Here is a 115,343-nt window from a genome sequence, read left to right as displayed (position 1 = left end):
CATCATTCGCGCAAGTTGACCTGCACCTAAAACCAGAACCTGCATTATTTATTCCTCAGCTGGATTAGGGTTTGCTAGTACGGTATCGGTTTGATTTTGGCGGAAAGCTTCGATTTTTTCCATAACCTCAGGTACATGAGTACCGATAATTTGTGCAGCAAGAATACCAGCATTTGCCGCACCAGCTTCACCGATAGCAAGGGTGCCAACTGCAATACCTTTTGGCATTTGTACTATTGATAATAGAGAGTCCATGCCTTTTAGTGCTCTAGACTGAACTGGAACACCTAGTACTGGTAGGCTAGTAAAAGCAGCACACATACCTGGTAGATGCGCAGCACCACCCGCACCAGCAATAATTACTTTAATACCGCGATCTTTGGCACTGTTTGCGTAATCTGCGAGCAGTTGAGGTGTACGGTGAGCCGAAACTACTTTGGTTTCATAGCTAATACCAAATGTATCAAGCATTTCAGCTGCGAGTTTCATCGTTGGCCAATCTGATTTAGAACCCATGATAATACCGACTTGCATGGTAAGACTCCTGATTTAACTGTTTGAGCATGGAATATCAATTTTGCGCGCATTATACGGCTATTTTTTGTATAGGAAAACGTTTGCGTCAGCTATTTAATCGAAATTAAAGGAAATACTTATCAGTAATGAATAGAATTTGTAAACTAAATGCAACAGATGCCGAATTAGGGATTCAGTAAACGATGATTGTTATGGATGGTGCAATAGAGGCTCTACAGCAAGGGCGAGTTATAGCTTACCCAACAGAGGCTGTCTTCGGTGTGGGGTGTGACCCTGATAATGAAAAAGCATTAATGGAGCTGTTGGAGATTAAGCAAAGACAAGCAGATAAAGGTTTGATTTTGATTGCTGCGAGCTTTGAACAGTTGCTGCCGTATATTGATGTCTCTAAGCTTACCCAACAACAGCTAGATACCGTATTTCACAGTTGGCCTGGGCCTGTAACTTGGGTAATGCCGGTTAGCCATAAAACCCATAAATTAGTACACGGGCAATTTGATACAGTTGCGGTTCGCGTTACAGACCATCCACTGGTTCAGAGCCTATGTTTGAAGTTTGGTAAACCGCTTACTTCAACCAGCGCTAACTTATCTGGGTTACCACCTTGTGTAACAACAGAGCAGGTTACTGAACAGCTAGGTTCTAAATCGGTTTTTGTTGTGCATGGTGTGGTTGGGGATAGACAAAACCCATCAGAGATTCGTGATGTGCGAACACTGCAAGTATTAAGGCAGGGATAGAATGCAAAATGTTAATAAGCAGGCTGTAAGGGAGTACTTACTTAGTCTGCAGGAGCACATTTGTAGCCAGTTAGAGTTAGTCGATGGTCAAGGGCAGTTTATTGAAGATGCATGGCAACGAAAACAAGGTGGTGGCGGTCGAACGCGTGTCATGAAGGGGGGGCTGTTGTTTGAGCAGGGAGGAGTTAACTTTTCCCATGTGTATGGGGATAAGATGCCCGCTTCTGCTACTGCTCATCGCCCTGAGCTTGCTGGTCGAAAGTTTGAGGCGATGGGAGTGTCACTCGTTATCCATCCACGTAACCCTTTTATTCCAACCTCACACGCCAATGTACGCTTCTTTATTGCAGAAAAAGAGGGCTGTGACCCGATATGGTGGTTTGGTGGAGGGTTTGATTTAACCCCTTGCTATCCATATGAAGAAGACTGTTTGCACTGGCATCAAACTGCAAAAGCAATATGTGCGCCTTTTGGTGACAATGTATATGCAGAGCATAAAGCGTGGTGTGACGAATATTTTTACTTACCGCATCGTCAAGAGACACGAGGAGTAGGGGGATTGTTCTTTGATGATCTCAATCAATGGGGGTTTGAAAAGAGCTTCGCATACATAAAAGCGGTTGGTGAGGGGTTTACTAAGGCATATCTACCAATCGTAGAAAAGCGTAAGCAAACCACGTACAGCGAACAGCAAAGACAGTTCCAACTATACCGTCGTGGGCGTTATGTAGAATTCAACCTAGTATATGATCGCGGTACGTTGTTTGGTTTACAAAGTGGGGGGCGTACAGAATCGATCCTTATGTCTATGCCTCCGCTGGCTCGCTGGGAATACAACTATCAAGTAGAGCCTGACTCTCATGAAGATAAACTCTATCAAGAATTTTTACATCCACGAGATTGGTAGTACTTTGCGAACGCTGTAACAGGTGTTAGGTTGTGAAGAGCAATAAATAAGTAGTAGGACGTTTAATGAATACGTTAATTGACCAATATGCAGTGTTTGGTAATCCAATTCAGCAGAGCAAATCTCCCTTTATCCACACCTTGTTTGCGAGACAAACGAATCAAAGCTTGAGATATACAGCAAAGCAACCCCTACCCGGTGAATTTCAGCAAGCAGTGGTACAGTTTTTCAATGAACAAGGTGGCAAGGGTTGTAATGTCACCGCTCCATTTAAACACGACGCTTATACTTTTGCGGACCGCTTAACTGAGCGAGCTAAGCTCGCAGGGGCCGTGAATACCCTTAAAAAGTTAGATGATGGCGAAATTATTGGTGACAACACCGATGGTGAGGGGCTGGTTCAGGACTTATTGCAGTATCAAGTGAGCCTTGAGGGAGCGCGCATCCTTATCATTGGTGCTGGTGGCGCGGTTCGTGGTGTACTAAAGCCGCTATTGGACAACAATCCTGCATCAATCATTATTGCTAATCGTACCTTTGCTAAAGCTGAGGTACTCGCAGGAGAGTTCAAGGAATACGGTAATATCAGTGCGCAGTCCCTAGATAACGTCGATCAAGCGTTTGACGTGGTAATTAATTCTACATCTGCGGGGCTGTCTGGGGAATTACCACAAATATCCCCTGCTATATTCAGTGCAACCACTGTTAGTTACGATATGATTTATGGGTCAGGTAATACACACTTTAATGAGTGGGCTTTAGCTAATGGCGCAGCCAAAGCCTATGATGGGCTAGGAATGCTTGTTGGTCAGGCAGCAGAAAGTTTCATGCTATGGCGCGGAATTCGACCGGGAGCAAGGCAAGTACTGCGAGAGCTGCGTAAAAACCTGGAGGGGGTGTCATGAATCAATCCATCATCTTTACGGATCAAGTCGAGTGGTTAGAAGCCGATAAGGTAGTCAGTTTTTCCGCACAGCAAAATGGTCAGCTTATAGAGTGCCGTGTTGCCATCAATTATTTAGAGCAACTATCACAACTAAAGGTAGAGCAAAAAGATGCGGTACTTAAGGTATTTGCAGAGTACCGCTTTGACTTGGAAGACCTTGCAGAAGAGTTAATTGAAGCTGAGGAGTTTAACTCTGTAGGCCAGATTGTTATTAGTTAATGCTTTTCACGTGATTAATATAATCATTTTTGTTGTTAACGTAATTGTCAGCTGAAGTCTTTAAAAAGGCGTGTTCTTTATCAGTTAAAGGGCGCGCCTTCTTAACCGGACTGCCAAGATAAAGGAATCCACTTTCTAGGACTTTACCAGGAGGAACTAAGCTTCCTGCTCCGATGTAAACATCACTCTCAATAATAGCGCCATCTAAAATGGTAGAGCTCATACCTACTAGAACCCTATCTTTAATAGTACAACCGTGCAGCATGACTAAATGCCCGATAGTAACCTCATTACCAATAACTAGTGGAAAGCCATTTGGGTTTATCACATTCTTATGAGTTACATGCAGTACTGAACCGTCTTGAATATTTGTACGCTCACCAATGCTGATATGGTTCACATCACCTCGAGCGGCAACCTGTGGCCATACGCTCGAATCCTTACCTATAGAGACATCGCCAACTATCACCGCAGAATCATCTATATAGACATCGCTACCTAGCGATGGGGCTATTTCTTTATAACTACGCAAAGAACTCATTTTTTCACCTATTTGTGGGGGTAAAATACTCACCTTTTGTCTGTAAATGGCGGTTTAGCACAAAAAACAGGCATGTGAGTAAAAAGTTTTAAAATACTACCAAAAAGCACTTGCCAGTGTGATGAAAGTCTCTATAATGCCGCCTCACTGACACGGTAGAGCGCACAACGCTTCAACGTGATTCAGTAGGCTAACTGGCCGAGTCATTTGAGTTTAGGTTCTCTTCGAAATTAAATTCAAAAAGTGTTTGACACTGAGGCTCAAATCGCTAGAATGGCCGTCCACTTGAGAGGTAAGCCTCGAAAGTAACGCTCTTTAACAATTTAAACCAATCAATCTGTGTGGGCACTCGTTGATGATAATCGAAAAGATTTATCAATGAACTGAGTGACCAAAACGATGACTTTTAGTCATTGGCACAGTCAATTCATTATCGTTCTGTTGGAACGATAATAGCTTTAAAATTACTTCTTACTTTCGAGTAAGGACAGTTTTGAAGTCAGTATTCATTGAGCCGCATCTTAGATGCACAAAACTTTAATTGAAGAGTTTGATCATGGCTCAGATTGAACGCTGGCGGCAGGCCTAACACATGCAAGTCGAGCGGAAACGACAACATTGACCCTTCGGGTGATTTGTTGGGCGTCGAGCGGCGGACGGGTGAGTAATGCCTGGGTATATGCCTTGATGTGGGGGATAACTATTGGAAACGATAGCTAATACCGCATAATGCCTACGGGCCAAAGAGGGGGATCTTCGGACCTCTCGCGTCAAGATTAGCCCAGGTGGGATTAGCTAGTTGGTGAGGTAATGGCTCACCAAGGCGACGATCCCTAGCTGGTCTGAGAGGATGATCAGCCACACTGGAACTGAGACACGGTCCAGACTCCTACGGGAGGCAGCAGTGGGGAATATTGCACAATGGGCGCAAGCCTGATGCAGCCATGCCGCGTGTATGAAGAAGGCCTTCGGGTTGTAAAGTACTTTCAGTCGTGAGGAAGGCGTTGTAGTTAATAGCTGCATCGTTTGACGTTAGCGACAGAAGAAGCACCGGCTAACTCCGTGCCAGCAGCCGCGGTAATACGGAGGGTGCGAGCGTTAATCGGAATTACTGGGCGTAAAGCGCATGCAGGTGGTTTGTTAAGTCAGATGTGAAAGCCCGGGGCTCAACCTCGGAACCGCATTTGAAACTGGCAGGCTAGAGTACTGTAGAGGGGGGTAGAATTTCAGGTGTAGCGGTGAAATGCGTAGAGATCTGAAGGAATACCAGTGGCGAAGGCGGCCCCCTGGACAGATACTGACACTCAGATGCGAAAGCGTGGGGAGCAAACAGGATTAGATACCCTGGTAGTCCACGCCGTAAACGATGTCTACTTGGAGGTTGTGGCCTTGAGCCGTGGCTTTCGGAGCTAACGCGTTAAGTAGACCGCCTGGGGAGTACGGTCGCAAGATTAAAACTCAAATGAATTGACGGGGGCCCGCACAAGCGGTGGAGCATGTGGTTTAATTCGATGCAACGCGAAGAACCTTACCTACTCTTGACATCCAGAGAATTCGCTAGAGATAGCTTAGTGCCTTCGGGAACTCTGAGACAGGTGCTGCATGGCTGTCGTCAGCTCGTGTTGTGAAATGTTGGGTTAAGTCCCGCAACGAGCGCAACCCCTATCCTTGTTTGCCAGCACGTAATGGTGGGAACTCCAGGGAGACTGCCGGTGATAAACCGGAGGAAGGTGGGGACGACGTCAAGTCATCATGGCCCTTACGAGTAGGGCTACACACGTGCTACAATGGCGCATACAGAGGGCGGCGAGCCAGCGATGGTGAGCGAATCCCAAAAAGTGCGTCGTAGTCCGGATTGGAGTCTGCAACTCGACTCCATGAAGTCGGAATCGCTAGTAATCGTAGATCAGAATGCTACGGTGAATACGTTCCCGGGCCTTGTACACACCGCCCGTCACACCATGGGAGTGGGCTGCAAAAGAAGTAGGTAGTTTAACCTTCGGGAGAACGCTTACCACTTTGTGGTTCATGACTGGGGTGAAGTCGTAACAAGGTAGCCCTAGGGGAACCTGGGGCTGGATCACCTCCTTATACGATGATTATTCACGATGAGTGTCCACACAGATTGATATGGTTTAGAAAGTTAAGAGGTAAGAAGTACACCCTGTACTTCAACTAGTGTCCCGTTCGTCTAGAGGCCTAGGACACCGCCCTTTCACGGCGGTAACAGGGGTTCGACTCCCCTACGGGATACCATCTTTAAGTACACTTCTTCTTAAATGAAGACTTAAGTGTCTTTAAAAATGGTTTCGAAAGCTTTAATGCTTAGAAATACATGCTCTTTAACAATTTGGAAAGCTGACGATAAATAATGTCCAGTTTTATACTGAGAAAGCATTATTTATCAAATTTAAAAGTTCTCAAATCCTATATCTTTATTGATTTAGGTACCAACACACATTCAAGTGTTCTTGGGAATGCATTCTTGCCAGAGTGCATTCAAATTTGAGTCCGGCAAAATCGAATGTTATCTCGCTCATAATAAAGAGATAACGCACCTTGGAAACGTCATACTGCGTTGTAGCAAACGCATTGCGTTAAGCAAGACCCTTTGGGGTTGTATGGTTAAGTGACTAAGCGTACACGGTGGATGCCTTGGCAGTCAGAGGCGATGAAAGACGTAATAACTTGCGATAAGCCCAGATTAGGTAGTAATAACCATTTGAGTCTGGGATTTCTGAATGGGGAAACCCACGTGCATAAGCACGTATCATTAACTGAATACATAGGTTAATGAGGCAAACTCGGGGAACTGAAACATCTAAGTACCCGAAGGAAGAGAAATCAACCGAGATTCCGAAAGTAGCGGCGAGCGAAATTGGATTAGCCCTTAAGCTTTTAATGCGTCAGGTGAAGAGTCTGGAAAGTCTCGCAATATAGGGTGATAGCCCCGTAACCGACAACGCATTTTAAGTGAAAACGAGTAAGGCGGGACACGTGATATCCTGTTTGAACATGGGGGGACCATCCTCCAAGGCTAAATACTACTGACTGACCGATAGTGAACCAGTACCGTGAGGGAAAGGCGAAAAGAACCCCTGTGAGGGGAGTGAAATAGAACCTGAAACCGTGTACGTACAAGCAGTAGGAGCGCCTCGAAGCGTGACTGCGTACCTTTTGTATAATGGGTCAGCGACTTAATTTTAGTAGCAAGGTTAACCGTATAGGGGAGCCGTAGGGAAACCGAGTCTTAACTGGGCGTCGAGTTGCTAGAATTAGACCCGAAACCAGGTGATCTAGCCATGGGCAGGTTGAAGGTTGAGTAACATCAACTGGAGGACCGAACCGACTAATGTTGAAAAATTAGCGGATGACTTGTGGCTAGGGGTGAAAGGCCAATCAAACCTGGAGATAGCTGGTTCTCCCCGAAAGCTATTTAGGTAGCGCCTCGGACGAATACCAATGGGGGTAGAGCACTGTTAAGGCTAGGGGGTCATCCCGACTTACCAACCCTTTGCAAACTCCGAATACCATTGAGTACTATCCGGGAGACACACGGCGGGTGCTAACGTCCGTCGTGGAGAGGGAAACAACCCAGACCGCCAGCTAAGGTCCCAAAGTATAGCTAAGTGGGAAACGATGTGGGAAGGCTCAGACAGCCAGGATGTTGGCTTAGAAGCAGCCATCATTTAAAGAAAGCGTAATAGCTCACTGGTCGAGTCGGCCTGCGCGGAAGATGTAACGGGGCTAAGCTATACACCGAAGCTGCGGCTGCATACTTTTGTATGCGGGGTAGGGGAGCGTTCTGTAAGCGGTTGAAGGTGGTCTGTAAGGGCTGCTGGACGTATCAGAAGTGCGAATGCTGACATGAGTAACGATAAAGGGGGTGAAAAACCCCCTCGCCGGAAGACCAAGGGTTCCTGTCCAACGTTAATCGGGGCAGGGTAAGTCGACCCCTAAGGCGAGGCCGAAAGGCGTAGTCGATGGGAAACGGGTTAATATTCCCGTACTTCTTATAATTGCGATGGGGGGACGGAGAAGGCTAGGTGGGCCTGGCGATGGTTGTCCAGGTTCAAGTATGTAGGCGGAAGGTTTAGGTAAATCCGGACTTTCTTAACGCTGAGATACGATGTCGAGCTGCTACGTGCAGTGAAGTCATTGATGCCATGCTTCCAGGAAAAGCCTCTAAGCTTCAGATTATAAGAAATCGTACCCCAAACCGACACAGGTGGTCGGGTAGAGAATACCAAGGCGCTTGAGAGAACTCGGGTGAAGGAACTAGGCAAAATGGTACCGTAACTTCGGGAGAAGGTACGCTCTTGGCGGTGAAGTCCCTTGCGGATGGAGCTACTAGGAGTCGCAGATACCAGGTGGCTGCAACTGTTTATTAAAAACACAGCACTGTGCAAAATCGTAAGATGACGTATACGGTGTGACGCCTGCCCGGTGCCGGAAGGTTAATTGATGGGGTTAGACTTCGGTCGAAGCTCTTGATCGAAGCCCCGGTAAACGGCGGCCGTAACTATAACGGTCCTAAGGTAGCGAAATTCCTTGTCGGGTAAGTTCCGACCTGCACGAATGGCGTAATGATGGCCACGCTGTCTCCACCCGAGACTCAGTGAAATTGAAATCGCTGTGAAGATGCAGTGTACCCGCGGCTAGACGGAAAGACCCCGTGAACCTTTACTACAGCTTGGCACTGAACATTGACCCTACATGTGTAGGATAGGTGGGAGGCTTTGAAGACGGTACGCTAGTATCGTTGGAGCCGTCCTTGAAATACCACCCTTGTAGTGTTGATGTTCTAACTTAGTCCCCTTATCGGGGATGAGGACAGTGCCTGGTGGGTAGTTTGACTGGGGCGGTCTCCTCCCAAAGAGTAACGGAGGAGCACGAAGGTGGGCTAAACACGGTTGGACATCGTGTGGTTAGTGCAATGGCATAAGCCCGCTTGACTGCGAGAATGACAATTCGAGCAGGTGCGAAAGCAGGTCATAGTGATCCGGTGGTTCTGAATGGAAGGGCCATCGCTCAACGGATAAAAGGTACTCCGGGGATAACAGGCTGATACCGCCCAAGAGTTCATATCGACGGCGGTGTTTGGCACCTCGATGTCGGCTCATCACATCCTGGGGCTGAAGTCGGTCCCAAGGGTATGGCTGTTCGCCATTTAAAGTGGTACGCGAGCTGGGTTTAGAACGTCGTGAGACAGTTCGGTCCCTATCTGCCGTGGGCGTTGGAAGATTGAAGGGGGCTGCTCCTAGTACGAGAGGACCGGAGTGGACGAACCTCTGGTGTTCGGGTTGTCATGCCAATGGCATTGCCCGGTAGCTAAGTTCGGAATCGATAACCGCTGAAAGCATCTAAGCGGGAAGCGAGCCCTGAGATGAGTCTTCCCTGGCACTTTAAGTGTCCTGAAGGGTTGTTCGAGACTAGAACGTTGATAGGCAGGGTGTGTAAGTGCTGCGAGGCATTGAGCTAACCTGTACTAATTGCCCGTGAGGCTTAACCATACAACACCCAAGGGGTTTTGTGGACTCGAAGTAAGAACTTTGAATGTGTGACAATAACTTTTAAATATAGCTTTCCGAATTATTAATTTTTGCTTTTAGCTTTTTTTGAAAAAGCTGAAGACAAATAAGAAATTTGCTTGGCGACCATAGCGTTGTGGACCCACCTGATTCCATGCCGAACTCAGAAGTGAAACACAGTAGCGCCGATGGTAGTGTGGGGTTTCCCCATGTGAGAGTAGGACATCGCCAGGCTTTAATTACGTTTTTAGATTGAATAATCTAGAAACAAAACTGGATAAGGCATTTATAAGACCTTAGCTAGTAACAATTTGTGGAGAGATGGCTGAGTGGTCGAAAGCACCGGTCTTGAAAACCGGCAACCGTTAATAGCGGTTCTAGGGTTCAAATCCCTATCTCTCCGCCACTATTAAAAAAGCCCAACCGAAAGGTTGGGCTTTTTGCATTTCCTGTATCCTAACTTCCCTTAAGTTATTTAACGCATTCTACTTCATTTTCTGGAATCTAAACTTTTACCCGAAGTCAGATGCATATGTTTGCTATGCTATTGATCAATGTCACAAAATTAATTAACACGTGACTCCTGTAACTTTTTTAATGTATAGATGTGGAGTGGTCAATGGGACAGTTTGCAACACTTGGTTTTATCGCAATTGGCGGAGCATTTGGTGCTTGTTCTCGCTATTTAATCTCTGAATTTTGTGTCTTTGTTCTTGGCCGTGGGTTCCCTTATGGAACTCTTGCAGTGAATATCATTGGCTCATTTATTATGGGTATGTTGGTTGCCTTGTTTGAGAATGATGTGATTGTGACAGACCCATGGCGTCAGATCATTGGACTCGGCTTCCTCGGTGCCTTGACCACGTTTTCGACATTCTCTATGGATAATGTATTGATGTTCCAGCAGGGAGCATACTGGAAGGCTGGTCTCAATGTATTGCTAAATGTTGCATTTAGTTTGTCTGCTTGTCTGGTTGCGTTTCAAATGTTTATCAAAAACTAAATAAACTCGTTCAGACATTACTTTAAATCTTGTATAATTTCACAACTTGTCGGAGTGCTGATACACCTATAGTGTTGAAGCTGAGACCGCTTAGCGGAATTCGTGAACCTGCTCCAGGATAATACCTGCGAAGGAAACAAGTTGATGATCACTTCTGAAACTACCCTAGAATAACTCTAGGATCATCAATCTATCCGACAAGCCAAATTGTGTTTATAGGATAGAACGATGGAACCACTCTTCATATCAATACCGAAAACCTTTACAGATTTTGAGCCAGAGCTTTCAACATTAACCTCTAAAGCTCACAAAGCTGGCTTTAGCCCTTGCGACATTTCTATTGTTCGACACGAAGAGGATAGTGTGCTCTTTGCTAAGGGGATTCTACGCTACTCAATATCGATCTTGTCACCAACAGAAATTATCATAACCGGACTAGAATGTACTTCATCTTGGAAGGTAATCTTTGGTGAAGGTAAGGATGTAGTAGTCCTTCCTAATGGTGTTGAACTTAGTTGGACGCATTCTGACTCGGGCTTTATTGTTAGTAGCTTAGAGGCGCTTATAGCTCGAACCGTATTTGCGTTAGCACTTGAATATCTAATAGAAGATGCCTTGCTTATTGCGCGCGCGCTCGCTCATGTTTCATGTGAAACATGGCCAAATCACTTGGATCACTTTCCTAAACTAAACCCAACCATTCCTGTAGTTAACACCCAAAGAAGAGCGACTGCTTGTTTAGGCTTATATCCGGTAGTGGATTCTCTAGCGTTGATTGAAGAGCTAGCTCCGTTAGGCTTGAAAATAATGCAGCTTAGAATTAAAGATAAACTGCCATCTGAGGTAGAGTCAGACATCAATCAAGCGATCCAAATTGGTAAGCGCAATAATGTTGATGTAGTAATAAATGATTACTGGAAAACTGCCCTAGATGGTGGTGCTGACTGTATTCATTTAGGGCAAGAAGACCTCAGCAGCCTCTCCAGTTCAGAATTAATGCATAGTAATATCGGATTAGGAATATCTACCCATGGCTACTACGAAATACTAAATGCACTACAATATAGTCCTTCTTATCTCGCATTAGGGCATATATTTCCTACTCCAACTAAAGATATGCCCTCAGCGCCACAGGGATTGATAAAGCTTGGGTACTACCAGCAGCTGATAGATTCTATTGAATCGTTACTTGATATTAGTTTACCAACGGTTGCGATTGGTGGTATCGACAAACAGCGTGCACCAGCTGTGATAGATACGGGCGTCGATAGCGTGGCAGTTGTTCGAGCTGTAACCCAAGCAAGCAATAAAATGCACGCAGTCGATGGCTTCCAGAGCTTATTTGGTAGCAGGGAATTGGAATGTTAACCGATAGCCAGTTTTCTCGTTACCAGCGACAGGTAATGCTTCCTGAGGTTGGAGATATGGGGCAAAGCAAATTGCTGGCCTCTAAGGTGTTAGTGATTGGTTGTGGAGGCTTGGGTCATTCCGTAGCGACCCAGTTAGCAGCAAGTGGTGTAGGGCATTTAGTTATTTGTGACTATGACCAAATAGAGCTAAGTAACTTACATAGACAGATCACCTACACCGAGCAAGATATCGGTGAGTATAAATCTGTAGCACTGAAGAAGGCTATCCATAGTCTTAACAGCGATGTCCGGGTTCGTAGTGTGAACCGCAAAGTCGATACTCTATTACTGGGTTTAGAGATAGCACAAGCTGACCTTGTTGTAGACTGCACGGATAATTTTCAGATACGCCACAAAATAAATGCAGTCTGTGTTGAGACTAATACTCCCTTAGTAAGCGGAGCTGCAATTGGTTGGGATGGACAGATTGTCTACTTTGCTAACGATGCTCATAGCAGTTGCTATTCATGTTTGTATCCTGACTCTAAGGATGCTGAAGCAAAGAATTGTTCTGAATCAGGGGTACTTGGACCAAACGTAAATGCGATTGCCCATCTGCAAGCTCTAATGTCTATTCGAGTGCTGATTGAACCCCAAACATTGAATAGTGGAGTGCTAACATTATTTGATGGACGAGCATTTAAGTTCACTAACTTTCAAATAGACAAAGATAATCACTGCGCTATTTGCTCAACAAAGGAGAGCACATATGTCTGAAATAAGTATCAAATTCAATGACAAATCATTGGCACTGGCGACGGTCACCACCGTTAAGCAGTTTATACAACAACAAGAGCTTCCCGAGTCTGGTTTTGCTATCGCACTGAATAATAAAGTAGTACCGAAAGCAGAGTGGGGAAATGTGCAGATTGAGCACGGTGACTCAGTAAACCTATTTAGAGCTATAGCTGGAGGCTAATCAAGATGTTGAAAATTGCAGACAAAACCTTTTCGTCACGACTGTTTACGGGAACTGGAAAATACGCCAATAGCCAAGTTATGGCAAAATCAATTGAGGCATCGAATTCTGAATTGGTAACTATGGCTCTTAAACGAGTTGATGTGTACGACCATCAAGATGATATCTTACATCCGTTACTAGAGATGGGGGCAAATTTGCTTCCGAATACATCTGGAGCAAAAACCGCTGCAGACGCAGTATTTGCCGCTCATCTAGCCAGAGAAGCACTACAAACAAATTGGGTAAAACTAGAGATTCATCCTGACCCTAAATACTTAATGCCTGATCCAATTGAAACCCTAAAAGCTGCAGAGCAACTGGTGAAGGATGGATTTGTTGTATTGCCTTATTGCCATGCAGACCCTGTATTATGTAAGCACCTTGAAGAGGTTGGCTGTGCCGCTGTGATGCCATTAGGAGCACCAATCGGTACTAACAAAGGCTTAGTATCTGAAGAGTTCTTGCGTATCATCATTGAACAGGCGCGAGTGCCAGTTGTTATTGATGCGGGGATAGGTGCACCATCTCATGCAGCTAAAGCTATGGAACTGGGAGCAGACGCAGTTCTTGTTAATACTGCCATGGCGACATCAGCCGATCCTATAGCGATTAGTCGCGCATTTAAGTTAGCGGTTGAAGCGGGGCGTATGGCTTATGAGGCCGGTCTGGCAGTGCAGCAGTTTAGTGCATCGGCCTCAAGCCCAATGACTGCATTCTTAGACACCAACTACGAGTCTAAGTTATGAGTTTTAGGGATGTATTTCAGCAGCTAGATTGGAGTTCAATATCCTTAGACATTATGTCTAAAACCAATATTGACGTACAACGAGCTTTAACGAGTCAGAACCCAGATCTCGAAGACTTCAAGGCATTGATTTCACCAGCAGCTGAGCCGTTTTTAGAGCAGATGGCACAACAGTCCCATCATAGAACGAGGCAACGATTTGGTTCCAATATCGGTATGTATGTCCCCTTGTACCTATCTAATTTGTGTTCCAATGAGTGTACTTACTGCGGGTTCTCAATGCAGAACCGGATTAAGCGTAAGATTTTAAACAGTGATGAAATAGACCTGGAAATCGATGCACTCAAGAAAATGGAATTTGATAGTGTTCTCCTGGTAACTGGTGAACATCAGAATAAAGTAGGAATGGATTACTTCCGCAATGTCATCCCTCAGATAAAGAGTCACTTCAACTATCTAGCATTGGAGGTTCAGCCACTTGAGCAGCAAGAGTATGCAGAACTCAAGACACTAGGTATGGATGCGGTGATGGTGTATCAAGAAACTTACAATCCATCTACTTATGCAGAGCATCACCTTAGAGGCTCTAAGCAAGACTTCTATTATCGATTAGATACGCCTGATCGCTTGGCCAGAGCTGGAGTAGACAAGATAGGAATTGGTGCTCTTATAGGATTGGATAATTGGCGAGTAGATAGCTTTTTTGTAGCCGCGCATTTAGATTATCTAGAAAAAAACTATTGGCGTACGCGATATAGCATATCTCTACCTAGGCTTCGTCCTTGCGAGGGTGGTGTACAACCTAAGTCGGTATTGAATGATAAACAGATGGTACAACTCATTTGTGCTTATAGAATATTCAGTCAACATGTTGACCTATCTCTCTCTACTCGCGAATCTGAAAGCTTTAGAGATAACATTATGTCGTTAGGGATAACCACCGTATCGGCAGCGTCGAAGACTCAGCCCGGTGGTTATGCAGTTGATCAACAACAACTAGAGCAGTTTGAGATATCAGATGAGCGTAGTGCTTCTGATGTAGCGAACGCGATCAGGAGTAAAGGTTTAGAGCCAGTCTGGCGCGACTGGAGTGCTATATACTCAGGGTAAGTTTCACGTGAAACATAAAGAAAGCCTCCACAATGGAGGCTTTAGTTTTTGGATGCTGAACAAATTAAGCTAGTTCAATAGGGGCGGTAGCATTGATTAACCATGCTTGCTCTTTTTCATCGAGCAGGTTATCAAGAGTGGTACGCACTTTACTATGGTATTGGTTTAGCCATTCAACTTCGGTTGAGTTGAGTAGCGTAAGGTCAATATTGCGCACATCGATAGGACAGCGAGTTAGAGACTCGAAGCCAAGTATTTGAATATCACCCTGGGTTTCCACTTCAACCACGATCTCTAGGTTTTCAATACGAATCCCAAATTGGTTTTCGCGATAGTAGCCAGGCTCATTGGAAACAACCATGCCTTTTTGAAGAGCAACTTTATTAGGATTTTTTGATATCCCTTGTGGTCCTTCGTGAACACTTAGGAAGTGACCCACACCATGACCTGTGCCGTGATCAAAATCAAAGCCGTGTTGCCATAAATGTTGACGTGCCAGAGCATCTAGTTGATAACCACAAGTGCCTAACGGAAAGCGGGCCGTAGCTAGAGAAATGTGTCCTTTTAATACCAAGGTAAATAGACGTTTCATTTCAGTAGTGGGCGTACCAACAGCAATTGTACGAGTGATATCGGTAGTGCCATCTGGATACTGACCACCTGAATCGACTAAGTACATACTGTTGTCGCTAAGTGTTGCCGGTTTTGGTTCATTAATGTGATTGTAATGACACATGGCTGCGTTTTGTGCTGCGGCAGAGATGGTGTCAAAACTCAAATCAACTAAGCTGTCATCAAGACGACGGAAGGATTCCAATTTATCAGATACCATACCTTCATCGAGTAAATTGCCTTGTGCATTTTGCTCATCGAACCAAGTAAGAAACCGAACCATCGCTACACCATCTCGAATATGGCTTTGACGCATACCGGCGGCTTCAGTTGAGTTTTTCAACGCCTTTGGTAGTAGGCAAGGGTCAGCACTATCGATAACTTCAGCACCGGCTTGCTCTAGAGTGAGACCAAACCAAGCATTGCTATTGTTGGCATCTAGAATTACTTTTTTGTTTTGTAATTTATTTAAGCCAACATTAAGCTCATCAGTAGGCAGTACATTTACACCACTTCCTACATGCTCTGCAAAGTTATCGGATAAACGGGTACTATCTAGGAATAGGTCAACGTTACCACTATTGTCAATAATCACGTGACTGAGCACTACAGGAAGTCGAGACACGTCAGTTCCGCGAATATTCAATAACCAAGCAATTGAATCTAGAGCAGTAATAACGGCAAAGTCAGCACTCTGGTCAGCAATAACTTTGCCGATTTGTTTGCGCTTGTCTTGGCTTGTTTTTCCAACCCAGTCTACCCCCATTAATCTTACTTGCTCTACCGATGGGGATGGACGATCTTGCCAAAGAGTATCGATTGGGTTGCTTTCAACAGCTTCAAGTTGTAATTGACCATCAAGCTTTTGTTGCGCCCGATTAAACCAAGCTCCGGAATGCATTTTAGGATCGAAGCCAATCTTACTACCTTGCTTTAGCTTTGATAAAGCCCATTCAAGAGGAGGCGTTTCAATAAGGTGTTGATACTCGAAGATAGACTCAGGTGTCTGTTTAGTGACTTGAACGGTATAACGGCCATCAACAAAGATAGCGGCTTTATCTTTGGTAATTACTGTTGCACCAGCAGAGCCTGTAAAATTGGAAATCCAATACAAGCGTTCATGATGTTCAGGTACATATTCACCCAAGAACTCGTCTTCATGAGGGATTATAAATGCGTCAAGATTGCTTTGTTGCAACCAAGTACGTAAAGCTTCAACCCTGCTTTCGATCTGATCGAGCATGATTTCTCCTTAAGTTGGTTTTTTATAAAACTACTCTTTTTATAAGTAGCCTGCAATTCAATAACAAGATTTTGTGTGGATAGTAAGTGACATGGGAATTAATATAGGGAGGTGGACGTAATATTAGAAGTAAATAGATGGGAATATTAAAGGATTAAGTATAAAGTATACTAATTATACAGCTGATAATTTACTGTATAATATACCTCCAAAGTATACCTCAATATTTATACCCTAGATAAGTGAAGTCATATGTCGTTAACTACTTACGAATTAGCTCGTACCCTTGAGCAACTAGAAGAATCGCCAGAAAAAGTGATGTATGGAAAGCTACTTAGTGAGCTTGGAAATCAAAGTGAAGAACGAATCAGAAGTGCAGCTAAACAACTGCCTTTGCATGTACTCAAAGATATCGTGTATCAGTTTCAACGAGTGATTGAATCACGCAAAGGTGAGCAGGTTGACCTATTAGCTAAAGAACTTAGCGATAATGGGATATCGGTGGATGACCTTAAGGCGCTGTTGAACAAATAAGTGCTCCTATTTTAATTTTAGTTTACGACTTAATATGTAATCTAGAGATAAAACGCCTGCTCCCCAGACGACATTAATTAAAATCATTAAGCCCCAGAGTTGGTGATCGTAAAACCCCTTGTCCCACAGAGCAGGATAGGAAACCACTGCAATAATGTTAAATCCAAATAAGAGTAGCGCAAAGGGCCGGGTCAAGAATCCAATAGCAATAAATACAGGGATAATTAGCTCTGCTGCTGTCCCCAAGTAAGCGGCGAGTTGCCAAGGCAGAATAGGGACTTGGTATTCATATTCAAATAGGTATAGCGTACTTTCCCATGATGCTATTTTGGTCAGTCCCGAATTAAAAAACACCCAAGCAACCCATAAGCGGAAGAATAATAAAAGTACGGGGACGACAAATAATTTTCCTCGTTCGACCCAGTTATGATAAAGCTGAAATTTGGTTTGAATATTCATCATATCTCCTAGGTTAAGGTTTTGATTTTAAAGCCTGCCAAAATGTTCGCTTGGGTAAGCTCAAGCAATGCGTCAAGTAACTGTGGTTCAATTTGTGTCAGTGTTTCGCGCATCTCAATCTTGATAAGCAATTTAACGGCTGCAAGGCTAAGAGGGTGTGTGTAGTAGCGACCAGTTGTTGAAACGGCAATTACGCCTTGTTGAGGCCGGTATATATCAACTTGGCTAAAGTCATCGTTTTCAATCGCTTGTAGTAAGTCAAAGATAGCAAAGGACGAACAATAACTATGTAGGTTATTGTGAGGGCATAATTGAATATCTTGTTGCTGGTTCTCTGTTATCGCATGCAATCTCGACAGTGGAATAATATCTGAATCTGATGCTATAGAGTGCAAGGCTAATTGTTCTGCTTGCCACTCTAATCGAGCGACATCCTCTAAATAAGGTGCAGCTTTAACTACTTCGTTAAACTGGCTGAATATCAACCAAAACTCATCACCATACCGATTCACATCACCGCTAATTGGTGGCGTTGTAATAATGTATCTTTTTGCCAGTTGCTCAAAGCACTCATGACCGACCAAAGAAACGGTATGTCGGTAGGTCGCTTTGAGCACATCACATAAGCTAAAGATAAAATTATTTCTGTATATTTGAATGCGCGACTCACTAGAGAAGTGATCCTCAACAATGTTGCATCTATCCGCATCGCCTTGATAACGCAAGGCATCACAAAAGTGGTTTTGTAGCTGCGCTAGATTCATAGTACTTTCCTTCGCGCATTGCGTTCGATGCTATTGAGTATATGGGATGCTTTAGCCGCTTCTTGTAAAAGAACGGCTACTTCAGGTAGGTTGCTATCCCATTCAATAAGTGTCGCTCTAGTGCCGTATTGCTGACACCAATAGGCATATAGTTTCCATACTGCATCGCTTACAGGGCAACTATGGGTATCAATCCATATGTCACCTTGAGGGAGTTGTTTGTGGGTAAAGCCCGCTAGGTGTATTTCTTCGACGTGAGTATGTGAAAAACTATCTATGTAGTGGTAGGGGTCATAGCCATGATTGCTAGAGGATACGTAGACATTGTTGATATCCAGCAATAGCTTACAGTCAGTCTTTTGTTGTACAGCATTTAGAAACTCCCACTCAGTAATCGTGGAGTGTTTAAACTGTAAGTAACTGCTTGGGTTTTCGATTAAAAGTGGGCGTTTAATGGCATCTTGAACCAGTAATACATTCCTGCAAAAAACGTCTAGTGCCTCTTCTGTGTATGGAAGAGGGAGTAAGTCATTATAATAAACACCACCGTTTTCACTCCAACTTAGATGGTCTGAAACAAATATTGGCTCAACTCTAGCTAATAGCTGTGTGAGTTGTTTTAAGTGTGGTTGACTTACAGGAGCGACAGAACCTAACGATAATCCTATCCCATGGCAGGATATCGGGGTATGTTCTCGAATTGAAAGGAGTTGTTTGGTTGCGATTGACTCTGGATTGAAAAAGTTCTCACTATGTACCTCAAGCCAAGGAAGTTGGTCTTGTTTATTGGCAAAGTGCTCAAGGTGAGGGTGCCTCAACCCAACGCCCACTGCGAGATTTAGTCTATCCATGATGAGCCCAGTATCGTTAGTTTAAAAAAAGGAGACCGAAGTCTCCTGCAACTTGGTGAAGAGTGAACTAAGCAGAGGTTGTACTCCCACCGGCTAACTTACCGCACAGACCTTTAGGTACAACTACGAAGGCATCTTTTTGGTTATCTTCTTTTGCTGTACCGGCACACGAACTGGTTTTAGTTGCGCAATCATTACTACCCGCTTTTGCAACGCCGTAGCATTTTTCTTTATCAGCGGCTACCGCGGGAGCGGATGCGAGCATAGTGCCACCTAGCGCAAGTAAACTAGAAATAGCGGCTGTAACTGCAAGGTTAGATTTTTTCATGATTAAGTCCTCTAATGTAATCCTTGTTTAATTCACAATCATCAAGTGTTGTTAACAAACTGTTGCGATTGCTTATTGAATAGGAGACGGTTTTTGTGAAAAATCTTTCAAATAAATGAATAAAATATTCATTTTCTAGCTAAGTGATTGTTTATGATTGGTTTGTTTTTTGATCTGTTTGAATAGTGAAGCATTAGTGCAAGTGGCTTTAAAGAGGTATACTTTCAATTAATGTATAAATGATCAGTAGCTAGTTGGGTAGATAAGATGGATGCATCACTGTTAGTAGATGGCTTAAATGACAAGCAACGAGAAGCGGTTGCCGCTCCTTTGAGTAACCTTTTGGTTCTGGCGGGTGCTGGTAGTGGTAAAACACGAGTCTTGGTTCATCGTATTGCATGGTTAATCGCGGTAGAAAGTGCATCACCGTTTTCTATTATGTCGGTAACCTTTACCAATAAAGCAGCAGCAGAGATGCGAGGTCGTATTGAAGATCTGATGCAAGGGTCAGCATCCGGTATGTGGAATGGAACATTCCATGGGATCTGTCACCGCATTCTTCGAGCTCATCACTTGGATGCCAAACTACCAGAGGATTTCCAGATCCTGGACTCTGAAGATCAGATTCGCCTTTTACGCCGCTTGATTAAGGCTCAAAATCTAGATGAAAAACAGTGGCCAGCTAAACAAGCGTCATGGTGGATTAATGGCAAAAAAGATGAAGGGTTACGACCATCCCATATTGATAGCTACCATGACCCTGTTACCCAAACCTGGCTTAGAATTTACTCTGTATATCAAGAGGCATGCGATAGAGCTGGTTTAGTCGATTTTGCTGAAATTCTTTTACGTTGCCATGAGCTATTAAGAGATAAAAAGCATATTCGTGAACATTATCAAGCACGCTTTAAGCATATATTGGTCGATGAATTTCAAGATACCAACAACATTCAATATGCTTGGTTGAGAATGATGACCGGCAATGAAACCCGCGTCATGATAGTTGGAGATGATGACCAGTCTATTTATGGTTGGCGTGGCGCTAAGATAGAGAATATACAGCGATTTTTAAATGAGTATTCACAGGCTTCTACAATACGTCTAGAGCAAAACTATCGCTCTACAAAGAATATCTTGAATGCAGCCAACCATTTAATTTCCAATAACTTGGAACGCATGGGCAAAGAGCTTTGGACTGAGGGGAAAGAAGGCGATCCTATCGCTATTTATTCTGCTTACAATGAACTGGATGAGTCGCGCTTTGTCGTGAGTAAGATTAAAGAGTGGCAAGATGAAGGTGGAGCTCTCACTGATTCGGCAATCTTGTATCGAAACAATGCTCAATCTCGTGTGGTTGAGGAGGCGTTGATTCAAGCTGGTCTACCGTATCGTATTTATGGTGGTATGCGATTCTTCGAACGCCAAGAGATCAAAGACGCACTTGGTTATCTTCGATTAATGAGTAACCGCAATGATGATGCGGCATTTGAGCGAGTGGTGAATACGCCAACTCGAGGGCTTGGAGATAAAACCCTTGAAACAATTCGTTTTGCAGCAAGAGACCGTGGGGCAACATTGTGGCAAACCAGTACTCAATTACTAGAGGAAAAAGTTTTTGCTGGCAGAGCGGCAGGAGCCTTGAGTCGTTTTGTGGAGCTGATCGATGCTCTAGAAGATGATACGGCCTCAATGGATTTACATAAGCAAACGGACCATGTGATAAAAGCATCGGGCTTATTTGTTATGTATCAGCAAGAAAAGGGTGAAAAAGCTCAGGCTAGGATAGAGAACTTAGAAGAGCTGGTAACAGCAACTCGTCAATTCGATAAACCTGAAGAAGCCGATGAAATGAGTGACCTGACGGCATTCTTGACCCATGCAGCCCTAGAGTCGGGTGAAGGGCAAGCTGATGAGTTTGATGATGCGGTACAACTAATGACTCTACATAGCGCAAAAGGCTTAGAGTTTCCTTTGGTGTTTATGGTTGGCGTTGAGGAAGGCATGTTTCCAAGCCAAATGTCAGTTGAGGATGCTGGACGCTTAGAAGAAGAGCGCCGTCTTTGTTATGTTGGTATGACACGAGCAATGCAAAAACTGTATATGACTTATGCTGAGATGCGTCGACTCTATGGACAAGATAAGTTCCATAAGCCTTCGCGTTTTATCAAAGAGTTGCCTCCAGTTTGTGTGCAAGAGGTTCGCATGAAAGCGCAAGTAAGTCGTTCAATGAGTAGTGGACGATTTAGCCAGTCAGTAAAAAAAGAGAACTTTAACGAAACAGGCTACACCCTTGGGCAGCGGGTTAAGCATCCTAAGTTTGGCGAGGGTACTATTATTAATTTTGAAGGAAGTGGTGCTCAGAGTCGGGTTCAGGTTGCCTTTAACGGTGAAGGTATCAAGTGGCTAGTTACTCAATACGCAAAACTTGAGAAGTTATAGCTTGATTAAACCCTAGTGAAGACTGGGGTTTTCTATATTGGAGAGTGTAGAAGTCTCTGATGTACCGTGGTCGGCTATCTGCCATAAGAATTAACCAATAACCCAGTCGCAATATGATGCAGTGCTAATAATGCAGAATTGGGGGCATAAGTTAAACTACATAAAGAAAAACCCCGATAGGCCGAGGCCCATCGGGGTTATAGTCTTACTCGCAGCAATCCGGCTACTAATAAGTGCTCCCTGCATCAATTCCATGATAGTGTGCTGTAATCCGTCAGCTTATTCCTTTGCTCGCCATCCTAGCGGTGTCCATTGACCTTATCCTGGTCTGCCAACAATCCTCGTTAGCGCGCTTCACTTGTTCCTTGAGCGGTGTCCCTTACATCATCCTGATGTTAGTTCCTTCCTCATCCTAGAGGTGTCCATTGCGGTTCCTTGCTAGTAACCATCCTAGTTACTATTGAGTCCATTCAATGTCCAGTTTGCTTTCCTTGCCGACCATTCATCCTGAATGCCCGTATCTTCATCCTGAAGATTACCAAATCCTTGGTTTTCCTTTCCTATGTCAGTTTCCTTCCGACAGGGTTAATAATACGTTCTCTTGATTTATAAACAATCTATGTCGGTTAAATTAATCTTTGTTACGGATGTTTGATGTGCGGTTAACTCTTAATTATCAATGGTTTATGAGATTTGTTGTGATATGGCTTATCGTTATTGCCTCTGTTTACCTACATGCTTGTGAGATATATCTCACAAACATGGTTAATGATCACTAATCTCCACCCATTTGATCTCGACCAATTGCGGTACCTTCACGACGAGGATCGGCGGCTCCGGTGAGATTATGCTCTATTTTTATGACATGTATGCCAGAGTTGAGATCTCTAATGTTGGTTTTGTAGCCCCATTTTTCGAATTGGGGGGCAAATCGCAATGCAGATGTATCTTGCTCAATATCAAATACACCATAACGATTTGAGATATTTGGTAGTTGCAACGTATCGCTTAGCTCCATTTTCCAATTTAGGTGGGCAATTAAGGCTTGTGCAACATAGCCAATGATATAACTCCCCCCAGGAGAGCCGATCGCAAGATAAGGCTTACCTTGGCTCAGTACAATGGTGGGGGACATGGATGATCGAGGTCGTTTACCGGGAGATATATGATTAGCAATCAATTTGCCATTCTGATGATGCTTAAATGAAAAGTCAGTCAGTTGGTTGTTGAGTAAGAAACCCTTAACCATAATACGTGACCCAAACACGTTCTCTATGCTACTCGTCATACTAATAACGTTGCCATCACTATCAATGATATTGAAATGAGTCGTCGAAGGGAGTTTCAGTGATTGGTCGCTGGCATAGGCTAACCGCTTAGACCATGGTGGTTGACCAGCCCCGGTTTGTTTTTGTTTTTTATTCGGTGTAATTAGTGCTGATCGCTTATTTAGATAGTTAGTGCTTACTAGCCCGTTGATAGGCACTGCTACGTAGTCTGAATCTGCAACGTAGAGATTACGGTCGGCAAAAGCGAGGCGTGTGGCGTCGGCTATAATCTGATAGCTAGTGGCATCCTCTGGACCAAATTTCTTACCTAGATGGGGCTCTGTAAGTTTCATTATTTGTGCGACTGTAACCCCCCCTGAGCTTGGTGGTCCCATACCACAAACCTCATATTCGAGATAATCAACACATATTGGAGGGCGCTCTATAACCCTATATTGAGAGAGATCTTGGGTCGATAATGTACCCGGTTTTACGGGATGATTAGCGACTGCTTTAACGATGCTATCCGCAATATCCCCTTGATAAAAAGCATTTTCACCATAGGTGGCCAAAAGCTTTAGGGTCTCTGCATATTGTGGATTTTTTAATACCTCACCTTGTCTTTTTGGTGAGCCATTTGGGTTGAGGAAATAGGACTTAGTCGCTGGATAGTTCGCCAGTCGAAGTTTGTCACCTTCAATCAACTTAGCTAATCGAGGGCTAATCTCAAACCCTTGCTCTGCCAATTCGATTATAGGTTCAATCAGGCGTGGCCATTTTAGTTTTCCGTGTTGCTGGTGGAACTCCCATAACAGTTTAACGATGCCAGGAGTCCCTACTGACATGCCACTTACCACTACATCATAGAAAGGGAGAGCCTCACCACTCTCATCCAAAAACTGATTAGGCTTAATCGCTCTAGGGGCAGTTTCGCGAGCGTCAAAGCTGGTAAGTTGCTGTTTTTGGTTATCCCAATACAACATAAACCCACCGCCACCAATTCCCGAAGATTGTGGTTCGACAAGGCCTAATACCAGCTGTACTACGACCAAGGCATCAGCCGCATTTCCACCGTTATTCAGTACATTGGCAGCATATTGTGTCGCTATAGGGTGAGCGGCGGTCACCATCCAATCACGGCTAGTAACTTGACCTTTTGGTTGCCAACCAGTGGAGGATTCTGGTGAGAATTTTTCGCTAGTTTGGTTAGCGGATACAGAGAAAGAGAGTATGAACCCGCTACATAACAAGGTGAAATATTTGAACATGAGTAGACCACACTTTTATCAATGGATTGAAAAAGCGTGGCACTAAGCGATAGAAAATCAAATCTAAGCTCAATTATTTCCAGATTAGGGTCAGGGCCTCAAATACGATGACACCACCAACTAGGGTTAATACAAAGCAGCAAATCGAGTCGATATAGATACTGGCGTTAAGTATCTTTTGCTGTACTCGCTGTGTGGAAAGCGCCCATGCCAAAAGAGAAAACCAAAACAAGGAAAGAGACCATAGAATGAATAATGCGATTAGCTTCCCGTGCAGAGACATAGTCGCGGGTACTAGGCTAGACATTAGACTAATAAAGAAAACCAAGGCTTTAGGATTGAAAAGGTTGGTGGTTAGTCCGCGCAAGAATGCCTGTTTTTTGTTACCGATAATTCTATTTTCAGTGGGCGTAGTACTCGATGCTGTAGGTTGCTTGAGTCGGGTAAGTATCCCTTTAATACCACTGAGGCCGATATACAATAAATAGCTACCGCCCAGTATTTCGACGATAAAAAACAGTGCAGGGCTAGAATGCACCAGATAACTGATACCCGTTAAGCTCAGTATAGAGTGGATTAAGATACCGGTAGACAGGCCGAAAGCGATCGCAAGTCCAGTCTCTCGGCCATGGCGAGTTGAGTTTTGTACCACTAACGCAAAGTCTGGGCCTGGGCTCATAAGAGCAACAAAGTGTACCGTTGCCAAAGTAACTAAGGTGGTAAATTCATTCATTTTCTATTGTCCTTAGAGAACTTCACGCTTTCGAGAGTGAATACTATTAGTGCTGCCCATATGAATATAAAGGTGCTGGCTTTGTTTAAACTGAACTGTTCGCCATATAAGGTAATAGCAAGGATAAACATCAGGCTTGGGCCTATATATTGAAAAAAGCCAAGAGTTGAGAGTTTTAATCGAGTGGCTGCGCCGGTGAAGCAGAGTAAAGGAGCTGTGGTGACTGCACCTGCTAGCATCAATAAAGCGTTAAGGTGCCATGAATTATGGAATAAATTAGAGGTTTCACTGTGAGTGAAAAAGCCCCAATAGGTGATGGCAATCGGCAGTAGCACAAGGGTTTCTATGAATAGGCCAGTTTGAGCATCTAGGTTAACCTTCTTACGAAGCAAGCCATAACCTGCAAAACTACAAGCTAAAGCAAATGAGATCGAAGGGATAGATCCAAATGCGATGAGCTCTATTATGACCCCAACAAATGCCAGAGCAACAGCTATCCATTGTACAGGACGAAGCCGTTCATTAAGAAATACCATGCCGAGTATGACGTTAATAATGGGGTTAATGTAATAACCTAGGCTTGCTTCAAGCATGTGATTCGAGTTAACAGCCCAAATGAATATCAGCCAATTCCCCCCAATCAATATTGAAGATATAAGCAGATAAAAGCTCTTGGTCTTATCCTTTAATACGCTTCGAAAGCTATGCCACCCTTGCCCAAAGTGAATCAAGCCCGCTAACAGAAAGAAGGACCAGACAATACGATGAATTAATATCTCAACTGCTGGTACAGCGGATAGCATCTTAAAATAGATGGGGGCAATTCCCCACATGGTGTAGGCAGCAAGGGCGAAAATAACGCCTTGTCGAGTGCGGTGCTGAGTTTGATTGTCCATGATAGGGTATTTGTAGATGCAAAAATGCGAGTATAAAGAGGGTGTTGCAATTGAGCTAGTAAAATGAGTTTTCAACACCAAATAACCCCTTTACAATGTCTGGCTCATTCGCCCATTAGGTTCATCATCTTAAATGCCATCTCAAGCCTCACAACTTGCCAATACTTATTCTCCTCAGACAGTGTTAGAGGATGTGTTTGGTTATGGGTCATTTAGAGAGGGACAAAAAGAAGTTATTGATGCATCTTTAGCTGGGCAGGATTCATTGGTCATTATGCCCACCGGTGGTGGTAAGTCTCTTTGCTATCAAGTGCCCATGTTAACAGCCCCCGGTATTGGGGTAGTTATCTCGCCACTAATTTCGCTGATGAAAGACCAGGTTGATCAGCTTAAAGCGAATGGTGTTGCCGCTGAATGTGTCAATTCAAGCATGAGTCGTGAAGCTCTAATTTCGGTTTATAGTCGCTTAAACTCTGGGGCGCTTAAGATCATTTATGTATCTCCCGAACGAGCCTTGATGAATGACTTTATAGATCGCTTGCAGCATCTTGAAGTGAATCTTGTCGCGATTGATGAAGCCCATTGTATTTCCCAGTGGGGGCACGATTTTAGGCCAGAATACTCATCACTAGGTAAGCTGAAACGAGCGTTTTCGCAGGTTCCGTTTATGGCACTGACAGCGACAGCGGATGATACGACTCGTCAAGATATCAACGAACGCCTACAGCTTATCGATCCGCTTATCTTTGTCGGAAGCTTTGATCGTCCCAATATTCGCTATAGCCTAGTTGAAAAAGCAAAACCTGTTTCTCAGGTGATTCGCTATCTTGCGACCCAAAAAGGGCAATGCGGTATTATTTATTGCGGTAGTCGCAAGAAGGTAGAGATGGTAACCGAGAAGCTGTGTAATGCGAATTACAGAGCGATGGGGTACCACGCTGGAATGGATGCTGATGAAAGAGCGTTTGTTCAAGAGTCTTTTCAAAAAGATGATATTCAGATAGTAGTAGCAACCGTTGCTTTCGGTATGGGAATCAACAAACCAAATGTGCGATTTGTTGTGCATTTTGATATCCCAAGAAATATTGAGTCTTATTACCAAGAAACTGGGCGTGCTGGGCGTGATGGTTTGCCAGCAGAGGCACTCACTCTTTATGATCCCTCTGATATAAATTGGCTACGCCGTATTTTAGATGAGAAAGAGGATGAACATCAAAAGCAGGTAGAGCTTCATAAACTGAATGCGATGAGCGCATTTGCTCAAGCCCAAACCTGTCGCCGCCAAGTTTTACTGCATTATTTTGGAGAGTATCGAGAGCATGCGTGCGGGAATTGCGATGTGTGTATTGATCCACCAAAGAGCTTTGATGCAACTGAGGCGGCGCAAAAAGCACTGTCATGCGTATATCGAGTTAAGCAAGGTTTTGGGATTGGCTATGTAACTGAGGTGTTGCGTGGCATGCAGAATATTCGTATTCGTGAAAATGGACACGATAAGTTATCTACCTATGGAATAGGGCGAGAGCATAGCCATGATTATTGGGTGAGTATTATGCGACAACTAGTACATAAAGGCTTGTTGTCACAGAATATTACTCGTAATTCAACATTACAGCTAACTCCAGAAGCAAGGCCAATTTTACGTGGTGAAGTAGGGTTAGAGCTGGCGGTTCCTCGTTTAGATACCATTAGCGCTAAGCCAGATAAAAACCTGAGTAAAAACTATGATAAAAAGCTATTTGCAAAACTGCGCAATCTGCGTAAAAAGCTAGCTGATGAGGCCGGTTTGCCGCCATATGTGGTATTTAGCGATGCCACTTTAATTGATATGGCTGATATTCTGCCAACATCGTATGGCGAAATGTTAGCGGTGAATGGTGTAGGGCAGCGCAAGCTTGATAAATACGCCGATGTCTTTTTAGACCTGATTCAGGAGCATATTACTGGCCATGTATAACTTTAAATTACAGGAATATTTTGCAGAAGATCTGCGTTTGACGATAGCTTTCCCACCATTTGATCATGATAGTTTTCCAGGGTTGGCTACGCATTTGGTTAATATGTTATCCGCTACGGTTGTAGAGAAACAACAAGATGCAGATTTACATACTTGGCTGCTCGACTTTGAAGGATGCCGATTGATGCTCAAAGGTGAGCATTATAGCGAGAGTGTTTGGTTAGAGTCTCTCGGTAATAATCAAGGCAAAGAAGAGATTGAGTTTATTGTACATCTTCTGCGGCGCTAAGGTTTCACATGAAACCTAGGTAAAAACCTAATATTGCACTCTACTACTGCTTATGTATAATTCTGAGCCCGCTATTTAGCGGGTTTTACTATTATTAATGGTGGAGATGTACCTTAGGGTACGGACTGCCAAATGGGTTCCCTCGCCCCCATCTATAAAAAAGGTACATAATGAACCGTTTTACCCCTGCGCAATTGCGCAAAGCACTGCTTATCCTCACCTCTTTCCACCTATTGATTATTGCGTCTAGCAATTATCTGGTGCAATTACCCTTTACAGTATTTGGTTTCCATACCACATGGGGAGCATTTACTTTTCCGTTTATCTTTTTAGCCACAGATTTAACGGTACGGATTTTTGGTGCTTCATTAGCTAGACGAATTATTTTCTTGGTTATGATTCCATCATTGTTAGTTTCGTATGTACTTTCGGTACTTTTCTATCAAGGCTCATTTCAAGGGTTCGCGCATTTAGCTGAATTTAATCTGTTTGTAGCACGTATTGCGATAGCGTCGTTTATGGCGTATTTGCTTGGTCAGATCTTAGATGTTCATGTCTTTAACCGCTTGCGTCAGATGAAGCAGTGGTGGATCGCACCTACATGCTCAACTCTATTTGGCAACGCACTGGATACTCTGGCGTTTTTTGCGATTGCTTTCTACAGCAGTCCCGATGCTTTTATGGCTCAACATTGGCAAGAGATAGCGTTAGTGGATTACAGCTTTAAGCTTGTGATCAGCTTAGGATTGTTTGTTCCTATGTACGGAGTGCTACTTAATTACTTAATCTCAAGGCTTACTTCTACCGCAAGCCAAGGAGATTCATGCATTAAGCAAGCATAGAGAAAAGGCCAACATTGTTGGCCTTTTTTATTGGAATTAGGAGCAGTAGCCACTCCATAATCGGTGCGCTTCTTGGTCTGCAAGGTGCTTATCTTTTAGCTGGCTAAATAGAACTACGGATAGTGTGGATACGACATGGTTTGCCATCAACACCTTGTCTTGCGGTGGTGTTTTTAGAGGGCAGTCTTTCGGTGTTATGAGGTTGGGGTTAAAGCTCTCATGCCAGTAATGCGAACGTAGACCATGTTCATCATGAGTCCATACCGTTTGGCTTACCTTAGGGTTATATTCAGACTCACCGGAAACACCCTTGAATGAGACTACGGAGCATTTTTCTGTGCCAATTTTTTCCTCGATATGTGCGTGTAACTCCTGGAATCCGGGATGGAAACTCCCTCGGATACCATAAGGAGCGCGACCAGGATTTAGACCTCGAACTACAGTATTAATTGGAGTGCGAAGCCCGTACCGTTTTTTCCAATTTAGCATTTTCTCTGCTTTGTGAGAGAAGTTAGAAAGTGGCAGATAGACGATGTTATCCTGCTGCAAAATGCTATTTGCATGTGTTGCATCCGTTGCGGTGCGTATATTTAAATGATGCAAAAAGTCTTTGGTATGGATACGAGGGGAGTCGATATCTAGGTGCCCATGTATTAATACTTTCCGTCCTTGGCGAGCGAGAATAGAAGCGGCGATTAGAGACCAAGGTAGATTTTGCTGTTGTCCATCAGTGGTAAGCTTACTCTTCTTGCCTGCATAGCAGGGCCAATCAATATCGGCTTTTAGCTGTGGAACCCGATGGCGCAGTGCGGTGGTAAAACCTGCTATTTCAGCTGGAGTCTCGTTGTTAACGCGGATTAACATTAGCAACATGGCCATTTGATCATCGTCGATCTTGTTGTCGAGGAATTGATCCATGACGGTGAGTGCTTGATCGTAACTTAGGGGCTTACGACCTCTTTCTCCTCTGCCAACACAGCGGATACATTCCAAGATAATGCTCATTGTTAACGTCCTTGTAGTCTAAAAAAACCCAGTAACAGTACTGGGTTTAATAATTTAATTATTGATAGCGAATGGATAGTGGCCAACCTATGTCGCTTTGTCGGTGCGCTTCTATCTCAAGCTCAGCTTTTGTCAGAGGGTTACACTTACACCAAGCTTTATCTAAGATCAAAATGAGTTCTCCATTTAGACTTATTATCTCTAGATGAGGCTGTAGGCTTGCATCTCTGCGGTGAGTAATGAGCACGGAAATTCTAAGCAGGCGTAAGATATTCTCAGCACTTTGCTGACTAACTGCAAATTGTTCAGGGAGGTGCGACAGTGTTTCTTTGTAGCGAGAGGTTATTTCAGCAAGTAGATTCTTTTGCGCACGAGTAAAGCCGGGCAAATCTAAGCTATTAAGCAAGTACGCATTATGTGCCCCTGCTTTTTTGTAGTCGATGGTCAGTCCTATTTCATGCAATTGAGTGGCCGCTGTTAATATAGCGATAGCAGCCGGCTCTAGCGTAGGCTTTATTCCAGACAGCTGCGCGAGTTGTAATGCCGCCTCACTTACTTGACCTGCATAGCGCGTATCTAATTGAAAGCGCTGTTGTAAGCTAGATATGGTTCGCGCTCGAATATCTTGTTGGTGGAGGTTATCCACCATTTGATAAACCATACCTTCCCGAAGAGCTCCTCCGGCCAAAGTCATTTCATCAATTTCAAGAGATTCAAATATCGCAAGTAGTATTGATAAGCCACTAGGGAACACCAGAGCTCGTTCTAAGGTTAACCCTTCAATCTCTAGTTCTTCAAGTACATCGGCACGCATAGCTTGTTGTTGTAATCGCTTCAGCTTTGAGTGGGTAATTACTTCATTCATTCCCTGGGCTAACATTATCTCTTGCAACGCTTGTACCGTTCCGCTGGCACCGACACACATGTCCCAGCCGAGGTCTTTATATTGTTGCAATACAGGCGAGAGAACTTGTTTTGCCGCAAAGATAGCTTGTTCAAAGTTGTTTGCAGTTAACTGACGATCGGCAAAGAATTGCTCTAACCAAGTAACGCAGCCCATAGATAGGCTGTTAAGTACTTTAGCGTCAAAGCCCTGTCCGATAATAAGTTCCGTGCTTGCACCACCAATATCAACGACTAAGCGTTTGCCTTTTCCTCCTGAAGTATGTGCAACACCACGATAGATGGTTGCTGCTTCTTCTTTACCTGAGATAACCTGAATCTCATGACCAAGAATCAGATTGGCTTTTTCTAGGAAGTCATCAATATTGGTTGCGACACGTAATGCCGCAGTACCTACGATACGAATATTCTGTGGAGGAATGTCTTGTAAGCGCTCAGCAAATAATGCAAGACAATCCCACCCCCTTTGCATCGCGTCCATACTTAATGCGCTATTTTGGTCCAAACCGGCGGCTAATCGAACTTTACGTTTGATTTTAGCCATCGTTCGGATGCTTCCATGCACATGTGTAACGACTAACATATGAAAGCTATTCGAGCCTAAGTCAATCGCTGCATATAAAGGAGATGAATCACTCATACTTGAATTAGCTGTTTCCTTGGTTATGACGAGGTCTGTGAGTGCGCTTACGTTTATTCGGTCCAGAGTTACGGCCTTGAGGTGATGAAGTACGACGAGTGCTACTTTTTAAGCGTATCGGCGTCGGTAGTTCTACCAATGCTTCTGCATCATATTCAGAGGCTGGAATTGCATGCTCAATATACTCTTCGATAGAAGGTAGATTTATTGCATAGTCTTCACAGGCAAAGCTAATCGAGTTACCTTTTTCACCAGCGCGGCCAGTACGACCAATACGGTGTACATAATCTTCTTTATCGTCAGGCAAATCGTAGTTAAATACGTGCGTAACTAAAGGAATGTGTAAGCCTCGAGCAGCAACATCAGTTGCGACAAGGATATCGAGGTCACCTTTAGTGAACTCTTCTAAAATACGCTCACGTTTCTTTTGAGGAATATCGCCAGTCAGTAGACCTACGCGATGTCCGTCTGCTGCAAGGTGTCCCCAAACAGATTCACATTTATATTTGGTGTTAGCAAAAATAATAGCTTTGTCTGGCCATTCTTCTTCAATTAACGTGAGAAGAAGAGCCATTTTATCTTCATTTGATGGTTGGAATAGCTCTTCTTTGATTAGTTGTGCTGTTTTGCGCTCAGGTTCGATAACAACATGTTCAGGGGTATTCATGTGTTCAAATGCTAACTCTTGAACTCGATAAGACAAGGTTGCAGAGAAAAGCATATTTAGTCGGTCACTTGGCTCTGGCATACGACGGAACAAGAAACGAATATCTTTAATGAAGCCCAAATCAAACATACGATCAGCTTCATCAAGAACTACAGCTTGTATGTAGTGCAAGTTAAATGCGCGTTGTTTGTGGAAATCGATGATGCGACCGGTAGTACCAATCAGGATATCGACGCCATTTTGGATTGCAGTAAGTTGCTTATCGTAGCTTTCGCCACCGTAAGCAAGGGCTGCTTTCAAACCCGTAGACGCAATCAATGATTCCGCATCGCGATGGATCTGAATTGCTAACTCACGAGTTGGTGCCATGATGATAGCGCGGGGTTGGTTTGGTTTACGACCTTCATCGACTGGGTTTTTCAGAAGGTAATCAAAGGTAGCAGTTAGGAAAGCCAATGTCTTTCCTGTACCCGTTTGGGCTTGTCCTGCAATGTCTTGGCCAGTGAGCACGACTGGCAACGCTAACGCTTGGATCGGAGTACAATACTCAAACCCTTTTGCATCTAATCCTGCGATTACTTGAGGATGTAGATCAAAGTCGGCGAATTTTTGCTCTGTGATGTGTGTCTTTTTCATGAACATAGAATATCAGCTTAAGCTTGCATTACGAAAGGAAATCCAGTCCAATAAGCAATCTTATTACTGATTATCGTCGAATCAGTGACAAAATATTAATTGGAGCTAATGATGAGCGATACGATTTTACAGCTTTCTGACGATGGATTTGAAAGTGATGTAATCAAAGCTGCCGGCCCTGTTCTTGTGGACTTTTGGGCAGAATGGTGTGGTCCTTGTAAAATGATCGCCCCAATCTTGAGTGAGATTGCAGGCGAATATGAAGGTAAGTTGACGATTGGTAAGTTAAATATCGACCATAACCCAGCGACCCCGCCTAAATTTGGTATCCGTGGTATTCCTACGCTACTACTATTTAAAGATGGTGAAGTTGCAGCAACTAAAGTTGGTGCGCTGTCTAAGACTCAACTAAAAGAGTTTTTAGACGCAAATCTTTAACAGCGTTTCATTTATAACCGTGTATTTTTTTCATACACGGTTTTGTTTTTCTCTCAAGCTAGACTAGGCTTGTTTTTAGTGCTAGTTTATTGCATGTAAATCATACAGTTTCTTTTCTTGGTCAATCCTGAGACTAAACCCTCTTCAACCAACACAAATAGATCTTATTTTGACTACTAAATCTAATACATCGAATACGACGGATTCAGCGATCGATAAATCGACCGCAGAGACGACTCCTGCAGCAGAAAAAACAACCTCTACCATTACTCGCAAGACAACGACCAGAACAACTGCTCGTACGTCAACCCGAGGAACTAGGGCGTCAGCTTCTTCCGCCGCAGCCAAGCCAGCAGCAGTAAAAACTGCTACTGATGCCAATACTGATGTTGATAAAGCAGCGATCCCGGCAGCAGACAAACCGCTAGCGGCTCCTCGTGCTCGAAGAGCAAGTGGTGCTAAATCAACGACAATGAATTTAACTGAACTTAAAAATAAGCCAGTTTCAGAGTTGGTTAAGCTTGGTGAGAGCCTCGGTTTAGAAAACCTTGCTCGTCTAAGAAAACAAGACATCATATTTGCAACGCTTAAAGCGCATGCAAAGAGTGGTGAAGACATCTTTGGTGATGGCGTCCTTGAAATATTACAGGATGGCTTTGGCTTTTTGCGTAGTTCAGATAGTTCATACCTGGCTGGCCCAGATGATATCTATGTATCACCAAGTCAAATTCGCCGTTTCAACCTTCGTACTGGCGACAGTATTGCGGGTAAGATTCGCCCACCTAAAGATGGTGAGCGTTATTTTGCATTATTAAAGGTTAATACGGTTAACCATGACAAACCTGATAATGCGCGTAATAAAATTTTATTTGAAAACCTAACTCCGTTACACGCCAATGAACGTATGGTAATGGAAGTAGGTAATGGCTCTACTGAAGATATTACAGCTCGCGTGTTAGACCTTGCATCGCCAATTGGTAAAGGTCAGCGTGGTTTGATCGTTGCTCCGCCAAAAGCGGGTAAAACGATGCTGCTTCAGAACATAGCCCAGAGCATTACTAAAAATCACCCTGAATGTGAATTGATGGTTCTTCTGATTGATGAACGTCCAGAGGAAGTAACTGAGATGCAACGCCTAGTGAAAGGCGAAGTAGTTGCATCTACGTTTGATGAGCCAGCTTCTCGTCACGTACAAGTTGCAGACATGGTGATAGAAAAAGCGAAGCGTTTGGTTGAGCATAAGAAGGATGTCATCATTCTACTTGATTCAATTACTCGTTTAGCTCGTGCCTATAACACGGTTATTCCTTCATCAGGTAAAGTTCTTACTGGTGGTGTTGATGCTAACGCTCTACATCGTCCGAAGCGCTTCTTTGGTGCAGCTCGTAACGTAGAAGAAGGCGGTAGCTTGACTATCATCGCTACGGCATTGGTTGATACTGGTTCTAAGATGGATGAAGTTATCTACGAAGAATTTAAAGGTACTGGTAATATGGAGCTTCACTTGAATCGCAAGATTGCAGAGAAGCGAGTATTCCCAGCCATTGATTTCAATCGTTCTGGTACTCGTCGAGAAGAGCTATTAACTAAGGCTGATGAGCTACAGAAGATGTGGATCTTACGTAAGATTGTCCATCCAATGGGGGAAACCGATGCAATGGAATTCCTTATCGACAAATTGGCAATGACTAAGACTAATAACGAATTTTTTGATGCGATGCGTCGTAAGTAGTTATTATCTGTAGATAACCTCGAGTCTGTTAGAAAGCGCTACCGATTAGGTGGCGTTTTTTTATTCATTCAGGTAGGATTTATTGAAGCCAATGCTAAAAAGGAGTTTAGCTGTGCGACAAGGAATATTTGTTACATTACTGTCGATATTGTTGTGTGGGCCGGTGGTTGTTAAAGCCGCTGAAATTAACCCGCAGCAACGTGAGTTATTATTGCAAAATACTCGCGTACAAAGTGCAGCCCAAAATATCTCCTCGTTGGCTCTAACAGGGCAATCCGATCAAGCGCAATTCCAACTTCAGAGAATTAAGTATCCGCAACAAGAAGCCGCGCGCTATTTAGCGATCAAAACGATTGCAGATAAAGACCCCAACTATACCTCTGATCTTGCTGTATTTCTGGATAGGCAAAAACGAGTAGCCCCTACCTTACAGTTTGTTCAAAATGGTGATGGATTTCGATTTTCGACACCCGCCTTCGGTTATCAAATTCTAGCCCAACGCCTACTGGATGAATGGCAATTGAATGAAAAGGTAATGAGTTTCTATATTGGCGTTGAGACTGAACAGCTTGAATTAAGGTCGTGGCTTTCTGGGGATGCAAATGTAGCTGCTCAACATGAACGGCTATTGATTGAGAGTGTTAACTCTTTATCTAGTGATGGTTTGCAATTTATTATCGATCAAATTACAGCGTCAAAGGTTGTGTCTTGGTTGCCAAGCTCCAAAGTAATGGTGGCGTTAGCTTCGGTATCAAAAGACCCGCAACTTTATTCGCTACTCTGGAAGATGAAAAGTGACGGGTCTATCGACAAAGAGTTAGATAGATTGGGACATCAAGATAGTTCGTTTGCTCACCAGCAATTAATGGTGGCCAGTGACAATCCATCATTAAATAAGCAAAGCTTACATCTGCTTTCTCGATACGTTAAGACATCGGCGCAGGTGCAAGATTTTTTAGTGGGCAAAATGCGCAATCAGCAGCAGGCTCAGATAATCAGTAACAGCTTACTATCCTATGGTTATGAAAACTGGTTAAAGCAATTGCTTCAAGATAACCCAAGTATCGCGCTCCCTTAAAGTTGCAAACTTGTTGCGATAGATGCATTGGTCTTTGATATACTGCGTCAAAGCAAAGCATTATGGATATATATGAGCTGTAAAGACCTACGCGACTTTATCTCTGAGCTGGAAGATAAAGGACTCCTCAAAAGAATTACCCATCCCGTAGACCCTAGTTATGAAATGACAGAGATAAGTGATCGTACTTTAAGGGCTGGTGGCCCTGCTTTGTTATTTGAAAATCCGATTGGTTATGAAATGCCAGTGCTGACAAATCTGTTTGGTACCGCGCAGCGAGTAGCTCTTGGAATGGGGCGCACACAAGTGAAAGAGCTACGTGAAGTCGGAAAATTATTGGCCTACTTGAAGGAGCCAGAGCCACCACGAGGCTTTAAGGATGCACTAGATAAACTTCCTGCATTTCGCCAAGTCCTGAATATGCCAGTAAAAAGACGACGTCGCGCACCTTGCCAGGAAATTGTATGGCAGGGAGAAGAGATCGATCTTGATAAAATACCCGTAATGAGTTGTTGGTCCGAAGATATTGCTCCATTACTGACGTGGGGGCTTACTATTACCAAAGGGCCTAACCAAAAGCGTCAGAATCTTGGCATATACCGCCAGCAAAAACTGGGTAAAAATAAGGTCATAATGCGTTGGTTAGCTCATAGAGGCGGCGCATTAGATTTACGTGATTGGTGTGAGAAATATCCGGGTAAACCATTTCCTGTATCTGTGGCTTTCGGAGCTGATCCAGCCACCATCTTAGGGGCAGTAACCCCAATCCCTGATACACTTTCTGAGTATGCATTTGCTGGTTTACTTCGAGGCAAGAAGACTGAGGTTGTTCGCTCGATAAGTAATGATCTCGATGTCCCTGCGGGGGCAGAAATTGTATTAGAAGGTTATATCGACCCAACCGAGTTTGCAGATGAGGGGCCTTATGGCGACCACACTGGCTACTACAATGAGGTCGAGAGTCACAACGTCTTTACTGTTACCCATATTACAATGCGTAATCAGCCTATTTATCACAGTACTTATACTGGAAGGCCACCTGATGAACCTGCGGTATTAGGGGTGGCATTGAATGAGGTCTTTGTCCCTATTCTGCAAAAGCAGTTTCCAGAGATTACGGATTTCTATTTACCGCCAGAAGGGTGTTCGTATCGTTTTGCTGTCGTTACCATTAAAAAGCAATACCCAGGACACGCCAAGCGCGTGATGATGGGGGTATGGTCTTTCTTGCGTCAGTTTATGTATACAAAATTTGTTTTGGTGTGTGATGAATCTGTAGATGGCCGAGATTGGGGAAGCGTGGTTGAAGCTATAGGTGAGCACTTTGAACCACAACGTGATTTGGTGCTTATTGAAAATACGCCAATTGATTCACTGGACTTCGCCTCCCCAGTGGCTGGACTAGGTTCAAAGATGGGATTGGATGTTACCGAAAAATGGCAAGCTGAGCTGGATATCTATAACCAACCGAATCAGGGAGAATCTGCAGGCTTAACCGTGAATGAACAGTTAATGTTGGTTGAGACATTTAAGCAAGCGAACCCGCAGTTGCTTGATATCCATATTCCGCAATGTAAAGAACATAGTAAAGTATTTGGCAGCGTCATAGTTTCAATAGATAAGCAGTTGCCTAATCAAGTAGATGACCTTATAGAGTCTATTAAGCTACAGCTCAGCGGTAAGCTACCGTTGAAGATGATTATTGTGTGCGATGCAGATGTGCAGGTGAATGATTGGAATGATGTTATTTGGGCTGTAACTACCCGTATGGATGCAACCAGAGATACCCATTTAGTCGAAGTTCCAGAGCAAGGTTCGAGCTTTATGTTAATGGATGCGACTAATAAGCTGAGTGACGAAGTTCAGAGAGAGTGGGGCCGACCTATTCAAAAAGACCCTAAGATTGTCAGCAAAATAGATGAAATTTGGGGCGAGCTCAACATTCTATGATGTATAAAGTGGAACTTCTATCTAGTGGTGTACAATTCGTGGCTGCTGAAAAACAAACAATATTAGAAGCAGCCTTAGAGCAAAACATTCCATTTCCTAATCGTTGTCAGGTCGGTGCTTGTGGTATGTGCCTTTGTCGGTTAGTAGAGGGGAACGTCTCATATCAATTAGAACCCATGCTTACTGAAAAAGAGCGAGCTGAAGGTTGGATATTTGCGTGCCAAGCATGTGCAACTACAGATTTAGTCCTTACATTCGATGAGTAAGGTTTAGAGGAAATAATGACCATTTCATGTACAGTAAAATCAATCGAGCCTCTTGCAAGTAACACTTTTCGAGTGCTTTTACATCCACAGTCACCAATAAGCTTTAAAGCAGGGCAGTATTTAATGGTCGTAATGGGCGAGAAGGACCGTCGTCCTTTTTCTATTGCGAGTAGCCCTTGCCGTCATCACGGTGAATTGGAACTTCATATTGGTGCAGCTGAAGAGAACCATTATGCGTTAGAGGTGGTGCAGTTGATGCAAAAGGCATTGGCTGATAGCTCGACTATCAATATAGATGCTCCTCACGGTGATGCGTATCTAAAAGAGGGAGAGCGCTCTCTATTGCTTATTGCTGGAGGTACAGGGTTTAGCTATGTGCGTTCTATATTAGATCATTGTATTGGTCAGCAACTAAGTAATGATATCTATCTATATTGGGGAGCTCGCAATAAAGACCAGCTCTATGCCATTGAAGAGTTAGAAAGAATTCAGCTGCAACATAATAACATCCACTTTGTACCAGTAGTTGAAGACGATGAAGGGACTTGGAGTGGTAAAACAGGTAATGTTATTCAAGCGGTCATGAGTGACTTTGAAGACTTATCGCAATATGACGTCTATATAGCAGGGCGATTTGAAATGGCAGGCTCTGCTCGAGAGCAATTTGTATATAATAAGCAGGCTCAAGTAGAGCAAATCCATTCAGATGCATTTGCTTTTATCTAATCTGTGGTCATTTTACGCAGAAACAGCCCGCTTTTTATGCGGGTTGTTTTATTTCTGTACGTTCAAAATAAAAATCAAAAAAAGTTCATAAAAACACTTGCCAGTGTGATGAAAGTCTCTATAATGCCGCCTCACTGACACGGTAGAGCGCACAACGCTTCAACGTGATTCAGTAGGCTAACTGGCCGAGTCATTTGAGTTTAGGTTCTCTTCGAAATTAAATTCAAAAAGTGTTTGACACTGAGGCTCAAATCGCTAGAATGGCCGTCCACTTGAGAGGTAAGCCTCGAAAGTAACGCTCTTTAACAATTTAAACCAATCAATCTGTGTGGGCACTCGTTGATGATAATCGAAAAGATTTATCAATGAACTGAGTGACCAAAATCAAATTGGGTGCAGCCTTGAGCTGTTTTATTTTACTTTTTTAAAAGTAAAGACCGATAAGAGCACAGTCAATTCATTATCGTTCTGTTGGAACGATAATAGCTTTAAAATTACTTCTTACTTTCGAGTAAGGACAGTTTTGAAGTCAGTATTCATTGAGCCGCATCTTAGATGCACAAAACTTTAATTGAAGAGTTTGATCATGGCTCAGATTGAACGCTGGCGGCAGGCCTAACACATGCAAGTCGAGCGGAAACGACAACATTGACCCTTCGGGTGATTTGTTGGGCGTCGAGCGGCGGACGGGTGAGTAATGCCTGGGTATATGCCTTGATGTGGGGGATAACTATTGGAAACGATAGCTAATACCGCATAATGCCTACGGGCCAAAGAGGGGGATCTTCGGACCTCTCGCGTCAAGATTAGCCCAGGTGGGATTAGCTAGTTGGTGAGGTAATGGCTCACCAAGGCGACGATCCCTAGCTGGTCTGAGAGGATGATCAGCCACACTGGAACTGAGACACGGTCCAGACTCCTACGGGAGGCAGCAGTGGGGAATATTGCACAATGGGCGCAAGCCTGATGCAGCCATGCCGCGTGTATGAAGAAGGCCTTCGGGTTGTAAAGTACTTTCAGTCGTGAGGAAGGCGTTGTAGTTAATAGCTGCATCGTTTGACGTTAGCGACAGAAGAAGCACCGGCTAACTCCGTGCCAGCAGCCGCGGTAATACGGAGGGTGCGAGCGTTAATCGGAATTACTGGGCGTAAAGCGCATGCAGGTGGTTTGTTAAGTCAGATGTGAAAGCCCGGGGCTCAACCTCGGAACCGCATTTGAAACTGGCAGGCTAGAGTACTGTAGAGGGGGGTAGAATTTCAGGTGTAGCGGTGAAATGCGTAGAGATCTGAAGGAATACCAGTGGCGAAGGCGGCCCCCTGGACAGATACTGACACTCAGATGCGAAAGCGTGGGGAGCAAACAGGATTAGATACCCTGGTAGTCCACGCCGTAAACGATGTCTACTTGGAGGTTGTGGCCTTGAGCCGTGGCTTTCGGAGCTAACGCGTTAAGTAGACCGCCTGGGGAGTACGGTCGCAAGATTAAAACTCAAATGAATTGACGGGGGCCCGCACAAGCGGTGGAGCATGTGGTTTAATTCGATGCAACGCGAAGAACCTTACCTACTCTTGACATCCAGAGAATTCGCTAGAGATAGCTTAGTGCCTTCGGGAACTCTGAGACAGGTGCTGCATGGCTGTCGTCAGCTCGTGTTGTGAAATGTTGGGTTAAGTCCCGCAACGAGCGCAACCCCTATCCTTGTTTGCCAGCACGTAATGGTGGGAACTCCAGGGAGACTGCCGGTGATAAACCGGAGGAAGGTGGGGACGACGTCAAGTCATCATGGCCCTTACGAGTAGGGCTACACACGTGCTACAATGGCGCATACAGAGGGCGGCGAGCCAGCGATGGTGAGCGAATCCCAAAAAGTGCGTCGTAGTCCGGATTGGAGTCTGCAACTCGACTCCATGAAGTCGGAATCGCTAGTAATCGTAGATCAGAATGCTACGGTGAATACGTTCCCGGGCCTTGTACACACCGCCCGTCACACCATGGGAGTGGGCTGCAAAAGAAGTAGGTAGTTTAACCTTCGGGAGAACGCTTACCACTTTGTGGTTCATGACTGGGGTGAAGTCGTAACAAGGTAGCCCTAGGGGAACCTGGGGCTGGATCACCTCCTTATACGATGATTATTCACGATGAGTGTCCACACAGATTGATATGGTTTAGAAAGTAAAGAGATTTTGAAGTGCCCCCCAAGGCGCTTCAACAATTTGCGTTTGCTCTTTGGAGTAAATGTGAATCTAGTGTCCCGTTCGTCTAGAGGCCTAGGACACCGCCCTTTCACGGCGGTAACAGGGGTTCGACTCCCCTACGGGATACCATTGGGTCGTTAGCTCAGCTGGTAGAGCAGTTGACTTTTAATCAATTGGTCGCAGGTTCGAATCCTGCACGACCCACCATTTCCTTTCCACAAAGGAAGTTGTTTGAATTCACTTTTATAGTGAAAGCAAATAGCAAACAATGTGGGCGATTAGCTCAGTTGGGAGAGCACCTCCCTTACAAGGAGGGGGTCACTGGTTCGAGCCCGGTATCGCCCACCATCTTTAAGCGCTCTTTCGAGTGTGTTTAAAAATGGTTCATTTGTTTGAATCTCGCTCTTTAACAATTTGGAAAGCTGACGAACAACAATGTGATTTCATTGTTGTTCAAATTTAAAAGTTCTCAAATCCTATGTCTTTATTGATGTAGGTACCAACACACATTCAAGTGTTCTTGGGAATGCATTCTTGCCAGAGTGCATTCAAATTTGAGTCCGGCAAAATCGAATGTTATCTCGCTCATAATAAAGAGATAACGCACCTTGGAAACGTCATACTGCGTTGTAGCAAACGCATTGCGTTAAGCAAGACCCTTTGGGGTTGTATGGTTAAGTGACTAAGCGTACACGGTGGATGCCTTGGCAGTCAGAGGCGATGAAAGACGTAATAACTTGCGATAAGCCCAGATTAGGTAGTAATAACCATTTGAGTCTGGGATTTCTGAATGGGGAAACCCACGTGCATAAGCACGTATCATTAACTGAATACATAGGTTAATGAGGCAAACTCGGGGAACTGAAACATCTAAGTACCCGAAGGAAGAGAAATCAACCGAGATTCCGAAAGTAGCGGCGAGCGAAATTGGATTAGCCCTTAAGCTTTTAATGCGTCAGGTGAAGAGTCTGGAAAGTCTCGCAATATAGGGTGATAGCCCCGTAACCGACAACGCATTTTAAGTGAAAACGAGTAAGGCGGGACACGTGATATCCTGTTTGAACATGGGGGGACCATCCTCCAAGGCTAAATACTACTGACTGACCGATAGTGAACCAGTACCGTGAGGGAAAGGCGAAAAGAACCCCTGTGAGGGGAGTGAAATAGAACCTGAAACCGTGTACGTACAAGCAGTAGGAGCGCCTCGAAGCGTGACTGCGTACCTTTTGTATAATGGGTCAGCGACTTAATTTTAGTAGCAAGGTTAACCGTATAGGGGAGCCGTAGGGAAACCGAGTCTTAACTGGGCGTCGAGTTGCTAGAATTAGACCCGAAACCAGGTGATCTAGCCATGGGCAGGTTGAAGGTTGAGTAACATCAACTGGAGGACCGAACCGACTAATGTTGAAAAATTAGCGGATGACTTGTGGCTAGGGGTGAAAGGCCAATCAAACCTGGAGATAGCTGGTTCTCCCCGAAAGCTATTTAGGTAGCGCCTCGGACGAATACCAATGGGGGTAGAGCACTGTTAAGGCTAGGGGGTCATCCCGACTTACCAACCCTTTGCAAACTCCGAATACCATTGAGTACTATCCGGGAGACACACGGCGGGTGCTAACGTCCGTCGTGGAGAGGGAAACAACCCAGACCGCCAGCTAAGGTCCCAAAGTATAGCTAAGTGGGAAACGATGTGGGAAGGCTCAGACAGCCAGGATGTTGGCTTAGAAGCAGCCATCATTTAAAGAAAGCGTAATAGCTCACTGGTCGAGTCGGCCTGCGCGGAAGATGTAACGGGGCTAAGCTATACACCGAAGCTGCGGCTGCATACTTTTGTATGCGGGGTAGGGGAGCGTTCTGTAAGCGGTTGAAGGTGGTCTGTAAGGGCTGCTGGACGTATCAGAAGTGCGAATGCTGACATGAGTAACGATAAAGGGGGTGAAAAACCCCCTCGCCGGAAGACCAAGGGTTCCTGTCCAACGTTAATCGGGGCAGGGTAAGTCGACCCCTAAGGCGAGGCCGAAAGGCGTAGTCGATGGGAAACGGGTTAATATTCCCGTACTTCTTATAATTGCGATGGGGGGACGGAGAAGGCTAGGTGGGCCTGGCGATGGTTGTCCAGGTTCAAGTATGTAGGCGGAAGGTTTAGGTAAATCCGGACTTTCTTAACGCTGAGATACGATGTCGAGCTGCTACGTGCAGTGAAGTCATTGATGCCATGCTTCCAGGAAAAGCCTCTAAGCTTCAGATTATAAGAAATCGTACCCCAAACCGACACAGGTGGTCGGGTAGAGAATACCAAGGCGCTTGAGAGAACTCGGGTGAAGGAACTAGGCAAAATGGTACCGTAACTTCGGGAGAAGGTACGCTCTTGGCGGTGAAGTCCCTTGCGGATGGAGCTACTAGGAGTCGCAGATACCAGGTGGCTGCAACTGTTTATTAAAAACACAGCACTGTGCAAAATCGTAAGATGACGTATACGGTGTGACGCCTGCCCGGTGCCGGAAGGTTAATTGATGGGGTTAGACTTCGGTCGAAGCTCTTGATCGAAGCCCCGGTAAACGGCGGCCGTAACTATAACGGTCCTAAGGTAGCGAAATTCCTTGTCGGGTAAGTTCCGACCTGCACGAATGGCGTAATGATGGCCACGCTGTCTCCACCCGAGACTCAGTGAAATTGAAATCGCTGTGAAGATGCAGTGTACCCGCGGCTAGACGGAAAGACCCCGTGAACCTTTACTACAGCTTGGCACTGAACATTGACCCTACATGTGTAGGATAGGTGGGAGGCTTTGAAGACGGTACGCTAGTATCGTTGGAGCCGTCCTTGAAATACCACCCTTGTAGTGTTGATGTTCTAACTTAGTCCCCTTATCGGGGATGAGGACAGTGCCTGGTGGGTAGTTTGACTGGGGCGGTCTCCTCCCAAAGAGTAACGGAGGAGCACGAAGGTGGGCTAAACACGGTTGGACATCGTGTGGTTAGTGCAATGGCATAAGCCCGCTTGACTGCGAGAATGACAATTCGAGCAGGTGCGAAAGCAGGTCATAGTGATCCGGTGGTTCTGAATGGAAGGGCCATCGCTCAACGGATAAAAGGTACTCCGGGGATAACAGGCTGATACCGCCCAAGAGTTCATATCGACGGCGGTGTTTGGCACCTCGATGTCGGCTCATCACATCCTGGGGCTGAAGTCGGTCCCAAGGGTATGGCTGTTCGCCATTTAAAGTGGTACGCGAGCTGGGTTTAGAACGTCGTGAGACAGTTCGGTCCCTATCTGCCGTGGGCGTTGGAAGATTGAAGGGGGCTGCTCCTAGTACGAGAGGACCGGAGTGGACGAACCTCTGGTGTTCGGGTTGTCATGCCAATGGCATTGCCCGGTAGCTAAGTTCGGAATCGATAACCGCTGAAAGCATCTAAGCGGGAAGCGAGCCCTGAGATGAGTCTTCCCTGGCACTTTAAGTGTCCTGAAGGGTTGTTCGAGACTAGAACGTTGATAGGCAGGGTGTGTAAGTGCTGCGAGGCATTGAGCTAACCTGTACTAATTGCCCGTGAGGCTTAACCATACAACACCCAAGGGGTTTTGTGGACTCGAAGTAAGAACTTTGAATGTGTGATAAAAACTTTTAACTCTCTTTTATAGAGAAGCAGCTTTCCGAATTTTAAAATTTGCTTGGCGACCATAGCGTTGTGGACCCACCTGATTCCATGCCGAACTCAGAAGTGAAACACAGTAGCGCCGATGGTAGTGTGGGGTTTCCCCATGTGAGAGTAGGACATCGCCAGGCTTTAAATTTGAATAACCCGCTCTCTAGCGGGTTTTTTCGTCTTTTAGACGTATCTGCTGGTATAGCTCAGTTGGTAGAGCGCACCCTTGGTAAGGGTGAGGTCCCCAGTTCGAATCTGGGTACTAGCACCATTATATAAATCCTTAGATATATAAGTATCTGAAGATAGAAATTTGCTTGGCGACCATAGCGTTGTGGACCCACCTGATTCCATGCCGAACTCAGAAGTGAAACACAGTAGCGCCGATGGTAGTGTGGGGTTTCCCCATGTGAGAGTAGGACATCGCCAGGCTTTAAATTTGAAAAACCCGCTTTTATAGCGGGTTTTTTCATATCTAGGATTTGTAAAATCTCCCCCAGAACCCCAGAACCCCAGAACCCCAGAACCCCAGAACCCCAGAACCCCAGCTAACTAGCAATATAATTGGCTTCAGCTACGTTCCATAGTGCTTTGATTAATGGATTATTGAGCTGTGAGCGCTTACAGCATACTCCTAGCTTAAATGGCCTTACCGGTGATACATCCAGCTTCTGTATTTTTTCTTTTACTGGGCTGTTATTAATAACTACATCTGGAGCAATACCCACACCGCAACCTAATGCAACCATACTAACTATGGCCTCATGCCCAGAAACTTGTGCGTAAATATTTGGTTTGATTTTATTTTGCTTAAACCATAAATTGCAACGATCTCTTGCTGTACCTTCTTCGGGAACAATAAATGGGATGGAGTCCCAACTGATGGGAGTAGTGGTAAGGCCCTCTAGGCTAGCAACCCCTTTTGGTGCAATGACAGATAGTGATATCTCACTGATATTCTCAAAAGCAACCCTTGATGGGAGGTTGTCCGCCTCGGCTGATATCGCAATGTCGGCCTCGTCCATCAATACTTTCTCGATAGCTTGTGCGGGATCTCCGGTAGTTAGTTTGTACTCAATGAAAGGGTGCAATAACCGAAACTCTGATAGCAATTGAGGTAAATGGCTATAGCTGGCGGTTACCGAGCAAAACAGCTTAATTTCCCCTTTTAGTACATCTTGTTTATCCGAAAAATTAGAGGTAAAGCTTTGCCATTGACTAGTCATGCTATGTGCAACTGGAAGTAACTCTTTGGCTGCTGTTGTGAGTTCAACACTGCGGTTATCTCGGATAAAAAGTACCTGCTGAATATCTTGCTCTAAGCGCTTAATCTGTCGGCTAAGTGCTGAAGGGCTGACGTGCATCGCAGAAGCGGTCTTTGTGAAGCTTTTACTCTCGCAAAGGTGTAAAAAAATCTGTAGGCTTTTTATGTTCATGTGAGTCACTCGTATGTTGCGCATAACGCAATTATTACTTGTGAATATATCACTTTATGCAACCTTCAGTCTGAATTAGTATGAAATCAATCGACAAGAACTGTCGAACTACGGAAAGAATTTTAAGGAGAGCCCTTCATGGCTAACTATTTCAACACGCTAAACCTACGTGAGCAACTAGACCAACTAGGTCGTTGCCGTTTTATGGACCGTTCAGAGTTCGCTACAGAAGCTGATTACCTAAAAGGTAAGAAAGTGGTTATCGTAGGTTGTGGTGCTCAAGGCCTAAACCAAGGCTTGAACATGCGCGATTCTGGCTTAGATGTATCTTATGCATTACGCCAAGCTGCTATTGATGAGCAACGCCAATCTTTCAAAAACGCAAAAGAGAATGGCTTTGAAGTAGGTAGTTACGAGACTCTTATTCCTCAAGCAGACCTAGTGGTTAACCTGACTCCAGATAAACAACACAGCAACGTTGTTGAAACCGTAATGCCTCTTATGAAAGAAGGCGCTGCACTAGGTTACTCTCACGGCTTTAACGTTGTTGAAGAAGGCATGCAGATTCGTGAAGACCTTACCGTAGTAATGGTTGCACCTAAGTGCCCTGGTACTGAGGTTCGTGAAGAGTATAAGCGTGGTTTTGGTGTTCCTACACTACTAGCTGTTCACCCAGAGAACGACCCTAAAGGCGAAGGCTGGGATATCGCTAAGGCTTGGGCTGCAGGTACTGGTGGTCACCGTGCTGGCTGTCTTGAGTCTTCTTTTGTTGCTGAGGTTAAGTCTGACCTAATGGGTGAGCAAACTATCCTTTGTGGCATGCTACAAGCTGGTTCTATCGTATGTTATGAGAAGATGATTGCTGACGGTATTGACGCTGGCTACGCAGGTAAGCTTCTTCAGTACGGTTGGGAAACAGTTACTGAAGCACTGAAATTCGGTGGCATCACTCATATGATGGACCGTCTATCAAACCCAGCTAAGATCCGCGCTTTTGACCTTTCTGAAGAGCTTAAAGATCTGATGCGTCCGCTTTACAACAAGCACATGGATGACATCATTCAGGGTGAGTTCTCTCGCACTATGATGGCTGACTGGGCTAATGATGATGTGAACCTATTTAAGTGGCGTGAAGAGACGGGTCAAACTGACTTTGAAAACTACCCGGATTCTGACGCTGAGATCTCTGAACAAGAATACTTCGATAATGGCATTCTTATGATTGCTATGGTTCGTGCTGGAGTTGAGCTTGCGTTTGAAGCAATGACAGCGTCAGGCATTATTGATGAGTCTGCTTACTATGAATCACTGCACGAGCTTCCGTTAATCGCGAACACTGTTGCACGTAAGCGTCTATACGAGATGAACGTTGTTATCTCTGATACCGCTGAGTACGGCAACTACCTGTTTGCAAACGTAGCAACACCGCTTCTACGTGAGAAGTTCATGCCATCAGTCGCAACTGATGTTATCGGTAAAGGCTTAGGTGAGGCGTCTAACTACGTTGATAACCAACGTCTAATCGAAGTGAACGAAGCAATCCGTAACCACCCAGTTGAGTACGTAGGTGAAGAACTACGTGGCTATATGACTGACATGAAGCGCATTGCTGTTGGTGGCTAATCACTAGTTAAAAGTCCGCCGACGAGTTCGGCGGTACTCTTAAACTAAAAAGGCTTGGTATGAAAATACCAAGCCTTTTTGTTTGCACGTATGTTGGTTATTTACCCTTATTAGAAAGCTTCTCTTCTAGATCTGCCATCTTCTTTTCCATCTCGTTTAGTTTTTGACGAGTACGCAGTAGAACCTGAGTCTGAACCTCAAACTCTTCGCGACTTATTACATCTAGTTTATTTAGTTGTGCTTGGATTACTTGGCGAACTTTCTGATCAACATCAGCGCCCAGGTTTTTTACTGGTTGAGGCATAGATTCATGAATTTGTTTCGCTACCTGCTCAAGTTTCTTTGGGTCAAACATGACTGATACTCCTTAAATTTACTGCCTATTTTAAGCAATCATAGATGGCTTGTCGCAGATTAAATGGGATGTGTAGATCACAAAAAGGGCTCGATATCGAGCCCTTGAATTAGATGTTACGCTTGTGTCTCTTCAAACTCAGGCAGTGGTTTATGCTTTGAGGCAATGAAGCTATAGATGACAGGCAATACAAACAGGGTAAACAGAGTACCAATTGAAAGGCCAGCGACGATAACAATACCGATGCTGAATCTTTGCTGTGCTCCGGCACCTGAGGCATACATTAATGGAATAAGACCGGCAATCATGGCTGCGGTTGTCATTAATATAGGACGTAAACGAACCTTGGCTGCTTCCATTACCGCATCGATTCGACTCTTCTGATGATACAGTTGCTCTTCTTTTGCAACCTCACAGATTAAGATACCGTGCTTAGTGATTAGACCCACCAGAGTTATCAATCCAACCTGGGAGTAGATATTCATGGTTGCGAGTCCCCAAGCAAGGGCTATCAGTGCACCACTGATAGCAAGAGGAACGGATACCATGATGACCAATGGATCCCGCACCGACTCAAACTGAATAGCCAATACTAAGAAAATTATGGCAATCGCTAGAGCGAAGGTGGTATATAGCGCACTACCTTCAGTTACAAACTGGCGAGATTCACCCATGTAGTCATGGTTATAGCCAGTAGGTAGTTTCTCTTGTGCTGTTTGCTCAAACCAATTAATCGCATCACCCATGGCAACGCCTGGCGATGGTACTACACCAATAGTGGCAGAGTTTAACTGGTTAAAGTGTGGCAATGCGCGAGGTTGTGGTACCACGTCGATTGATACCAAGCTACCTAATGGAATCTGTTTCCCGTCAGATGAGCGAACATAGTAGTTGTTCATCGATTCTGGGTTGAGACGGAATTTACGTTCAACCTGTGGGATAACTTCATATGAACGACCATATAGGTCGATTCGATTGACATAACCGTCAGCCATCATGGTACTTAGTGTCATACCAATATCTTGCATCGTAACGCCATATGCCCCAGCTTTATCTTTGTCGATATTGATTTTCATCGTTGCTGAGTCATAGTTTAGATCAAGGGTTGAGTATACAAATAGAGGCGATTTACTTACCTCAGCCAATGCATTGCTCGCGATCTGGAATAGGCTTTCGAAGCTATTCGGCGTCGTGATAACAAACTGAATCGGAAGCCCAGAGCCCGCACCGGGAAGTTCAGGCATTTGGAATGCGGTAATCGCCATGCCTGGGATGTTAGATACAAGCCCTGAAACACGGTTAGTGATCTCGGATTGACTTGCGTCTCGTTGACTCCATGGTTTTAGAGATGCGATACCAAAGGCTTGGTTTGAACTTGGAACACCAGTAAACACCTGAGCATACTTAACCTCAGGTTGGTCACTTAATATGTGGTTTACATCGTTCATCGTATTCTGAAGATAATCTAGGTTTGCATTTGAGGGGCCAGTACCCATCAACATAACCACCCCTTTATCCTCTGAAGGTGCAAGTTCATTTGGAATGAATTTGAATAGCATCGGAAGGCTAGCAAATACGATTATAGCGAAGGCGATTACTACACCACGGTGCTTCATTACAGAACCGAGTACACGGGAATAGGCTTCACTCAACGCGTCTAGCTTGCTATGAACAAACTTTTCAAAACGATTTGGTTGTTCATTTTGACGCAATATGGTTGAGCACATCATAGGGCTTAACGTTAATGCGACGATACCTGATATGAATACAGCCCCCGCAAGAGTTAAGGCAAACTCTTTGAACAAAGAGCCAGTAATCCCGCCCATTAACGCGATTGGAGCGTATACAGCACCTAAGGTAAGGGTCATTGCAATAACTGGCGTAGCTATCTCCCTAGTACCAATTATGGCGGCCCTAAATGGCGTTTCCCCCAGCTTAATATGCCGGTCTACGTTTTCGAGTACTACAATCGCATCATCTACGACCAACCCGATGGCAAGTACCATAGCCAGAAGTGTCATTAGGTTCCATGAAAAACCTAATACCTGCATAAACATGGCCACACCAATTAATGATAATGGAATGGTTATGATAGGGATAAGTACTGCGCGGTATGAGCCTAAGAAGAGGGTGATTACGACCAATACAATCAACGCCGCTTCAATGATGGTTTTTGCAACCTCATGGATAGATTCATTGATTGCGATGGTAGAGTCATACATCACACGCATGGTGATGTTGCTTGGTAAATTCTTCTCTAATTCAGGCAGGATTTTATTTATATCCGCTGCAACGTTGATCGGGTTAGCACTTGGCGCACCGTTAATAGCAGCAACTACAGCCTCTTGACCATTGGCACTTGCTCGATAGGTATCGTGGCTCTTTGCTCTAGAAACCTTTGCAATATCACTTAAGCGAATGATCTCGCCCTTATCCTGACGTACGACTAGGTTTTCTAGTTCGTGTACGCTAGCGACTTGGGTGTTGGCATTGCCATTGTATAGAACAAATAAACCGGTTGCTTGTCCCGTTGCTGATTGGAAGTTATTAGCACTTAGCGCCCCCATTACATCGCTAGATGTTAGATGAAGAGCGGCCATTTTTTGAGGGTCAAGCCAAATGCGAAGTGCGTATTTCATGCCCCCGTAAAGGTCTATTTTTGATACACCACTGACAGTGAATAACTGAGGATTTACCACGCGCTCTAGGTAGTCAGTAATTTGACTTGATTCGAGGTCATCACTGGTAAAGCCAACATACATGATAGCGGTAGTGGAGCCCGTGGACATACTAACCGTTGGGTCTTCAGACTCTTTTGGTAATTGAGAACGCACCGAGTTTGTCTTAGCCAGTATGTCAGCAAGGGCTGCATTTGGATCGGTATTGAGCTTCATGTTTACCGTAATGGTAGAACTACCAAGTACCGAGCTTGATGTCATGTAATCAATATTATCAGCCTGTGCGATAGCTTGTTCTAATGGCTGAGTTATAAAGCCCTGAATGAGGTCTGCACTGGCGCCATAGTAGCCTGTCGTCACCGTGACTACGGTATTGGTCATATCAGGGTATTCGCGGACTTGCATCTTGAATACCGCTTGCATACCAAGCAGTGCGATCAGAAAGCTAATGGAGATAGCTAACACTGGTCGCTTAATGAATATGTCTGTAAATCGCATTGTAGAGTCCTTACAGCATTGGTATTTCAGCAGGCGGGGTTGTGGCGTTGCTGGTTACGATTTTTACTTTACTATCGTTACTTAAACGAACCTGACCAGATGTCACTACTGTTTCACCAGGTTTAATGCCTTCAAGGATTTGTACCTTATCCAGTTTACGCTCACCGACTTTAACCACACGTTGTGATACGCGGTTAGTTTCTGAGTTCAGTACATAAACGCTGTCACCGTAAAGGGTATAGGTAATCGCAGTTTGTGGCAGTACAGCCTGATTGGTCAGTGTTGGAAGTACCACTTGAGCCCTAGCAAACATACCGCTTCTTAATCGGCCTTGAGTGTTTGGAATATCGGCTTGCACTTGAATTAAACCACTTTGATAATTCACCGCAGGTTCAATTGCGGTTATATCACCCTCAAATATTTGGCCGGGGAATGAATCCACAACAATATGTACGCGTTGGTCGACATGAATGCGAGAAATATCTGTTTGAGATACGGTGAAGCGAAGGCGCATAACACTAACGTCTTCAAGGCGCGCGATGCGACTACCAGCTTGCAGATACTCTCCGAGGTTGACCCCACGAATACCGATAACCCCAGAGAATGGAGCTCGGATTTCACGACGGTTAATAGAGGCTTTAAGTCCTTCTATATCCGCTTGTAGAGAGAAATATGCTGCGGTTGCTTCATCAAAGTCAGCTTGAGATACCGCACCTTTCTTGTACAAACCATTGAAACGTTTGTATTTAGCTGCTGCGGCTGGATATCTAGCTTGAGCACTTTTTAGATTTGCTCGCTCAACGTCTGAATCTAATGAGATTAGGAGCTGATCTTTCTTGACGCTAGTACCGGACTGAAATCCAATGTTCTTGACTACGCCACTGGTCTCAGAGGTAAGAGTAACCCCTTGTAGTGGTTCAATGAAGCCAATCGCTTCAATGTTTGGCGTCCAGTCTTCTGCACTGGTCGTCATTACTGTAACTGGATACTCAGGTTCTGGGCGGTTAGCCATATACTCGGCTATTTTTTGCTGTTTAAACAGATTGAAACCAATAACACTGCCAAAAAGAGCAAATGCGATTAGTAACATGATAATTGTCCATTTTTTCATGGAACGTTACTCCAACCTTTTATTTTTGAATGGCTTCCCAGCTAGCTTGAACTGCAGCCTCGAAAGTATTAGCGTCGATTTCCTCAATCTGTTGAAAGTGTTTTCGACTTAGCGAAACACACGATTCTAGACTAAGAGTAAATAAAACCGTGTTGGGTAAATTCTTAAATACACCCACTTCACGGCCTTGATTAAACATGTTTTCAATTTTATAAAAATAAGTTCGTTCAGCCTTACATCTCTCTCGATCAAGAGGTGTTGGTAAAGACTGGTATTGGATCCGAGTTTGCAGTAAACCTAACCCTGAACCGCCAAGGCTCCAGATGTTGTGACACATTATCTCGTACTGCTGCTTAAGCGGTTGAGACGCCTCCACATCACGCTGAATAATGTCAGCAATTTGCTGAGCTAACCAAAGCCGAACTTCAGATATCACGCTATCTTTATCTTTGAAGTAAAGATAAACGGTTCCTGTTGCTACCTTGGCTTCTTTCGCAAGTTTCTGGATAGATAGACCTTCAAAACCTTCTCGGCCTAATATATCGGCAGCAGATTCTAATATCTTTAAACGTTTATTATTTGTACTCATATGACTCATTCTTGAGGTAAATGAATGAACGTTCATTCATTTTAATGATATGTCGCGATTATGCAACCATTTGTAATTATAGGTGGTTAAATTTGATCTCAAGAAATTGAGGTGGCTTTGACTGAAACTGGAAAGTATGATTATCGCACTTTTGAGATTAAGGTGATGCAATGAGACTCAACCCCCAACAAGATCAAGCCGTCAAATATGTATCAGGTCCTTGTTTGGTATTAGCGGGTGCCGGTTCTGGTAAGACTCGTGTAATCACCAATAAGATTGCTTACCTTGTTCAGCAGTGCGGATATAAAGCCAGAAATGTGGCAGCGGTTACTTTTACCAATAAAGCCGCTCGGGAAATGAAAGAGCGTGTGGGGCAGACCTTGGAAAAAAAAGAGTCCAAGGGTTTACTGGTCTCTACCTTTCATACCTTGGGATTAAACATTATTCGACGTGAATATAAGGCATTAGGTCTAAAAGCGGGTTTCTCACTGTTTGATGACCAAGACCAATTATCGATGCTCAAAGAGTTGACGGAAGAATTACTGGACGGCGACAAAGATCTGCTTCGACAACTGACAAGTGCGATTTCCAATTGGAAGAATGACATGCTGACCCCTGCACAAGCGGCGGCAGTGGCAGAAGGGGATCAATATAAGTTGTTTGCCCACTGTTTTGATATGTACCAAAGGCAAATGACTGCGTATAACGCTCTTGATTTTGATGATTTAATTCTACTCCCTGTTTTGCTTTTGAAAACCAATCAAGAAGTAAGGGAGCGGTGGCAGTCTCGAATCCGCTATCTGCTGGTGGATGAGTACCAAGATACCAATACCAGTCAATATGAGTTGGTTAGATTATTAGTTGGAGAGCGCGGACGAGTTACCGTTGTTGGGGATGATGATCAATCTATTTATTCTTGGCGGGGAGCAAAGCCGCAAAACTTAGTTTTATTGGGAGAAGATTACCCAAATCTAAAGTTGATTAAGTTAGAGCAAAATTATCGTTCCACTAGCCGTATACTGCGTAGCGCAAATATTTTGATTGCCAACAATCCACATGTGTATGAGAAAAAATTGTTTTCTGAGTTGCCTGATGGAGAAAAGCTAAAGGTACTACTGGCAAAGAATGAAGAGCATGAAGCAGAGCGCATTACTGGTGAGATTATCGCGCATAAGTTTTTAAATCGAACTCATCATAAAGATTATGCAATCTTGTATCGAGGTAACCATCAATCGCGATTGATTGAAAAGGCACTGATGCAAAACCGAATTCCTTATAAAATTTCGGGAGGGACTTCGTTTTTTTCTCGTACTGAAATTAAAGATGTTATGGCGTATTTACGGGTGCTAGTAAACCCTGATGATGACAATGCTTTTTTGCGTATCGTAAATACACCTCGTCGTGAAATTGGTCCTGCAACCTTAGAAAAACTTGGCAGTTACGCCAATATGCGCAGTAAAAGTCTATTTGAATCTTCGTTTGAGCTCGGTTTAGAGCAGACTTTAACGGGGAGGGGCTTAGATAATTTACGTCGCTTTACGGATTGGCTCGTTCGTGTTTCAGATAATGCAGAGCGCGGTAATACAGTTGAGGCTGTGCGTAGTTTGGTTCGCGATATTCACTATGAAGATTGGCTTTATGAAACGTCTTCCAGCCCTAAAGCGGCTGAAATGCGAATGAAGAATGTTTCAGACCTGTATTCTTGGATAGTTGCCGATCTAGAAGGTGACAACTATGACAAAGAAGAAAAAACCCTTAAAGAGGTCGTTCAGCGTCTAACACTACGTGACATGATGGAGCGCGGAGAAGATGATGAAAATGCAGATCAGGTACAATTGATGACCCTGCATGCATCGAAAGGGTTAGAGTTCCCTTACGTTTATTTAATGGGGGCTGAAGAAGGTATTTTACCGCACCAGACCAGTATTGATGAAGAGAATGTAGAGGAAGAGCGCCGTCTTATGTATGTAGGTATCACTCGAGCTCAGAAAGAGCTGACGTTTACTATGTGCAAGGAAAGACGACAGTATGGTGAACTGATTAAGCCAACACAAAGCCGCTTCTTAGAAGAGCTGCCATTTGATGATCTCGAATGGGAAAGTAATAAGAAAGAAACAACTAAAGAAGAGCGCATGGAGCGGGGACAGGCTCATATCGCGAATCTGAGAGCCATGTTTAAGAAATAGTAGCAAGACAGTCCATATAGGGCTGTCTTGCTAAGCTTTAGTTATCGTTAGCCCTATAAGCCTTCAATCATGTGATTTACAGCGGCGATGATCTCGTCGTCGCTACAATCCATACAAGCCCCTTTTGCTGGCATTGCGTTGAAGCCCTTGATTGCATGCTCGATAAGTACATCGTTGCCCTGAGCAATACGTGCGCTCCAATCTGTCGCTTCACCCGGTTTAGGTGCTCCACCAACACCGGTGCCGTGGCAGGCAATACAGTATGTACCATAGACGCTTGCGCCATCACGTGGTCCTGCTGCGACGACTTGTTCAGGCTCGGCACCTGCGAGATAAACATCGCCAACAGGTTTGATGCGTTGTGCAATCGCATCGTAGTCATCTTGACTGGTTGCCGCAAAGGTTGCACTGGAAAATAATAGTGCGGCAGTAACAAGTGTGATTAGTTTACGAGGCATATCCATTAACTCTCTTCTATTTATCCGGGAAAGCGCCTAACAGGTTGTATTATACATACGTTGATTAGATTAATTTAAAGGTAATCAGCTGTTAAGGTGTTGTAAAAGTCTGGTGATTATATATCTTATGTTTGTTGCATTAAACAACCTCTTGTCCGAGGCGAGGTTTAAATCACATCTGAAAACTGCTGAATATTTGCGGCTTTCGTTGAAAAAAGGTGCAATCATAAAAAAAAGTGCAAAAAGTACTAGACGGGAAAGTGTGATATCCGTATTATTCCACTCCGCCGATAGGGCATGCGCCCGTAGCTCAGCTGGATAGAGCGTTGGCCTCCGGAGCCAAAGGTCGAAGGTTCAAATCCTTTCGGGCGTGCCATTTTCGGAGGCGGAGTCGGTAATATATAATGGTGGCTATAGCTCAGTTGGTAGAGCCCTGGATTGTGATTCCAGTTGTCGCGGGTTCAAATCCCGTTAGCCACCCCATTATTTGGTAGCTTTTGCTCCCAATTTCGGTTTACCGAAATGAAATTAAGTCAGTGATTATCATTACTTAATAATGTATCCTGCCTTTGAGAGTTGAGTTATTAGAGGTAAGCCTCTAAAACAAAACTTTCTAAAATTTGTCGGTGAATAGCGCAGCTTGGTAGCGCATCTGGTTTGGGACCAGAGGGTCGGGGGTTCGAATCCCTCTTCACCGACCATCATTATATTACATGGCTAGTTAAGCGGTGTGATTAAAGTTTGATGGTGGCTATAGCTCAGTTGGTAGAGCCCTGGATTGTGATTCCAGTTGTCGCGGGTTCAAATCCCGTTAGCCACCCCATTACTTGGTAGCTTTTGCTTCCAATTTCGGTTTAACCGGAATGAAATTTGTCGGTGAATAGCGCAGCTTGGTAGCGCATCTGGTTTGGGACCAGAGGGTCGGGGGTTCGAATCCCTCTTCACCGACCATTATTAAGAAGCCTCACTCGTAAGAGTGGGGCTTTTTTACATCTAGCATCTAGATAATAAAAAAACCTCGCAAATGGCGAGGTTTTTTATTACATCATATGCTTACGGCGTATATCTAGTAGTGCAAAGATACCGAAGATCAGTATTGACCACTTTTCCCAACTACTTATCTTGAGTTTATCGCCAAACGCCCCTATAAAAATAGCGGATTGAAGGCCGTGCATGATAAACAAAAATGCAGTCATGATATAAAGGGCAATCGAAGCTTTACCGGGGAACGGTTGGAAGATATTAAAAATTAGCACGAACCAGACAAAAGCAATGGCGGCCTTTGCTAAAATTAATAGGTATTTCATGGAGTTTGCCTCGTAAATAGTTGATAACGGACTTGGCCTGCAATCTTTTCTCTATGTAGAAGCCAGTGTGCAGGAATCTCAGGTAGCTCAAGTTCTTTTTCAGCCTCGATATAAACAATGGCATTTTTGGCTAGCCAGTTGTTATTTTCTAGCAAGGTTATCGTTTCTTCAAGCAAGCCCTTACGAAATGGTGGGTCAATAAATACAACATCATAAGGTTCACCCTGACTTTGTAAAAATTGTAGGCTGTCTTTATTGAATGCTTCAATATTACTAGCGTTAAGTGTTGAGATGTTTTTTTTGAGCTGGGTATGTGCTTGTTTATTTAGCTCAAGCATAGTAACCATACTCGCTTGACGAGAAGCGGCTTCGAATCCCAACCCACCAGAGCCTGCAAATAGGTCTAGGCATCTCGAGTGGGGGATATCCATAGCTACCCAGTTAAATAAGGTTTCTTTAACTCTATCTGTAGTTGGACGTAATCCCTCGGCATCGTGGACTGGTAGCTTCCTACCTCGCCAGAGCCCACTGATAATCCGTATAGAACCCGATCCAGCTCTAGATTTACTAGTATTTTTGCTTATAGAAGGACGTTGTGGTTTTCTCATTGCTATTTTTGGTGCTGTTTTAGCTTGAATATTTTAGAATTGTACTCTTAAACGCAATTTCAATCATGGTGAATTGGTATGAACCGTTCACTATGTCTCGCATAGAAATAAAATAAACAGGATTTATTCCGATGACGGATAAGAAAAAACGCGGGTTATTATCGTGGCTTGGATTCGGTGAAGACGAGCAAGCCCCTGCAGAACAAAAGCATTCAGCGCAGCCGGATACTCAAGAGCCAGAAACTGAAGAGCTAGTTGAACAGCAAGATCTTCAGTCTGAATCTGATACTACATCTGAAGCGCAAGAGGCAGAAGTATCACTGTCGGATGAAGCGCCAGTTGAACCCGAAGCGGTTACCGAGCCGCGAGAGCTTGAAGCTAATACTGAGCCTGTAGCGCAGCCGGAAGTTCAAGAAAAACCGACCGAAAGCTTTTTTGCTCGCTTAAAGCGCAGCCTTGCTCGTACTAAGGCGAATATAGGTGCTGGCTTCTTTGGTTTATTCAAGGGTAAGAAAATTGATGATGAGCTATTTGAGGAGCTAGAAGAGCAGCTTCTGATTGCTGATGTTGGTATGGAAACCACAATGAAGATCATCGATAACCTAACGGAAAAAGCGTCACGTCAGGATCTAAAAGACGGTGAGGCTCTATATGATCTTCTAAAACAAGAAATGGCCGACATACTGTCTACTGTTGAAAAACCATTAGAGATCGATACACAAAAAGGGCCTTACGTCATCTTGATGGTTGGGGTTAACGGTGTGGGTAAGACAACCACTATAGGCAAGCTTGCAAAACAATTTCAGGCGCAAGGCCAGAAGGTGATGTTAGCGGCTGGTGATACCTTCCGTGCCGCAGCGGTTGAGCAACTTCAGGTTTGGGGTCAGCGTAATGACGTTCCTGTTATTGCTCAGCATACAGGGGCAGATAGTGCCTCAGTAATATTTGATGCTATAGAAGCCGCTAAGGCCCGTGGTTATGATGTGGTGATAGCAGATACTGCTGGTCGACTGCAAAACAAAAGTAATCTAATGGAAGAGTTACGCAAGATAGTCCGAGTGATGAAGAAAATTGATGGCAGCGCACCACACGAGGTGATGCTGACTCTAGATGCTGCTACAGGACAGAATGCGATAAGCCAAGCTAAATTGTTCAGTGATGTTGCACCGGTAACTGGTATTACTTTGACTAAGCTTGATGGCACAGCAAAAGGTGGCGTTATATTTGCGCTGGCGGATAAATTTAGTATCCCAATTCGCTTTATTGGGGTAGGTGAAGGTATTGATGACCTACGCCCATTCGAAACTCAAGATTTTATTGAAGCTCTATTTAGTAGAGACGAGTAAGTTGTCAGTTCAAGGATTGTTACGTGATTAATTTTCAACAGGTAAGTAAGGCTTACCGTGGAGGCCATCAGGCACTCCAAAAGGTAGACTTTAACCTTAGAAAGGGAGAGTTGGCTTTCCTTGGTGGACACTCTGGTGCGGGTAAAAGTACGCTGCTCAAACTCATTTGTGCAATGGAAAGACCAACGGATGGCAAGATATTCTTTAATGGGCATGATATTACACGCATCAATGACCGAGATATCCCGCTCTTACGCCGCAACGTTGGTATCGTTTTTCAAGACCACAGACTATTAATGGATCGCAGTGTATTTGATAACGTAGCACTGCCAATGCGGATAGAGTCATATGCCGAAAATGAAATTAAACGCCGCGTTAATGCAGCGTTAGATAAAACAGGATTATTAGATAAAGCACGTTGCTTACCGTCTCAACTTTCCGGTGGAGAGCAGCAGCGAGTCGGTATTGCTAGAGCTGTAGTAAACCGTCCAACATTACTATTGGCGGATGAACCGACGGGTAATCTAGATTATGAATTATCAAATCGGATCTTTCGGTTATTCGAGGAGTTTAACCGTGCGGGGGTTTCAATATTAATTGCTACTCACGATGTATCTATGATGGAACAGCGTCGACAGTATCGCCGTTTTGAACTTAATCAAGGTTTTCTAAGCGAGGCTGCTGGCTATGGGAAATAAAGGAAACGTGGCTAAAGTCGGTTACATGCGCTCGCACGTACTAGTGGCAAAAGGCGCACTAAAAGACCTTTTAAGCAGACCACTAGGAAGCTTATTTACATTGGCTGTTATCGCCATAATCTTGGCTCTGCCTGCCAGTCTATATGTTGTAGCAAAAAACGTCGTTATTGCTTCTGAACAGGTTACTCAGCCTGCCGCTGTAAGTGCTTACTTACAAGAGGGGACACCTGCGGCTAAGATCATGCTTATTAAAGATGAGCTAGAGAATGACCAGTCAGTATCGAGCGTTGAATACATATCCTCACAACAAGGCTTAGCGGACTTAAGTGAGGTTTCTGGTTTCGATAATACCATGAGTCTGCTTGATGATGATGCGTTACCTGCATTGCTGGTTATTCACCCTCAGCACGCATCAAAGGCTTCTCAACAGCGTATACTCCAGCTAACCAATTCTATAACTGAGTTTACGGATGTACGGGTAGACAAAGATTGGTTGCAACGCTTTGCTGCGGTTAAAGATCTAAGTACTGCTTTAGCTATTTCTTTAGCTGTAATGATGTTAATTGCAGTTGTACTAATCATCGGCAATGCAATGCGCTTTAGTGTGTTGGCTCATAAACAAGAGATTCAGGTAATGAAGTTCTTAGGAGCAACAAATAGCTATATCTTAAGGCCTTATTTATATACGGGTATGTGGCTTGGTTTGCTTGGAGCTGTCATGGCTTGGATCGTGACCTTAATCTTATCTCTTGTATTAAGTAGTTCGGTTGAGCTGGTGGCTCGTCTTTATGATAGTAGCTTTGGCTTTAACAGCTTAGGGGCAGATGAAACCCTAATATTATTATTATTAGGTGGTTTCTTAGGATTATTTGCAGCTCAAGCCTCAGCTCGTCGTCATCTTTCTGAAATTGAACCTAATTAGAATAACTCGGTCTTAAATTAAGATTAAAGCTTAACTCTCGGCTATGGTTCACAGAGTTGGGCTTGCTCTTGTTTAAATTCTGTGGATAATGTCCAGTCCACTATTTTTTAGTTATTGCTAATGTAATCGTGACTTACGTAGTACGGTTTAGTGAATGAGGAATTGAATGGCTAATAAAACGTTTTCAATGGCAGTCGTCTCTCAAGATAGCTTAGATAGCTATATCAGCTCAGCAAATGGGTATCCAATGCTGACGCCTGAAAAAGAAAGAGAGCTAGCCGAGCGTTTACATTACAACGGTGAGATTGAGGCAGCAAAAGAGCTGATCTTGTCTCATTTACGTTTTGTTGTTCATGTCGCTCGAGGTTACTCTGGCTACGGCTTGCCTCTAGCTGATTTAGTTCAAGAAGGTAATATTGGACTGATGAAAGCGGTTAAGCGATTTAACCCAGAAGTTGGAGTTCGCTTAGTCTCATTTGCAGTGCATTGGATTAAAGCTGAGATTCATGAGTATGTATTGCGTAACTGGCGTATCGTCAAGGTAGCAACAACTAAGGCTCAACGTAAATTATTCTTCAATCTTAGAAAGAATAAAAAACGCTTAGGATGGTTTAACCAAAATGAGGTTGAAACCGTTGCAAGTGAATTGGGTGTTTCCCCTTCTGAGGTTCGTGAAATGGAATCTCGTTTGGCAGCCCAAGATGCAACCTTTGAGTTTAGCGCTGATGATGACGATAATGCGTCATCAAGCCCAGTTGCTCCTGCGTTATACCTAGAAGACCAGCATTCAGATATTGCAGAGAGCTATGAAGCAGACAATTGGGAAAGTCATACCAATACGCGTCTTGCAAATGCGCTAGCAACTCTGGATGAAAGAAGTCAGAATATCGTTCGCTCTCGTTGGTTGGATGATAAAAAGCTAACGCTTCAAGAGTTAGCCCAGACTTATGGTGTTTCTGCGGAACGTATTCGTCAGCTAGAAAAAAATGCGATGAAGAAACTTAAAGGTGCCGTCGGCGATCTTTAGTTTTAAGTAATTCCTTAAAAAGGCCAAGATTATAGATCTTGGCCTTTTTTTATGTTGATCAAAAAACGCTAGCAAATCTGTGGATAAGTCTGTGGGGTAAATCCACATAGCATGTCGTTAACTACCATATATAAAGGGATGTTAGCTAAATCCGGCTTGGGGATTAACTTTAAAGATCTAACACTTTATCCAAGATCAACACTACATGTTGTGGATCAATTGCCACATAAACACTTTATCAACGTAATCCACAGATTTACCCACAGCTGGTGCTAATTTGATCACTGTAGCATCATTGCTCGGTATAAATTAAAGTGTCTGCCTTGGATAGCATTTTTCAAAGAGAAGATAATATGGAAGAAGTACAACGAATTGACGTACATTCGGCATTCAACCTGCAACAGCAAAATAATGGCTTATTAGTTGATATTCGGGACCCACAATCTTTTGCACTTGCACATCCGAAAGATGCTTTTCATTTAACGGATTCGAGCTTAGTTGGTTTTATGCAGCAAGCTGAATTTGAACAGCCTGTACTGGTGATGTGCTACCACGGTATTAGTAGTGTGGGAGCTGCCCAGTATTTGCTTAATCAAGGCTTTGAACAAGTATACAGCGTAGAGGGTGGGTTTGAGGCTTGGCAGCGCCAAATGTTACCAACAGAGAATGCGTGATGATACGACTAACCCAACTAAATAACCCAAGAGTTGCCCAAGCTTTTATTGATTATATGGCAACACAAGGCGTTGTTATCTCGCAAATGCCGGAAGGGGATGGCATGTTTGCGCTATGGCTACACGATGAAGAGCAGCTATTACGTGCCGAGCAAGAATTAACAACGTTTGTTGAAAACCCACATCACCGCCGCTACCAAGCTGCATCTTGGGATGTGGCAGAAAGTCGAACTCAAACGTTTCGCTATCACTCTCCTAACCTTATACAAATGCTTAAAGCAAAGGCTGGCATTGTCACCTTAGTGGTTATGGCACTTTCAGTTATGCTGTTTATTCCAAGGTTGATTGGTTGGCAACAGCAGATATTTGACTGGCTGCACTTTCCTGCCTTTGTGGGGCAGCAGTTTCAGGTATGGCGTTACTTTACCCATGCTTTACTTCATTTCTCTATTTTGCACATTACATTTAACCTTCTATGGTGGTGGCAGTTGGGGGGAGACATCGAGCAGAGGCTGGGCAAGGGCCGTTTATTAAAGCTATTTCTTGTTTCTGCCTTACTATCTGGTTGTGCTCAATACTGGATTGAAGGCGCAAACTTTGGTGGTTTAAGTGGTGTGGTGTATGCGTTGGTCGGTTATACATGGATATTATCAACTCGAGCCCCTCAATTAGGTCTTGATATTCCAAAGCCAATTGTCGTGTTTATGCTAGTCTGGCTAGTCCTTGGCTTTGTCCAACCCTTTATGGCAATCGCCAATGCCGCGCACGTTGCAGGCTTAATCGCAGGACTTTTGCTCGGTTGGATAGACAGTTCAAGGCCTCAGCTCACTTAATTGAAAATCTAAGTGAGACACGCCTCTAGAGATTGCTACAATGCTCGGGTAGTAATCTTTAGAGTATTAACGTTAGTATATTTATGACCAGTCTAATTCGAGCCTTTGAACTCGCTTTACAATCGATTGAATGGAAAAGCCCTGATGACTTTCAGTTTCCTAACTCAAGAGTGCGTTGCTGGTTGCTAGAGCAAGATTCATTATCTCATCGGTTGGCTGCGCTTTGTGAAGAGTTAAGCGTTGAAGTGTTTACCAACACTAAGGTCTCACCAGACTCTCTTTCACCGTTAGAGGTGGAGCAATTATCCTTTGAACCTTGTCTACTTAGAGAAGTTATTCTGAGAGGAGACCGACACGATTGGGTCTACGGTCGAACCTTAATCCCTCAAAGTTGCTTATCTGCTCAGCCTCATGATTTGGAAAATCAAGGCTCATTACCACTCGGAATTACAGTCTTTAATTCTGAAGGTGCTTACCGTGATGCGCTACAAGTTGCTGTACTACATCTGTCGGGAAGGCAATTATTTGCTCGACGCTCTCGACTATGGATGAATGGCAGGCCCATGCTAGTCGCTGAAATCTTCTTACCGGCAGCACCGATTTATAGCGAAAGGAATACAAATGACGCTAACTAAGTTACGCGCTTATTATTTTTTAATGCGCATGGATCGCCCTATTGGCAGTTTATTGTTGTTATGGCCAACACTGTGGGCGCTGTTGATGGCCGCTCAAGGGCAGCCTCAATGGCCGGTATTGATTGTATTTAGCCTTGGGGTTTTTGTTATGCGCTCAGCAGGGTGTGTAATCAATGATTATGCAGACCGAAACTTCGACGGCCATGTTGAGCGGACATGCCAAAGACCGATCCCGAGTGGTTTAGTATCTGCTAAAGAAGCGTTGGCTCTTTTTGGTGTGTTGAGTGTGTTTGCGTTTCTTTTAGTTCTAACTATGAATACGCTAACAATTCAACTTTCGTTTATTGGATTAGTGCTCGCGGCTTTGTATCCATTCATGAAGCGTTTTACACACTTACCGCAGCTAGTATTAGGCATGGCATTTAGTTGGGCGATACCAATGGCTTGGGCGGCTGAGTCTGGCTCGATTGCTCCTATGGCGTGGCTGTTATTTGTTATAAACCTATTGTGGACCGTCGCATACGATACTCAGTATGCCATGGTAGATCGTGACGATGACCTTAAGATTGGGATTAAGTCTACAGCTATCTTATTTGGTCGTTATGATAAGTTGATTGTCGGGCTATTGCAGGCTACTTGTATCGCGTTGCTTTTTGTTATCGGGATATTTGAATCTCTATCTGGGGCGTTTTACTGGGGAATATTGGTTGCAGCAGGCTTGTTTGTTTATCAACAGTGGTTGATAAAGACTCGTCAACGCAGTTTGTGTTTTCAAGCTTTCCTTAACAACAACTACGTTGGAATGGCGATAACTGTTGGGTTATTCATTAGCTATCTCTAGATTTAGTTGCACTGATAAATAAAAATGAAGCCCCATACGGGGCTTTATTTATATCGCTTGAGCAATACCTTCTCGAATAGTGAGCTTTACCTCAGGAGAGAGGATTGAGAGTAGGGTATCTGCCAGCTCCTGGGTTCTTGGTAAATCACAGTTTCCTTCGTTATCGAGGTATTGCTGTGATTTTAGTGTCCAAATAAGGGCGGTGAAAACGCCTTTATCAAAGAACTCAGGTGCATTGATACCATGCAGTCGTCCTAGGCGCTGCGCAATATCACCACTTAATTTCTCCAATTCACCCTTAGCTAATTCAGGCTCTGCGACTAAGAGATTTACCGCAATACTGTAGCGCTGCAAGGTTTCCGATATGGTGCGTGACAATAGCTGTAAGGTATGAATATTAGCTTGATTTAAGACTAGTTCTTCACCTTGTATGGTCACTAAGCCTTGGCGCATTAGCTCTTGGAGGATTTGGTCAATCTTATCTGATAGCTCAGACTCTCCATATGATAAAAAGAGCTCTTTACGCAGGAATGGATACAGAGTTTGTATCGTTTGCTTTAGTTGTCCCAGCGTACATCCAGGTAACTGAATGATAAGTTGTGCGATGAGTGACGGCAGAGCCAACATATGTATTATGTTGTTGCGATAGTAAGTCATTAGTACCGACTGGTGTCGGTCTAGTGAGATAATGTCACCCATGATATCTGAGTCGACCACGAACTTATCCAATGAAATGGCATGCTCAATAAGCTCTTGTGCTGTCGTGTCAGGTATTGTGGCATGTGCTGTATAAGGCACATTTCTTAAAATACATAAGTAGCACTCAATCTGAGAGATAAGACTTTCTTTAGTTAAAGCTCGTTGTCTTGATGCTAATAATGCCGTCGCAGTTAAGGTCAATGCGTTTGCCGCTGCAGCGTCATTGATGTGGGTCATCATTTTCTCTGCGATAGCATTTATTGTTGGTGTCATCCAAGCGGGTTTATGGCCTTCTTCTGCGCCTATATCTTTGTGCCACTCCGGAACCTGTTCATTTAGATACTGATTCAGAGGAATAGGTTCACCGAAGTTAACATACCCTTGCCCGAAGTTACGTAGTTTGCGAATTGTACGCAGTACTTGCCCTGCATTTTCTTTTTCTTTTCGCTTACCTCGCAACTCTTTGGCGTAGGTAGATACCTCCATTACATGTTCATATCCGATGTAAACGGGAACTAGAGTGACAGGGCGGTTAAGGCCTCGTAGCATAGCCTGTACTGTCATTGCTAACATGCCGGTTTTAGCCTGCAATAGACGTCCAGTTCGAGAGCGCCCACCCTCACTAAAGTATTCAACGGAGTAGCCTTTGGTGAATAGCTCCGCTAAATACTCTCGGAAAATAGTGGAGTAAAGTTTATTGCCTTTGAAACTACGACGAATAAAGAATGCCCCTCCGCGTCTGAAGATTGGACCGGCTGGGAAGAAGTTTAGGTTTACACCAGCAGCAATATGCGGTGGTACCATTCCTTCTTGGTATAGGATGTAGGACAGGAGTAGGTAGTCCATATGGCTTCGATGACATGGTACATAAACTATTTCATGCCCATCTTGTGCCAATTTACGCACGCTGGCGGCATTATTGACATTGATTCCCTGATAAAGGCGGTTCCAAAGCCAAGTTAGTACTAGATTTCCTTGCTTGATCAATGAGTAAGAAAACTTGGCTGCAATTTCATCCATTATCTTTAATGCATGCTGTTCAGCTTTTTCGACACTGATATTTTTTGTCTTCGCTTCATCAGCAATCGCTTGGTTTATAGCATTGGATTTTATTAAGCGATTAAATAGTACTTCTCTATTAGGTAGGCTAGGCCCCGAGGCGGCAAGTTTCTGTCTCGAAAAGTGAATACGAGCAACCCGCGCCAATTTTTGCGCTATTGATTCAACACTGCCATGTGAATCGACCATGTAGCGGAGTGAAACAAAAGGACTAAAGCGAATCATACAGTCTCGTCCAGAGACTAGGACTGCAATAAACTTCTTGGTTGATGATAGATTTTTTAAATAAGGTTTATCTATGCCTTCTTTGCCGGGCTTGCGGCCCCACATCACTGTGGTTGGAATCAATTGTACATCTAACTCTTGATCCTCACGGTGAAGCTTCAATAGTTGGGTGAACAAGGCTTGTGAACCTAATGAATCAGAAATCCCTTGTTTATGGTCTCCCTTACATGTCGAGATAAACACATAACGTCGAAAGCTTTGACCTGCAATTTCGAGGGGTTGCAGGGGGTCGGGTAAACCAAACTTTAGAGCTTGTTTTCTTAAAGAAAGAAGGTCTACCTTTGATTCGAAAGGCAGAGCGTAAACAATAGGCTTATTGACATCTATATTGAGGTCGCTAATAGGCGCTGTTGGGACTGGATTCCCTTTAACTAAAATATTAAGAGGGATTTGCAATAAAGACTGCGTCAGTGTTTGACCTGAAGACATATGGTTTTAACATCCGATTAGTTTATGCGTCTATGACACGTCAAGACTAGGTTGTGAATCAAGCATTGCCAGAATAGCAGAACTGGTCAAACCTTTTAATAGGAATTGTAGTAATGTTAGATTATCCAATAGAAAAGTATACACCTTAACGGAGATTCGTCAGTTTCAATGGGGTTTAGTTTGAACTTGCACTCTATTGGCGGCTAATAAGTTGTTAAGGACGTATTGAGTTGATTAGGGAGTATGAATGAAAGGGAATACGGGATTAAATCGCATAGTAAAAGCTACTGGATATTCGATGCAGGGGCTGAAATCTGCCTTCCAGCATGAAGCTGCTTTTCGTCAGGAGCTTCTGTTAGCCTTAGTTTTAATACCTTTAGCTTTTCTGCTGGATGTAGGTCAGGCAGAGCGGATGCTGATGATCTTATCTGTGTTTATTGTTTTGATCGCAGAGCTTATTAATTCTGCTATTGAGGCAGTTGTTGATAGAGTTGGTGCTGAGGTGAATGAGCTTTCCGGACGCGCTAAAGATATAGGTTCTGCTACTGTTTTTGTGGCACTGCTCTTAATGATATACATTTGGCTAGACGCGCTGTTCCTTTAACTCAGCCGCTTGATTTGTTTGTGAATTTGCAGCTTATCTATAGCAGATAAGCTGTATTAGTTGATAATTTACCCATACTGGATATACTCACAGTTAACTGTACAAAATAACAGGTGACTTATGAGGCCGCTAACACCAAGACAGCAACAGGTTTTCGACTTAATAAAAACCAAGATCGAAGACTCAGGTATGCCACCAACTCGTGCTGAAATAGCTCGTGAGCTTGGTTTTCGCTCAGCCAATGCGGCAGAAGAACACCTAAAAGCACTGGCAAAGAAACAAGCGATAGAGATTATTCCGGGTGCATCTAGAGGGATAAGAATTCTGCTTCAAGATAGTGCCAATGATGATGGATTACCTCTTATTGGTAATGTCGCAGCAGGAGAGCCAATTCTTGCTCAAGAGCATATTGAATCGCATTATCAAGTTGACCCTCAAATGTTTAAACCGAGAGCTGACTTCTTGCTTCGTGTACATGGGGAGAGCATGAAAAACATCGGCATTATGGATGGGGATCTACTCGCGGTTCATAAGACCCAAGATGTAAGGGATGGCCAAGTGGTTGTCGCTCGTGTTGATGATGATGTGACGGTGAAGCGCTTGGAAAGAAAAGGTGCAACGGTTTTACTCCATCCAGAGAATGAAGAGTTATCACCTATTAAGGTTGATCTTACCCAACAACACCTAACTATTGAAGGTATTGCGGTTGGTATTATTCGAAATAGTGACTGGATGTAATATTTTTTCTTGACTGCTTTTGAACAGCGCCCCATTTTAGGGCGCTGTTTTTTTATATATGAGTCCACAATGCTAAATAGAACCCATCCTATTATCAATGACTGGAGTTTACACCGTCGCATCTTAGCAATAGCTATACCTATGGTACTTTCAAATATTACCGTTCCATTATTGGGGCTGGTGGATGCGGCGGTTATTGGTCACTTAGATCAGTCTTGGTATCTAGGTGGTGTTGCTTTGGGTAGCACCATTATTAGCATGGTGTTCTGGTTATTTGGCTTTTTAAGGATGTCGACGACTGGGCTCACAGCTCAGGCTAAAGGAGAAAATAACACCTCAAAGCTTGCGAGTGTACTATTGCAAGGTATGGGGATGGCACTGTTATTCTCGGTACTGTTTTTAGTTGGGCATCGCTTTATTTTTGATATTGCTATGGGCTTTAGTGACGCAAGCTCACAAGTACAAACTTACGCTCAGGAGTACTTTTATATCCGAGCGTGGAGTGCACCTGCCGCCATGATGAACTTTGTGCTATTGGGCTGGCTACTTGGCAATCAAGATGCTAAAGCACCGATGTGGCTGGTTATTGTGACCAACATTGTCAATATTGCCTTGGATTTAGTGTTTGTTGTTGTCCTTCATTATGGCGTTTCTGGTGCTGCTGTAGCCTCTGTTATTGCTGATTATTGCGGCCTATTGGTAGGGGGGGTATTTTGCTTTAGGTTATGGAAGCGCTCGCTGGGGCTCTCAATCACAAAATTATTGGCTGATGGAGTAGAGCTATTGCAAGGGATGAGCAGGTTCCTACGCTTGAATAGAGATATTTTCCTACGTTCACTGTGCTTGCAAACAGTACTCGCTTTTATGACTTTTCAAGGTGCTAACTTTGGTGATGATATTGTGGCGGCAAATGCAGTGTTAATGAGCTTTGTGCTTATTGTCTCTTACGCAATGGATGGATTTGCATTTGCTATTGAAGCCATGGTTGGTAAGGCTATTGGTGAAAAAAACCAGCAACAACTCAGTTATTCCATCATCGGCGCCTTTTTATGGGGAATATCGATATGTATTGGGTTCAGTTTGGCGTTCTTATTTTTTGGAACGCATATAGTGGCAATGATCAGCGATATTGAAAGCGTTAGAGATACCGCCGATGCATACCTTTCTTGGTTAGCTATGATGCCGCTTGTCTCTTTGTGGAGCTATTTATTTGATGGGGTATTCATTGGTGCTACGCGAGGTAAAGATATGCGTAATACTATGTTCCTATCGGCATTAAGCTTTTTTGCCATATATTGGCTTTTTTCAAGCATGCAAAACCACGCACTTTGGTTAGCCTTGATGATCTTTATGGCGGTGCGTGGTTTGAGCTTAGCTATTATCTTTATTCGTCTGTGGAAAAGAGGGCAATTCTTATCCTCAGTATCTCATTAAAAAAGTCGATTCAAACCATTTAAGGCTGCGACGCGAAATGCTTCAGCCATTGTGGGGTAATTGAACGTAGTATTAACGAAATACTCAATGGAGTTAGCCTCTCCTGGTTGCTCCATTATTGCTTGCCCTATATGGATGATCTCTGCAGCTCGTTCACCGAAACAATGTATGCCTAGTATCTGTTTTGTTTCTCTGTGGAAGAGGATCTTTAAACTACCAATATCCTTGCCTGATATCTGTGCTCTAGCAAGGTGTTTAAATGATGCTCTGCCTACCTCGTAAGGTACTTTAGCTTCAGTTAATTCTTGCTCGGTTTTTCCTACAGAGCTAATTTCAGGGATGGTGTAGATACCGGTAGGGATATCCTCAATTAGACGTCGTTTAGCTTGGCCATCGGTAATAGCTTGAGCTACGTATCTCCCTTGGTCATATGCGGCACTTGCAAGACTTGGGTATCCAATTACATCACCGACCGCATAAATGTGGTCTACCTCGGTTTGATAATCACTGTTAATGCTCAGTTGTCCTCGTGAATCAGGAGTTAACCCTGCCGACGAGAGATTTAGGGTGTCGGTATTACCCGTTCTGCCATTGGCATAGAGTAAACAATCGGCTTTCATTTTCTTACCGGAATCAAGATGCAGTATAACGCCGTCGTCTGTACCTTCTACTCGGTCATAGATCTCACCATTGCGTATTACGACGCCATTATTTCCAAAGTGATAAGACAGTGCATCAGATACTTCGTTGTCTAAGAAAGAGAGCAGGCGATTACGGGTATTGATGAGGTCTGTTTTTACACCGAGCCCTCGGAAAATAGATGCATATTCACAACCAATAACTCCTGCGCCATAGATAATGATATGTCTTGGCTGGTGGCGAAGAGATAAGATTGAATCGCTGTCATAAATTCTAGAGTGGTCGAAGTCGATGTTATTCGGATGATAGGGACGAGAGCCAGTAGCGATGACAAAGCGGTCAGCGCTGTACTCTTCAATCCGTCCATCAGAGGTCGTGACTTGAACCTTATTGGCCTCACAGAAGTTAGCTTCACCAAAGATCAGAGTACAGTGATTTCTATCATAGAACCCTTGGCGTAGGTTTGTTTGCTTGTCTACTACAACCCTTGCGTGCGATAGGATGTCGTCAAAGCTGGCATTTAAGCTTTGATTATTTTTGCAAAATAGCGGATTGCTATTAAATTCAATAAACCGACTTACAGCATGACGAAGCGCTTTTGATGGAATAGTCCCCCAGTGAGTACACCCGCCTCCGACACTATTTTCTCGTTCGATTACGGCGACCTTAAGTCCAGCCTTGGTTAAACCCATAGCAGCCCCTTCTCCTCCAGGACCACTACCGATAACGATTACATCAAAATGAGATTGAAGACTCACGCAGACCTCCTTGTTTTGTTACGAGTAGTTTAGAGAATTGTACGTTTTGGTAAACAAGCACGCGTCGAGTAAGTGGACAGCTTCACAATAAAGATCACTTTGTAATGACGGAGTGTTTGCAAAGCTGATTCTAATTAGGCTTAATTAACCAAGGCGATATTCTTAATAGTGAAGATATGGGCGTTAGAGCAGAGCAGAAACAGAAAACACGGCGAGCGATTATCGAAGCTGCGTTTGGTCAACTTTCTTGTGGGAGAAGTCTTTCAAGTCTAAGTCTTAGAGAGGTATCCAGAGAGGCTGGAATAGCACCTACGTCATTTTATCGACATTTCACCGACATGAATCAATTGGGTCTGGTTATGGTTGATGAAGCCGGATTACTGCTTCGTCAATTGATGCGTCGTGCTCGTGAGCGAATACAAGAAGATCGAAGTGTTATTAAAACATCGATAGAAACGCTACTAGAGTTTATAGATATAAATCCGGATATTTTTAGGCTGCTGTTAAGAGAACGTTCAGGGATATCGGTAGAATTTAGGTCTGCTGTTGCTCGTGAAATACAATTTTTTATTACAGAGTTAGCAGACTATTTGTGCGCTCAAGGGCTGTCTCATAAGCTGGCATTATTGCAAGCCGAGGCAATGGTAACCTTAGTATTTAGCTCAGGTGCAGAACTACTGGATTTGGATCCAGAGCTAAGAAAAGAGCGAGGCCATAGACTGGTGGTTCAGGTTCGTATGTTGTCACTCGGTGCACATGCTATGAGTGATTTCTCAAACAACAATGATTAAATCAAAGGGGAAACAATGTCTAATACAAAAGAATCCTTTAGCTCAGATAAAAAGTCACTTCTATTTGCTTTGATTAGTGGTATGAGTATTAGTGCTTTTTGTGCCAGTTTTACAGTACCTGGTTTTTCGTTTTCAATTTTTCCAATAATCTGTCTAGTACTATCAATTCAAGCGATCTATCAGCAATACTTGAAGTCGCCAGTTACTGAAGACCTGCCGATGCTTGGATTGGCAAGTTTATGTATTGGCTTTTTTGGCCACTCTGCATTTATTAAGGCGCAGTATCCAGAAGCTGGTACTAACTTTTTTGCCATAATTATTACTATGGTTCTACTGATTTGGATTGGTAACCGATTGGGGTACTTCAGTAAGAAGAGCTAAACCTCAATAGGCGAGGCTATTACCTCGCCTTAATTATTAGCTTACTTTTTTTCTAGTAAGATCCCCACTTCCATATGGTGGGTATATGGGAATTGGTCAAATAGAGCAAAGCGAGTAATATTGTGAGTCTGGCCGAGGATCTCTAGATTATCTTTTAAAGTCTCAGGGTTGCAGGAGATATAAAGAATACGCTCGTAGCCTTGAACCATCTTACAAGTTCCTTCATCCATACCTGAGCGCGGTGGATCAACAAAGATAGTATTACAATCATAGGTAGTAAGATCGATTCCAGCCTGAGTTAGACGACGAAATGTGCGTACTCCCTCCATTGCTTGAGTAAAGTCTTCCGCAGACATGCGAATAATCTGAACATTCTCAATATTATTTGCTTTGATATTAAATTGAGCAGAATCAACTGATGGCTTAGCCAATTCGGTAGCAAGTACGCGGTTAAAGTTTTGTGCTAGAGCAAGGGAGAAGTTGCCGTTACCACAATAGAGCTCAAGCAGATCGCCTTTAGAGTTACGGGTACAATCAACGGCCCACTCCAGCATTTTTTCAGCAACTAGGCCGTTAGGCTGCGTAAAGCTATTTTCGACTTGTTGATAGGTATAAGTACGGTCGAAGACATTCAGTTTTTCGATTACGTAATCCCTATCAAGCACCACTTTCATTTTTCGTGCTCGGCCAATTAGGTTTAGGTTAAAGCCTTCTTCATTTAGAAGCTGCTTGAGCATGGTTGCTTGTGCTGTCCACTCCTCATCGATTTTCTTATGATAAAGAAGAGAAACTAAGATCTCCCCACTTAGAGTCGAAAGGAAATCAACCTGAAACAGTTTATTTCGCAGTAAAGGTTTGTCTTTTATCGCTTCAATCAAACGGGGCATTAGATCATTGATAATACGACTTGCTACAGGAAATTGGTCTACTCGATATTTCTCGCGAGTTTCCTGATTAAACATGACGTAGTATAGATCGGTGTCTTCATGCCAAACTCTAAATTCTGCGCGCATACGATAATGCTGCTCTGCAGAGGAGAATACCTCTAGTGAAGGCATGTCATAGTCAGAAAACATTTCTTGCAGGCGTTGTTTCTTATCTTCAAGTTGCAACTGATAAGAATCAGAACTAGTGTGAGGAATCGACATTCATTTTTCCTAATTGACTGAAATAGGCGCAGATTCTATACCTAATTATTGAGTGGTGCGAGTATTCCTATTCATAATAGTAGATGATTAACTTTTGATTTTTGATAAAGTAGCGCGCACTGCGAATTTGGTAAGTGACAGTATCGTATGTCAAAAGCAACTATCTTAATGTTTGACTCGGGTGTAGGCGGTTTGTCGGTGTTTCATGACATCAAAGCTAAACTGCCACGGGTGAATTGTACCTATATATTTGATAATCAAGCATACCCGTATGGAGAGTTAGCCCAAGATGAGCTGATATCTCGAACTTGCCGTTATGTTTCGCAATTTGTAGCATTATATGACATCGACTTAGTGGTTATTGCGTGTAATACAGCCAGTACGGTTGTTTTACCCGCTCTACGACAATTACTATCTATACCTGTAGTCGGGGTTGTACCTGCAATCAAACCGGCTTCCCAACGAGCGCATATTGGTGTCGGTCTAATCGCAACGCCAGCAACTATCACTCGCCAATATACTCATCAGTTAATAAAAAGCTTTGCGACCGATACTGATGTACACCTATTAGGCAGTACAGCGCTAGTGGACATGGCAGAAAATAAACTCAGAAACATCCCGGTAGACTTAAAAGAGCTGGCAGGGATACTCGAACCATTGAATGGCAATATTGACGTTGCTGTCCTTGGATGTACTCATTTCCCGTTATTGAAAGAAGAAATTACTCAGGTGATGGGGGATAAGGTTGTGCTGGTGGATTCAGGAGAAGCAATAGCTCGTCGAGTAGAGTTCTTGTTAGGAGATGCTGTGGGTGACGAAAACCCTAAATATAATATTTATTGTACCAGCGAGCCTGAATCTAAGGCTAGATTGCAGGCGTCGCTGACCAAAATTGGATTTAGCTCACTTAAGATCCATCCTCTGCTGGATGTTTAGGTTCGTTTGCCACACGGACTTTAATTGTACGTTGCATGTATTCAGATTCATTTAAGGCGCTGATCATTGCATCAACGCTCTCTTCTGAAACCTCTACAAATCCAAAACCACGACGTTTACCAGTTCGTTTATCTTTCATTAAACGAACCCCGTTAACGTGACCGTGTTGTTCGAAGAGAGACTTAACATCCGCCTCATTAGCTTTATAAGAAAGGTTACCTACATATAAGGTAGTGCCAGTTGTGGGTGCAAGGTCGGTTTCCTGTTCGTATTCTTCAGTGCTTCGTGGCCATAGCACTAATGCTGTTAAGGCTACACCTATAGCGAAGGCAATATTAGCGCTGCCGCCTAAAAAGGTGAAAAGAATAAATCCTAGGACTAATAATACTAGGATAAGTAATTGAGATTTTTTTGGGTTCATAAGTTTGGACTCATTACATTGATGATGTGTTGTGAAATTCAGTAACAAAACAGACACATAGATATTATGCTGTCCTCATAATTTTTTCCAATTATATGTAGATGTTTACTTATTTTTGTTTGAAATATTAGATCTGGTGTATATTCGAGCAGTTGCGAAATAAATTCAAAAAAGCACTTGCCAGTGTGATGAAAGTCTCTATAATGCCGCCTCACTGACACGGTAGAGCGCACAACGCTTCAACGTGATTCAGTAGGCTAACTAGCCGAGTCATTTGAGTTTAGGTTCTCTTCGAAATTAAATTCAAAAAGTGTTTGACACTGAGGCTCAAATCGCTAGAATGGCCGTCCACTTGAGAGGTAAGCCTCGAAAGTAACGCTCTTTAACAATTTAAACCTATCAATCTGTGTGGGCACTCGTTGATGATAATCGAAAAGATTTATCAATGAACTGAGTGACCAAAATCAAATTGGGTGCAGCCTTGAGCTGTTTTATTTTACTTTTTTAAAAGTAAAGACCGATAAGAGCACAGTCAATTCATTATCGTTCTGTTGGAACGATAATAGCTTTAAAATTACTTCTTACTTTCGAGTAAGGAACAGTTTTGAAGTCAGTATTCATTGAGCCGCATCTTAGATGCAACAAAACTTTAATTGAAGAGTTTGATCATGGCTCAGATTGAACGCTGGCGGCAGGCCTAACACATGCAAGTCGAGCGGAAACGACAACATTGACCCTTCGGGTGATTTGTTGGGCGTCGAGCGGCGGACGGGTGAGTAATGCCTGGGTATATGCCTTGATGTGGGGGATAACTATTGGAAACGATAGCTAATACCGCATAATGCCTACGGGCCAAAGAGGGGGATCTTCGGACCTCTCGCGTCAAGATTAGCCCAGGTGGGATTAGCTAGTTGGTGAGGTAATGGCTCACCAAGGCGACGATCCCTAGCTGGTCTGAGAGGATGATCAGCCACACTGGAACTGAGACACGGTCCAGACTCCTACGGGAGGCAGCAGTGGGGAATATTGCACAATGGGCGCAAGCCTGATGCAGCCATGCCGCGTGTATGAAGAAGGCCTTCGGGTTGTAAAGTACTTTCAGTCGTGAGGAAGGCGTTGTAGTTAATAGCTGCATCGTTTGACGTTAGCGACAGAAGAAGCACCGGCTAACTCCGTGCCAGCAGCCGCGGTAATACGGAGGGTGCGAGCGTTAATCGGAATTACTGGGCGTAAAGCGCATGCAGGTGGTTTGTTAAGTCAGATGTGAAAGCCCGGGGCTCAACCTCGGAACCGCATTTGAAACTGGCAGGCTAGAGTACTGTAGAGGGGGGTAGAATTTCAGGTGTAGCGGTGAAATGCGTAGAGATCTGAAGGAATACCAGTGGCGAAGGCGGCCCCCTGGACAGATACTGACACTCAGATGCGAAAGCGTGGGGAGCAAACAGGATTAGATACCCTGGTAGTCCACGCCGTAAACGATGTCTACTTGGAGGTTGTGGCCTTGAGCCGTGGCTTTCGGAGCTAACGCGTTAAGTAGACCGCCTGGGGAGTACGGTCGCAAGATTAAAACTCAAATGAATTGACGGGGGCCCGCACAAGCGGTGGAGCATGTGGTTTAATTCGATGCAACGCGAAGAACCTTACCTACTCTTGACATCCAGAGAATTCGCTAGAGATAGCTTAGTGCCTTCGGGAACTCTGAGACAGGTGCTGCATGGCTGTCGTCAGCTCGTGTTGTGAAATGTTGGGTTAAGTCCCGCAACGAGCGCAACCCCTATCCTTGTTTGCCAGCACGTAATGGTGGGAACTCCAGGGAGACTGCCGGTGATAAACCGGAGGAAGGTGGGGACGACGTCAAGTCATCATGGCCCTTACGAGTAGGGCTACACACGTGCTACAATGGCGCATACAGAGGGCGGCGAGCCAGCGATGGTGAGCGAATCCCAAAAAGTGCGTCGTAGTCCGGATTGGAGTCTGCAACTCGACTCCATGAAGTCGGAATCGCTAGTAATCGTAGATCAGAATGCTACGGTGAATACGTTCCCGGGCCTTGTACACACCGCCCGTCACACCATGGGAGTGGGCTGCAAAAGAAGTAGGTAGTTTAACCTTCGGGAGAACGCTTACCACTTTGTGGTTCATGACTGGGGTGAAGTCGTAACAAGGTAGCCCTAGGGGAACCTGGGGCTGGATCACCTCCTTATACGATGATTATTCACGATGAGTGTCCACACAGATTGATGGTTTACTTTAGTTAAAGTAACAGAGCTTTAATTAATGACTTCGGTTATTGATTAAAGCTTTTTGCTTTATGCTCTTTAACAATTTGGAAAGCTGACGATAAATAATGTGATTTCATTATTTATCAAATTTAAAAGTTCTCAAATCCTATATCTTTATTGATTTAGGTACCAACACACATTCAAGTGTTCTTGGGAATGTACTCTTGCCAGAGTGCATTCAAATTTGAGTCCGGCAAAATCGAATGTTATCTCGCTCATAATAAAGAGATAACGCACCTTGGAAACGTCATACTGCGTTGTAGCAAACGCATTGCGTTAAGCAAGACCCTTTGGGGTTGTATGGTTAAGTGACTAAGCGTACACGGTGGATGCCTTGGCAGTCAGAGGCGATGAAAGACGTAATAACTTGCGATAAGCCCAGATTAGGTAGTAATAACCATTTGAGTCTGGGATTTCTGAATGGGGAAACCCACGTGCATAAGCACGTATCATTAACTGAATACATAGGTTAATGAGGCAAACTCGGGGAACTGAAACATCTAAGTACCCGAAGGAAGAGAAATCAACCGAGATTCCGAAAGTAGCGGCGAGCGAAATTGGATTAGCCCTTAAGCTTTTAATGCGTCAGGTGAAGAGTCTGGAAAGTCTCGCAATATAGGGTGATAGCCCCGTAACCGACAACGCATTTTAAGTGAAAACGAGTAAGGCGGGACACGTGATATCCTGTTTGAACATGGGGGGACCATCCTCCAAGGCTAAATACTACTGACTGACCGATAGTGAACCAGTACCGTGAGGGAAAGGCGAAAAGAACCCCTGTGAGGGGAGTGAAATAGAACCTGAAACCGTGTACGTACAAGCAGTAGGAGCGCCTCGAAGCGTGACTGCGTACCTTTTGTATAATGGGTCAGCGACTTAATTTTAGTAGCAAGGTTAACCGTATAGGGGAGCCGTAGGGAAACCGAGTCTTAACTGGGCGTCGAGTTGCTAGAATTAGACCCGAAACCAGGTGATCTAGCCATGGGCAGGTTGAAGGTTGAGTAACATCAACTGGAGGACCGAACCGACTAATGTTGAAAAATTAGCGGATGACTTGTGGCTAGGGGTGAAAGGCCAATCAAACCTGGAGATAGCTGGTTCTCCCCGAAAGCTATTTAGGTAGCGCCTCGGACGAATACCAATGGGGGTAGAGCACTGTTAAGGCTAGGGGGTCATCCCGACTTACCAACCCTTTGCAAACTCCGAATACCATTGAGTACTATCCGGGAGACACACGGCGGGTGCTAACGTCCGTCGTGGAGAGGGAAACAACCCAGACCGCCAGCTAAGGTCCCAAAGTATAGCTAAGTGGGAAACGATGTGGGAAGGCTCAGACAGCCAGGATGTTGGCTTAGAAGCAGCCATCATTTAAAGAAAGCGTAATAGCTCACTGGTCGAGTCGGCCTGCGCGGAAGATGTAACGGGGCTAAGCTATACACCGAAGCTGCGGCTGCATACTTTTGTATGCGGGGTAGGGGAGCGTTCTGTAAGCGGTTGAAGGTGGTCTGTAAGGGCTGCTGGACGTATCAGAAGTGCGAATGCTGACATGAGTAACGATAAAGGGGGTGAAAAACCCCCTCGCCGGAAGACCAAGGGTTCCTGTCCAACGTTAATCGGGGCAGGGTAAGTCGACCCCTAAGGCGAGGCCGAAAGGCGTAGTCGATGGGAAACGGGTTAATATTCCCGTACTTCTTATAATTGCGATGGGGGGACGGAGAAGGCTAGGTGGGCCTGGCGATGGTTGTCCAGGTTCAAGTATGTAGGCGGAAGGTTTAGGTAAATCCGGACTTTCTTAACGCTGAGATACGATGTCGAGCTGCTACGTGCAGTGAAGTCATTGATGCCATGCTTCCAGGAAAAGCCTCTAAGCTTCAGATTATAAGAAATCGTACCCCAAACCGACACAGGTGGTCGGGTAGAGAATACCAAGGCGCTTGAGAGAACTCGGGTGAAGGAACTAGGCAAAATGGTACCGTAACTTCGGGAGAAGGTACGCTCTTGGCGGTGAAGTCCCTTGCGGATGGAGCTACTAGGAGTCGCAGATACCAGGTGGCTGCAACTGTTTATTAAAAACACAGCACTGTGCAAAATCGTAAGATGACGTATACGGTGTGACGCCTGCCCGGTGCCGGAAGGTTAATTGATGGGGTTAGACTTCGGTCGAAGCTCTTGATCGAAGCCCCGGTAAACGGCGGCCGTAACTATAACGGTCCTAAGGTAGCGAAATTCCTTGTCGGGTAAGTTCCGACCTGCACGAATGGCGTAATGATGGCCACGCTGTCTCCACCCGAGACTCAGTGAAATTGAAATCGCTGTGAAGATGCAGTGTACCCGCGGCTAGACGGAAAGACCCCGTGAACCTTTACTACAGCTTGGCACTGAACATTGACCCTACATGTGTAGGATAGGTGGGAGGCTTTGAAGACGGTACGCTAGTATCGTTGGAGCCGTCCTTGAAATACCACCCTTGTAGTGTTGATGTTCTAACTTAGTCCCCTTATCGGGGATGAGGACAGTGCCTGGTGGGTAGTTTGACTGGGGCGGTCTCCTCCCAAAGAGTAACGGAGGAGCACGAAGGTGGGCTAAACACGGTTGGACATCGTGTGGTTAGTGCAATGGCATAAGCCCGCTTGACTGCGAGAATGACAATTCGAGCAGGTGCGAAAGCAGGTCATAGTGATCCGGTGGTTCTGAATGGAAGGGCCATCGCTCAACGGATAAAAGGTACTCCGGGGATAACAGGCTGATACCGCCCAAGAGTTCATATCGACGGCGGTGTTTGGCACCTCGATGTCGGCTCATCACATCCTGGGGCTGAAGTCGGTCCCAAGGGTATGGCTGTTCGCCATTTAAAGTGGTACGCGAGCTGGGTTTAGAACGTCGTGAGACAGTTCGGTCCCTATCTGCCGTGGGCGTTGGAAGATTGAAGGGGGCTGCTCCTAGTACGAGAGGACCGGAGTGGACGAACCTCTGGTGTTCGGGTTGTCATGCCAATGGCATTGCCCGGTAGCTAAGTTCGGAATCGATAACCGCTGAAAGCATCTAAGCGGGAAGCGAGCCCTGAGATGAGTCTTCCCTGGCACTTTAAGTGTCCTGAAGGGTTGTTCGAGACTAGAACGTTGATAGGCAGGGTGTGTAAGTGCTGCGAGGCATTGAGCTAACCTGTACTAATTGCCCGTGAGGCTTAACCATACAACACCCAAGGGGTTTTGTGGACTCGAAGTAAGAACTTTGAATGTGTGATAAAAACTTTTAACTCTCTTTTATAGAGAAGCAGCTTTCCGAATTTTAAAATTTGCTTGGCGACCATAGCGTTGTGGACCCACCTGATTCCATGCCGAACTCAGAAGTGAAACACAGTAGCGCCGATGGTAGTGTGGGGTTTCCCCATGTGAGAGTAGGACATCGCCAGGCTCCTATTTATTTTCACTTTTTAAAAAGTGAAGACAAAAGGTTAGACTTGCTTCTAATGAAGCGAGTCACCATAAAGTTCTAATTTATTTAGAGTTTTATGTTGACTTTAACAGTCAGTCGCGTATTATACGCGTCCTGCTTAAGTGCTAAGGCATTCAAAGCAGCGCTCTTTAACAATTTAAACCTATCAATCTGTGTGGGCACTCGTTGATGATAATCGAAAAGATTTATCAATGAACTGAGTGACCAAAACGATGACTTTTAGTCATTGGCACAGTCAATTCATTATCGTTCTGTTGGAACGATAATAGCTTTAAAATTACTTCTTACTTTCGAGTAAGGACAGTTTTGAAGTCAGTATTCATTGAGCCGCATCTTAGATGCAACAAAACTTTAATTGAAGAGTTTGATCATGGCTCAGATTGAACGCTGGCGGCAGGCCTAACACATGCAAGTCGAGCGGAAACGACAACATTGACCCTTCGGGTGATTTGTTGGGCGTCGAGCGGCGGACGGGTGAGTAATGCCTGGGTATATGCCTTGATGTGGGGGATAACTATTGGAAACGATAGCTAATACCGCATAATGCCTACGGGCCAAAGAGGGGGATCTTCGGACCTCTCGCGTCAAGATTAGCCCAGGTGGGATTAGCTAGTTGGTGAGGTAATGGCTCACCAAGGCGACGATCCCTAGCTGGTCTGAGAGGATGATCAGCCACACTGGAACTGAGACACGGTCCAGACTCCTACGGGAGGCAGCAGTGGGGAATATTGCACAATGGGCGCAAGCCTGATGCAGCCATGCCGCGTGTATGAAGAAGGCCTTCGGGTTGTAAAGTACTTTCAGTCGTGAGGAAGGCGTTGTAGTTAATAGCTGCATCGTTTGACGTTAGCGACAGAAGAAGCACCGGCTAACTCCGTGCCAGCAGCCGCGGTAATACGGAGGGTGCGAGCGTTAATCGGAATTACTGGGCGTAAAGCGCATGCAGGTGGTTTGTTAAGTCAGATGTGAAAGCCCGGGGCTCAACCTCGGAACCGCATTTGAAACTGGCAGGCTAGAGTACTGTAGAGGGGGGTAGAATTTCAGGTGTAGCGGTGAAATGCGTAGAGATCTGAAGGAATACCAGTGGCGAAGGCGGCCCCCTGGACAGATACTGACACTCAGATGCGAAAGCGTGGGGAGCAAACAGGATTAGATACCCTGGTAGTCCACGCCGTAAACGATGTCTACTTGGAGGTTGTGGCCTTGAGCCGTGGCTTTCGGAGCTAACGCGTTAAGTAGACCGCCTGGGGAGTACGGTCGCAAGATTAAAACTCAAATGAATTGACGGGGGCCCGCACAAGCGGTGGAGCATGTGGTTTAATTCGATGCAACGCGAAGAACCTTACCTACTCTTGACATCCAGAGAATTCGCTAGAGATAGCTTAGTGCCTTCGGGAACTCTGAGACAGGTGCTGCATGGCTGTCGTCAGCTCGTGTTGTGAAATGTTGGGTTAAGTCCCGCAACGAGCGCAACCCCTATCCTTGTTTGCCAGCACGTAATGGTGGGAACTCCAGGGAGACTGCCGGTGATAAACCGGAGGAAGGTGGGGACGACGTCAAGTCATCATGGCCCTTACGAGTAGGGCTACACACGTGCTACAATGGCGCATACAGAGGGCGGCGAGCCAGCGATGGTGAGCGAATCCCAAAAAGTGCGTCGTAGTCCGGATTGGAGTCTGCAACTCGACTCCATGAAGTCGGAATCGCTAGTAATCGTAGATCAGAATGCTACGGTGAATACGTTCCCGGGCCTTGTACACACCGCCCGTCACACCATGGGAGTGGGCTGCAAAAGAAGTAGGTAGTTTAACCTTCGGGAGAACGCTTACCACTTTGTGGTTCATGACTGGGGTGAAGTCGTAACAAGGTAGCCCTAGGGGAACCTGGGGCTGGATCACCTCCTTATACGATGATTATTCACGATGAGTGTCCACACAGATTGATATGGTTTAGAAAGTGAAGAGAGTATTTTGCGAAATGACACTTGTGTTGTTTTGTGAAAAATTGGGTCTGTAGCTCAGCTGGTTAGAGCGCTCGCCTGATAAGCGGGAGGTCGGTGGTTCAAGTCCACTCAGACCCACCAATTTTTCCTTATACTGCGTTAGATTCTTCGTTGTGTACTGATGTACACGGCCTCAAAATCTGCCTTGTCTAAGAAAAAATACCAAGATGGGGCTATAGCTCAGCTGGGAGAGCGCCTGCCTTGCACGCAGGAGGTCTGCGGTTCGATCCCGCATAGCTCCACCATCTTTAAGTACATTTGCTTTAAGTGTCTTTAAAAATGGTTTCAAAAGCTTTATTGCTTAGAAATACATGCTCTTTAACAATTTGGAAAGCTGACGATAAATAATGTGATTTCATTATTTTTCAAATTTAAAAGTTCTCAAATCCTATATCTTTATTGATGTAGGTACCAACACACATTCAAGTGTTCTTGGGAATGTACTCTTGCCAGAGTGCATTCAAATTTGAGTCCGGCAAAATCGAATGTTATCTCGCTCATAATAAAGAGATAACGCACCTTGGAAACGTCATACTGCGTTGTAGCAAACGCATTGCGTTAAGCAAGACCCTTTGGGGTTGTATGGTTAAGTGACTAAGCGTACACGGTGGATGCCTTGGCAGTCAGAGGCGATGAAAGACGTAATAACTTGCGATAAGCCCAGATTAGGTAGTAATAACCATTTGAGTCTGGGATTTCTGAATGGGGAAACCCACGTGCATAAGCACGTATCATTAACTGAATACATAGGTTAATGAGGCAAACTCGGGGAACTGAAACATCTAAGTACCCGAAGGAAGAGAAATCAACCGAGATTCCGAAAGTAGCGGCGAGCGAAATTGGATTAGCCCTTAAGCTTTTAATGCGTCAGGTGAAGAGTCTGGAAAGTCTCGCAATATAGGGTGATAGCCCCGTAACCGACAACGCATTTTAAGTGAAAACGAGTAAGGCGGGACACGTGATATCCTGTTTGAACATGGGGGGACCATCCTCCAAGGCTAAATACTACTGACTGACCGATAGTGAACCAGTACCGTGAGGGAAAGGCGAAAAGAACCCCTGTGAGGGGAGTGAAATAGAACCTGAAACCGTGTACGTACAAGCAGTAGGAGCGCCTCGAAGCGTGACTGCGTACCTTTTGTATAATGGGTCAGCGACTTAATTTTAGTAGCAAGGTTAACCGTATAGGGGAGCCGTAGGGAAACCGAGTCTTAACTGGGCGTCGAGTTGCTAGAATTAGACCCGAAACCAGGTGATCTAGCCATGGGCAGGTTGAAGGTTGAGTAACATCAACTGGAGGACCGAACCGACTAATGTTGAAAAATTAGCGGATGACTTGTGGCTAGGGGTGAAAGGCCAATCAAACCTGGAGATAGCTGGTTCTCCCCGAAAGCTATTTAGGTAGCGCCTCGGACGAATACCAATGGGGGTAGAGCACTGTTAAGGCTAGGGGGTCATCCCGACTTACCAACCCTTTGCAAACTCCGAATACCATTGAGTACTATCCGGGAGACACACGGCGGGTGCTAACGTCCGTCGTGGAGAGGGAAACAACCCAGACCGCCAGCTAAGGTCCCAAAGTATAGCTAAGTGGGAAACGATGTGGGAAGGCTCAGACAGCCAGGATGTTGGCTTAGAAGCAGCCATCATTTAAAGAAAGCGTAATAGCTCACTGGTCGAGTCGGCCTGCGCGGAAGATGTAACGGGGCTAAGCTATACACCGAAGCTGCGGCTGCATACTTTTGTATGCGGGGTAGGGGAGCGTTCTGTAAGCGGTTGAAGGTGGTCTGTAAGGGCTGCTGGACGTATCAGAAGTGCGAATGCTGACATGAGTAACGATAAAGGGGGTGAAAAACCCCCTCGCCGGAAGACCAAGGGTTCCTGTCCAACGTTAATCGGGGCAGGGTAAGTCGACCCCTAAGGCGAGGCCGAAAGGCGTAGTCGATGGGAAACGGGTTAATATTCCCGTACTTCTTATAATTGCGATGGGGGGACGGAGAAGGCTAGGTGGGCCTGGCGATGGTTGTCCAGGTTCAAGTATGTAGGCGGAAGGTTTAGGTAAATCCGGACTTTCTTAACGCTGAGATACGATGTCGAGCTGCTACGTGCAGTGAAGTCATTGATGCCATGCTTCCAGGAAAAGCCTCTAAGCTTCAGATTATAAGAAATCGTACCCCAAACCGACACAGGTGGTCGGGTAGAGAATACCAAGGCGCTTGAGAGAACTCGGGTGAAGGAACTAGGCAAAATGGTACCGTAACTTCGGGAGAAGGTACGCTCTTGGCGGTGAAGTCCCTTGCGGATGGAGCTACTAGGAGTCGCAGATACCAGGTGGCTGCAACTGTTTATTAAAAACACAGCACTGTGCAAAATCGTAAGATGACGTATACGGTGTGACGCCTGCCCGGTGCCGGAAGGTTAATTGATGGGGTTAGACTTCGGTCGAAGCTCTTGATCGAAGCCCCGGTAAACGGCGGCCGTAACTATAACGGTCCTAAGGTAGCGAAATTCCTTGTCGGGTAAGTTCCGACCTGCACGAATGGCGTAATGATGGCCACGCTGTCTCCACCCGAGACTCAGTGAAATTGAAATCGCTGTGAAGATGCAGTGTACCCGCGGCTAGACGGAAAGACCCCGTGAACCTTTACTACAGCTTGGCACTGAACATTGACCCTACATGTGTAGGATAGGTGGGAGGCTTTGAAGACGGTACGCTAGTATCGTTGGAGCCGTCCTTGAAATACCACCCTTGTAGTGTTGATGTTCTAACTTAGTCCCCTTATCGGGGATGAGGACAGTGCCTGGTGGGTAGTTTGACTGGGGCGGTCTCCTCCCAAAGAGTAACGGAGGAGCACGAAGGTGGGCTAAACACGGTTGGACATCGTGTGGTTAGTGCAATGGCATAAGCCCGCTTGACTGCGAGAATGACAATTCGAGCAGGTGCGAAAGCAGGTCATAGTGATCCGGTGGTTCTGAATGGAAGGGCCATCGCTCAACGGATAAAAGGTACTCCGGGGATAACAGGCTGATACCGCCCAAGAGTTCATATCGACGGCGGTGTTTGGCACCTCGATGTCGGCTCATCACATCCTGGGGCTGAAGTCGGTCCCAAGGGTATGGCTGTTCGCCATTTAAAGTGGTACGCGAGCTGGGTTTAGAACGTCGTGAGACAGTTCGGTCCCTATCTGCCGTGGGCGTTGGAAGATTGAAGGGGGCTGCTCCTAGTACGAGAGGACCGGAGTGGACGAACCTCTGGTGTTCGGGTTGTCATGCCAATGGCATTGCCCGGTAGCTAAGTTCGGAATCGATAACCGCTGAAAGCATCTAAGCGGGAAGCGAGCCCTGAGATGAGTCTTCCCTGGCACTTTAAGTGTCCTGAAGGGTTGTTCGAGACTAGAACGTTGATAGGCAGGGTGTGTAAGTGCTGCGAGGCATTGAGCTAACCTGTACTAATTGCCCGTGAGGCTTAACCATACAACACCCAAGGGGTTTTGTGGACTCAAAGTAAGAACTTTGAATGTGTGATAAAAACTTTTAACTCTCTTTTATAGAGAAGCAGCTTTCCGAATTTTAAAATTTGCTTGGCGACCATAGCGTTGTGGACCCACCTGATTCCATGCCGAACTCAGAAGTGAAACACAGTAGCGCCGATGGTAGTGTGGGGTTTCCCCATGTGAGAGTAGGACATCGCCAGGCTTTAATTACGTTTTTAGATTGAATAATCTGGAAACAAAACTAAATAAAGCGACCAACGCTAAGACTTTATTTAGTAAAAGATACCACTGCGGAGTGGTAGTTCAGTTGGTTAGAATACCGGCCTGTCACGCCGGGGGTCGCGGGTTCGAGTCCCGTCCACTCCGCCACTTATTTAGATAACCTCGCAAAGCGAGGTTTTTCTGAATCTGAAGCCTGATAAATTATCGACTTCAATCACAGTTTTAGGGGTGTAGCTCCAATTGGCAGAGCAGCGGATTCCAAATCCGCGTGTTGGGAGTTCGAATCTCTCCACCCCTGCCATTATTAAAGGCTCTAGCAGAAATGCTGGAGCCTTTTTTAATACGCGTAATAATGCGTGTAATATAGAGAAAGGCGACAGAGCAGCGGATTCACCTAATACCAAAACAGCGCGTGTTGGGAGTTCGAATATTTAGTTTCATCTATTAAAAAGGCTCTTACGTTTCCGTAAGAGCCTCTAAATAGTGTTGTGCTATGTCTGGTTGTTAAAGTAGTTGCTTTAATACTCTATCGGCTTTAACTCGCGTTACCTTACGTAGCAATTTCTGAACAGATTCAGGGTAGTCTTCGACTTTGTCTATGTGCTTATAACTGCCGATACGCTGAGTATTTTGATAGATATTTTCAAACTCTTGTTCGAACTGCTCTAACACAACTCCACTTTCGTCTTGAACTAGGAGGGCGTTTTCTAGGTCAAGCTTCCAAGCTCTTGGATTTAGGTTACTGCCAGTGATAAGCATGCGCTTCTTATCAACCCAAACACCCTTCAGGTGATAGCTGTTCTCTTCATGCTTCCATAAGAGAATATCGAGCTTACGGCTAGCGATGTTTGCTTCATTTACTTTTAAGAAGCGGCGCAGATTCATTTCATATAAGTAAGGAAGACCGCCCACTGTTTTAAAATCGTCTTCAGGGGATATATAAAAGTCGTTTGCTGTCTTATCGCCAATAACTATAGTGATTTTAACGCCTCTTCTAAGAGCTTTACGGATCTCTTTTGCAACACTCTTAGGGAAATTAAAATAAGGAGTGCAGATGACGATCTCTTGCGTCGCATCTCGTAGCAATTGGATTATGGCGGTATTAAGTAAGTTGCGTCTTTTCCCTACCCCTAGAATTGGAGTGATAGCTAATTGTTCTTTATTAACCCCTGCAGGTTTAAACTTGTAGTTGGTTGATATTAGCTTTGTGCGTAGCTGACGTATTGCCGCTTTAAGGGATTTGGTCGTTGGCCTATCTTTGTGTGTAAGTAAGTTTACGGCAGGGTCAGAGATTAGGTCCTGAGACATAAACTGTACCATTGAGTTTGCGATTTCTGCGCTTGTTATTTGATGGTATCTGTCGAAGCGATATTTTTCATTCTGATGCAGGTAGATATTATTTAAACTGGCACCACTATAAAGAATCGTATCATCAAAAATAAAGCCTTTGAGGTGGAGTACGCCAAATACCTCGCGTCCCCTTACAGGTACCCCGTATACAGGAACAGCATGCTGATGAGACTCTGCCATATTGGTGTATAGAGCGGCATTGCCATCGGATTCTTTCGCGCCAATAAGACCGCGCTGGGCACGATGCCAATCTACACAGATTTGGACGTCTAACTCTGGATTATTTTGCTTAGCTTGATAGATCTCATTAAAAATCTCACGACCAGCTTCGTCATCTTCTAGATAAAGCGCAGCGATATAAATTCGCTTAGTTGCAGCTCTAATTAGCTCAACTATCTGTGCTTTAAACTCCTTAGCGGAGTAAAGGGTTTTGAAGTTAATTGGATCAACGGGAACCGCTTTTAGTTCCTCGATGATATTTCTCGCTAAAACCATATTGGGTCAACAGTCCTGAAAAGGGCCAAATTAGCCCGATATTTTACCAAATCGGGCTAGAAACTTCCTAGGTGATTTACCAAAACAAGCGCATATATTTAAGGTTATCTGTGATATTGCATACAACTTAGGCTTTTTGACTGTGAATACTTACAGTATAGACCTTTCAATGAGCCTGGTAATTGTTGCGGGTCGATAGTGACAAATCCGTGCACGGCATACATCTTTGTCAAATGTGTATAGGCGAAGCAGTATACATCTTGATCTAACTGAGTAGGGCGCAGCGCTTTTAGCATAGAAGATGCGACACCTCGGCCTCGATATTTTTCGATCACCACCATTCCAGTTAAAAGTCTCCATTGCTCAATATGTCTAAATCGAACGGCACCGATTAACTGCGAGTTATGTTCAGCAATGAATATCTTGTCGCCGGCCTTAACCTTAGTGGAGGGGTAATGTTGCTTATAGACCTTTCTAAGTAATGGTAATCGAATAGGATCCATTTCAGTAATTGAGAGATTATGCATTATTTGACTGCGAGCTAACTAAAGTTTCAGTATTATAAGTGAAGTTTTAGTATTTAACGTAGATATCAAGCGTACCCTTATGTCACAAATAACTCTAAATGCAAACCTCGCGCCTTACCATACCTTTGGGATTGATTGCCAAGCTAAAGTATTAGTTAAGGCTAACTCGGTAGCTGAGCTGATCTCTATATATCAAAATGACGACTGGCAGTACCTTCCCAAGTTACCGCTGGGTAGTGGTAGCAATATGTTATTCACTTCAGATTTCGAGGGTGTTGTTGTACTAAATCGATTGAAGGGTATCTCTGTCACAGAAGATGGTGATTTTTGGTATCTTGAATGTGAGTCAGGCGAGGATTGGCCAGATTTAGTTGAATGGAGTGTTAAACAAGGTTTGCATGGGTTAGAAAATTTAGCCTTGATTCCTGGTTGTATTGGTACTGCACCAATTCAGAACATTGGAGCTTATGGTGTCGAGTTTAAAGACGTGTGTGATTACGTTGAGTATTTGGACCTGACTACTTTACAGGTTGTCCGCTTGTCTATGGATGAATGCCAATTTGGTTATAGAGACTCGATATTTAAGAAAGGCTTGTATGGCAACGCACTAATCATCAAGGTTGGCCTAAAGCTTGCCAAATCATGGCAAGCCAAATTTCAATATGGAGCACTGCAAAACTTAATTACTGGTGAACCTACCTCTGTGAAGATCTTCGAAGCGGTAAAAGAAACGCGTCAATCTAAGCTACCAAACCCAGAGGTAGAAGGGAATGCAGGGAGTTTCTTCAAGAACCCAGTGATAACCAAAGATCTCTATAAAGCGCTAAAGGCTAAGCATCCTTCTTTAGTCGCATTTGAGGCACCAGAGGGGTTTAAGGTGGCCGCAGGGTGGTTAATTGATAATGCAGGTCTAAAAGGTTATCAAGTAGGTGGGGCTAGGGTTCACGATAATCAGGCTTTAGTGATTGTAAATAAGGGCGGAGCCACGGCACAAGATGTAATTCAAGTAGCACGTCACGTACAGCAAACTGTAAAACAAAGATACTCCGTTGAATTAGAGCATGAGGTTCGCTTTATCGGACGAACTCAAGAAACATGCCTTCATGATGTAGCTATGGGGTTGTAGATGAAGGGTTTCAGTCTGAAAAATAAGATAATTGTGCAACTCAGCGATGGAAGCTTCTATTCAGGAGAGCAGCTAGGTGAGATATTCGGTATATCTAGGGCCGCTATCGCTAAGCATATTCAAGGTATTCAAGAGTTAGGTATTGATGTCTATAGTGTGAAAGGCAAAGGCTATAAATTAGAGCAGCCATTAGAATTATTAGACTTAGAGTTCCTTCATTCAAACCTAGATACGCCAATCGAGGTTATTCCTGTTATTGATTCAACCAATCAATATCTATTGAACAGAGGCGATTTGACTTCAGGCAGTGTTTGCGTTGCGGAGTACCAAACTAATGGAAGAGGACGGCGTGGACGTCAATGGGTCTCTCCTTATGGCTCCAATATTTATTACTCGATGTACTGGCGCTTAGAGGCAGGCTTGCAGGCTGCTATGGGGATTAGCCTTGTCATTGGAATAGCACTAACTGAAGCGCTTGAAGAGCTAGGTATTGAGGGCTGTAAGCTTAAATGGCCAAATGATGTTTACCATAACCAAAAGAAGTTGGCTGGGATATTAGTCGAGCTGTCAGGGCAGGCGGGTGATGCTGCTAACTTAATTATTGGTGTTGGCGTTAATGTGGCTATGCCTGAGGGAGTTGAAGGTATAGATCAACCTTGGACTTCTCTAAATGAAATCACCGGTGGTCAATCAAAGCTAAGAAATCAATTGGTAAAAGTTTTGACCAATAGACTCCACTGCTGTATTGAAATATATGAAACCCAAGGTTTAACTCCATTTTTAAATAAATGGCATGAGCGCGACAATTTCTTTAATCAGCAAGTAAAGTTAGTCATGGGCAGTAGAGAAGTGTATGGCGTTTGCAAAGGGATCGATGCTACAGGAGCCCTGCTACTTGAAACGCCAAACGGTATTGAGCCCTTTATTGGCGGTGAGATTTCAGTGAGACCTGCTATTTAGTCATCGAATCAACTACGTAACCAAATTTGCTCAACTTGATGATTCTTTCCTTTATGGAGAATAAGGTTTGCTTTGTTCTTTGTTGGGAGAATGTTTTGACTAAGGTTAACACCATTAATCTCTCTCCAGATGTTACGTGCTTTATCGACAGCTTGTTGCTCTGTTAGTTGCGTATAGTGGCTAAAATACGAGTTTGGCTTAGTAAAGGCCCCTGAACGGAACTTAAGAAAACGATCAATATACCACTGCTCAATAACGTCAGTTTTTGCATCAACATAGATAGAAAAATCAAGGAAGTCAGATACAAAAATACGAAGTGGGTCATGGGGGTAGTCCATACCACTTTGCAACACATTAAGTCCTTCGATGATGAGTACATCAGGTCTATTAATAATCTGTTTTTCTTCAGTAATGTCATATGTGATGTGTGAATAAACCGGTACTTCTATATTGGATTCGGCAGCTTTCACGTCTGAAACGAACTGAATTAGGCGTCGGATATCATAGGATTCAGGAAATCCTTTGCGATGCATTATACCTCGCTCATCCAATACCTTTTTGGGATACAAAAAACCATCGGTAGTCACTAGTTCCACTTTAGGGTGGTTTTCCCAGCGAGATAACAATGCTTTTAGCAGTCGAGCAGTTGTACTCTTTCCTACAGCAACACTGCCGGCAATGCCGATTACAAATGGGGTGTGAGTATTGGTTTTGTTCAGAAAGGTGTCTAAGACTTCAGTCTTTCTTTGTTGAGAGCCAACATGTAAGTTTAAGAGACGAGAAAGGGGAAGATAGATTTGCTCTACTTCTGTCGTATCCATGTTCTCATTAATTCCTCGCAATTCTTCAATGTCTGAATCACTCAATACCATAGGTACTGAAGCTCTCAGCTCTGACCATTTTGATCGATTGAAAATTATGTGCGAATTCATCATGTTGTTCCTTTATTATGTTGTCTCAAACATACAGCATGAATTTAAATTTGCAATTGGATGAATGGGAAGTTAAGTTCATCGCAATGTGTTTATGGTTAATATTTGAACGCTTAAAGATAAATGTCAGATATTTTGCACTTTACTATTGCAAGCTTGCAATTCATCCCATAGAATTCGCCCCACTTATGCCGACTTAGCTCAGTAGGTAGAGCAACTGACTTGTAATCAGTAGGTCACCAGTTCGATTCCGGTAGTCGGCACCACTTTCTTTTTGTATATGAAAGTGAAAAAATTTGGAGGGGTTCCCGAGTGGCCAAAGGGATCAGACTGTAAATCTGACGGCACTGCCTTCGATGGTTCGAATCCGTCCCCCTCCACCATATTCTTTAGGAAATAGCTCTCTGAGTTACACGTTGCGGGCATCGTATAATGGCTATTACCTCAGCCTTCCAAGCTGATGATGCGGGTTCGATTCCCGCTGCCCGCTCCACTCTTTTATGAGTGCTGATATAGCTCAGGTGGTAGAGCGCATCCTTGGTAAGGATGAGGTCGGCAGTTCGAGTCTGCCTATCAGCACCAGCTTTTAAGCAAATATTTCCTTTTGATATATACTTTACTACCTATTGGTTGCGTGGCTTAACCGCCATTTGTTAAACCGTACCTAGAGGAACACAATCGTGTCTAAAGAAAAATTTGAACGTACGAAACCGCACGTTAACGTTGGTACTATCGGCCACGTTGACCACGGTAAAACAACTCTAACAGCTGCTATCTGTACTACTCTTTCAAAAGTGTATGGCGGTGAAGCGAAAGATTTCGCATCAATCGACAATGCTCCAGAAGAGCGTGAGCGCGGTATCACAATCGCAACTTCTCACGTTGAGTACGATACTCCTGAACGTCACTACGCACACGTAGACTGCCCAGGACACGCCGATTATGTTAAAAACATGATCACTGGTGCTGCGCAAATGGACGGTGGTATCCTAGTTGTTGCTGCGACAGATGGCCCAATGCCTCAAACTCGTGAGCACATCCTACTTGGTCGTCAGGTTGGTATCCCTTTCATCATCGTATTCATGAACAAATGTGACATGGTTGATGACGAAGAGCTACTTGAACTAGTAGAAATGGAAGTTCGTGAACTTCTTTCTGAGTACGATTACCCAGGTGATGATCTACCAGTAATCCAAGGTTCAGCTCTTGGCGCTCTAAACGGCGAAAAACAATGGGAAGATAAAATCGTTGAGCTTGCAGAAGCACTAGATTCTTACATCCCACTTCCAGAGCGTGCTGTTGACCAACCGTTCCTACTTCCTATTGAAGATGTATTCTCAATCCAAGGTCGTGGTACTGTTGTAACTGGTCGTATCGAGCGCGGTATCCTACGCGTAGGTGACGAAGTAGAAATCGTTGGTATCAAAGATACTACAGTTACTACTTGTACTGGTGTTGAAATGTTCCGTAAACTGCTTGACGAAGGTCGTGCTGGTGAGAACGTTGGTGCACTACTACGTGGTACTAAGCGTGATGACGTTGAACGTGGCCAAGTACTTGCTGCTAAAGGTTCAATCAACCCACACACTAAATTTGAGTCAGAAGTGTACGTTCTTTCTAAAGACGAAGGCGGCCGTCACACTCCTTTCTTCAAAGGTTACCGTCCACAGTTCTACTTCCGTACAACTGACGTAACAGGCGATATCACTCTACCTGAAGGCGTAGAAATGGTAATGCCAGGCGATAACATCCAAATGACTGTTGAGCTAATCGCTCCAATCGCAATGGATGAAGGCCTACGTTTCGCAATCCGCGAAGGTGGCCGTACCGTTGGTGCTGGTGTTGTTGCTAAGATTTTCGATTAATAATTGACGAAATCCAAACAAAAGGGCATCATTTGATGCCCTTTTTCTGCACTGATGATAACGAGCGCTGAGATTTCGATCAAAAGCCTTGTGTTTTAGCTAAAAAAGGTAAGAATCATCTTTCTATACCGGGTTGACTAGCCTGTTAGGGAAAGCTGATTCGCTTTATAGGGTGTTGTATACAACACATTTTTGTATTGCCCTGCAACAGCGGGGTTATTGTCGTCTATAGTAAGACTTGTCACAGGTTAGTTTTATGAAAGCAAAAGCTGAAACTCCTGATAGCTCGAGCGCAGCAGATATTTTCAAGTGGATTGTCGCTTTTGTTCTGTTAGCCGCTGCTGTTGTGGGAAATCACGTATATAGTGAAATGTCCGTAGTTCTTCGTGTTGCAGGTGTAGTAGTGTTAATCGCTGCTGCTCTTGGTATCGCGGCTACGACTACAAAAGGCAAGGCCGCTATCACGTTTGCTCGCGAATCCCGTATGGAAATTCGCAAGGTTGTTTGGCCAACTCGCCAAGAAACTATGCAAACAACGTTGATAGTGTTAGCTGTAAGTATTGTTATGGCTTTAATTCTTTGGGGCGTTGACGGAATTATGGTTCGTCTAGTCGCTCTAGCAACTGGAGTGTGAGGGTTTTAATTCATGAGTGAAGCTCCAAAAAAACGTTGGTATGTAGTTCAAGCTTTTTCTGGCTTTGAAGGTCGTGTAGCAAATTCTCTACGCGAATATATCAAAATGCACGCTATGGAAGATTTCTTCGGTGATGTTCTTGTACCAACTGAAGAAGTTGTAGAAATGCGCGCCGGTCAACGCCGTAAGAGTGAACGTAAGTTCTTCCCAGGTTATGTTCTTGTTCAAATGATCATGAACGATGAATCTTGGCATTTAGTTCGTAGCGTTCCTCGTGTAATGGGCTTTATTGGTGGCACCTCAGACCGTCCAGCTCCAATTACGGATAAAGAAGCAGATGCTATCTTAAACCGTCTTGAGAAAGCGAGCGAAGCTCCTCGTCCACGTACAATGTACGAAGCGGGTGAAGTGGTTCGTGTTAACGATGGTCCATTTGCTGACTTCAACGGTACTGTTGAAGAGGTTGATTATGAGAAGAGCCGTCTTAAAGTGTCTGTATCGATCTTTGGTCGTGCAACACCTGTAGAACTAGAATTTGGTCAAGTTGAAAAAGTTGACTAAAAATTAGTCTTTAGGGCTTGTTTGAGGCGTGAATTATAACTATAATTCGCGCCTCTTTGTTTTTTAACGAAAGCAAAGCGTTAATTAAACTTATGGGGAGCTGACCTTAGTTCGGCGCTTGAACCCAAAATTTAGGAAATATCATGGCTAAGAAAGTTGAAGCTTATATCAAACTGCAAGTTGCAGCAGGTATGGCTAACCCAAGTCCACCGGTTGGTCCTGCTCTAGGTCAACACGGTGTGAACATCATGGAATTCTGTAAAGCGTTTAACGCAAAAACAGAATCTGTTGAGAAAGGTCTACCAATCCCAGTTGTTATCTCTGTATACAACGACCGTTCGTTCACTTTTGAAACTAAGACTCCACCAGCAGCAGTTCTTCTTAAGAAAGCAGCAGGTATTAAGTCTGGTTCTGGTCGTCCAAATACTGAAAAAGTTGGTACTGTTACCGACGCTCAGTTGCAAGAGATCGCAGAAACTAAAGCTGCAGACATGACTGGCGCAGACATCGAAGCGATGAAGCGTTCTATCGCAGGTACTGCTCGTTCAATGGGCCTAGTGGTAGAGGGTTAAGAAAATGGCAAAACTTACTAAGCGTATGCGCGTAATCCGCGACAAAGTTGACGTTACTAAAGAGTACGAAATCAACGAAGCAATTGCTCTTCTTCAAGAACTAGCTACTGCTAAATTCCCTGAGTCTGTTGACGTTGCTATTAACCTTGGCATCGATGCTCGTAAATCTGATCAGAACGTACGTGGTGCAACTGTACTACCGCACGGTACTGGCCGCGAAATCCGCGTAGCAGTGTTCACCCAAGGTGCAAACGCTGAAGCAGCTAAAGAAGCTGGCGCAGACATCGTTGGTATGGAAGACTTAGCTGAGCAAGTTAAGAAAGGCATGATGGACTTTGACGTAGTTGTTGCTTCTCCAGATGCAATGCGCGTTGTTGGTCAACTAGGTACTATCCTAGGTCCACGCGGTCTAATGCCAAACCCTAAAGTTGGTACAGTAACTCCTAACGTTGCTCAAGCAGTTAAAAATGCTAAAGCAGGTCAGGTTCGTTATCGTAACGACAAAAACGGTATCATCCACACTACTATCGGTAAAGCTACTTTCGAAGCTAGCCAACTTCAAGAGAACCTAGAAGCACTTCTAGTTGCTCTTAAGCGTGCTAAGCCTTCTACAGCTAAAGGTGCTTTCGTTAAGAAAGTAAGCATCTCTACCACTATGGGTGCTGGTGTTACTGTAGAACAGTCTAGCCTTGATACAACGCTAGCAAACTAATCTTGTTTAGGCGTTAAATTAGTGTATAATTTCGCGCCTAATATTTGTGGTTGGGGCTGCATTTGTTCTTTCGAGAATAAGTACAGTCTCCGTCCAAGACCGTAGGTGTTCTAAATTTTTAGAACTTAATAAATCCTGCGTAGACGGTGCCCGAACTGAAAGAAAGCCAAACTTGTATAAGATTGCCTTTCTTCTGGACTGCACCGTATAGCTCTCATCGATTCCCGGTGAGTGGTGTAACGACAACCAGGAGTAAATCCAAAATGGCTTTAAACCTTCAAGACAAAAAAGCAATTGTTGCTGAAGTCAACGAAGCTGCCAGTGGTGCACTTTCTGCAGTTGTAGCTGATTCTCGTGGCGTAACTGTTGGCGCTATGACTTCTCTACGTAAACAAGCTCGTGAAGCTGGTGTTTACATGAAAGTCGTACGTAACACACTAGTTCGTCGTGCGGTTGAGGGAACTGAGTATGAGTGTCTAACTGACACTTTCACTGGTCCTACTCTAATCGCGTTCTCTAATGAGCACCCAGGTGCTGCAGCGCGTCTTTTTAAAGACTTCGCTAAAGAGAATAAAGATTTCGAGATCAAAGCTGCTGCATTTGAAGGCGCGGTTACTGACGCAGATGTACTAGCGACACTACCAACTTACGACGAAGCTATCGCACGCCTAATGATGTGCATGAAAGAAGCTTCTGCAGGCAAGCTGGTACGTACTATCGCTGCACTACGCGATCAAAAAGAAGAAGCAGCGGCTTAAGCCTTGCTTTTTACTGGTTGCAAAATAAACTTATTGTTGACTTAAAAGAGAATTGTTATGTCTATTACTAACGAGCAAATCCTAGACGCAGTTGCAGAAATGTCTGTAATGCAAGTTGTTGAGCTTATCGAAGCTATGGAAGAAAAATTCGGCGTATCTGCTGCAGCTGCAGTAGTTGCTGGTGGCGCAGCTGGCGGCGACGCTGCTGAAGAGCAAACTGAATTTGACGTAATCCTTACTGCTATCGGCGGTAACAAAGTACAAGTTATCAAAGCAGTACGTGGCGCTACAGGTCTAGGCCTTAAAGAAGCTAAAGGTCTAGTTGACGGTGCTCCTGCTCCGCTTAAAGAAGCTGTTTCTAAAGAAGAAGCAGAAGCTCTTAAAGCAACTCTAGAAGAAGCTGGTGCTTCTGTTGAAGTTAAGTAATTATTGCTTAATTTCTTAGCCTTATGGCTAATGGCTGGTGGTTTATTAACCACCGGCCTTTTTGCGCTGTAGGGTCTTGGTGTTTTTTCTCTGTTTCAACACCAATATCTGCGTAATCCACCTCGTATTTTACGAAGTGATATATTATTAAAACAGTTGTTAGTCTCTGCCTCTTATTTTGACCAAATATGTTGGCAGTTGGGTCACTTATCAGCGAGCTGAGGAACCCCATGGTTTACTCCTATACCGAGAAAAAGCGCATCCGCAAGGACTTTGGTACTCGTCCGCAAGTTTTGGACGTACCGTACCTGCTATCGATCCAGCTTGATTCTTTCGACAAATTCATCGAGCAGGATCCAGAAGGGCAACATGGTTTAGAAGCTGCTTTTCGCTCTGTATTTCCAATCCAGAGCTATAACGGCAACTCTGAGCTGCAATACGTTAGCTACCGTCTTGGTGAACCAGTATTTGACGTTAAAGAATGCCAAATCCGAGGTGTCACTTATTCAAAACCGCTGCGCGTTAAGCTGCGTCTTGTTGTTTACGATAAAGATGCACCAGCTGGTACTGTAAAAGACATTAAAGAACAAGAAGTCTACATGGGTGAAATTCCACTCATGACGGACAACGGTACATTCGTTATCAATGGTACCGAGAGAGTTATCGTATCCCAGTTACACAGAAGCCCTGGTGTATTCTTCGACAGCGATAAGGGTAAGACCCACTCTTCAGGTAAAGTTTTATATAACGCACGTGTTATCCCTTACCGTGGTTCATGGCTCGATTTTGAGTTTGATCCAAAGGATAGCTTGTTCGTTCGTATTGACCGTCGTCGTAAGCTACCAGCTTCAATCATTCTGCGCGCTTTGGGTAAAACAACAGAAGAGATCCTAGATATCTTCTTTGAGAAAGTTCGCTTTGAAGTTAAAGACCAAACTCTGATGATGGAGTTGGTTCCAGAGCGTTTGCGTGGTGAAACTGCATCTTTTGATGTTGAAGCTAATGGTAAGGTTTATATTGAAGCTGGCCGTCGCGTAACTGCGCGCCATATTCGTAACCTAGCGAAAGACGGCATTGAATTTATTGAAGTACCGGTTGAGTACATCGTTGGTAAAGTTGCGTCAACAAATTACATTGACGAAAGCACCGGCGAAGTTATCGTCGAAGCTAACCAAGAGTTCACACTAGAAAGCCTAGCGAACCTAGCGCAAGCTGGTCACACTAAGCTAGAAACTCTGTTTACTAACGACCTTGATCACGGTCCATTCATGTCTGACACAGTTCGTGGTGACAGCACTTCAGATCGCATATCTGCACTGGTAGAAATCTACCGCATGATGCGCCCTGGCGAGCCACCAACGAAGGAAGCAGCTGAATCTCTATTTGAAAGCTTGTTCTTCTCTGAAGAGCGCTACGACCTATCAACAGTTGGTCGTATGAAGTTCAACAGTTCTATCATGCGTGAAGACGCTGGTGAGCAGGGTATTCTAGACGAAACAGACATCATCGAAGTGATGAAGAAGCTTATCTCTATCAGAAATGGTAAAGGTGAAGTGGATGATATCGATCACCTTGGTAACCGTCGTATTCGCTCAGTTGGCGAAATGGCTGAAAACCAATTCCGTGTCGGTCTAGTTCGTGTTGAGCGTGCTGTTAAAGAGCGTTTGAGCCTTGGTGACCTTGATGCAATTATGCCTCAAGACCTAATCAACGCTAAGCCAATTTCTGCGGCAGTGAAAGAGTTCTTTGGCTCTTCTCAGCTGTCTCAGTTTATGGATCAGAACAACCCGCTTTCAGAAGTTACACATAAGCGTCGTATCTCTGCGTTAGGTCCTGGTGGTCTGACTCGTGAGCGTGCGGGCTTTGAGGTACGTGACGTACACGTAACTCACTATGGTCGTCTATGTCCGATCGAAACTCCTGAAGGTCCAAACATCGGTCTAATCAACTCGCTATCTGCTTATGCGCGTTGTAACGATTTTGGTTTCCTTGAAACTCCATACCGTCGTGTTGTCGATGGTGTTGTTACTGGCGAAGTTGATTACCTATCAGCTATCGAAGAAGGCCAGTATGTTATCGCTCAGGCAAACACAGTATTAACTGAAGAGAATACGTTCTCTGAAGAATTAATCACTGCACGCCTAAAAGGTGAGTCAGGTCTTCACCCTCGCGATAACGTTACATATATGGACGTTGCGACTAACCAGGTTGTATCGATTGCGGCATCTTTAATCCCATTCCTAGAGCACGATGATGCAAACCGTGCATTGATGGGTGCGAACATGCAGCGTCAAGCAGTTCCAACACTGAAGGCTGATAAGCCTCTAGTTGGTACTGGTGTAGAACGCAATATCGCAGTTGACTCCGGTGTAACCGAAGTTGCTAAGCGTGGCGGTACTATCCAGTCTGTAGATGCATCTCGTATCGTAGTTAAGGTTAATGAAGAAGAATTGGTTCCTGGCGAAGCTGGTATCGATATCTACAACCTAACTAAATACACTCGTTCTAACCAAAATACTTGTATCAACCAGCGTCCTGCTGTGATGCCAGGTGAGCAAGTATCTCGTGGCGATGTTCTAGCTGATGGTCCTTCAACGGATCTTGGTGAACTAGCACTTGGTCAGAACATGCGTATCGCATTCATGCCTTGGAATGGTTATAACTTTGAGGATTCAATCCTAGTTTCAGAGCGCGTAGTACAAGAAGATCGCTTTACTACTATCCACATTCAAGAACTATCTTGTGTGGCGCGTGATACTAAGCTTGGTTCTGAAGAAATTACTGCCGATATTCCAAACGTAGGTGAAGCTGCTCTATCTAAACTAGATGAGTCAGGTATCGTTTACATTGGTGCTGAAGTTAAGGGTGGCGACATCCTAGTTGGTAAAGTAACCCCTAAAGGTGAAACCCAGCTCACTCCTGAAGAGAAGCTTTTGCGAGCAATCTTCGGTGAAAAAGCATCTGATGTTAAAGATACATCATTGCGTGTACCTAACTCTGTGTCGGGTACTATCATCGACGTCCAAGTATTTACTCGTGACGGCGTTGAGAAAGACAAGCGTGCTCTAGAAATTGAGCAAATGCAGTTGAAAGAAGCGAAGAAAGACCTTACTGAAGAATTCCAGATTCTTGAGGGTGGCCTTCTAAACCGTGTTCGCGCTGTATTAATCGCTGGCGGTTACTCTGAAGCTAAACTTGATAGCATTAACCGCAAACAGTGGTTAGAGCTAACGCTAGAAGACGATGCACTGCAAACTCAGCTAGAACAACTAGCAGAGCAGAATGACGAGCTAAAAGCTGAATTCGATAAGAAGTTTGAAACTAAGCGTCGTAAGATCACCCAAGGTGACGATCTTGCACCTGGTGTACTGAAAATCGTTAAAGTTTACTTAGCTGTTAAACGTCGCATCCAGCCTGGTGATAAGATGGCGGGTCGTCACGGTAACAAGGGTGTTATCTCTAAGATTAACCCTGTAGAAGATATGCCGTACGATGAAAAAGGCCAACCTGTAGATATCGTATTGAACCCATTGGGCGTACCTTCGCGTATGAACATCGGTCAGATTCTAGAGGTTCACTTAGGCTTAGCAGCGAAAGGTATCGGCGACAAGATCAACCAGATGGTTAAAGAACAACAAGAGCTTGCTAAGTTCCGTGAGTTCTTACAGAAGGTTTATGATCTCGGTGATACCCGTCAAGATGTTGACATTGCTGAATTGTCTGATGATCAAGTACGTACACTAGTTAAAAACTTGCGTGGCGGTCTACCAATCGCGACTCCAGTATTTGACGGTGCGTCTGAGAAAAACATCAAAGCGCTACTTAAACTAGGTGACCTACCTGAATCTGGTCAGTTAGCCTTGTTTGATGGTCGTACTGGTGATCAATTTGAGCGTCCGGTAACTGTTGGTTACATGTACATGCTTAAACTGAACCACCTTGTTGATGACAAGATGCATGCACGTTCTACTGGTTCTTACAGCCTAGTAACTCAGCAACCACTTGGTGGTAAAGCTCAGTTCGGTGGTCAGCGTTTCGGTGAGATGGAAGTATGGGCACTAGAAGCATATGGTGCTGCTTACACCCTTCAAGAGATGCTAACCGTTAAGTCGGATGACGTGAATGGCCGTACTAAGATGTATAAAAACATCGTAGATGGTAATCACGGGATGGAACCTGGCATGCCAGAATCGTTCAACGTATTGTTGAAAGAGATTCGCTCGTTGGGTATCAACATCGAACTAGAAGACGAAGAGTAACCCTTTCTTTTAAAGACAAGTGGTTATTGGTAAGAAGGGGCTCACCTGAGGGTGGGCGCCTTTTAACTCCTTACAGGAGCTGATTGTGAAAGACTTACTGAACTTTCTAAAAGCACAACATAAGACCGAAGAATTTGATGCAATCAAAATCGGTCTTTCTTCACCTGACATGATTCGTTCATGGTCTTTTGGTGAAGTGAAAAAGCCTGAGACGATCAACTATCGTACGTTCAAACCTGAACGTGATGGTCTGTTCTGTGCACGTATCTTTGGCCCAGTTAAAGATTACGAATGTCTTTGTGGCAAATATAAACGTCTGAAGCACCGCGGAGTTATCTGTGAGAAGTGTGGCGTTGAAGTTACACAAACTAAAGTTCGTCGTGACCGTATGGGCCACATCGAACTAGCGTCACCTGTAGCTCACATTTGGTTCCTAAAATCATTGCCGTCTCGTATCGGTCTACTGATGGATATCCCGCTACGTGATATCGAACGTGTTCTGTACTTCGAAATGTACGTTGTGACAGAACCAGGTATGACTGATCTAGAAAAGTCTCAGATGCTTACAGAAGAAGAGTATCTGGACAAACTAGAAGAGTGGGGTGATGAGTTCACTGCTAAGATGGGTGCTGAAGCGATCAAAGATCTGCTTTCAACCATGGATCTTGTGCAGGAAGCTGAACTAATGCGCGAAGAGTTAGGTACAACTAACTCAGAAACTAAGCGTAAGAAAATCACTAAGCGCTTGAAGTTAGTAGAAGCATTCGTTGCATCAGGTAACAACCCTGAGTGGATGATTCTAACTGTACTTCCAGTTCTGCCACCAGATCTACGTCCTCTAGTACCACTAGATGGCGGTCGCTTTGCGACTTCAGATCTGAACGACCTTTACCGTCGAGTGATCAACCGTAACAACCGTTTGAAGCGCCTACTAGAGCTATCTGCTCCGGACATCATCGTACGTAACGAAAAACGTATGCTGCAAGAGTCTGTTGATGCACTTCTTGATAACGGTCGTCGCGGTCGTGCGATCACGGGTTCTAACAAACGTCCTCTGAAATCTCTTGCTGATATGATCAAGGGTAAACAAGGTCGTTTCCGTCAGAACTTACTTGGTAAGCGTGTAGACTATTCTGGCCGTTCTGTAATCACAGTAGGTCCATACCTTCGTCTGCACCAGTGTGGTCTTCCTAAGAAGATGGCACTTGAGCTATTTAAACCATTCATCTACAGCAAGCTTGAAACTCGTGGTCTAGCGACAACGATTAAAGCTGCGAAGAAAATGGTAGAGCGCGAAGAGCCTGTTGTTTGGGATATCCTAGACGAAGTTATTCGTGAACACCCAGTACTACTAAACCGTGCACCTACACTTCACCGTCTAGGTATCCAAGCGTTTGAACCAGTACTTATCGAAGGTAAAGCTATTCAGCTACACCCACTAGTGTGTGCGGCATATAACGCCGACTTCGATGGTGACCAGATGGCGGTACACGTACCTCTAACTCTGGAAGCTCAGCTTGAAGCTCGTACACTGATGATGTCAACAAACAACATTTTGTCGCCAGCATCAGGTGATCCTATCATCGTACCTTCTCAGGACGTTGTATTGGGTCTTTACTACATGACTCGTGACAAGATTAACGTGCAAGGTGAAGGCATGTACCTTTCTGGCCCTGAAGAGGCTGAGAAGGCATACCGCACTAAGACCGCTAAGCTTCATGCTCGCGTTAAAGTACGTATTACTGAAACCATCAAAGATGAAGATGGCAACAGCACAACCGAAACCAAGATGGTAGATACTACTGTTGGTCGTGCAATGCTTTGGCAGATCGTTCCTTCGGGCCTACCGTTTGAACTGGTAAACCAGAAGCTAGGCAAGAAGCAGATTTCTAAACTTCTAGATGAGGCTTATCGTAAGCTTGGTCTTAAAGACACTGTAGTATTTGCTGACCAAATCATGTACACAGGTTTTGCTTACGCGGCATTATCTGGTGTATCTGTTGGTATCGACGATATGGTTGTACCTGATGCTAAGTACACTGAAATCGCTGAAGCTGAAGAAGAAGTACGTGAAATCCAAGACCAGTACCAATCAGGTCTGGTAACTGCGGGTGAGCGTTACAACAAAGTTATCGATATCTGGGCGTCTACCAACGACCGTGTTGCGAAAGCAATGATGGATAACCTGTCTTCTGAAACTGTTACTAACCGTGAAGGTGAAGAAGAGCAACAAGAATCGTTTAACAGCATCTACATGATGGCTGACTCCGGTGCTCGTGGTTCTGCAGCTCAGATTCGTCAGCTTGCTGGTATGCGTGGTCTGATGGCACGTCCAGATGGTTCAATCATCGAGACGCCAATCACAGCGAACTTTAAAGAAGGTCTAAACGTACTTCAATACTTTATCTCTACTCACGGTGCTCGTAAGGGTCTTGCGGATACCGCACTTAAGACAGCGAACTCCGGTTACCTAACTCGTCGTCTAGTAGACGTTGCTCAGGATGTTGTAGTCCATGAGCACGACTGTGGCACGCACGAAGGTGTTGAGATGATGCCACACATTGAAGGTGGTGACGTTAAAGTACCTCTGACTGAGCTTGCGCTTGGTCGTGTAGTAGCGGAAGACGTAATCAAACCAGGTACAGAAGAAGTACTGATCCCACGCAATACTCTAATTGATGAGAAGTGGTGTCAGATTATGGAAGACAACTCTGTCGACCGTATGAAAGTACGTTCTGTTGTAACCTGTGATGCTGACTTCGGCTGTTGTTCTTTATGTTACGGTCGTGACCTAGCTCGTGGTCACCTTGTGAACCAAGGTGAGGCAGTTGGTGTTATCGCTGCTCAGTCTATCGGTGAACCAGGTACACAGCTTACCATGCGTACGTTCCACATCGGTGGTGCGGCATCTACGGCTGCTGCTGAAAACAGCATTCAGTCTAAGAATGACGGTACTATCAACCTGAACAACGCTAAGTTCGTAGTTAACAAAGAAGGTAAGTTTGTAATTACCTCTCGTGCTTCTGAACTTACTATCATCGATGAATTAGGCCGTACTAAAGAGAAGCATAAGCTTCCTTATGGTTCGATCCTAAGCAAAGGTGATCAACAGAAAGTTGCTAAGGGCGATACAGTTGCTAACTGGGAAGCGCACACACTACCTATCATTACTGAGGTAGCGGGTCGTATCCAATACGTTGACATGATTGATGGTGTTACTGTTGCTCGTCACACTGATGACCTAACAGGCCTATCTTCTAGTGAAGTTACAGAGCCAGCAGCTCGTCCTGTGGCAGGTAAAGACATGCGTCCAGCCATCAAGCTTGTTGATGAGCAAGGTAACGATGTAATGATTCCTGGCACAGACATGCCTGCACAATATTTCCTACCAGGTAAAGCGATTGTTCAAATCGAAGACGGTAGTGAAGTAGGTATCGGTGACACATTAGCACGTATTCCTCAGAAATCTGGCGGTAACAAAGATATCACCGGTGGTCTACCACGCGTAGCAGACCTATTCGAAGCTCGTAAGCCTAAAGAGCCTGCGATCCTTGCTGAATACACAGGTACTGTATCGTTTGGTAAAGAGACTAAAGGTAAGCGTCGTCTAGTTATCACTCGTGAGGGTGGTGAAGCTTATGAAGAAATGATTCCTAAGCATCGTCAGCTTAACGTATTCGAAGGTGAGAAGGTTGAACGCGGTGATGTAATCGCAGACGGCCCTGAGACTCCGCATGATATCCTACGTTTACGTGGTATCCATGCTATGACTCAGTACATCGCTAACGAAGTACAAGAAGTATACCGTCTGCAAGGCGTTAAGATTAACGATAAGCACATTGAAACTATCGTTCGTCAAATGCTTCGTAAGTGTACTATTACCACTGCTGGTGACTCTGACTTCTTACCTGGTGAGCAAGTTGAGTACTCTCAAGTTAAGATTGCAAACCGTGCCCTAGAGGCAGAAGGCAAGCAAGTAGCTGGCTTTGAGCGTGAGCTACTAGGTATTACTAAAGCTTCTCTAGCGACTGAGTCGTTCATCTCTGCGGCATCGTTCCAAGAGACAACGCGAGTACTAACAGAAGCAGCGGTATCTGGTAAGCGTGATGAGCTTCGTGGTCTGAAAGAAAACGTAATTGTGGGTCGTCTGATTCCTGCAGGTACTGGTTTCGCATACCACCAAGAGCGTCAAGCTAAACGTGAAGAGCTACAAGAAGGTCCATCTGCTGAACAAGCAACGGACAACTTGGCTGCACTTCTAAATGCCGGTTTCTCTGACGATTAATCGAGCTTTATAGCTGATAGAAAAAAGGCACCTTCGGGTGCCTTTTTGTTATGTGTAGATTTTTAGTTTTTAGGGTCAGCATTCGCGGTATACGATAAATTGCAGGCCGTAAAAAACCAGAGAGCGATAAGTAAAGGCTCTCTGTTTAGTAACTGCTACCTAAGCGCCGGGAGGCATTGCTAGGCTTTCTGCGATAAGTTGGATTAGCCTGTCTTCAACGGCAAACCTCAATTCCAGGACCTCACCGATATCTGACATATCTTGCTCAAATGAATTTAACTCGTCGTCTTTAGCAATATTAGCGTAGTGATCAGTAAAACTTAGTAGGGGCTCTGTAGTTAACACGATCTTAGCGTAGGTTTGACTGATTTCTTCAGTAGTTTGAAAACCTGTAGCTGCCCATTTATCCATCACCATGTCGTAGATCTTGAAGTGACCTTCAGATATATAATCAACGAGGTGTTGGGAGAATTTCTGCAGCTCTTCGGTTGAAGGAAGCGTAACTACATTTGACGCCGCAACAGGCTGTAGAGCAGCAAGTTTTACATACTCAACCAATAAAGCTTGACGTTTTTCTAGCCAATGGTCAATGACATCACTTGAGCCACCCCATTGTTCTTGTACTTGTTGAAATTTTTTTAACATGACCAAGTCCTCTTGATCCCTTACCGGCCTGGTAAAAATCTCGAAACACGACGAGAGGGTTCCATTAATGAATGCAAAAATGTGTTTTATACCAAGGCTATTCAAAGACTATGTTAAGCATTTGGTATAGATTTAGATTGCCAGTAAAATACCAGAACTGCAAGCGGAGAGAATGCTGATGTTAAAAAAAAGTAACCAGAAACAGAGTGCATACTGGCTGGTGGTCAATGGAAGTGACCTTTGGTTGGATTCTGGAGCCATTCCATTTGGTAGTGCTGAAGCTCTTAATCTGCCAGAGGATAAGGCTATTGAAATCGCTCACTACCAAGGCTCGAAAGTGTATTGGTTGAACGATATTGATGTTGAAAGACCACTAGAGATGAACTCCTTGCGCGAGCTTCTGGATTTCCCTCAGCAGTTATTCCTGTTGATTAGCAAGGCTATTCAATTTGGGCATATGAGTCAGACGATGCGTTTCTGTGGTCAGTGTGGAGGACGCTGCGCCCTTAACCATAACCAACTGGCGATGCAATGTCAGCAGTGCCGAACCTTACATTATCCTCGAATATTTCCGTGCATTATCGTTGCTGTGCGCAATGGTTCAAAGCTCTTACTGGCTCAACATCCACGGCATAAAGGAAATATGTACACTGTCATTGCTGGCTTTTTAGAGGTTGGAGAAACGCTAGAACAATGTGTGGCTCGAGAGGTTAAAGAGGAAACCGGTATCAATATAAAGAATATTCGATACTTTGGAAGCCAGCCTTGGGCATTCCCCAGTAGCATGATGATGGGGTTTGTTGCCGACTACGCCAGTGGCGATATTAAACCTGATTACAGTGAGTTATCGGATGCGGCGTGGTTTGAATTTGATAACCTTCCCGATGTAGCTCCGAAAGGCACCATTGCACGCAGTCTTATTGACGATACGGTCGAGGTAATTATGAAAGAAGTTACCACTGGAAAATAGGAAGCATATTTAGAACATGATCTATAGCTCATTCCTAAGGCATTGTTCATGCTCGAAAGGTGTTAATATAGGGTTTTGTAGTAACTAATGTTTGACCAGAAAGATGACTGAATTAAAAAATGATCGCTATTTGCGAGCGCTTCTAAAGCAGCCTGTAGATTGCACCCCTGTATGGATGATGCGTCAAGCGGGTCGATACCTTCCTGAGTATCGTGCGACACGTGCGGTAGCGGGCGACTTTATGTCACTGTGTAAAAATGCGGAACTTGCCTCAGAGGTGACGCTGCAGCCATTACGTCGTTTTCCATTAGATGCGGCTATCTTATTCTCTGACATTCTAACCATCCCAGACGCGATGGGCTTAGGCTTATACTTTGAAGCGGGAGAAGGTCCTAAATTTGAACGACCAATTACCTGCAAAGCGGATGTGGATAAAATTGGTTTACCTGATCCAGAAGGTGAATTGCAGTACGTAATGAATGCGGTTCGTCAAATTAGAAAAGACCTTGCCGGTGAAGTACCTTTGATTGGTTTCTCTGGTAGTCCGTGGACACTTGCTACTTATATGGTTGAAGGTGGAAGCTCAAAAGCATTCACTAAAATTAAAAAGATGATGTACGCAGAACCTGCAATCTTACATGCTCTGCTTGATAAGCTAGCAGACAGTGTAATTGAGTATCTTAATGCTCAGATTAAGGCTGGTGCTCAATCTGTAATGGTATTCGATACTTGGGGTGGCGTGCTTACCCCTCGTGACTACAATGAGTTTTCATTGCGTTACATGCATAAAATCGTAGACGGCTTGATTCGCGAAAATGAAGGACGCCGTGTGCCAGTCACTTTGTTCACCAAAAATGGTGGCATGTGGTTAGAATCCATCGCAGCAACCGGTTGTGATGCTGTTGGCCTAGATTGGACTATCAATATTGCTGATGCAAAACGTCGCATCGGAGATAAGGTTGCGCTGCAAGGTAATATGGACCCATCAATGCTTTATGCTCAACCAGAGCGTATTCGTCAGGAAGTCGGTACTATCTTAGAAGGGTTTGGTGATGGTGGTACAGGCCATGTATTCAACCTTGGACACGGTATTCATTTGGACGTTCCGCCTGAAAATGCCGGAGTTTTTGTTGAAGCGGTACATGAGCTTTCTAAGCCATATCATAAATAAAAAAATAGCCCCTCAATGAGGGGCTGTTCTTTATCTAGGATACAAAAAGTTTATTTTTTGTATCGATAGCCTTTCGGTAGACTTTTATCTTGCATTGTCTTATAGCGCTTGTGTAGCCACATCCATTGGTCAACTTGACGCAATATGACATCTTCATATGCTTTGTTCATTATTGCGGCGCCAGCTTCAAAATCTTTCTTAGGAAAGTTGTCATGAATAGCGGGTGCCAAATTAAGCTCATAGTGCCCATGTGCGTCTCGAAAGCCTGTTGCAGGGATCATAGCGCAATCTGTTGCGCCAAATAGAATATTTGCACCTGTGGTCGTACAAGCATCCTCAACCGCAAAGAAAGGAACAAACACTGATTTGTTTCTGCCGTAATCATGGTCGCCAAGATAAAATAAGCGCTCACCTCTTTTTAGCACTCTGAGCATCTCTTTAACGTTTTTACGGTCGACGAGTGTATTTCCATTATGTGTGCGGCCCCAGTATTGAATGAAATCATAAGCAGGGTTATTGTGCGGGCGATATACGCCACTTCCTGGATATCCAAGTACAGCAAACGCTCGTGCGCTGATTTCCAAGTTTAGGGTATGAGGGTGGCACATTAGTACTCCACGGCCTTGTTCCTTAAACTCTATCATTTGCTCTAAGTTAACCGCACGAATACGTCGTTTAAGGCGCCATGTAGGCCAGAACCAAGTCATACCCATTTCAAAGAATGCAAAACCAGTATTCTTGAAGTTCTCTTCTACAATCGCTTCCACTTCTGGTTGGGGTTTATCAGGAAAAGCGAGTTCTAGGTTACGTCTTGCCACTTTTACGCGGCTCTTTGCTAGTCTCATAGACAGCTTACCCAGCCCTCTACCTATCTTAAAAAGAACAGGATAGGGAAGGAGATTGACGATTAAGGCAAGTATTCCAAAGCCAAACCATACACCCCAGTTTTTGGGGTGTATGAGTGACAATGAAAATTTGGGAGCGTCGTATTTACTCATAAATCTCTTGTTATATTAGGAAATCTGCTGACGAAGAAGATCCCAGTATTGTTCTAGATCTTCAGACGGTTTTATATCAAAGTCGGTACGAACAAAGCGGTTAATACGTCCTTCAACATAGCTTAGGACAATTGATGCTAAGATCTTCTCATCAAGAGAGAAACCTTGCCCCTCACGTAGGATTCGTTCACGAAGAATTTGCTTAATCTGGCTTTCTATTTTGCTAAATAGCTGATTAATTCGTTCACGAAGGCGCTCATTTTCAAACATGAGAGCGTGGCCAGATAGGATTCTGCTCAAGCCCTTATTATGCTCTGCAAATAATAGGATAAAGCGCAGCACCTCGTAAAGACGAGTAAAGGTGTCTTTTTCCTTATCCATAATCTGGTTGATTCGAGATAATACTGATTGCTCAATAAACTCGATAAGACCTTCAAACATGCGTGCTTTACTTGGGAAGTGGCGATACAACGCAGCCTCTGAAACACCGACTTGTAGCGCTAACTTTGCAGTGGTAATCCGAGAGGCACCCTCACTTGATTCCAGCATTAACGCCAATGCTTGTAATATCTCGTCCTTTCGGTTGGAGTTACGTCTGCCCGTCATCAATTACATCCCTTTCAGAAAATACGTAAAAATTATTGTTTACCAGAGTGACCAAAGCCACCATCGCCACGTTGAGATGCATCAAAATCGCCAACTAAATTAAATTCAGCTTGTACCACCGGTACAAATACAAGCTGTGCGATACGATCGCCCGGCTCAATAGTGAAGGTATCTTGTCCGCGATTCCATACTGAAACCATAAGTTGACCTTGGTAATCAGAATCGATTAAGCCGACAAGGTTACCCAGTACAATGCCATGTTTGTGACCAAGACCTGAGCGAGGCAAAATTGTTGCGGCAAGACTAGAATCACCAATATGGATGGCAAGACCAGTAGGAACTAGATGAGTTTGTCCCGGAGTAACAATAAGTGCTTCATCAAGGCAGGCTCTAAGATCAAGCCCAGCAGAGCCCTCTGTAGCATATTGAGGTAGTGGAAATTGCTTGCCGATACGAGGGTCTAAGATTTTAAGATCGATTTTTCTCATGATTTGTGTGTGCTCAGTGTTTCAATTTTTTCAAGAATAGCGCGCGCAAGTAGCATTTTACTGGCATGTGGGTAATGTTGATTACCCTCTTTCCAAAATAGGGTTAATACGTTGTCGTTGGCATTAAAGCCAATACCTGCTTGAGATACATCGTTGGCGCAGATTAAATCCAAGTTCTTTCGATGTAACTTGTCCATTGCATACTGCTCGACATTTTGTGTCTCAGCGGCAAACCCAACTGTAAATGGTCGGTTTTCACTTAGGGCTGCAACGGTGGCGATGATATCGGGATTTTTAACCAACCGAATAGTAATTTCATCACTATCGACCGTTTTCTTCATTTTTTGTGGTGCAATCGCATGTGGACGATAGTCAGCAACGGCTGCGCAACCTATAAAGATGTCATTGCTTTGAGCTCGGCTAGTGGCCTCATCAAACATATCTTCAGCACTTAACACATCGATGCGCTGGACTCCGTTTGGAGTCGCAAGATCCACCGGGCCACTGATTAAGGTAACTTCAGCACCAAGCTGAGCGGCTTGCTCCGCCAGAGCGTACCCCATCTTTCCTGAACTGTGATTGGAGATAAAACGAACTGGGTCGATAGCTTCTTGGGTTGGTCCCGCTGTAATAGCGATTTTTTTACCTTGTAATGGCTTTGGCTGAAATAGAGTGATGCATCGCTCGACAAGCTGCATTGGCTCAAGCATTCGGCCCAATCCCACATCACCACAAGCCTGTTCTCCAGCGGCTGGCCCCCAGATTAGAGCACCACGACGGCTTAACGTCGCCAGATTCTCTTGGGTTGCGATATTCTTATACATCTGCTGATTCATTGCAGGGGCAATTGCAATAGGGGCTTCTGAAGCTAACACTACAGTAGTGAGTAGGTCGTTACCCATACCGGCACTTATGCGGGCAATGAGATCAGCTGTTGCTGGAGCCAATAGAACTAAATCAGCCCATTTGCCTATTTCAATGTGGCCCATAGAGGCTTCAGCGGCAGGATCAAGTAGGCTTTCTGCAACCGGGTTTCCCGATACAGCTTGCATGGTCAATGGAGTAATAAACTCCTTGGCCGCTTTGGTCATTACAACTTTAACTTCTGCTCCGCGCTCAGTTAAGCGACGAGTAAGTTCTGCACATTTATAAGCTGCGATTCCACCGCTTATACCTAGAACAATTTTTTTCCCTTCAAGAGGTTGCATGCGAATTTTCTCTAATGAACTTCTTAGTTAACCATACCATATATTAGGCATAATTTAGAGTTTGAGGCTGAGTTTGACAAGGTGTGATCTGGGTGCAAAGTAAAAACTAAGTCTCAGAAAACAATAGTATTAGCTTCCATACTTGGTAGACCCAAAATCACCTAACTACATTATGAATCTAAAAGAGCTACCGAAAGATTCTCTGCCCAGAGAGAAGTTATTATTGAAGGGAGCGCAAAGCCTCAGTGATGCTGAGCTGTTAGCCATTTTCCTAAGAACAGGGTGCCCAGGGATGAATGTATTAACCTTGTCGGATCATCTACTAAAAGCGTTTGGTTCTTTACGACATTTGTTATCGGCAAGTGAGCAGTCGTTTTGTCAGCATAAGGGGCTTGGCGTAGCTAAGTATGTTCAATTGCAGGCTTTTATCGAGATGACCCATAGATACCTAGCTGAAACTTTAGAGAGGGGAGAGGCATTAACTAACCCTCAGCATACCAAGATGTTTTTACTGAGTATGCTAAGAGATCGCGCTAGAGAGGCTTTTTTTGTCTTATTTCTCGATAACCAGCATCGGGTGATTGAGTATGAAGTCTTATTTGAAGGAACCATTGATGCCGCTAATGTTTACCCAAGAGAGGTGGTAAAGCGAGCCCTGCATCACAATGCGTGCGCATTAATTTTGGCGCATAACCACCCCAGTGGTATCGCGGAGCCAAGCCAAGCAGATCGCCATATTACTCGCCGTTTAATTGACGCACTTTCGCTGGTGGATATTCGAGTTTTGGATCATTTTGTAGTAGGAGATGGAGAGGTAGTATCATTTGCAGAAAGAGGGTGGATATAACCGCCTATTTTCTCTGCATCGCTGCCCACCACTCTTTGGGGGCGTTAATTTGCCCTTCATCATCTAGCGGAGGGTAAGGTAACTTTTTTCTTTTGGCGACTTTAGCTAGTACGGGGTGGCCTCGCTCAAAAAGAATCTTATGTATCGCTTCCGGTGCAAGAGAGGATTGCTGTTTATCGTACATGCCTTTTAATTGACGCTGCCTTTGAGCTTCAAACAAAATTAGAGCACTAGCCACAGATACATTCAGTGACTGCACCATACCAACCATAGGGATAATAATATCCTGATCGGCCATTTGTAAGGCTTGTTCACTAATGCCATGTTTTTCACCACCAAGGACAATTGCGGTCGGTAGGGTGTAATCAATTTCTCGGAAATCGACGGCATTATCTGACAGGTTGGTAACCAGAATCTGCATGCCTTGGGCTTTTAATTCAGCAAATGCCTGCTGGGAGGAGTTATGAGTTTCAACCTCTACCCAATTTCTGGCTCCAGCGGAGGTATGGGTTAGGGTACGCATGGCTTGTTTGGGCCAAACGGCATGGATTTTGTGTAGCCCAGCAGCATCTGCGGTTCGAATTACCGCTGATACGTTATTTGGTTTATGAACTTCTTCCAAGCATAGCGTCAGATCAGTCTGACGCGCTTTTAATACTTGCTGAATTTTCTGAAAACGCTCTGGGCTCATTACTACTTATTGCTTTTGATTATAACTATCTACGACGACGTCGAACTCGAAGAGCTTGCGGCATAACTCTAATCTTTTTCATTATGCTTGCAAGATGTATACGGTCTTTGGTGGTTAGCGCCACGATAACAGTATACAAGCGACCATCTTTTTCTTCGGTTGAAATACCGTGGATATTTGAACCCGTGCGCGAGATAACATTTGTTAACCCAGCAAGTGCGCCTTGGCTGTTTTGAAGGTCAATACAAAGCTCAGATATAAAGTCTTGCTCATGGGTATCTTCCCACGCTACTGCCATATATTTATCCGGTTCTTTTTGGTAACCGCGAACATTTGGACAAGTTTCATGGTGAATAACGAGACCACGGCCAGGGGAAACGTGAGCTATGATGCTATCTCCTGGGATTGGGCGACAGCAGTTTGCGTAGGTTAGCAATATACCATCGGCACCCTTGATGGAGAGTTTCTTCTCTGAACTGGATTCGATTGAACTGGTTTCGGTGAGTTTTTCAACATCGCCGAGTAAACGACGTGCAATGATAATACTCATCAGCTCACCAAGACCAATCGCTGCCAACATATCATCAATGCTATTGAGCTTAAGCTCAGCCAATACATGCTTAATGTTTTTAGGATAGATAGTGTCAATCGAGTGACGACCAAGGGCGTGATTCAATAAACGGCGTCCAAGAGCAACCGATTCTTCTCTACGCATGGTCTTAAGAACTTGGCGTATCTTAGTGCGAGCTCGTGAAGTAACAACATAGTTTAGCCATGCTGCATTTGGCCTTGCTCCAGGAGCACTAATGATTTCAATAGTTTGACCGTTTTTCAGAGCCTTGCTCAGTGGATACGGATTGCGGTCAACTCGAGTGCCGACACAGGTATTGCCTACATCGGTATGCACCGCATAGGCAAAATCGACCGCAGTAGCTCCGGCAGGAAGCTCGACAATACGTCCTTTTGGTGTAAAGACGTAAATTTCATCAGGGAATAGATCCGATTTAACGTTTTCGATAAATTCGAATGAGTTACCGGCACTTTGCTGAAGCTCAAGTAAGCTTTGCATCCAACGCTGCGCTTTAACCTGTGCGGTTGTGCCACTGCGTTGACCGTTACTCTTATATGACCAATGAGCTGCCACACCTTTATCTGCCATCTGGTCCATATCTTCAGTACGGATTTGCACCTCTACAGGAACACCGTGAGGCCCCACCATAGAAGTATGCAATGACTGATAGCCATTCGCTTTAGGTACCGCAATATAATCTTTCATACGGCTAGGGCGAGGCTTAAATAAGCTATGGGCCTGACCGAGTACTCGGTAGCAAGTATCTACACTATCAACAATCACTCGGAACGCGTAGATATCCATAATGGTATGGAAACGCTGTTCCTTGGTTTTCATCTTGTTGTAGATGGAGTAGAGATTTTTTTCACGCCCCAATACTCGACATGGAATACCGACCTCTTCAAGACGGCCTTCTATCTCAGAGTGAATACGTTGAATCATCTCTTTACGGTTGCCACGAGCCGTTTTAACCACTTCTTTTAAGACGCGATAGCGATTTGGATATAACGCTTCAAACCCAAGCTCTTCAAGCTCAGTTTTAATGTTATGGATACCTAATCTGTGTGCAAG

At 44.4% G+C, this 115,343-nt stretch carries 87 protein-coding genes, 19 tRNA genes and 13 rRNA genes (2 of these 119 only partly in view); 83 read left to right on the top strand and 36 right to left on the bottom strand.

Going from position 1 to position 115,343, the window contains the following annotated elements:
• A protein-coding gene (locus OCU28_RS11615) for a 5-(carboxyamino)imidazole ribonucleotide synthase (protein WP_261816303.1) crosses the window boundary here: on the bottom strand, positions 1-45 show its beginning. Its footprint begins 1,071 nt before the window's first position; only the first 45 of its 1,116 coding nucleotides appear in the window; it begins with the start codon at positions 43-45; its stop codon lies beyond the left edge, outside the window.
• A 3-nt stretch (positions 46-48) separates the two neighbouring features.
• A complete protein-coding gene (purE, locus tag OCU28_RS11610; protein ID WP_261816302.1) occupies positions 49-534 on the bottom strand; it encodes a 5-(carboxyamino)imidazole ribonucleotide mutase in 486 nt (161 codons plus the stop codon).
• 185 nt (positions 535-719) lie between these two features.
• Here purE and OCU28_RS11605 point away from each other — a divergent pair, with 185 nt between their 5' ends.
• From OCU28_RS11605 to OCU28_RS11590, 4 genes are all read left to right on the top strand, one after another.
• Entirely contained in the window at positions 720-1,277 is a 558-nt protein-coding gene (locus OCU28_RS11605; protein ID WP_261816301.1) for an L-threonylcarbamoyladenylate synthase, read from the top strand.
• Position 1,278: 1 nt separating this feature from the next.
• Positions 1,279-2,184 (top strand): oxygen-dependent coproporphyrinogen oxidase, encoded by a 906-nt coding sequence (gene hemF / locus OCU28_RS11600; RefSeq protein WP_261816300.1) that lies wholly within the window; start codon positions 1,279-1,281, stop codon positions 2,182-2,184.
• A 65-nt stretch (positions 2,185-2,249) separates the two neighbouring features.
• Positions 2,250-3,089, top strand: coding sequence for a shikimate dehydrogenase (aroE, locus tag OCU28_RS11595; protein WP_261816299.1), 840 nt, complete (start codon positions 2,250-2,252; stop codon positions 3,087-3,089).
• Positions 3,086-3,349: a DUF1488 domain-containing protein gene (locus OCU28_RS11590; RefSeq protein ID WP_261816298.1), complete on the top strand. Its 264-nt coding sequence runs from the start codon at positions 3,086-3,088 to the stop codon at positions 3,347-3,349. The genes aroE and OCU28_RS11590 overlap by 4 nt, the downstream gene beginning before the upstream one ends.
• On the opposite strand, the gene OCU28_RS11585 is transcribed toward OCU28_RS11590, so the two are convergent.
• Positions 3,342-3,890: a gamma carbonic anhydrase family protein gene (locus OCU28_RS11585; RefSeq protein ID WP_261816297.1), complete on the bottom strand. Its 549-nt coding sequence runs from the start codon at positions 3,888-3,890 to the stop codon at positions 3,342-3,344. The genes OCU28_RS11590 and OCU28_RS11585 overlap by 8 nt on opposite strands.
• A 538-nt stretch (positions 3,891-4,428) precedes the next feature.
• On the opposite strand from OCU28_RS11585, the gene OCU28_RS11580 reads away from it, so the two are divergent.
• The 11 genes from OCU28_RS11580 (at position 4,429) to thiH (ending at position 14,649) form a co-directional block, all read left to right on the top strand.
• Positions 4,429-5,981, top strand: a 16S ribosomal RNA gene (locus OCU28_RS11580).
• 89 nt (positions 5,982-6,070) lie between these two features.
• Positions 6,071-6,146: transfer RNA gene (locus OCU28_RS11575), tRNA-Glu, on the top strand.
• Between the two features lie 367 nt (positions 6,147-6,513).
• Positions 6,514-9,403 (top strand): 23S ribosomal RNA (locus tag OCU28_RS11570).
• A 136-nt stretch (positions 9,404-9,539) separates the two neighbouring features.
• Positions 9,540-9,655 (top strand): 5S ribosomal RNA (rrf, locus tag OCU28_RS11565).
• The 16S, 23S and 5S rRNA genes sit together here with 2 tRNA genes alongside, the layout of an rRNA operon.
• An 81-nt stretch (positions 9,656-9,736) precedes the next feature.
• Positions 9,737-9,827: transfer RNA gene (locus OCU28_RS11560), tRNA-Ser, on the top strand.
• 213 nt (positions 9,828-10,040) lie between these two features.
• Positions 10,041-10,424, top strand: a complete 384-nt coding sequence (gene crcB / locus OCU28_RS11555) for a fluoride efflux transporter CrcB (RefSeq protein ID WP_261816296.1) — start codon at positions 10,041-10,043, stop codon at positions 10,422-10,424.
• Between the two features lie 228 nt (positions 10,425-10,652).
• A complete protein-coding gene (locus tag OCU28_RS11550) occupies positions 10,653-11,792 on the top strand; it encodes a thiamine phosphate synthase (RefSeq protein WP_261816295.1) in 1,140 nt (379 codons plus the stop codon).
• Positions 11,786-12,550, top strand: coding sequence for a HesA/MoeB/ThiF family protein (locus OCU28_RS11545; RefSeq protein ID WP_261816294.1), 765 nt, complete (start codon positions 11,786-11,788; stop codon positions 12,548-12,550). Before OCU28_RS11550 ends, OCU28_RS11545 begins: the two co-directional genes overlap by 7 nt.
• Positions 12,543-12,752 carry a sulfur carrier protein ThiS gene (thiS, locus tag OCU28_RS11540; protein WP_261816293.1) on the top strand — a complete coding sequence of 70 codons (210 nt, stop codon included), beginning with the start codon at positions 12,543-12,545 and terminating at the stop codon, positions 12,750-12,752. Before OCU28_RS11545 ends, thiS begins: the two co-directional genes overlap by 8 nt.
• A 5-nt stretch (positions 12,753-12,757) precedes the next feature.
• A complete protein-coding gene (locus OCU28_RS11535; RefSeq protein ID WP_261816292.1) occupies positions 12,758-13,540 on the top strand; it encodes a thiazole synthase in 783 nt (260 codons plus the stop codon).
• Positions 13,537-14,649 carry a 2-iminoacetate synthase ThiH gene (gene thiH, locus OCU28_RS11530; RefSeq protein WP_261816291.1) on the top strand — a complete coding sequence of 371 codons (1,113 nt, stop codon included), beginning with the start codon at positions 13,537-13,539 and terminating at the stop codon, positions 14,647-14,649. Before OCU28_RS11535 ends, thiH begins: the two co-directional genes overlap by 4 nt.
• 64 nt (positions 14,650-14,713) lie before the next feature.
• Here the strand turns inward: thiH and OCU28_RS11525 are convergent, their stop codons facing one another.
• Positions 14,714-16,504 carry an aminopeptidase P family protein gene (locus tag OCU28_RS11525; RefSeq protein WP_261816290.1) on the bottom strand — a complete coding sequence of 597 codons (1,791 nt, stop codon included), beginning with the start codon at positions 16,502-16,504 and terminating at the stop codon, positions 14,714-14,716.
• Between the two features lie 252 nt (positions 16,505-16,756).
• On the opposite strand from OCU28_RS11525, the gene tsrA reads away from it, so the two are divergent.
• On the top strand, positions 16,757-17,038 hold the full coding sequence (gene tsrA, locus OCU28_RS11520; RefSeq protein ID WP_261816289.1) for an H-NS-like global regulator TsrA: 282 nt from the start codon (positions 16,757-16,759) through the stop codon (positions 17,036-17,038).
• 6 nt (positions 17,039-17,044) lie between these two features.
• On the opposite strand, the gene OCU28_RS11515 is transcribed toward tsrA, so the two are convergent.
• From OCU28_RS11515 to OCU28_RS11500, 4 genes are all read right to left on the bottom strand, one after another.
• Positions 17,045-17,497, bottom strand: a complete 453-nt coding sequence (locus OCU28_RS11515) for a DoxX family protein (RefSeq protein WP_261817487.1) — start codon at positions 17,495-17,497, stop codon at positions 17,045-17,047.
• A gap of 8 nt (positions 17,498-17,505) precedes the next feature.
• Positions 17,506-18,261, bottom strand: coding sequence for an HvfC/BufC N-terminal domain-containing protein (locus OCU28_RS11510; RefSeq protein WP_261816288.1), 756 nt, complete (start codon positions 18,259-18,261; stop codon positions 17,506-17,508).
• Positions 18,258-19,112, bottom strand: a complete 855-nt coding sequence (gene bufB, locus OCU28_RS11505) for an MNIO family bufferin maturase (RefSeq protein WP_261816287.1) — start codon at positions 19,110-19,112, stop codon at positions 18,258-18,260. Before bufB ends, OCU28_RS11510 begins: the two co-directional genes overlap by 4 nt.
• A 67-nt stretch (positions 19,113-19,179) precedes the next feature.
• Positions 19,180-19,440, bottom strand: a complete 261-nt coding sequence (locus tag OCU28_RS11500; protein ID WP_261816286.1) for a BufA1 family periplasmic bufferin-type metallophore — start codon at positions 19,438-19,440, stop codon at positions 19,180-19,182.
• A gap of 267 nt (positions 19,441-19,707) precedes the next feature.
• Here OCU28_RS11500 and uvrD point away from each other — a divergent pair, with 267 nt between their 5' ends.
• Positions 19,708-21,879, top strand: coding sequence for a DNA helicase II (uvrD, locus tag OCU28_RS11495; RefSeq protein ID WP_261816285.1), 2,172 nt, complete (start codon positions 19,708-19,710; stop codon positions 21,877-21,879).
• 775 nt (positions 21,880-22,654) lie between these two features.
• Here the strand turns inward: uvrD and ggt are convergent.
• The 3 genes from ggt to rarD all read right to left on the bottom strand — a co-directional run bounded on the left by ggt (position 22,655) and on the right by rarD (position 26,044).
• The gene (gene ggt / locus OCU28_RS11490) at positions 22,655-24,415 is read right to left on the bottom strand and encodes a gamma-glutamyltransferase (RefSeq protein ID WP_261816284.1); all 1,761 of its coding nucleotides are present in this window, start codon (positions 24,413-24,415) and stop codon (positions 22,655-22,657) included.
• Positions 24,416-24,488: 73 nt separating this feature from the next.
• Positions 24,489-25,148, bottom strand: a complete 660-nt coding sequence (locus OCU28_RS11485) for a LysE family translocator (RefSeq protein ID WP_261816283.1) — start codon at positions 25,146-25,148, stop codon at positions 24,489-24,491.
• Positions 25,145-26,044, bottom strand: coding sequence for an EamA family transporter RarD (rarD, locus tag OCU28_RS11480; protein ID WP_261816282.1), 900 nt, complete (start codon positions 26,042-26,044; stop codon positions 25,145-25,147). Before rarD ends, OCU28_RS11485 begins: the two co-directional genes overlap by 4 nt.
• 133 nt (positions 26,045-26,177) lie before the next feature.
• Here rarD and recQ point away from each other — a divergent pair, with 133 nt between their 5' ends.
• The 3 genes from recQ to OCU28_RS11465 all read left to right on the top strand — a co-directional run bounded on the left by recQ (position 26,178) and on the right by OCU28_RS11465 (position 29,132).
• Positions 26,178-28,001 carry an ATP-dependent DNA helicase RecQ gene (gene recQ / locus OCU28_RS11475; protein WP_261816281.1) on the top strand — a complete coding sequence of 608 codons (1,824 nt, stop codon included), beginning with the start codon at positions 26,178-26,180 and terminating at the stop codon, positions 27,999-28,001.
• Entirely contained in the window at positions 27,994-28,290 is a 297-nt protein-coding gene (locus tag OCU28_RS11470; protein WP_261816280.1) for a DUF3630 family protein, read from the top strand. The genes recQ and OCU28_RS11470 overlap by 8 nt, the downstream gene beginning before the upstream one ends.
• Positions 28,291-28,460: 170 nt before the next feature.
• Positions 28,461-29,132 carry a 7-cyano-7-deazaguanine/7-aminomethyl-7-deazaguanine transporter gene (locus OCU28_RS11465; protein ID WP_261816279.1) on the top strand — a complete coding sequence of 224 codons (672 nt, stop codon included), beginning with the start codon at positions 28,461-28,463 and terminating at the stop codon, positions 29,130-29,132.
• A 36-nt stretch (positions 29,133-29,168) separates the two neighbouring features.
• Here the strand turns inward: OCU28_RS11465 and OCU28_RS11460 are convergent, their stop codons facing one another.
• Genes OCU28_RS11460 through rhlB form a run of 3 tightly spaced genes read right to left on the bottom strand, consistent with a single transcriptional unit; the run spans position 29,169 to position 32,983 of the window.
• Positions 29,169-30,137 carry a glycosyl transferase family protein gene (locus OCU28_RS11460; protein ID WP_261816278.1) on the bottom strand — a complete coding sequence of 323 codons (969 nt, stop codon included), beginning with the start codon at positions 30,135-30,137 and terminating at the stop codon, positions 29,169-29,171.
• 58 nt (positions 30,138-30,195) lie between these two features.
• Positions 30,196-31,680 (bottom strand): guanosine-5'-triphosphate,3'-diphosphate diphosphatase, encoded by a 1,485-nt coding sequence (gppA, locus tag OCU28_RS11455; protein WP_261816277.1) that lies wholly within the window; start codon positions 31,678-31,680, stop codon positions 30,196-30,198.
• A 7-nt stretch (positions 31,681-31,687) separates the two neighbouring features.
• Entirely contained in the window at positions 31,688-32,983 is a 1,296-nt protein-coding gene (gene rhlB, locus OCU28_RS11450) for an ATP-dependent RNA helicase RhlB (RefSeq protein ID WP_261816276.1), read from the bottom strand.
• A 111-nt stretch (positions 32,984-33,094) separates the two neighbouring features.
• On the opposite strand from rhlB, the gene trxA reads away from it, so the two are divergent.
• The 14 genes from trxA to rrf (OCU28_RS11380) all read left to right on the top strand — a co-directional run bounded on the left by trxA (position 33,095) and on the right by rrf (OCU28_RS11380) (position 45,444).
• Positions 33,095-33,421, top strand: coding sequence for a thioredoxin TrxA (gene trxA / locus OCU28_RS11445; RefSeq protein ID WP_261816275.1), 327 nt, complete (start codon positions 33,095-33,097; stop codon positions 33,419-33,421).
• A gap of 472 nt (positions 33,422-33,893) precedes the next feature.
• Positions 33,894-35,153: a transcription termination factor Rho gene (rho, locus tag OCU28_RS11440; RefSeq protein WP_261817486.1), complete on the top strand. Its 1,260-nt coding sequence runs from the start codon at positions 33,894-33,896 to the stop codon at positions 35,151-35,153.
• Between the two features lie 112 nt (positions 35,154-35,265).
• Positions 35,266-36,231, top strand: a complete 966-nt coding sequence (locus tag OCU28_RS11435; protein WP_261816274.1) for a hypothetical protein — start codon at positions 35,266-35,268, stop codon at positions 36,229-36,231.
• A 72-nt stretch (positions 36,232-36,303) separates the two neighbouring features.
• Positions 36,304-38,181 carry a 4-hydroxy-3-polyprenylbenzoate decarboxylase gene (gene ubiD / locus OCU28_RS11430; RefSeq protein WP_261816273.1) on the top strand — a complete coding sequence of 626 codons (1,878 nt, stop codon included), beginning with the start codon at positions 36,304-36,306 and terminating at the stop codon, positions 38,179-38,181.
• The gene (locus tag OCU28_RS11425; RefSeq protein WP_261816272.1) at positions 38,178-38,447 is read left to right on the top strand and encodes a 2Fe-2S iron-sulfur cluster-binding protein; all 270 of its coding nucleotides are present in this window, start codon (positions 38,178-38,180) and stop codon (positions 38,445-38,447) included. Before ubiD ends, OCU28_RS11425 begins: the two co-directional genes overlap by 4 nt.
• A gap of 15 nt (positions 38,448-38,462) precedes the next feature.
• Entirely contained in the window at positions 38,463-39,173 is a 711-nt protein-coding gene (gene fre, locus OCU28_RS11420; RefSeq protein ID WP_261816271.1) for an NAD(P)H-flavin reductase, read from the top strand.
• A gap of 568 nt (positions 39,174-39,741) precedes the next feature.
• Positions 39,742-41,294, top strand: a 16S ribosomal RNA gene (locus tag OCU28_RS11415).
• Between the two features lie 127 nt (positions 41,295-41,421).
• Positions 41,422-41,497: transfer RNA gene (locus tag OCU28_RS11410), tRNA-Glu, on the top strand.
• 2 nt (positions 41,498-41,499) lie between these two features.
• Positions 41,500-41,575, top strand: a tRNA-Lys gene (locus OCU28_RS11405).
• Positions 41,576-41,640: 65 nt separating this feature from the next.
• Positions 41,641-41,716, top strand: a tRNA-Val gene (locus OCU28_RS11400).
• A gap of 324 nt (positions 41,717-42,040) precedes the next feature.
• Positions 42,041-44,930 (top strand): 23S ribosomal RNA (locus OCU28_RS11395).
• Between the two features lie 106 nt (positions 44,931-45,036).
• Positions 45,037-45,152 (top strand): 5S ribosomal RNA (gene rrf, locus OCU28_RS11390).
• Positions 45,153-45,207: 55 nt separating this feature from the next.
• A tRNA-Thr gene (locus OCU28_RS11385) sits at positions 45,208-45,283 on the top strand.
• 45 nt (positions 45,284-45,328) lie between these two features.
• A 5S ribosomal RNA gene (gene rrf, locus OCU28_RS11380) occupies positions 45,329-45,444 on the top strand.
• Positions 45,445-45,560: 116 nt separating this feature from the next.
• Here rrf (OCU28_RS11380) and ilvY read toward each other — a convergent pair.
• A complete protein-coding gene (ilvY, locus tag OCU28_RS11375) occupies positions 45,561-46,448 on the bottom strand; it encodes an HTH-type transcriptional activator IlvY (RefSeq protein WP_261816270.1) in 888 nt (295 codons plus the stop codon).
• A 138-nt stretch (positions 46,449-46,586) separates the two neighbouring features.
• On the opposite strand from ilvY, the gene ilvC reads away from it, so the two are divergent.
• Positions 46,587-48,071, top strand: coding sequence for a ketol-acid reductoisomerase (gene ilvC, locus OCU28_RS11370; protein WP_261816269.1), 1,485 nt, complete (start codon positions 46,587-46,589; stop codon positions 48,069-48,071).
• A gap of 97 nt (positions 48,072-48,168) precedes the next feature.
• On the opposite strand, the gene ubiK is transcribed toward ilvC, so the two are convergent.
• The 4 genes from ubiK to OCU28_RS11350 all read right to left on the bottom strand — a co-directional run bounded on the left by ubiK (position 48,169) and on the right by OCU28_RS11350 (position 53,302).
• Positions 48,169-48,426: a ubiquinone biosynthesis accessory factor UbiK gene (gene ubiK / locus OCU28_RS11365; protein WP_261816268.1), complete on the bottom strand. Its 258-nt coding sequence runs from the start codon at positions 48,424-48,426 to the stop codon at positions 48,169-48,171.
• 116 nt (positions 48,427-48,542) lie between these two features.
• Positions 48,543-51,602 (bottom strand): multidrug efflux RND transporter permease subunit, encoded by a 3,060-nt coding sequence (locus OCU28_RS11360; RefSeq protein ID WP_261816267.1) that lies wholly within the window; start codon positions 51,600-51,602, stop codon positions 48,543-48,545.
• 10 nt (positions 51,603-51,612) lie between these two features.
• Positions 51,613-52,713 carry an efflux RND transporter periplasmic adaptor subunit gene (locus OCU28_RS11355; RefSeq protein WP_261816266.1) on the bottom strand — a complete coding sequence of 367 codons (1,101 nt, stop codon included), beginning with the start codon at positions 52,711-52,713 and terminating at the stop codon, positions 51,613-51,615.
• A 19-nt stretch (positions 52,714-52,732) separates the two neighbouring features.
• A complete protein-coding gene (locus OCU28_RS11350; protein WP_261816265.1) occupies positions 52,733-53,302 on the bottom strand; it encodes a TetR/AcrR family transcriptional regulator in 570 nt (189 codons plus the stop codon).
• Positions 53,303-53,472: 170 nt separating this feature from the next.
• Here OCU28_RS11350 and rep point away from each other — a divergent pair, with 170 nt between their 5' ends.
• Positions 53,473-55,488 carry a DNA helicase Rep gene (rep, locus tag OCU28_RS11345; RefSeq protein ID WP_261816264.1) on the top strand — a complete coding sequence of 672 codons (2,016 nt, stop codon included), beginning with the start codon at positions 53,473-53,475 and terminating at the stop codon, positions 55,486-55,488.
• Between the two features lie 53 nt (positions 55,489-55,541).
• On the opposite strand, the gene OCU28_RS11340 is transcribed toward rep, so the two are convergent.
• Positions 55,542-55,952 carry a c-type cytochrome gene (locus OCU28_RS11340; RefSeq protein WP_261816263.1) on the bottom strand — a complete coding sequence of 137 codons (411 nt, stop codon included), beginning with the start codon at positions 55,950-55,952 and terminating at the stop codon, positions 55,542-55,544.
• Between the two features lie 293 nt (positions 55,953-56,245).
• Here OCU28_RS11340 and OCU28_RS11335 point away from each other — a divergent pair.
• The 5 genes from OCU28_RS11335 (at position 56,246) to OCU28_RS11315 (ending at position 56,897) form a co-directional block, all read left to right on the top strand.
• A tRNA-Arg gene (locus tag OCU28_RS11335) sits at positions 56,246-56,322 on the top strand.
• A gap of 31 nt (positions 56,323-56,353) precedes the next feature.
• A tRNA-His gene (locus OCU28_RS11330) sits at positions 56,354-56,429 on the top strand.
• A gap of 141 nt (positions 56,430-56,570) precedes the next feature.
• A tRNA-Pro gene (locus OCU28_RS11325) sits at positions 56,571-56,647 on the top strand.
• Positions 56,648-56,693: 46 nt separating this feature from the next.
• Positions 56,694-56,769, top strand: a tRNA-His gene (locus OCU28_RS11320).
• A gap of 51 nt (positions 56,770-56,820) precedes the next feature.
• Positions 56,821-56,897: transfer RNA gene (locus OCU28_RS11315), tRNA-Pro, on the top strand.
• An 89-nt stretch (positions 56,898-56,986) separates the two neighbouring features.
• Here OCU28_RS11315 and OCU28_RS11310 read toward each other — a convergent pair.
• Complete coding sequence (locus tag OCU28_RS11310; protein ID WP_261816262.1) at positions 56,987-57,253, bottom strand: DUF1145 domain-containing protein; 267 nt, start codon at positions 57,251-57,253, stop codon at positions 56,987-56,989.
• The gene (rsmD, locus tag OCU28_RS11305) at positions 57,250-57,861 is read right to left on the bottom strand and encodes a 16S rRNA (guanine(966)-N(2))-methyltransferase RsmD (RefSeq protein WP_261816261.1); all 612 of its coding nucleotides are present in this window, start codon (positions 57,859-57,861) and stop codon (positions 57,250-57,252) included. The genes OCU28_RS11310 and rsmD overlap by 4 nt, the downstream gene beginning before the upstream one ends.
• Before the next feature lie 131 nt (positions 57,862-57,992).
• On the opposite strand from rsmD, the gene ftsY reads away from it, so the two are divergent.
• The 8 genes from ftsY (at position 57,993) to ubiA (ending at position 64,837) form a co-directional block, all read left to right on the top strand.
• Positions 57,993-59,207, top strand: coding sequence for a signal recognition particle-docking protein FtsY (gene ftsY, locus OCU28_RS11300; RefSeq protein WP_261816260.1), 1,215 nt, complete (start codon positions 57,993-57,995; stop codon positions 59,205-59,207).
• Between the two features lie 23 nt (positions 59,208-59,230).
• Entirely contained in the window at positions 59,231-59,905 is a 675-nt protein-coding gene (gene ftsE / locus OCU28_RS11295) for a cell division ATP-binding protein FtsE (protein ID WP_261816259.1), read from the top strand.
• Positions 59,895-60,827 (top strand): permease-like cell division protein FtsX, encoded by a 933-nt coding sequence (gene ftsX, locus OCU28_RS11290; protein WP_261816258.1) that lies wholly within the window; start codon positions 59,895-59,897, stop codon positions 60,825-60,827. Before ftsE ends, ftsX begins: the two co-directional genes overlap by 11 nt.
• Before the next feature lie 166 nt (positions 60,828-60,993).
• Complete coding sequence (gene rpoH, locus OCU28_RS11285) at positions 60,994-61,854, top strand: RNA polymerase sigma factor RpoH (protein ID WP_261816257.1); 861 nt, start codon at positions 60,994-60,996, stop codon at positions 61,852-61,854.
• A gap of 353 nt (positions 61,855-62,207) precedes the next feature.
• On the top strand, positions 62,208-62,528 hold the full coding sequence (gene glpE / locus OCU28_RS11280; protein WP_261816256.1) for a thiosulfate sulfurtransferase GlpE: 321 nt from the start codon (positions 62,208-62,210) through the stop codon (positions 62,526-62,528).
• Positions 62,528-63,361 carry a rhomboid family intramembrane serine protease GlpG gene (glpG, locus tag OCU28_RS11275; protein WP_261816255.1) on the top strand — a complete coding sequence of 278 codons (834 nt, stop codon included), beginning with the start codon at positions 62,528-62,530 and terminating at the stop codon, positions 63,359-63,361. The genes glpE and glpG overlap by 1 nt, the downstream gene beginning before the upstream one ends.
• An 83-nt stretch (positions 63,362-63,444) precedes the next feature.
• Positions 63,445-63,996 (top strand): chorismate lyase, encoded by a 552-nt coding sequence (locus OCU28_RS11270; protein WP_261816254.1) that lies wholly within the window; start codon positions 63,445-63,447, stop codon positions 63,994-63,996.
• Positions 63,983-64,837: a 4-hydroxybenzoate octaprenyltransferase gene (gene ubiA / locus OCU28_RS11265; RefSeq protein ID WP_261816253.1), complete on the top strand. Its 855-nt coding sequence runs from the start codon at positions 63,983-63,985 to the stop codon at positions 64,835-64,837. The genes OCU28_RS11270 and ubiA overlap by 14 nt, the downstream gene beginning before the upstream one ends.
• A gap of 48 nt (positions 64,838-64,885) precedes the next feature.
• On the opposite strand, the gene plsB is transcribed toward ubiA, so the two are convergent.
• Entirely contained in the window at positions 64,886-67,309 is a 2,424-nt protein-coding gene (gene plsB, locus OCU28_RS11260; protein ID WP_261816252.1) for a glycerol-3-phosphate 1-O-acyltransferase PlsB, read from the bottom strand.
• Between the two features lie 247 nt (positions 67,310-67,556).
• Between plsB and OCU28_RS11255 the strand changes: the two genes are divergently transcribed.
• The 3 genes from OCU28_RS11255 (at position 67,557) to dinF (ending at position 70,085) form a co-directional block, all read left to right on the top strand.
• A complete protein-coding gene (locus OCU28_RS11255; protein WP_261816251.1) occupies positions 67,557-67,913 on the top strand; it encodes a diacylglycerol kinase in 357 nt (118 codons plus the stop codon).
• Positions 67,914-68,033: 120 nt separating this feature from the next.
• Positions 68,034-68,651 carry a transcriptional repressor LexA gene (gene lexA / locus OCU28_RS11250; RefSeq protein WP_261816250.1) on the top strand — a complete coding sequence of 206 codons (618 nt, stop codon included), beginning with the start codon at positions 68,034-68,036 and terminating at the stop codon, positions 68,649-68,651.
• A 69-nt stretch (positions 68,652-68,720) separates the two neighbouring features.
• Positions 68,721-70,085 carry an MATE family efflux transporter DinF gene (gene dinF, locus OCU28_RS11245; RefSeq protein WP_261816249.1) on the top strand — a complete coding sequence of 455 codons (1,365 nt, stop codon included), beginning with the start codon at positions 68,721-68,723 and terminating at the stop codon, positions 70,083-70,085.
• On the opposite strand, the gene sthA is transcribed toward dinF, so the two are convergent.
• Positions 70,082-71,482 carry a Si-specific NAD(P)(+) transhydrogenase gene (sthA, locus tag OCU28_RS11240; protein ID WP_261816248.1) on the bottom strand — a complete coding sequence of 467 codons (1,401 nt, stop codon included), beginning with the start codon at positions 71,480-71,482 and terminating at the stop codon, positions 70,082-70,084. The genes dinF and sthA overlap by 4 nt on opposite strands.
• A 176-nt stretch (positions 71,483-71,658) precedes the next feature.
• On the opposite strand from sthA, the gene fabR reads away from it, so the two are divergent.
• Both fabR and OCU28_RS11230 read left to right on the top strand, forming a co-directional pair.
• Positions 71,659-72,273, top strand: coding sequence for an HTH-type transcriptional repressor FabR (gene fabR / locus OCU28_RS11235; protein WP_261816247.1), 615 nt, complete (start codon positions 71,659-71,661; stop codon positions 72,271-72,273).
• Between the two features lie 15 nt (positions 72,274-72,288).
• Positions 72,289-72,654 carry a YijD family membrane protein gene (locus tag OCU28_RS11230; RefSeq protein WP_261816246.1) on the top strand — a complete coding sequence of 122 codons (366 nt, stop codon included), beginning with the start codon at positions 72,289-72,291 and terminating at the stop codon, positions 72,652-72,654.
• 41 nt (positions 72,655-72,695) lie between these two features.
• Here the strand turns inward: OCU28_RS11230 and trmA are convergent, their stop codons facing one another.
• Complete coding sequence (gene trmA, locus OCU28_RS11225; RefSeq protein WP_261816245.1) at positions 72,696-73,802, bottom strand: tRNA (uridine(54)-C5)-methyltransferase TrmA; 1,107 nt, start codon at positions 73,800-73,802, stop codon at positions 72,696-72,698.
• Positions 73,803-73,949: 147 nt separating this feature from the next.
• Here trmA and murI point away from each other — a divergent pair, with 147 nt between their 5' ends.
• A complete protein-coding gene (gene murI / locus OCU28_RS11220; protein ID WP_261816244.1) occupies positions 73,950-74,738 on the top strand; it encodes a glutamate racemase in 789 nt (262 codons plus the stop codon).
• On the opposite strand, the gene OCU28_RS11215 is transcribed toward murI, so the two are convergent.
• Positions 74,710-75,159: an RNA recognition motif domain-containing protein gene (locus OCU28_RS11215; protein ID WP_261816243.1), complete on the bottom strand. Its 450-nt coding sequence runs from the start codon at positions 75,157-75,159 to the stop codon at positions 74,710-74,712. The genes murI and OCU28_RS11215 overlap by 29 nt on opposite strands.
• 650 nt (positions 75,160-75,809) lie before the next feature.
• Between OCU28_RS11215 and OCU28_RS11210 the strand changes: the two genes are divergently transcribed.
• From OCU28_RS11210 to OCU28_RS11165, 10 genes are all read left to right on the top strand, one after another.
• Positions 75,810-77,362, top strand: a 16S ribosomal RNA gene (locus tag OCU28_RS11210).
• 381 nt (positions 77,363-77,743) lie between these two features.
• Positions 77,744-80,633, top strand: a 23S ribosomal RNA gene (locus OCU28_RS11205).
• 106 nt (positions 80,634-80,739) lie between these two features.
• A 5S ribosomal RNA gene (rrf, locus tag OCU28_RS11200) occupies positions 80,740-80,855 on the top strand.
• Positions 80,856-81,249: 394 nt separating this feature from the next.
• A 16S ribosomal RNA gene (locus OCU28_RS11195) occupies positions 81,250-82,802 on the top strand.
• Between the two features lie 101 nt (positions 82,803-82,903).
• Positions 82,904-82,980 (top strand) — tRNA-Ile (locus OCU28_RS11190).
• An 88-nt stretch (positions 82,981-83,068) separates the two neighbouring features.
• A tRNA-Ala gene (locus tag OCU28_RS11185) sits at positions 83,069-83,144 on the top strand.
• A 339-nt stretch (positions 83,145-83,483) separates the two neighbouring features.
• Positions 83,484-86,373, top strand: a 23S ribosomal RNA gene (locus tag OCU28_RS11180).
• A 106-nt stretch (positions 86,374-86,479) separates the two neighbouring features.
• Positions 86,480-86,595 (top strand): 5S ribosomal RNA (gene rrf / locus OCU28_RS11175).
• Positions 86,596-86,685: 90 nt separating this feature from the next.
• Positions 86,686-86,762 (top strand) — tRNA-Asp (locus OCU28_RS11170).
• A gap of 77 nt (positions 86,763-86,839) precedes the next feature.
• Positions 86,840-86,916, top strand: a tRNA-Trp gene (locus OCU28_RS11165).
• Positions 86,917-87,119: 203 nt separating this feature from the next.
• On the opposite strand, the gene pssA is transcribed toward OCU28_RS11165, so the two are convergent.
• Entirely contained in the window at positions 87,120-88,460 is a 1,341-nt protein-coding gene (gene pssA, locus OCU28_RS11160) for a CDP-diacylglycerol--serine O-phosphatidyltransferase (RefSeq protein WP_261816242.1), read from the bottom strand.
• A 104-nt stretch (positions 88,461-88,564) separates the two neighbouring features.
• Complete coding sequence (locus OCU28_RS11155) at positions 88,565-88,987, bottom strand: GNAT family N-acetyltransferase (protein WP_261816241.1); 423 nt, start codon at positions 88,985-88,987, stop codon at positions 88,565-88,567.
• A gap of 79 nt (positions 88,988-89,066) precedes the next feature.
• Here OCU28_RS11155 and murB point away from each other — a divergent pair, with 79 nt between their 5' ends.
• Positions 89,067-90,113 carry a UDP-N-acetylmuramate dehydrogenase gene (gene murB, locus OCU28_RS11150; protein ID WP_261816240.1) on the top strand — a complete coding sequence of 349 codons (1,047 nt, stop codon included), beginning with the start codon at positions 89,067-89,069 and terminating at the stop codon, positions 90,111-90,113.
• Positions 90,114-91,073 (top strand): bifunctional biotin--[acetyl-CoA-carboxylase] ligase/biotin operon repressor BirA, encoded by a 960-nt coding sequence (gene birA, locus OCU28_RS11145; protein WP_261816239.1) that lies wholly within the window; start codon positions 90,114-90,116, stop codon positions 91,071-91,073.
• An 8-nt stretch (positions 91,074-91,081) separates the two neighbouring features.
• On the opposite strand, the gene coaA is transcribed toward birA, so the two are convergent.
• Positions 91,082-92,005, bottom strand: coding sequence for a type I pantothenate kinase (gene coaA, locus OCU28_RS11140; protein WP_261817485.1), 924 nt, complete (start codon positions 92,003-92,005; stop codon positions 91,082-91,084).
• Between the two features lie 190 nt (positions 92,006-92,195).
• Between coaA and OCU28_RS11135 the strand changes: the two genes are divergently transcribed.
• From OCU28_RS11135 to rpoC, 13 genes are all read left to right on the top strand, one after another.
• A tRNA-Thr gene (locus OCU28_RS11135) sits at positions 92,196-92,271 on the top strand.
• A 32-nt stretch (positions 92,272-92,303) separates the two neighbouring features.
• Positions 92,304-92,388, top strand: a tRNA-Tyr gene (locus tag OCU28_RS11130).
• 35 nt (positions 92,389-92,423) lie between these two features.
• Positions 92,424-92,498 (top strand) — tRNA-Gly (locus OCU28_RS11125).
• Positions 92,499-92,511: 13 nt separating this feature from the next.
• Positions 92,512-92,587 (top strand) — tRNA-Thr (locus OCU28_RS11120).
• A gap of 98 nt (positions 92,588-92,685) precedes the next feature.
• Positions 92,686-93,870, top strand: a complete 1,185-nt coding sequence (gene tuf / locus OCU28_RS11115) for an elongation factor Tu (RefSeq protein ID WP_261816238.1) — start codon at positions 92,686-92,688, stop codon at positions 93,868-93,870.
• A 256-nt stretch (positions 93,871-94,126) separates the two neighbouring features.
• On the top strand, positions 94,127-94,504 hold the full coding sequence (gene secE, locus OCU28_RS11110; protein WP_261816237.1) for a preprotein translocase subunit SecE: 378 nt from the start codon (positions 94,127-94,129) through the stop codon (positions 94,502-94,504).
• A gap of 12 nt (positions 94,505-94,516) precedes the next feature.
• Positions 94,517-95,065 (top strand): transcription termination/antitermination protein NusG, encoded by a 549-nt coding sequence (gene nusG / locus OCU28_RS11105; RefSeq protein ID WP_261816236.1) that lies wholly within the window; start codon positions 94,517-94,519, stop codon positions 95,063-95,065.
• A 143-nt stretch (positions 95,066-95,208) separates the two neighbouring features.
• Positions 95,209-95,637, top strand: coding sequence for a 50S ribosomal protein L11 (rplK, locus tag OCU28_RS11100; protein ID WP_261816235.1), 429 nt, complete (start codon positions 95,209-95,211; stop codon positions 95,635-95,637).
• 4 nt (positions 95,638-95,641) lie between these two features.
• A complete protein-coding gene (rplA, locus tag OCU28_RS11095) occupies positions 95,642-96,349 on the top strand; it encodes a 50S ribosomal protein L1 (protein ID WP_261816234.1) in 708 nt (235 codons plus the stop codon).
• 263 nt (positions 96,350-96,612) lie between these two features.
• Complete coding sequence (gene rplJ, locus OCU28_RS11090) at positions 96,613-97,107, top strand: 50S ribosomal protein L10 (protein ID WP_261816233.1); 495 nt, start codon at positions 96,613-96,615, stop codon at positions 97,105-97,107.
• 57 nt (positions 97,108-97,164) lie between these two features.
• Complete coding sequence (rplL, locus tag OCU28_RS11085) at positions 97,165-97,533, top strand: 50S ribosomal protein L7/L12 (protein ID WP_261816232.1); 369 nt, start codon at positions 97,165-97,167, stop codon at positions 97,531-97,533.
• A gap of 230 nt (positions 97,534-97,763) precedes the next feature.
• The gene (rpoB, locus tag OCU28_RS11080; protein WP_261816231.1) at positions 97,764-101,792 is read left to right on the top strand and encodes a DNA-directed RNA polymerase subunit beta; all 4,029 of its coding nucleotides are present in this window, start codon (positions 97,764-97,766) and stop codon (positions 101,790-101,792) included.
• 85 nt (positions 101,793-101,877) lie between these two features.
• On the top strand, positions 101,878-106,077 hold the full coding sequence (rpoC, locus tag OCU28_RS11075; RefSeq protein WP_261816230.1) for a DNA-directed RNA polymerase subunit beta': 4,200 nt from the start codon (positions 101,878-101,880) through the stop codon (positions 106,075-106,077).
• A gap of 159 nt (positions 106,078-106,236) precedes the next feature.
• Here the strand turns inward: rpoC and rsd are convergent, their stop codons facing one another.
• On the bottom strand, positions 106,237-106,728 hold the full coding sequence (gene rsd, locus OCU28_RS11070) for a sigma D regulator (RefSeq protein WP_261816229.1): 492 nt from the start codon (positions 106,726-106,728) through the stop codon (positions 106,237-106,239).
• A gap of 172 nt (positions 106,729-106,900) precedes the next feature.
• On the opposite strand from rsd, the gene nudC reads away from it, so the two are divergent.
• Positions 106,901-107,692 carry an NAD(+) diphosphatase gene (gene nudC / locus OCU28_RS11065; RefSeq protein WP_261816228.1) on the top strand — a complete coding sequence of 264 codons (792 nt, stop codon included), beginning with the start codon at positions 106,901-106,903 and terminating at the stop codon, positions 107,690-107,692.
• A gap of 103 nt (positions 107,693-107,795) precedes the next feature.
• Positions 107,796-108,863 carry a uroporphyrinogen decarboxylase gene (gene hemE, locus OCU28_RS11060; RefSeq protein WP_261816227.1) on the top strand — a complete coding sequence of 356 codons (1,068 nt, stop codon included), beginning with the start codon at positions 107,796-107,798 and terminating at the stop codon, positions 108,861-108,863.
• Between the two features lie 50 nt (positions 108,864-108,913).
• Here hemE and lpxL read toward each other — a convergent pair whose 3' ends face one another.
• Genes lpxL through coaBC form a run of 4 tightly spaced genes read right to left on the bottom strand, consistent with a single transcriptional unit; the run spans position 108,914 to position 112,163 of the window.
• Positions 108,914-109,861, bottom strand: coding sequence for an LpxL/LpxP family Kdo(2)-lipid IV(A) lauroyl/palmitoleoyl acyltransferase (lpxL, locus tag OCU28_RS11055; RefSeq protein WP_261816226.1), 948 nt, complete (start codon positions 109,859-109,861; stop codon positions 108,914-108,916).
• A gap of 15 nt (positions 109,862-109,876) precedes the next feature.
• Positions 109,877-110,467: a nucleoid occlusion factor SlmA gene (gene slmA / locus OCU28_RS11050; RefSeq protein WP_261816225.1), complete on the bottom strand. Its 591-nt coding sequence runs from the start codon at positions 110,465-110,467 to the stop codon at positions 109,877-109,879.
• Between the two features lie 32 nt (positions 110,468-110,499).
• The gene (gene dut / locus OCU28_RS11045) at positions 110,500-110,955 is read right to left on the bottom strand and encodes a dUTP diphosphatase (RefSeq protein ID WP_261834250.1); all 456 of its coding nucleotides are present in this window, start codon (positions 110,953-110,955) and stop codon (positions 110,500-110,502) included.
• Entirely contained in the window at positions 110,952-112,163 is a 1,212-nt protein-coding gene (coaBC, locus tag OCU28_RS11040; protein ID WP_261816224.1) for a bifunctional phosphopantothenoylcysteine decarboxylase/phosphopantothenate--cysteine ligase CoaBC, read from the bottom strand. Before coaBC ends, dut begins: the two co-directional genes overlap by 4 nt.
• A gap of 172 nt (positions 112,164-112,335) precedes the next feature.
• Between coaBC and radC the strand changes: the two genes are divergently transcribed.
• Positions 112,336-113,010 carry a RadC family protein gene (gene radC / locus OCU28_RS11035; protein ID WP_261816223.1) on the top strand — a complete coding sequence of 225 codons (675 nt, stop codon included), beginning with the start codon at positions 112,336-112,338 and terminating at the stop codon, positions 113,008-113,010.
• A 4-nt stretch (positions 113,011-113,014) separates the two neighbouring features.
• Here the strand turns inward: radC and trmH are convergent, their stop codons facing one another.
• Positions 113,015-113,701 (bottom strand): tRNA (guanosine(18)-2'-O)-methyltransferase TrmH, encoded by a 687-nt coding sequence (gene trmH, locus OCU28_RS11030; protein WP_261816222.1) that lies wholly within the window; start codon positions 113,699-113,701, stop codon positions 113,015-113,017.
• A 25-nt stretch (positions 113,702-113,726) separates the two neighbouring features.
• Positions 113,727-115,343, bottom strand: the 3' portion of a protein-coding gene (gene spoT, locus OCU28_RS11025) for a bifunctional GTP diphosphokinase/guanosine-3',5'-bis pyrophosphate 3'-pyrophosphohydrolase (RefSeq protein WP_261816221.1). It continues 504 nt past the right edge of the window; 1,617 of the gene's 2,121 nt are visible here — the last part of the coding sequence; the start codon falls outside the window, past its right edge; it ends in the stop codon at positions 113,727-113,729.

Source organism: Vibrio gallicus (assembly GCF_024346875.1).
In the GTDB taxonomy this organism is placed as follows: Bacteria; Pseudomonadota; Gammaproteobacteria; order Enterobacterales; family Vibrionaceae; genus Vibrio; species Vibrio gallicus.
Note: the sequence above shows the minus strand (reverse complement) of the source record. Positions and strands in the feature narration are given on the sequence as shown.

Bases quoted from the DNA above. Each gene is read 5' to 3' on its own strand.
- ilvC (WP_261816269.1), top strand. From the start codon at position 46,587: ATGGCTAACTATTTCAACACGCTAAACCTACGTGAGCAACTAGACCAA.
- ftsY (WP_261816260.1), top strand. From the start codon at position 57,993: ATGACGGATAAGAAAAAACGCGGGTTATTATCGTGGCTTGGATTCGGT.
- thiS (WP_261816293.1), top strand. From the start codon at position 12,543: ATGTCTGAAATAAGTATCAAATTCAATGACAAATCATTGGCACTGGCG.
- fabR (WP_261816247.1), top strand. From the start codon at position 71,659: ATGGGCGTTAGAGCAGAGCAGAAACAGAAAACACGGCGAGCGATTATC.
- OCU28_RS11605 (WP_261816301.1), top strand. From the start codon at position 720: ATGATTGTTATGGATGGTGCAATAGAGGCTCTACAGCAAGGGCGAGTT.
- fre (WP_261816271.1), top strand. From the start codon at position 38,463: ATGACCATTTCATGTACAGTAAAATCAATCGAGCCTCTTGCAAGTAAC.
- OCU28_RS11360 (WP_261816267.1), bottom strand. From the start codon at position 51,602: ATGCGATTTACAGACATATTCATTAAGCGACCAGTGTTAGCTATCTCC.
- slmA (WP_261816225.1), bottom strand. From the start codon at position 110,467: ATGACGGGCAGACGTAACTCCAACCGAAAGGACGAGATATTACAAGCA.
- gppA (WP_261816277.1), bottom strand. From the start codon at position 31,680: ATGAGTGATTCATCTCCTTTATATGCAGCGATTGACTTAGGCTCGAAT.
- glpG (WP_261816255.1), top strand. From the start codon at position 62,528: ATGATACGACTAACCCAACTAAATAACCCAAGAGTTGCCCAAGCTTTT.
- OCU28_RS11155 (WP_261816241.1), bottom strand. From the start codon at position 88,987: ATGCATAATCTCTCAATTACTGAAATGGATCCTATTCGATTACCATTA.
- OCU28_RS11255 (WP_261816251.1), top strand. From the start codon at position 67,557: ATGAAAGGGAATACGGGATTAAATCGCATAGTAAAAGCTACTGGATAT.
- OCU28_RS11590 (WP_261816298.1), top strand. From the start codon at position 3,086: ATGAATCAATCCATCATCTTTACGGATCAAGTCGAGTGGTTAGAAGCC.
- rplK (WP_261816235.1), top strand. From the start codon at position 95,209: ATGGCTAAGAAAGTTGAAGCTTATATCAAACTGCAAGTTGCAGCAGGT.
- lexA (WP_261816250.1), top strand. From the start codon at position 68,034: ATGAGGCCGCTAACACCAAGACAGCAACAGGTTTTCGACTTAATAAAA.
- ftsX (WP_261816258.1), top strand. From the start codon at position 59,895: ATGGGAAATAAAGGAAACGTGGCTAAAGTCGGTTACATGCGCTCGCAC.
- OCU28_RS11215 (WP_261816243.1), bottom strand. From the start codon at position 75,159: ATGAACCCAAAAAAATCTCAATTACTTATCCTAGTATTATTAGTCCTA.
- rplJ (WP_261816233.1), top strand. From the start codon at position 96,613: ATGGCTTTAAACCTTCAAGACAAAAAAGCAATTGTTGCTGAAGTCAAC.
- trxA (WP_261816275.1), top strand. From the start codon at position 33,095: ATGAGCGATACGATTTTACAGCTTTCTGACGATGGATTTGAAAGTGAT.
- OCU28_RS11515 (WP_261817487.1), bottom strand. From the start codon at position 17,497: ATGAATATTCAAACCAAATTTCAGCTTTATCATAACTGGGTCGAACGA.
- OCU28_RS11470 (WP_261816280.1), top strand. From the start codon at position 27,994: ATGTATAACTTTAAATTACAGGAATATTTTGCAGAAGATCTGCGTTTG.
- ggt (WP_261816284.1), bottom strand. From the start codon at position 24,415: ATGTTCAAATATTTCACCTTGTTATGTAGCGGGTTCATACTCTCTTTC.
- rep (WP_261816264.1), top strand. From the start codon at position 53,473: ATGAGACTCAACCCCCAACAAGATCAAGCCGTCAAATATGTATCAGGT.
- rho (WP_261817486.1), top strand. From the start codon at position 33,894: ATGAATTTAACTGAACTTAAAAATAAGCCAGTTTCAGAGTTGGTTAAG.
- OCU28_RS11460 (WP_261816278.1), bottom strand. From the start codon at position 30,137: ATGAGCATTATCTTGGAATGTATCCGCTGTGTTGGCAGAGGAGAAAGA.
- OCU28_RS11230 (WP_261816246.1), top strand. From the start codon at position 72,289: ATGTCTAATACAAAAGAATCCTTTAGCTCAGATAAAAAGTCACTTCTA.
- plsB (WP_261816252.1), bottom strand. From the start codon at position 67,309: ATGTCTTCAGGTCAAACACTGACGCAGTCTTTATTGCAAATCCCTCTT.
- rhlB (WP_261816276.1), bottom strand. From the start codon at position 32,983: ATGAAAAAGACACACATCACAGAGCAAAAATTCGCCGACTTTGATCTA.
- birA (WP_261816239.1), top strand. From the start codon at position 90,114: ATGAAGGGTTTCAGTCTGAAAAATAAGATAATTGTGCAACTCAGCGAT.
- glpE (WP_261816256.1), top strand. From the start codon at position 62,208: ATGGAAGAAGTACAACGAATTGACGTACATTCGGCATTCAACCTGCAA.
- OCU28_RS11310 (WP_261816262.1), bottom strand. From the start codon at position 57,253: ATGAAATACCTATTAATTTTAGCAAAGGCCGCCATTGCTTTTGTCTGG.
- pssA (WP_261816242.1), bottom strand. From the start codon at position 88,460: ATGGTTTTAGCGAGAAATATCATCGAGGAACTAAAAGCGGTTCCCGTT.
- OCU28_RS11485 (WP_261816283.1), bottom strand. From the start codon at position 25,148: ATGAATGAATTTACCACCTTAGTTACTTTGGCAACGGTACACTTTGTT.
- OCU28_RS11270 (WP_261816254.1), top strand. From the start codon at position 63,445: ATGACCAGTCTAATTCGAGCCTTTGAACTCGCTTTACAATCGATTGAA.
- hemF (WP_261816300.1), top strand. From the start codon at position 1,279: ATGCAAAATGTTAATAAGCAGGCTGTAAGGGAGTACTTACTTAGTCTG.
- OCU28_RS11355 (WP_261816266.1), bottom strand. From the start codon at position 52,713: ATGAAAAAATGGACAATTATCATGTTACTAATCGCATTTGCTCTTTTT.
- trmH (WP_261816222.1), bottom strand. From the start codon at position 113,701: ATGAGCCCAGAGCGTTTTCAGAAAATTCAGCAAGTATTAAAAGCGCGT.
- uvrD (WP_261816285.1), top strand. From the start codon at position 19,708: ATGGATGCATCACTGTTAGTAGATGGCTTAAATGACAAGCAACGAGAA.
- OCU28_RS11550 (WP_261816295.1), top strand. From the start codon at position 10,653: ATGGAACCACTCTTCATATCAATACCGAAAACCTTTACAGATTTTGAG.
- OCU28_RS11340 (WP_261816263.1), bottom strand. From the start codon at position 55,952: ATGGATATGCCTCGTAAACTAATCACACTTGTTACTGCCGCACTATTA.
- coaA (WP_261817485.1), bottom strand. From the start codon at position 92,005: ATGAATTCGCACATAATTTTCAATCGATCAAAATGGTCAGAGCTGAGA.
- murI (WP_261816244.1), top strand. From the start codon at position 73,950: ATGTCAAAAGCAACTATCTTAATGTTTGACTCGGGTGTAGGCGGTTTG.
- dut (WP_261834250.1), bottom strand. From the start codon at position 110,955: ATGAGAAAAATCGATCTTAAAATCTTAGACCCTCGTATCGGCAAGCAA.
- purE (WP_261816302.1), bottom strand. From the start codon at position 534: ATGCAAGTCGGTATTATCATGGGTTCTAAATCAGATTGGCCAACGATG.
- ubiD (WP_261816273.1), top strand. From the start codon at position 36,304: ATGAGCTGTAAAGACCTACGCGACTTTATCTCTGAGCTGGAAGATAAA.
- rarD (WP_261816282.1), bottom strand. From the start codon at position 26,044: ATGGACAATCAAACTCAGCACCGCACTCGACAAGGCGTTATTTTCGCC.
- OCU28_RS11545 (WP_261816294.1), top strand. From the start codon at position 11,786: ATGTTAACCGATAGCCAGTTTTCTCGTTACCAGCGACAGGTAATGCTT.
- rpoH (WP_261816257.1), top strand. From the start codon at position 60,994: ATGGCTAATAAAACGTTTTCAATGGCAGTCGTCTCTCAAGATAGCTTA.
- OCU28_RS11535 (WP_261816292.1), top strand. From the start codon at position 12,758: ATGTTGAAAATTGCAGACAAAACCTTTTCGTCACGACTGTTTACGGGA.
- nudC (WP_261816228.1), top strand. From the start codon at position 106,901: ATGTTAAAAAAAAGTAACCAGAAACAGAGTGCATACTGGCTGGTGGTC.
- coaBC (WP_261816224.1), bottom strand. From the start codon at position 112,163: ATGCAACCTCTTGAAGGGAAAAAAATTGTTCTAGGTATAAGCGGTGGA.
- OCU28_RS11425 (WP_261816272.1), top strand. From the start codon at position 38,178: ATGATGTATAAAGTGGAACTTCTATCTAGTGGTGTACAATTCGTGGCT.
- murB (WP_261816240.1), top strand. From the start codon at position 89,067: ATGTCACAAATAACTCTAAATGCAAACCTCGCGCCTTACCATACCTTT.
- dinF (WP_261816249.1), top strand. From the start codon at position 68,721: ATGCTAAATAGAACCCATCCTATTATCAATGACTGGAGTTTACACCGT.
- OCU28_RS11510 (WP_261816288.1), bottom strand. From the start codon at position 18,261: ATGAATCTAGCGCAGCTACAAAACCACTTTTGTGATGCCTTGCGTTAT.
- lpxL (WP_261816226.1), bottom strand. From the start codon at position 109,861: ATGAGTAAATACGACGCTCCCAAATTTTCATTGTCACTCATACACCCC.
- ubiK (WP_261816268.1), bottom strand. From the start codon at position 48,426: ATGTTTGACCCAAAGAAACTTGAGCAGGTAGCGAAACAAATTCATGAA.
- rplL (WP_261816232.1), top strand. From the start codon at position 97,165: ATGTCTATTACTAACGAGCAAATCCTAGACGCAGTTGCAGAAATGTCT.
- rpoB (WP_261816231.1), top strand. From the start codon at position 97,764: ATGGTTTACTCCTATACCGAGAAAAAGCGCATCCGCAAGGACTTTGGT.
- OCU28_RS11350 (WP_261816265.1), bottom strand. From the start codon at position 53,302: ATGAGTACAAATAATAAACGTTTAAAGATATTAGAATCTGCTGCCGAT.
- thiH (WP_261816291.1), top strand. From the start codon at position 13,537: ATGAGTTTTAGGGATGTATTTCAGCAGCTAGATTGGAGTTCAATATCC.
- bufB (WP_261816287.1), bottom strand. From the start codon at position 19,112: ATGGATAGACTAAATCTCGCAGTGGGCGTTGGGTTGAGGCACCCTCAC.
- secE (WP_261816237.1), top strand. From the start codon at position 94,127: ATGAAAGCAAAAGCTGAAACTCCTGATAGCTCGAGCGCAGCAGATATT.
- OCU28_RS11585 (WP_261816297.1), bottom strand. From the start codon at position 3,890: ATGAGTTCTTTGCGTAGTTATAAAGAAATAGCCCCATCGCTAGGTAGC.
- tsrA (WP_261816289.1), top strand. From the start codon at position 16,757: ATGTCGTTAACTACTTACGAATTAGCTCGTACCCTTGAGCAACTAGAA.
- rplA (WP_261816234.1), top strand. From the start codon at position 95,642: ATGGCAAAACTTACTAAGCGTATGCGCGTAATCCGCGACAAAGTTGAC.
- trmA (WP_261816245.1), bottom strand. From the start codon at position 73,802: ATGTCGATTCCTCACACTAGTTCTGATTCTTATCAGTTGCAACTTGAA.
- crcB (WP_261816296.1), top strand. From the start codon at position 10,041: ATGGGACAGTTTGCAACACTTGGTTTTATCGCAATTGGCGGAGCATTT.
- OCU28_RS11500 (WP_261816286.1), bottom strand. From the start codon at position 19,440: ATGAAAAAATCTAACCTTGCAGTTACAGCCGCTATTTCTAGTTTACTT.
- OCU28_RS11465 (WP_261816279.1), top strand. From the start codon at position 28,461: ATGAACCGTTTTACCCCTGCGCAATTGCGCAAAGCACTGCTTATCCTC.
- OCU28_RS11525 (WP_261816290.1), bottom strand. From the start codon at position 16,504: ATGCTCGATCAGATCGAAAGCAGGGTTGAAGCTTTACGTACTTGGTTG.
- rsmD (WP_261816261.1), bottom strand. From the start codon at position 57,861: ATGAGAAAACCACAACGTCCTTCTATAAGCAAAAATACTAGTAAATCT.
- hemE (WP_261816227.1), top strand. From the start codon at position 107,796: ATGACTGAATTAAAAAATGATCGCTATTTGCGAGCGCTTCTAAAGCAG.
- ilvY (WP_261816270.1), bottom strand. From the start codon at position 46,448: ATGAACATAAAAAGCCTACAGATTTTTTTACACCTTTGCGAGAGTAAA.
- aroE (WP_261816299.1), top strand. From the start codon at position 2,250: ATGAATACGTTAATTGACCAATATGCAGTGTTTGGTAATCCAATTCAG.
- nusG (WP_261816236.1), top strand. From the start codon at position 94,517: ATGAGTGAAGCTCCAAAAAAACGTTGGTATGTAGTTCAAGCTTTTTCT.
- ubiA (WP_261816253.1), top strand. From the start codon at position 63,983: ATGACGCTAACTAAGTTACGCGCTTATTATTTTTTAATGCGCATGGAT.
- radC (WP_261816223.1), top strand. From the start codon at position 112,336: ATGAATCTAAAAGAGCTACCGAAAGATTCTCTGCCCAGAGAGAAGTTA.
- recQ (WP_261816281.1), top strand. From the start codon at position 26,178: ATGCCATCTCAAGCCTCACAACTTGCCAATACTTATTCTCCTCAGACA.